This is a genomic window from Paenibacillus bouchesdurhonensis (assembly GCF_900155685.1).
GTDB classification, from domain to species: Bacteria; Bacillota; Bacilli; order Paenibacillales; family Paenibacillaceae; genus Fontibacillus; species Fontibacillus bouchesdurhonensis.
Genome location: NZ_LT732548.1, coordinates 3,151,994 through 3,267,336 on the forward strand (window position 1 = coordinate 3,151,994; position 115,343 = coordinate 3,267,336).

The following is a 115,343-nucleotide window of genomic DNA, read 5'->3' on the forward strand; positions in this document are numbered from 1 at the left end:
ACCACATAGCCGCCCCTGGCGCGTAAGCCCTTGACCGAGCCGCTTACCCATGCAGAAGGCAATGCCGGCAGCAGGCGAATTTCACCGCCATGGGATTGCAGGAGCATCTCCTGAATTGCAGCGGCTCCTCCAAAATTGGCATCGATTTGAAACGGAGGATGGTCGCCGAATAAATTGGGATGCACCGCCTTCTTCAGCAAATCGCGAAGACTATTATGCGCTTCATCTCCTTCGCCGAGTCTCGCCCAAAAGTTAGCGATCCACGCCTGACTCCAGCCGGTATGTCCCCCGCCATACTTCAAGCGCCGCTCCAGTGTTGCACGGGCCGCTGCCCCAAGCTTAGGCATTTGATGGGGAATAATCTGTTCCCCTGGATGAAGCGCAAACAAATGTGAAATATGACGATGCCCCGGCTCATGTTCTTCATAGTCAACGGCCCATTCCATAATCTGGCCATGCCGACCGATCTCAGGCTGAGGAAGCTTCTCCCTTACGCTTGCCCACTGTCCGATCAGCTCACCATCGAGCTCCAGGCATTCGGCTGCTTCAATGCAGGCCGTAAGCACCGCGTAAATAATTTGCGAATCCATAGAAGGACCAGAGCATAAAGATCCAAGCTGACCTTTTTCATTAACATAGCTGTTCTCCGGGGAAAGCGAAGGAGAAGTAACGAGATAGCCGTTCTCATCATCGATAAGAGCATCCAGCAAGAACAGCGCGGCCTCCTTCAACACCGGATAAGCCCGTACCCGCAAAAACTCTGCAGAAAGACTATACCTGTAATGCTCCCATAAATGCAGAGCCAGCCAGGCCCCTCCCATCGGCCAAAAAATTGCTGGCGTCCACGCCCCGTACAAGCCGCTCTCCGCCCACAAATTAGAGGAGGAATGCGCCACAAACCCCCTCGCGCCATATAAGGCTGCCGCCGTTTTCCGTCCATTAATGACCAGCCGATCGATAAAATCGAACAAAGGCTGGTGGCATTCCGGCAAATTTCCCGTCTCGGCGATCCAGTAATTCATTTGCAGATTAATATTCAGATGATAATCGCTCTCCCAGGGCGGTGTGAAGCTCTCATTCCAGATGCCCTGCAAATTGGCCGGCAGGCTGCCGGGCCTTGAGCTCGCCATCATTAAATAACGGCCATATTGGTAGAACAGCGCCTCTAGCTGCAGATCCTCTCCTCCTTGCCGATAGTTCTGCAACCGTTCCGAGGTAGACATAGTGAGTCTTGCGCTTGTAGCATCTGCGGCTACTGTTTCTACAGCTACTTCCGTTTCTTCCGAAAGATCTCCTGGTACAAGCTCCAAGCTCACGCGACCAAACAAAGCCAAGTGGTCGGCCTTATGCGTATCCAGCAATGATCCATATGGCAATGAAGCGGCGAATTCTACCTGCCTGATAGCTTCGCGAAACGGATCGTCAGAGCGGAAAGAGGTTTGGGCTGCAAGCAGCAAAGTAACGGCATCCGCTCCTTGAACATCCAAATAATTAGCGCTGGCCTGACAGTTGCCGCCAATCACGCATGCGCGGAGCACGCTGGCAAACCTTACGCCGTCCGTTCCGCATGCTCCCTCCATCGCCAAAGTATGATCATTCTCCCGTCTCATCTCTCCATCGAATGGACGTCTGCTTAGCCGGGCTGTTAAACTAATAGCCCCCGGCTTCGATGCCGTTATACGGACGACAAGCACTTGATGAACAGTGCTAGCGAAGACTTCCCGGTCATAGCGAACACCAGCCGCCTCATAGCTCACAGAAGCAATACCTGTCCTAAGATTCAGTTCGCGGCTGTAATCCCTTCCTTCTGCCCGATCATGATCGAACTGAAGCAGTAAATCTCCCAAGGGCTGGTAGGGACCAAAATATTGTGGAGCATTCGTAAAATGCAGGAGCATCTGTCTCTCGGCCTCGTTAACCTCACCGCCGCGAAGCAGACTCCTAATGCGGCCCAGCTTTTTCCACGCCATAGGATTATCGCATTGCTTCGGCCCGCCATACCAAATAGAATCCTCATTTAATCCGATTCGTTCCGAGGTTACGCCGCCAAATATCATCGCACCAAGCCTGCCGTTGCCCAGCGGAAAAGCCTCCGTCCAGACCCGGGCAGGCTGCTTCTCTATAAGCTTGTTTATCTCGTTCGTCATCGCTCTGCTCCTAATTGTATAGTCCACAGTAGATAACAAGGGCCGTCTCTCATGTTCAAACGATCATTGAGACGGCCCTTGTAAATTAATTACTCATTATTACTTCAGCACTCCAATTACTTGATAACACCTTTCTCATTGATGATCTTCGTTGCTTCATCCACCATCCATTTTTGGACATCATCGATCGGCTCATTGCTAAGCATAAATTTACTGAATCCGTCGTTGATCACCTTGGTGATTTCTGAAGTTGCTGTTGTCATCACTTCTGCAGCATCAAGGAATTGAATGTCCTCACTGAACAACGTATATTTGAGAGAATCAATATCATACATATCTTCTTTACCTGCAACGAGCTTTGTCAGCAAGTCTTCATTGTTGGCTTGCTTATACCCAGAGAACTCTTGTCTATTGTCCGACTCTGCGGTAGTCATGAATCTCATTAGCTTAAAGGCCGCTTCCTTGTTCTCTGAAGTAGAGCCCATAGCGATTTGCGAACCGCTGGTGAAATATTTGCCTTCATAGTCTTTAGGCTCTGCACCCTTCGGAGGTACCGGCACCGGCGCAAATGCAGTCTTGAAAGTATGCGGATATTGCTCCGTATTCCCTGGATCTGGAATCGTGAAGTTACCCGTCAGTATCATAGCAGCATCTTCATTGAAGAACTCGGTGCGATAGTTAAGCTTTGCGGCAAGAACATCTGCGTAAGTCTTAGCGGATTTATCAATCGACTCCATGTCTTTACGCAATTGGAAGAAATATTTATAGGATGGATCAGCCAAAATCGTTGTACCATCATCGTATACGAACGGATCCTTCATCATCGTCTGTGCAGGAGCATTCATGTACAGCTCCCAAGTATGGAAGTAAGAACCGTAGCGTTTATCCACACCTTCACCCTTCGTTAACTTCTTGGCATATTCACGGTAATCATCCCAGGTCCAGCCGAATTTAGGGATCTCTAGACCAGCTTCATCGAGCGCATCCTTGTTCAGCATGACGTAGTTAATGCTCTTGGTGTACTGCATTCCGTAATATTTGCCGTCTACCTTCGTGTTGACATAATATTCATCTTCAGGAACAATGCCTTCCTGGTCATATAACTCATTTAATGGAGCAAGCGCCCCGCGAGTGGCTCGTTCAAGAGCAGCCCCCAAGCTAGGCAATTGCACAACATCAATCGCTTCTCCGGAAGAAATGAGGAAATCGAGTTTCTTCATCATTTCTACGGAATCCCCAGGTACGAGAACAACATGCTCGACCTTGATATTCGGATTTTGATCCATAAACTCCTTCAGCATGGCATCGGTTCCCACGGTTTGAGCGTCGTTATCCCAGTTGTAATACTTAATCGTTACCGGCTTCTCGGGTGAGTTGCCCGATTTGTTCCCTTCGGCTCCGGTATTTCCAGATTTTCCGCATCCGCTCACAAGCAGGCTGATGGCGAGAATGGTACCGAGAATGATGGAAAAGCTTTTTTTACCCTTATGTGTCATCTTTCTTCCCCCTGCACTGAAATTTTAGTGTAGTGCTTGTACATATCTCATTATAGGCGGTTGCCTCAAAGGCCAAGTGCAAAATTTTGATGTGATAGGAATACATTTTTGACTTTTATGATAGCGCTTGCTCCAAATGTGGAATCAGCCTTTTACGCCTCCCAGTGCAATACCGTTAATCACTTGCTTCTGCAGAGCGGTGAACACGATCAATAAAGGAATAATCGCGGACACAGCCGCCGTCATCATAATTGCATAGTTGTTCGTATAGTCGTCCCGGAACAGCGTCATTCCGAGCGGAATGGTGTAAAGGTCTTTATCCAGCAGGAAAATCAAAGGATTCTGATAATCGTTCCAGGTCCAGATAAATTTAATGATCGCTACAGTCGCTAATACCGGCTTACAGAGCGGAATCATGATCGAGGTGAATATTTTAAAATGGCCTGCCCCATCAATTCTCGCCGCTTCGATAAATTCATCGCTGATCCCGACCATAAATTGCCGCAGCAGGAACGTGAAATAAATGGAGAACATGCTCATCAGTATGATCGCTGCATGTGTATTGTAAAGTCCAAACCAACGAATAAGCAAGAAACGAGGAATCAGTGTCGCCTGATCCGGAATAATCATAAAAGACAAGAGCGCCAAGAACACTAGATTTCGCCCTTTAAAATTAATCTTTGTCAGCGCATAGGCCGCCATGGATGAAATAATCAAAGTGATACAGGTAGTAATGATCGCAATCTTAAACGAATTGAAGTAGAATTCATAAAATGGAATCTTTCCCATCCAAACCGCTTTAAAGTTATACGCTACATTAATTTTCTCAGGAATCCATTGAATCGGAAAGCGCATGACATCCTTCTCATATTTAAAAGCTGCCGAGACCATCCAAATGAGCGGTATGAGAAATACAATGGACAAGGCGCCCATGAAGACGGTGATTATCGTTTTTGACATGTTTTTACGAATTAGCTGCATTTGATATCCCCCCTAGTCTTCGTTTCTCATTTTCCAGGTCAGCGCCGTAAGCAAACCGATAATCGCAAACAGCAGCCAGGAAATGGCGGAAGCGTAGCCCATATTGTAGTATTTAAAGCCTTCCTCATAAATCCGGAACACAAGCACGGTCGATGAATTGTTCGGGCCGCCTTCCGTCAAGTAAGCGATAATGTCGAATACTTTAAAGGATCCAATCAGCATCGTAATCAGCAGGAAGAAAGTTGTAGAACGCAGCATCGGGACAGTAATGGAAAAGAACTTCTTGAAGGAGTTCGCCCCATCAATTTCCGCGGCTTCGTAGATTTCATTTGAAATATTCGTTAAGCCGGCCATATAGATGATAATCGTGTAGCCAAGGCTTGCCCATGAGCTGATAATGGCAATGGACAGAAGCGAAGTCTTCGGATCAACCAGCCATTTGGGCGGATTGGAAAGTCCGATATCCATTAAGAACTGGTTAATCGGTCCAAGCGATGGATGAAACAATGCGCTCCATACTGCGGCAATCGCAATAATCGAAGAAATATAAGGAATAAAGAACGCTACCTTAAAATAATCTTTGAAAAATACGCTGTTATGAATCAGCACGGCCATGACCAAAGCGATGGCAATTGGAATGGGCACCGTCATAATCATATAGAAGACGTTATTTTTCACAGCTTGAAGGATCGTTGGATCCTGAAGCAATTTCACATAGTTGCCAATTCCAATAAATTTGATCCCTTTCACACCGGATAATAAATCCCATTTCGATAAGCTCAGATATAAAGAAAATCCAAGCGCGAATACGTTAAGAAACAACATACCGATGATTTCCGGAGCTAGAAATAGCCAGCCGATCAGCGCATCCTTTCGGTGCGGAGTCCAAAATTTCTTCCGTGGTTCTCTGTGGGTGCCCGGTACAGGTTGTTTTGCTGCCTCCACGTTTTATCACCTCTGCATATTAGTAAGTTTTCATTATAGTAATACATCAAGAGGCCCGATACAGGAGTGATTATGACCAGCCGCGTGCATAATTTTGACCTTCTTTTTTTGAAAGAACAGCCCTCAGCTCGCCCTTCATGCGCAAAAAAAAGCGCAGCAAATTGTATTTCAATTTGCCCGCTTTTTCAAGCTTATGCCTATGGATCATTTACGCGCCGAATGCTTGGCCTTAAACTCACTTGGCGTTAAGCCGACGTATTTCTTGAACACTTTAGAAAAATAGGTTCTGTCCGAATATCCCAGCCCGATGGCCATCGACTCCAGATTTTGATTAGACATTTTCAGCATTTTCGTTGCCAGCTTCATCTTGTATTGATGCACGTAATCCGTAAAGGTAGCCCCGGTCATCCGCTTAAAGTAGCGTGAGAAATAGCTTGGGTTTAAATACAAATGGCGTGCCATATCTATCGACGTAATATTGTCAGCCAGGTGCTGCTCGATATACTGCTGGATCACCTGGAGCTTTGGCTCCTGCGTCACATTCGCTCCCTGAATGCCTCTGTTCTCCTTCATCTGAATCAGCTTTCTTTCCACCAGTGCGATAGAATCGCTCAATGATCGCGACAATGTCAGGTAATGGAACACATCCTCTTCAAACTTTAGATTGGAGAACATCAGCTCAATGCCTCGCAGCATAAAAGACAGCTCCCGCGCAAAATCTTCCGGGACGAGCATCAATTCACGCGCATTATCGGCGATTTCAAGCAATATACCGCGGATGGAATCCAAATCTTGCTTAATGACGGCCTGCCCCAATTGCGAGATAAAGCTATTGAGGAAGCCTTGCGGAGCCGGCTGGAACATCAGGGCTGCATTTCGGGAAGCATCAGTCACAGTGTAGTCGGAGCCTTCATAGAATTCGATTTTGTTCTGTATAATTTGCTGGTAAACAGCGCCGATCGAATCCAGCTCCATTTTGTCTGTAACCGTGACGACAGTAGGCTGAATCTTCAGAAAATGAATGCACTGGGAACACAGCTGTTCTAGAAAATTGTTGAAATGAAGAATTTCATTCTGAGCCAGGTTCAACCTGAAATTATATAAAATCGTAATATTGTCCTTCTCCAAAAAGGGAGTGATCCCTTCGCAGGTTTCAGCCAGCTCCAAAGCAATATTGTAAATAGCATACATAATCAGTGAATATTCGCTCTGCTTGTAGCGTTGATCGAAGCTTGAGAATTGAACGTTAACGATTCCCAGCAAAAACCACGGGTAATTCCAAGTGACTCCAATTTGTGAAGCGTAAGCCATCGTCATTTCGGAGGGCGCTCTGTCGATCACTCTTTTTAGCAGATCCTGGCGGAATAGCTGACTATTATAGTCGGATGTCTTCCAGCGAATCAGACCTGTTCGAGATTTCAAGATCGTGACCGATTTTTCCAAGCTCTGCTCTAGCTGCTCCGCAGTAAGCTGATCCTTGATCAAATAGTCGTCCGCCTTGAGCTTAAGCGCCTGCTGCGCGAAATGAAAGTCCTCATGGCAGGTTAGAAAGATCACGCGGATATCCGGTTTTATGGAGGTGAATATATTGGCCAGCTCGATTCCGTTCTTTTGCGGAAGACCAATATCCGTAATTAAAATATCGGGCTGAACTTCTTCAAACATATGCATTGCCTTTACACTTGAATAAGTGGTTCCGACAATTTGCAAATTGTTCGCCTCCCAGTCAATCATCTGCTGCAGCACCTTGAGCATGGGAACATCATCGTCGATCAGCATCACCCTATACATCTCTTCATTCTCCTCCCGTTAGACAATCATGATTAGCGCTTAGAGGCAAATACAGCGTGACCGAGGCTCCCCCCTGCAGGCGGTTGCTTAGGGACATTGTTGCTTCCTCGCCAAAGGTCAGCCTCAATCTCTGCACAACATTGATCAACCCGATCCTTTGATAGGAGCCCTCTTGATCGGCATCAAACATTAATCTGCAGTTAAGCCCGTTCAGTGTTTCTTCTTCTACACCGCTGCCATTATCCTCCACCTCAATCATAACTCCGCCATCCACCTGACGTGACCTGACTGAAATGACTGGTGACGGCTGATCTACCAGCCCATGCACGATCGCATTCTCTACCAGCGGCTGCAAAATAAGCTTAGGAACGATAAGCTCCTTTGTCGCAGGATCGAGATCAATATCCAGCTTAAGCGGGATTTCATTGCGGATCTTCATAATATCGACGTAATGAAGAAGAAGCCTGCACTCTTCATTTAAGCTAGTTGGTTCATTTACCTTCAAATAAGCCCGGAGCAAGCTCATAAGTGAATCAAGAATTCCACTATGCAGCTTGTCATCGGATAGAATCAAGCTGCATTTGATTGAATTGAGTGTATTGATGAGAAAATGCGGCCGAATTTGCATAAACAGGGCTTCCAATTCCATAACCCGTTTCTGCTCCTGCTCCTGCTCGACATCGTATATTAATTGCTGCAGCTGATCCAGCATCGTATTCAGTGTCTGGCCAAGCTCAGCGATATCATCCCTGCCCTTGACCTCAAGCCTTACATCCAAATTTCCCATTCCGAATTGGCGGACTACCCGCTGCAGCTTATGAATCGGCCTATGCAGACCACGAGCAATCAGCACCGAGGTCGCGGAGAAGACAAGGAATAGCAGGATGACCCCAATAAGTCCCAAATAAAATGTGCGGGATATGGGTCCCGACCATTCTTTGGCGGATGCTTCATATACGAGCTTCCAGCTCGACTTGGAGATGTTACGAACCGTTCTGACACTCCCCTTGGAGTCCGTAGAATCTAATGACACTTCATCATTGCCGGCGATGAGCTCGCCGGAGGAATCAAATATTGCCACTTTGCCGAACTCTACAGGACTGAGCTGCTTGTTGAAATATGCCTCGCCGATCGAGACGAGCAGCACGGAAACATATTGCTTCTCACTGCTATCATAAATCACTCGGGCAATATAATAGCTGCTGCTGCCTAAACCACTGTCAGCCATGCCAAGCCATTGCAGCTTCTCAGGCTCATTCAGATCCACCTGCTTCATGAGCTTGTCTATCGTGGAGCTGAATCCCGTTAAATCCTCCGTGCCGGAGGAGATCACGAAATGCTGACGGTTTACGAGATACATCCGGATAGTATTGTTCAGCGGCTTGCTGTTAATCAGATGGAATAAATCCTGTATACGCGTAAACAACACATAATCAGAGTAATCTTCAATCCGTTTCGTATCGGCAAAAGATTTCAAATTCGCGCGAACATTGGTATCGTTTACAATAAAATGCGAAGCAAATGTTACATCATCCACGGTCTTGTTCATCTCTTCAATCATGACGTTCAGGAAATTCTCATTGCTAAGCTGCAGCTTCTCTACCATTGAATTTCGGATTAATAGAAAAGACACGGTCGAAACTGCGATAAGCGGAATAAATATAAGCAAAAGGAATGACAGCTGAATACGTTTATAATATGTTAATTTGAACATGCCCTCCCGCGCCTCTCTCGTTCTATTATTTTTATTCTAGCAGGTTGTCATTCCTTAAGCATTTGTTAATTGATTACATTAACCTTCCTTTTCTCTGCTGGACCCGAAATAAGCACTACTTCACCAAAGATCTGCACGCCGTCCACCACATAGGAATCATATTGGCCTGATGGAACTCTATGACTAATAACGAGAATATGTTCGCTATTCAGTTCCGGATGAATAATGCGGCAAGCCTCTGCCTGCGCATCGTCCACCTGTTCGCCCGTATGGCGGAATACAGGGATTTTGGCGATTTGCGGGCGTTCCGTCTCACCAGGGCGCAGCGGATACAGCACCTGCATCATGGATGTTATCCCACTGCCGCTTCGCGAGTAGGTCACATGGTGATTAGGCTCTAGCAAATTGTATTCGCGGGAAATAACACCCTCGGAAATTTCAGCCCTCAACCCCTGACTCTGAATCGGTATAATCAGCAGATTGGCTTCGTCTTTGTTTTGCGTACGACAAATGAGCGAGCCTTCCTCCAGGGAAATGCCCCCTGGCGCGAAATGAAAATGCTGTCTGAACATATGCGCCTCTTTGCTGCGGAAGCGGTCGACCAGCAGCCAGTAATACGGCTTGATAAAAATAATTCTTCGATCCGTGAGCACCGGATCGTCCAAATGAAGATACCCGTCATGGCTGCCTTCGACGTAGTCATAAGCTGGCCGACTAACCCACTTGCTGCCTGACGGCCTGGCGATGCGATGATAGGACCAGGTATCCGCAATTTCCGTAAATCCGATGCCATCAACGGTAGTCGTATTATGCGCTGCACTTTCCTTCAATGCCTTTCTAAGCGGCGTATGGTCGCTATAATTGTATCTGCCTAAGTCAGTCAAAAATTCTTTCCCATAAGCATAAAGATCGAAATGCAGCAGATCGGCATGCCCATGTCCTCCCCCAAGCGGTCCGCAGTGGAAATACAGGTATAAATCCTGCTCACTCCAGCCTGAGCGCATGACATAATGCCCGGAATGGACGAAGGCATGGGACAGCTCCGGCGGCTCAGCCGATGCCATGCGATCATAGCTGCGAATCCCCTCGATTCCGAGCAGCCAAGCACTATCATAGTCCATTCGCGGATTAGCCCTGAAGCGCAGCGTCTCATCCTTGAACAACGCGGCAGCATAGGTCAATAGCGAGCGGACGTCATTGTCGTCACTATCCCCGAACATAGGCTGTCTATGATTCGGCTTGGCCCAATACAGAGAAGCTATGGCCATCTCATATACTTTGCCGCGGAAATCCTCATCTAGCTCTAGTCTATTGATTTTGGCAAAATACATGCTATCGAGATAGCAGCTCATCACCTCATGATGATAAGTCGGCGATTGCTCCCAGTGTATTCCGTCCGCCATCACCTGAATTTGCGTCGTCTCCTCCAGCCTCTGTTCAGCAAGGCTGCGCCACTGTCCGGCAGCAGTAAATTCGGGAAAGGACAGAGCAATTTGCAGCAGTCCGCTCGTCTCCAGCACACCCCAATTGCTAATTCTCTTCCAGCTTGTAAATGCGGCGACCAGGTACCGGGCATGCTCAGCCAGAGATATCAATAGTATCGCCAACAGGGACGGCGTAAACTGCGGACAATCCCAAACATAGCGCAGCGTCTTGATCCAGTTGCTTCCGCGCAGCCCGGCTTCAATGGTACGCCAGGCCAGATTGTCGCTTGCCGGCTCATGCGGCACCGGGTTGCTGTCGATCCAATCCTCAAGCTGGCGGCAAAACGCGGCTGCGTATTTATGATCTCCGGTCATGGCATAGGCTTGACCGAGAGCGATCCAATAACGGTGCCGATTCAGCATGTAGGCCCATTCCGGATCAACTTCGGGAATATAGTGCCAGTCAATCGCATCATCGAACGTTACCGGAACCTGGGTTCGTTCCATGTCCCAGGGGAACTGAAACAGAAATGTCTGATCCACAACCTCATCCGCCGTTTTTAGGACCGCTGCCGCTTCATCTGCACAGTATTTTTTTACGTAACCGGTAATTTGAGCCGTCTCTTCCTTCGGCAATCGGCAGCCGGGCACTTGGCGCTCTCTGTAATACCGATGAAGTGCTAGCAGCGCATCTTCATTGCGATTTTGCTTGACCGCTTCAGCCACATCGGCTAATTCTGGGACTTCCAGATTCAGAAGCGAGAAGAGCGAACGCAGTTTGTCCTCGTCAGTAGCGTCTACACGATTAACGTTCATACCAGTATCCCTTATACCCTTTCTCAAGGCGCAGCAAGGCTTCCAGATAGTAATAATCGCCCCAGATCATATAATCATCCGGCGATAGTCCGCCGCGTACGTAATAAGAGCCATGCTTCAAGAGTCCCTCTGCATCTTCTCCAATTGTGGAGTAATTCTTCACCAAAGAGGTCAAGGAATCGGTTAGCCCCTGCTTGAAGTAGTCCCGATCCGCATCCTGCTCGTCCAAATGCTCAAGCAATTCCAGCAGACCGGCTGCGACGATAGCGGAGGCCGAACTGTCGCGATAGGTGTCACGGTCTACCGGAGCATTAAAGTCCCAATAGGCGACTTGATCCTCAGGCAGATGCGCAAGAAAATAACGTGCCATGCGTCTAGAGGTTTCGAGATATACGGGTTCCCCAGTGTAACGATAGACCAGAGCGAAGCCGTATACGCCCCAGGCTTGTCCCCGCGTCCAGGTGGATGCGTTCGTATAGCCTTGATGTGTGGCGCCTCCAATGGGCTCTCCGCTGCTTGGCTCGAAGAAAAAAGTATGATAAGAGCTATCGTCCCCACGCACAATATACCGTCTCGTCTTCTCAGCCTGCATGAGCGCAACCTCGCGATATTTCGAATCCCCCGTCTGCTGCTCCGCCCAGAACAGAAGCGGCAGATTCATCAGGCAATCAATAATAATCCGGCCAGCCTCCTTCGGATCTCCCTCCCGGCCCCAGGCCTGGATATAGCCTCCGGCAGGACGCCAGCGCTTCAACAGCAAATCCGCAGCCTGAAGCGTCAATTGCCGAGCGCTCTCATCTTTCTCAATGATCCACTGCGCCTTCGAGGACAAAGAATACAGAAAGCCGATATCATGATGGTCCAGCACGATCTTAGCCTTGAAGCGGCGCCGGAAATCGTTCACCGTCTCTACCGCTTTCAGACGAAAGACCTCATCTCCCGTATATTCATAGCACAGCCAAAGCATGCCGCTCCAGAACCCATTCGTCCAATCCTCGTTGTTATTCAACTGATAGACGCCGTCCGTACTCACATGCGGGAATCTTGTCCCAAATCGATCTATATTCGCCCTGACTTTACTTACTGCATCTTCTATCGCTCTTTGCCACATTCTCTTGCTGCCCCTTTCGAGTCCATATTCTCTATGCTTATAATAAGAAGTGCAGTCTATTACTAGTAGGGGCTATTTTTGACCTTCATGTGCACAATTTTGACTTTTGACAATGATCCTGAAAAATAGCCCCAACCTCTTAAAGAGTCTGGGGCGTCCAATATCTAATAAGTTCCTCCCCGCTTAGAAACCGCAGGGGAGGACTCCAGGTTTTTGATAAATGCTTTTGAATTACTTGTCTTGCAGCTTATGGAAATTCTCGAACAGATTGTCGCAATCTTCGCGGTTCGGCACTTTGACCATATTCAGCACGCTTTTGTCTTTGCCCGTCAAATAATCGCGCAGATGCATGTCGCTGAAGCCGTGCTTATCCGCGTCTTCGGCCGTATTGCAGTAGTACACCTCCTTGATGCCCGACCAAATGATAGCGGATACGCACATTGGACAAGGCTCGCAGGTAGCGTAAATGACGCAGTCGGACAGATCCATCGTACCCAGCGTTTTGCAAGCTTCCCGGATGGCCACCATTTCCGCATGTTGTGAAGGGTCGGTATCAGCCATCATGCGGTTGCTGCAGACAGCGATAATTTCATCACCGCGTACAACGGTAGCGCCGAATGGCCCTCCGATGTTATTGTCCATGCCCTCGATGGTTTTTTCTGCTGCTAGCTTCATGTAATCCATGTTCATACATCCTCTCCAGATTATTTTACGATATGCGTACCTGCTTCGTTTTTGATCGCGGCCTTCAAGCTTTCCGGATTGGTGATGATGACTCTGGAGCCGCTTTGCTCTAGGAAGCTAAGGCTGGCTTCAATTTTCGGCAGCATACTGCCTTTGGGGAAGTGATCCTCGAGCACATATTGCTTCGTTTCGGCGACTGTAATCTCATCCAGCGCTTTCTGATTCGGCTTGCCGAAATGAATGAATACTTTGGGAACACCGGTCGTAATGACCAAAGTCTCGGCCTGGATCTGATCCGCCAGCAAGCTCGTTGCGAGATCCTTGTCGATTACAGCATCGATGCCTTCATAAGTGTGATCCGCTCTCTTGACGACGGGAATTCCTCCCCCGCCTACGGCAATAACCACATAGCCTGACTCGATCAACGATTTGATGGCATCCTTCTCCAGAATATCGATCGGCTGCGGTGAAGGCACGACGCGTCTATAGCCTCGGCCCGAGTCTTCCACGAATACCCAGTCAGGATGCTCCTTCTCCAGCTCCTGCGATTGCTCCAGGGTAAAGAAGGAACCAACAGGCTTGCTCGGATTCTTAAAATTCGGGTCCTCGCTGCTGACTTCAACCTGCGTGATCACAGTGGCCACCTTTTGCCTCATTCCGCGGCGAATGAATTCATTCGTAAGCGCCTGCTGAATTTGATAGCCGATGCCGCCTTGCGTATCCGCAACACAATTCACGAGCGGTACGCTTGGCATGCCTGCTACCTTCTCGGCAATTTCCCCGCGGCGAAGCGTAAAGCCTACCTGCGGTCCATTTCCATGGGTAACGACGACCTCACAGCCTTCTTCTACCATATCTGCAATGTTGGCGGCAATTTCACAAACCGCTTCGTATTGATCCTGAATCGAATCCTGATCATTTCCTTTAACAAGTGAATTACCGCCAATCGCTACTACTACCAGTTTTCCCACTTTAATCCTCCCAGGTTACTTAGCTGCCTGCGTATTCTCGTTTGTTTGCTTGTAAAGCAAAGTATACAGCACAAACGAAATGATCAGCCCGCTGAAGAACGCAAAGTCTTTTAATGTTACTAGCAATGGAACATTCGTGAATACTACGCCCGACATCGGAATTAGGAAGCTGATAATCAGAACGATGACCGCGATGCGGTTATAACCGCCTTTGTAACTTCCGTCTTCACCCGGTTTCACATAAATTTGCGATAGATCGAGGCGTTTCTTACGCTGTATATAAAAGCTGGCCAACATGATGCCCGCGATCGGGCCGTACATGGAGCCGATAAAGCTATAAAACAAATACAAAGCTGCCGTGCTGGAAACGAGCTTCCAGGGAAGAATCACCGTACCGATGATCGCAGTTAAAATCCCGGCTGTCTTTACGTTAAAAATTTTAGGGAACAGCGCGGTCATTTGCAGACCCGCCGGCATCAGGTTGCCGAATACGACAAATGCGGTCGCCCCGACGTTAAGGGCCAGCAGCAAAATTACGACAGAGAAGGTGTTATTGATTTTGCCGATCGCGTCAACGATGTTGAAGATCGGCTCGCCAAAAGCAATTTCCGTCCCTACGATGAGAGCGATACAAGTAATCGCAAACAGAATGTAGGAAAGAATGAACCCGATCGGCAGCCCCCACATCGGCGCTTTAATATTTTTAGCGCGCTGCGTCAAATCTGAGATGTTCACGATCGGGCCAGCCCAGTTAGACACAAGCGCGCTAACGCAAGCGATGAACACGAGCGGGCTCGCCATTGGCGTGGCTGGAGTGTATGCCATGATCGGAGCTATGCCGCCGGCGATGTTGATGGCCCAAATTGCTGCGCCGATAATGAACACATAAACGATCGGTGAAGAATATTTACTGAACGTGCCGAGGATTTTCATACCGGACAAGAACAGCAGTACAGTTAACGTCCATAGTATTACATACGACAGCATCGTCGGAAAGTCCAGACCTAAGATATTAAAACCGCCTCCCCAGGACATATAGTCTGGAAAGATTCTGGTGAAAATGACGTTGAACGACTGCGCGCCAACGACCGTCGTCGTGCCGAAGAAGACAAGACCCGATATGAGTCCCCGGCATAATGCCGGAATAATGGAGCCTTTTATCCCGAAGGAATCCCGCAGCAGCATGGCAAAGGGAAGCCCATATTTCGCTGCAGAATATCCATTTAGGGCATACCCCGCTGCCACGATCGCTGCGGACAGCATGACAGCAAGGAATACCTGGGTAACATTCAGGCCGAGGATAAAGAACCCGGCTACCGTCATATAGGACATGATGTTGTGGACAGGTCCCATCCAAACCGTGATGTAGTTGAAAATTCCCCAGTCACGCTTTTCCTCCGAAATCGGCAAAATGTCTTCCGCATACCCATATGATTTGAATTGCTCATACTCGACATTTGCTTTGACTTCCATCTTTATTCCCCTATCTCCCTTATCTTAGGGTAGAAATATATTAGCTGATGTTCTCGCTGAGGGCGAGCAGTGCCTTTTCGAAGCAATCGACTGGTGGATGCGTAATACCTGCACCGATCATACCTATGCCCGCTTCTTTGTGCGCAATGGCGGTATTGATGATTGGCAGAATACCAGTCTGTACCACTTTACGCGTATCAATCCCTGTAGCAATACCTTGGAAGTTCAGCATCGGGATCGTGACGTTTGGATTTTCCGTTGTCGTGATTTCTTTCATTTTGATCGAATAGCCGATCGCTTCGTCGACGGTTCCGCCGACCAGAGCAACAATGGCTGGCGCAGTTGCCATAGCGAAGCCGCCGATGCCATAAGTTTCCGTAATCGCGCTGTCGCCGATATCCAAACCGGAGTCCTCTGGCTTGTAACCGGCAAACATCGGGCCGACAACCTTTTGTGCTGGGCCGGTGAACCAAGTATTTCCGGCTAGGCCGCTGACGCGAATACCGAATTCCACGCCATTGCGAGCCATTGTCGTGACGATCGTGCTGTTCTCAATGCCGTGAGCGGCATCCAACGCGCATTTGCAGAGAGCCATCCACGTTGGGCCAGAGAAGTAATCGCTGCTCGCTACGAAATTGAATACTTCGCGCTTTTGCTCTTTCGTATAATCCGTTTCAAGAATAAACGGCGTAAGTGCTTGAATCAGCAGGCTTGTCCCTGCATTGTTCCGGTTGTGGCACTCATCCCCCATGTGCAGCGCTTGGGCAAGCATAAGGCGAAGATCGATGCCGTTCGACAATCTCATCGCATCTCTCAGCATGGGGCCGAGCACGTCGCGCATCCAATTCAAGCGCTCTATAACGCTCTCATCATTCGCGCCCATGCGCAAAATTTTCGACATTTGCTCACTGAGGTTCGTGTAGGCGATATTGCCGTAAGTTTTATTTTCAACGATATGCATAAACATCGAAGCCGACGTTACGCCAGCCATCGAACCAACGCAGTTGTGTTCATGGCACGGGGAGAACGTAATTTGTCCAGAAGCAGCTACTTCAGCCGCCTCTTCCAGGTCTTTTGCCAGACCCTCGAAGACGAGAGCGCCTGTTACCGCACCTTTCATCGCTCCATTCATGCGTTCCCACGTAATCGGCGGGCCAGCATGGAGGATCGTCGTTTTGGTCATCCCGGGCACAACGTTGATCGCTTGGTCGAAACCGATCAGAACCGGCTGCGAGTTGACGATGCGTTCTACCGCCTTCTTATTCGCCTCTTCGATTTTGGCCAGAATTTCCGGTCTGTCGAGCTTGTCCAAGGCTTTGATCAGCTCAGGCTTGCCGCCGCCAGGAGGCTGCCATTCCAGATGGGTTACACTGGCCTTTTGCTGTACCATATCATCTTTGAAAAATTCGATTCCGACGTTGATCACATGAAGGTCACTCTTGAATAAATCGTTAATTCTGCTCATTGATTCGTTATTCCCCTTTCTCCACAAAGCCTCTAGCAAGAAGTCCCGCGTTCGTGCTGCTGCTGGCGATCGTCACTCCGGCAGATTCGAGCTTGGCTACTTGGTCGGCGAAATTCTGATTGTCCAATTCGGTGCCCAGCACATAACCTAAAATCTCAAGATGTCTGCCCTCTTTCGCCGCTTCTTCCTTCGCTTTGATAATCGCAGGAAGCATGACACCGACCGGATCCTCATGGGAGCCGAAGCCGATTACGAAGTCCATGAGAATAACGCCAACCGAAGGATCTTTTGCTTCTTGCAGGAATCTTGAAATGCGAGAAGTCGGATCGATCATTGGATGCGGCTTGCCCTTCGTATATTCATCATCACCGAAGTCGATGAACGTATGCGCCTGGCTCACATTCACGTCTTCCAGCCGGTATTCCTCGGTCTTTGGAATGTTGCTGTATACATCCTCATATTTCTCCATGGCCAGGTACATGGACTCGTCACACAAGGTGCCGCCGCAGAACAAGCCGCGAATGTACTTCTGTTCTGGAGACAATTTCCCTTTAATCTCTTCGATCAGCGGGAGATTCAGGGCACGCTTGTTGATCGTGCTCTCATCCGCGCCTGCAAGGACAACCGCTTTAAGCGCCGCTTCCTTGGTCGTTTTGGCGAAATGTCCGCCAGCCTTCACAACGTCCTCTTCCGACCCGCCGATGAAGCAAACGACAACAGGCTTTTTGCAATATTGAATTTCTGCCAGCACCTTCTCCTCAACGCTCTTAGCCGGCGGCTTGGAGATCAGCACGATCACCTTCGTCTCTTCGTCGTCGTTAAGTGCTTTCATACCGTCCAGCATCATGATGCCGCCGACTTGCTCGGTCAAATCTCTCCCGCCAGTTCCAATCAGCTGGGATACACCGCCGCCAAAGTCGTGGACGCGAACGCTGATCTCTTGGCTGCCTGTACCGGATGCGCCGACGATGCCGACATTCCCTTTTCTTACCTTATTAGCGAAACAAAGTCCGACATTTCCAATAATAGCGGTTCCACAATCCGGCCCCATCATCAGCAAGCCTTTTTCATGGGCCAGCTTCTTGAGTTCAATTTCATCCTCGATGCTGACGTTGTCGCTGAACAGCATGACGTGCAAATCGTTCTCCAGCGCTTTGCGAGCTTCTCTTGCCGCAAATGCACCATTGACGGAAATGACAGCCAGATTCGCATCCGGTATATTCTGTGCCGCAGAGTCAATCGTTGGGAACTTAATTTCGCTTGCACCCTTCGAGGTTGTTTTCTGTGTGAACAATTTCTCAATTTCAGCATATGCATTTTCGCTTAGTTCATCCGTTGCGGCTTTCACGACGATCATCAAATCACCGGTTTTTACTGCTTCAAGCTCCGGCGTAATCAGACCGACATTTCTAAGAACCTCCTTGTTCATTTCCGTTCCCATTGCAATTACGGCTTGCTCGACACCTTCAATTTGGTTCGCTTTCGTCGATAAAGACATCAGTGATACCGAATCAAAGTAAGTGTTTGGTTTTATAACAATTTTCGTTGACATACCTTACCTCCAGCTTTTTTTTCTGCACTGAGTTCAAGGCCGGATACGATTCCTATCGCAATATCTGTACCGGACGTAGAGCCGATATTCAGCACCGAGCCTAATGAAGCTCTCATGCTCTCCTCGCTCCCGACCGTCAAATCACGAAGCAACCGAATGAGGGATTCTCTGGCTTGCCCAGTGGCCGCTTTCTTTAATGTGATATAACTAATTTCATTCGTTCTGCCTATGGATTGAGCTGCAACCTGCATGCAAAATGACCGGCAGTGATATAAAGGGCTCATCGGCAGGTTGAACACGACAAATAGACCTACAAGAAAATCGTCCCCTGATGGCGTAAGTCCAAAGCCAAGTCCAACTAACCCGGCAGCTTCGCGCTCCGCTTGCTGCATGCTGCCGCGCGATATGGCCTGAAGCAGCAATCTCGACCGCTCGGCTAGCAATCTCGTTACCTCTTGATCGAAGCTGCTCCCGTCAGTATGGGATCGTTTCATTCCTCCGTTTTTCCCATAATGGTCAATGATTAATCTGGCTGCGTTCAAATTTCTTCTGAGTTGCTGTTCATTGGCCGGATAGGGTGGAAGAACGCTGTTCCATTTTTTCGCATCATCAAGCTTGATCTTTATTTTGTTCAAAATGCACAATGTATTATTCATCGCATAGACCCGGTCATCAATAGCGATATCCATTTCGCTGAAATGAGTAAACTCAGTCACTAGAGTATTTGGTCCATTATCTAAGCTTTCGTTGGCGATGGTGAACAATTCGCCCCGATCTTCGCTTTGAATGTTGAAGGTTCGATCAAAGATGCTATGCACTCGTCCGGTAAAATTGCCATGCTGTATCCGTTCGATAAAACAGCTGTCTCCGGAAATGGCCTGGCTTGAATAAGTCATGCGCTCTGCTTTGCTCCGGCTGTTGCCGCTTCCATAAACTGTGTTGTCGATTGGCTCTCAGACAAGTTCGCTCCTCCTTTTCTATTTATTTGTATTATGACCAAGATCCCGTCAGGCTATTAGAGCACTCTGCTGTACTGTCAATCTTTGTGGGGAGTGGAAAAAGAAGCTTTATTGTCAAATCCATGATAAGGTGTAAAATAAAAAAATGACGGTAGTATTCGAGTGTATTGCTTCCAAGTCTAAGCTTAGAAGATATCTGTTGTGAAATATCACACTTTTTACTCCCGTTGTTCTGCCTGACAACCCTATTCTAGTCCCGGGGCCTAAAACCGTCATTGTATAGCCAGACTAAAAATTGAGGCTTCTCATTGTGCATAGTGCATAATGATCAAGAGAAAGGGGCGAGCGAAGACAATGTTAACCATAAAGGATTTACTAGAAATTAAATCTATAGAAGGTATAAAGATTGTAGCTGTTGAAAGCGGTCTCAATAATGAGATTGCCATCGTCAACATTATCGAGAATCCAGATTCCTTCGACTGGTGGACCTCCAACGAGCTATTGCTCTCAACAGGCTATATTTTTAAAGATAATCAAGATCTGCAAAATAGAATTATTCAGGAGCTTGCGGAAATCAATTGTGCAGGACTGTGCATCAAGATGAAGCGATATTTCAATGAAATCCCGCAAAACATGATCGATGCAGCGAATAAATACGGACTGCCCTTGCTGGAGCTCCCCTTCGGATATACGCTCTCCAATCTCATATCGATCATTAATGAGAAGGCAACCGCCCGGTACGATGCGCTGAACCGCTCCTCGCTGGATGTGCACAATGCCCTGTTCCGAATAGCGCTGGAAGGCGGCGGTTTAAACCGCATTTCTGCAGAGCTGGCAGAGACGATCAATAATCCGGTCGTTATCGTGGATCACGATTGGAACCTGCTTCACTATACCGATTGGCAAGGCAACGAAGTTCCGCTAACAGCCTGTCTGCAGCTCGTCCATAATCGGCCTGTCTTCCCTAAGGAATTTACGGATACTGTTCCGCAGAACATCAGCGAAATCAAAAAGTCGATCAAGCGAATTTATCATTACGGCAATGGCCAGAAGCTCAAATGCCGAATTATGCCCGTGGCGGTCGCTAACCAATTATATGGATATATCGTGGTTCTGCAGACGGTTCGAGAGCTGGCAGAATTGGACTATATCGCACTGGAGCACTCCTCCTCCATCCTCGCCCTGGAACGAATCAAAGCGCGGGAAATCGAAGAGGTGAAGCTGAAAATCCGGCATGACTTCTTCGATGATCTGTTAACAGGCAAAATCAACTCGCCTCACACCTTGCGGACGCTATGCGATCTACACGGGCTCGAAGCGCATTATGCTTACTATTGTATGGTCGCTAACATTGATCGTGCGGAGCTGGAGAAATATGAAGATATGATTGAGATGAAGGTCGAACTGGAGCAGATCTCGAAGAAATGCGTGGAGCTGATCTATAGCTTGTCTGAACAAGCAGACGGGAAAGTTACGAGCTTTTATCGAAACAATCGTATTATCATACTCGTCGGCAAGCAAGAAAATAAGGCCAGTGTCGCCATCAATGACGTAAAGTCATTTGCGAGTGAACTGCAGGAGCTGCTGTCGCGTAAAATACCAGGAACGTCCTTCCTTATCGGCATAGGCAGACAGTATAAAACGATAGACTTGCTGCACAAGAGTTTCTCTGAAGCTCATGAAGCGATAAGGTTAATGCAGCGGTTCAATGATCAATACGTTGTTTCGCACTTTGAAGACTATTCGGTCTATCATTTTCTGGACTCCAACATAAAAGCCCCGGAGCTCGAAAGCTACTTTAATAGCACTCTTGGGCCGATATATGATCATGATCATGCCTATGGCACCAGCTTTATGATTACGCTGGAAAATTATTTCGCTTACAACCGCAACGTAAGTGAAGCAGCGAAAGCGATGTTCATCCATCGCAATACGTTCATTTACAGAATCGATAAGATCAAGGAAATCCTGAATACGGACTTGAAAAATTCCGAGGAACTGCTGCAAATTCAGCTGGCTCTGAAAATTTACCGGCTGCTTCACAAAAACTGATGTTCAGAACTATAATATAACTAGGGGCGCAACACTGCGGATTTATAAGCAGTATTGCGCCCCTTGAATTTTACATAAAACTATCGGATTTGGGACAAATCAGTGAATTGCCGTTATCCTCAGTGATAGTGCTGAAGCAATGACTCCCAGCCTTAGGCATTTTGCTAATGAACTCCTTTGTCGAGAAAATCCTGAAGCAACTTCTCACTGCTCTTCTCCAACTAGCGGAAAGAGCTTGGATTTGTCGGCGGCTAATGCTGAGACTTCATCATATACCGCAGAAGAAGCATACACGCAGGTCGACTGTTGTATCGCCTCAAGCACCGCCTGCTTATCGTCTATGCCGAAGGCCTTGCTCTCGATTTGCATAATGCCGGCACTTTTTACGCTCTCCGCCATCCATTGTCCCCCTTGCTTGCCTAGACAGACGAAGGCCACTTTACTGCCCTTGTCCATTTTAGAAATGTCTAAGAGCGTAGATATATTAGCAGCACCGATCGTTAAAAGAGGTTTAGAGCAATCGACCAGCAGAGCTCGAGCCTCGTCCGCATGATTCAGCGTAGTAATCATAACGTCGGCTTGGCGAATTGCTTCTTGCAGCTTATTCGAATGCTCCGCAATATCTTCAAAAAAAATAGTTGTGACTTCTACATTCTCTACTCGTTCCACTTGTGATCTATAAAACGGATAGTCATGGTAGCTCCTTAAATCTAAAGGAAATAAAAGATAGACCATTCCTCTGATCGTTTACAAGGTAATTGGTCTATTTAAAAGCCGGGTGTTCTTGATTATTAATTATAGTTTCCGATGCCGGATCCCCTCGCATCTAATTTACTTAATCAATCTTCCTACTCCTATAAGAGCTTCTCACTCACTGCCGCAGCTGTATTTTCCTTATTGAGGATCGACTCTTCCTTGGATCTTTTGAAGTATTCGGCATACAAAACGTCCAACAAATACAACTGGGAAATTTTCGCCGATAATGATCCCCCTTGCAGCGGGCCTTCATTGGCTCCGCAAAGCAAGGTTAGATCGGAAAATGAGGTTAAAGGCGATTTAACGAATCTTGTGATCGAGATGATCTTTGCGCCACGCTCTTTTGCCTTTTTTGCCACTTCAATATTGTCCTTGGTCGAGCCCGAATAAGAAATAATGACCGCCACATCACGCTCTGTCATTAAAGCCGCCGACATCATCTGGAGATGTGAATCGAAGGTACACTCCGCCTTATTCGTAATCCGCATAAATTTCACCTTTGCCTCCATCGCCGTGATGAGCGATGAACCTACACCGAAGAACATAATCCGTTCAGCGCCGATCAAATAATCAATCGCCTGATCGATCTTCTCGATATTCAGTAAATTGAAGGTTTCATTCAACGCGCTAATGTTGGAAGCCAGTACTTTCGAAGCGACCTGGTCAATAGTATCATCCATGAGCACCTGATCGGTAAGCTGTGGAATTTCATTATCCACCGTAATACTGTGGGCCAAGGCAATTTTAAATTCCTGATAGCCTTTATAGCTAAGCGATTTACAGAATCGGAAAATGCTGGACTCTCCGACATGACAAGCATCGGCAAGATCCGTAATCGACATGTAAACCACGCTTCTTGCATTTTCTAGAACATAGTCCGCGACCTTCTTCTCCGTGTTCGTCAAATTGTTGTATTTAGAGTGAATCGAAGTAAAAATACTCAATGGACGCAAATTTTCTCCCCCTATTGCAAAAATAATGATGCCGCTCCAAGAACGCCTGCTTTATTTCCAAGGGAGGCCTTCAAAATTTTCACATCACTATAACTTGGCATAACGATTGCTTTTGTTCTTGCTTCTACAAACCGGACTAAATCATCCTGCTCCATTACGCCGCCCCCAACGATAACAGCCGAAGGGTTAAAGATATGAATGATCGAGGTTAAGCCGAAGGCGACCTCATCCACCCATGCATGTAAAACCTGTTCCAGCCTCTTATTCCCTTGTTTGATTTTCTCAAATAATATTTTACCATTCTTGCAATCAGGGTCGACTCCTTCAGCCATTTGTACCAAAGCCGTCGTTGAGGCATATTTTTCATAGAAGCGCGGGGTCTCCCCCATGTTCAAGCCTGAAGGTGTATGAGTCATAATATGACCAAACTCGCCTGCCACGCCATTTGCGCCTTTATAGATTTCGCGATCTATAACGATGGCTCCGCCAATCCCTGTACCAAATGTTAAACATAAGAAGTCATTGAAGTGCCTGGCTGCGCCAAAGAATGCCTCGCCCAGCGCAGCCGCGTGTACATCGTTCTCGACCTTAACGGGTGTATGGAACCGCTCTTCCAGCATATCCTTTATTCTCATACCAGTGTAATTAGGTATATTTTCGTTAGCAAAGACGATAAATCCCGCTTCTGAATGAACTTGTCCAGCCGTACTGATCGCAATAGCATCAAAATTATCATAGTCCGCAAGCTTATCCATTAATCGTGCCATGACATGAGGGCCGCCCTGGCGGCTCTCCGTAGCATACTCCTGAAACTGTTCCAGGTTCCCCTGCTCGTCCGCAATACATATCTTTGTATTCGTTCCGCCAATATCCGCGGCTAATATTCTCATTCTCTCACAGCCTTCATGAACCGTTGCGTAATTTCCATCGGCCGCGTGATCGCTGAGCCAACGACTGCTGAATATACGCCCAGGTCGTACATTTTCTTCAATTGCTCCGGTGTAGATATCCCGCCTTCAGAGATGACGGGCACCGAAAGACGCGCAACGAGACGTTCCACCAATTCAAAATCAGGCAAAGGTTTCCCCTTGGTAGCTTTTGTGTATCCACTCAAGGTCGTGCCTACGAGATCAAAACCCAGATCTTCAGCGAGAATCCCTTCTTCATACGTAGAACAATCGGCCATGAATAGTTGATCCTGATACATCTCTCTAATCCGAGGGAACAATTCCGAAATTGTCGTTCCATCGGGCCTGATGCGGTTTGTCGCATCCATCGCGATGATATCCACGCCTTCATTGCGCAGAGCTTCAACTTCCTTTAATGTCGGCGTAATGAATACATCTGAACCAGCGTATACCTGCTTGATAATTCCGATGATCGGCAAATTAACATTTTTCTTAATCTCTCTAATATCATCAACGCTGTTAGCGCGAATGCCAGCAGCTCCTCCTAAATAGGCGGCGTATGCCATTCTCCCCATAATAAAAGGACTATGGAGCGGCTCCTCTGGCAATGCTTGGCAGGAAACAATTAAATTATGCTGGATCTCACTAAGAATTTTATGATCTGTATTCATCTGTAACCACTCCACGTTTTTATAAGATTATTACTCTTTCAATGCGCCAGCCGTTATGCCTGATGTAAAATAGCGTTGGAACAATACGAAGATGATCAGCATTGGAATTGCCGCCACGGTCGCTCCAGCTATTTTATAAGCAAAATTAGGATTAAGATCCTGCATCAATGTTGCGGTACCCACCATCAGTGTTTTCATCAATTTCTCCTGACCAACAACCAACTGCCACAAATAGTCATTCCAGCTTCGGAATCATCAAGCTTGAAACAAAAATAACATAAATAATATTGCTGAACTTAAAATTGATTTTTGAGAAAGCATAGGCTGCCATCGAACCAGCGCTGCTATACGTTCATCGAGGTTATGATAGATACATTCTCCTGAGCTTCCGCCAACATAAACGCCTTGTACCCCTTTGCCCAACAAGTACTCGCATAATTCCTTCGTCCGCGCTTCTGAAATGTTCCCTTCATCGTTATAGCATGCGTAGAAGGCGGGTAATATCCCATGAAACTTTTCTAATGAAGCTATTTTCTTTCCTCCTTAGTTGTCCGCATTTCATAGTTTTCGAATGGTCATGAGTCCTCGTATGTAGATTATTTTCTTCCCTATTTAATTTAAGGAAAATATTTTCGCCGGAAGTCATGACAACGTATTGCTTATAGCTGATGACACTCCTCCGTTCGATCAAACCACTGAAACCCTTACATAATACAGAGTTTTTAGTATTTGATTTCGGCTTCTTCTATATTTAATTTATCATGTTTTTTTGAGATTGTAAATTATTTTCTTTAAATTATTTTTTGTGAAAATTTCTTCCCGATATGAAAATAGCAAAATCCCCTCCCATTCCCATGGCATTCCGCGAGGTATTATAATAACATATAGTCAATTAATTACTAAGGAGATTATGCATATGACATTGGCGGACGTAATGACAAAGCTAGAAGAAATGGGCACTGAACAAACGAAAAGAACCTTCATTCGCCATGGCGCCAAGGAGCCTTTATTCGGTGTAAAAATCGGGGATTTAAAGAAGCTGGTAAAGCAAGTGTCGAAAGATCAAGACTTGGCATTGGCGCTCTTTGAATCAGGCAACTCTGATGCTATGTATTTAGCCGGTCTATCCGTCAACCCGCAAGCGATGACGAAGCCGCAGCTGGAGCATTGGGTCAAACAAGCTAACTGGTATATGCTTGCCGAATACACGGTCGCAAATGTAACTGCTGAAAGCCCCTTCGCCCTAGAGCTCACCCGGGAATGGATGCGCTCTGACGATGAAATGATCGCCACCTGCGGCTGGAGTGCATACGCCAATTATATATCGATTACTCCAGACGAACAGCTTGACCTAGAAGAGATCCGCTCTTTGCTGCGACAGATCGAATCCACAATTCATGAGGAGCAGAACCGTGTTCGATATACGATGAACACGTTCGTCATAATTACCGGAGCCTATGTGATACCTTTATACAATGATGCCATGAAAGCTGCCAGTAACATAGGCAAAGTCCATGTTGATGTCGGTCAAACCGCCTGCAAAGTTCCGCTAGCAGCCGAATATATTCAAAAAGTAGAGCAGCGCGGCAAGCTTGGCGTAAAGAAGAAGACTTGCATCTGTTAAGGCTTGCCGCGGTCTTGTCTTTCTAAAGATTGAGCAATATTTTTGCCACGGTGAAATAAATAACCAAGCCGGTACCATCCACTAGCGTCGTAATAAACGGGCCTGAAATCACGGCTGGATCGGCCTTCAGCTTATGCAAAATCAATGGCAGAATGGCTGCGACCAAAGACGCCCAAATTACGATCATCAATGCCGTAATGCCGACGACTAAGCCCACGTTAAGCTCTACTCCAAGCATCCATGCGCGAAGAAAAGCGATAACAAAAATAGTCGAGCCAGTCATCAGCCCCGTCATCATTTCCTTCTTGACAACGCGGAATATATCACGGAAATGCACCTCGCCTACTGCGAGTGCGCGGACAAGAGTTGAGACCGTCTGGGTTCCGGTATTTCCTCCGGTTCCGATGAGCAGCGGTATGAAAAAGGCAAGCGAAATCACTTCAGTTAACGTATCCTCATAATGCCGCAACACGGTGCCGGTATAAGCCTCGGCAACAAATAAGATAAGAAGCCAAATAATTCTTTTACGGTACAGATGAAATACGGAGGTCTTAAAATATACGTCCTCCAGCGGCTGGCTTCCGCCCAGCATTTGAATATCCTCTGTCGCCTCCTCCTGCATGACGTCGATCAGATCATCGACAGTAACGGCACCGATCAAGCGCTGTTGCGCATCCACCACCGGCAGAGCAACCCAGTCGTAACGAGATAACAGCTCTGCTGTTTCCTCTTGCCCCATTGTGGCCGGCACAGAAATAGGCTCATCTGCAATTTCCCGCAGCTCGGTATGCGGGTCAGCCAGAATAATTTTTTTGAGCGAAACTACGCCCCGCAGTTCCCCTTTCATTCCTGTTACATAAATATAGGCCGTAATCTCTGCTTCGCGTCCCACCTTACGTATGTGCTCCAGCGTCGTTTCCATCGTCCAATGTCCGGGTGCGGCAATATAGTCGATCGTTGCCAAGCTTCCTGCTGTCTCTTCCGGAAATGTCATTAAGGTCTGAATTTGCTCGCGATAATCATCCGGCAGCAGTGTCAGTAATTTATCCGCCTGGTATCGATGAATCGCCAGCATCATATCCGCCACGATATCACTGGGCAGCTCATTGAGAATGGTTGAGGTCAGTTCAACGTCCAGATGATGCAAAATTTGATATTGGAGCAGCGGCTCCACAAACTCCAATATTTCCGCAGATACAATCGGAGGCAGAAGCTCCATTAGCTTCAGTTGTTCCTCTGATTTTAATTTCTCCAAACTTTCTGCCAAATCAATCGGTCTGAAAGCTTCCACAAATGAAAGCATTTGATCTATATCTGCTGTCAGGATCTTTTGCCGCATTTGATTAAGATCGATCATTTTAACGTACTCCTTTGAACATGTTGTTAAAGCTTAATATTCTATTGTAACACGTAATGTAAAGTGAAATAAGACTATCCATTTTCCAAGGGTATAAGGCAACAACTTTCATCAGACAATAAAATCATGTCAACAGCCATCATGAAGCAACCTGCTTTTGATTTGATTGCCAGTGAAACCGCTAACAGATACGATGTTTGTAGGATATATGAACTACACAGCATCTTCAGATTCAACAATATTTTATTCGTGGAGGTCAAAAAAATATGGACACTACAGAATCAACTAGTTTCAAAGTTCTAGTCCAGCGCTTCGGGAGATTTTTGAGCGGAATGTTCATGCCGAACATCGGGGCTTTTATCGCCTGGGGTCTCATCACCGCATTATTCATCCCGACCGGCTGGTTTCCGAATGAAAGTTTTGCTTCCTTAGTAGACCCAATGATCAAATATTTGCTTCCTTTGCTCATTGGCTATACGGGCGGCAGGATGGTTCACGATGTACGGGGCGGTGTCATTGGCGCAGTCGTCACGATGGGCGTCATTGTCGGAGCCGAGATTCCAATGTTCCTAGGAGCTATGATCGTTGGGCCGCTCAGCGCATGGGTCTTGAAGAAGTTCGATAAATCCGTTGAAGGAAAAATTCCATCGGGATTTGAAATGCTGATCAATAACTTCTCCTTGGGTATTCTAGGGGGCGGTATAGCCCTCATTGCTTTCAAGGGGATCGGCCCGATCGTTCAGTCGATTAGCAACGTGCTTGCTGCCGGCGTTGATTTCTTGATCAACACGGGCTTGCTGCCGCTGGCTAACCTGATCATTGAGCCTGCCAAAGTATTGTTCCTTAATAACGCAATCAATCACGGTATTCTTGGCCCATTAGCATTGGAGCAAGTCCACACTGCGGGCAAGTCGATTATTTACATGCTGGAGTCCAACCCTGGGCCTGGTCTAGGTATCCTGTTAGCCTACTGGTTGTTCGGCAGAGGCTCGGTCAAGCAATCTGCACCTGGTGCGGTGATCATTCATTTCTTTGGTGGTATTCATGAAATTTATTTCCCTTACATCTTGATGAACCCACGTTTGATTCTTGCTGTGATCGGCGGCGGTATGGCCGGTACATTCACCTTCTCGCTTCTTGGTGCCGGACTTGCAGGAGCTCCTTCCCCGGGAAGCATCCTTGCCTACTTGCCTTTGACACCTAAGGGTGGATTCCTTGCCATGTTCAGTGGCGTATTGGTAGCAGCACTCGTTTCCTTCTTAATCGCATCTCTTCTATTGAAAACAAGCAAGTCTAATGTCGATGAAGATTTGGAAGCTGCAACAACAAAAATGAAGGAAATGAAAGCAAGCTCCAAAGGAAACGCGGCGCCTGCCTCCGCTTCCGAAAACCAAGCGGTTAAATCGAAGGACGAAGTTAACAAAATCGTATTCTCCTGCGATGCCGGAATGGGTTCAAGTGCGATGGGCGCTTCTATACTTCGGAAAAAAGTTAATGCCGCAGGCCTGCCGATTACGGTCATTAATACAGCGATCAATGACATCCCAAATGATGCGGATATCGTCATCACGCATATGACGCTGACGGATCGGGCTCGTCAGAAGAACCCGCATGCAGAGCATATATCCATCGATAACTTCTTAAAGAGTCCTGAATATGATGCGCTCATCGAAAGATTGAGCAAATGATTGCAAGCTTGGCGCTGACAGTATTCTGTCGGCGTTAAGCTCATTTCTCTCGTGAAGGGAATGATGCCGTATCGTAATGTCAACTAGACAGCGTCGGATCGTAGAGCTGTTGTTCAATCAACAGAATGAAATTACAGCCGCTGAGATCGCTGCCGAGATTGGAACCAGTACACGAACCATTCACAGGGAGCTAATTGATATCGAACCTGCCCTCGCGGCTCATGGCATTACTCTTCACAAGAAATCCGGAATCGGCATCAAAGTCGAAGCAGACAGTGAGCAAATTGAATTATTCAAGCAGGAGCTTAATTTATCTGTGCCAGCGGAATATTCATCGTATGAGCGTAAAGTGCTAATCCTATGCAAGCTGCTCCAATATGATGAGCCAGTAAAATTATTTACGCTTGCCCATGAACTAAATGTGACGATGCCTACGATCAGTAACGACTTGGATCAGCTTGAGGAACATATCAACGAGCAGCAACTAACATTAGTCAGAAAACGCGGCTACGGCGTCGAATTATCGGGTAAAGAGCAAGCGAAGCGAAAAATGATCAGCTTTCTGGCGATCAAGTATTTGGATGATTCTGATTTATTCGAACAAAAGGACGACAAGATCGACCAGAGCGTGGTGCATCCGTTAACGAACCAGCTTCTATTGATGGTCGGCAAAGATCTATTTTTCAAGCTCGAAAGAGCTCTATGGCAGCTTAACAAGCAATGGCCAACCCGTTTGTCCGAAGCGGCTTACACCCGCTTGTTAATCCGGCTGTCTGTAGCTTTTACCCGAATCCAGCAAGGCTGCATCATCGATCCTAAATCTGATGTTCCTCCTGCTGCATCAGCCTACCATGCGTCCGCTATGGACAGTGGCCAACTTGTCCGGCTTCTAGAGCTGCTCGATTTGCAGCTCCCTCAGGAGGAGGAAGCCTATATTGACAGCTTGCTCAAGGGCGAAGCACAGCATGAGCTTGGACTTTTGATAAACCACAACGACATGTCTCTCATTGAGACAGTAACTGAATTAATCCGGTTCATTGAGAGTAAGACACAAATTTCATTTATGGATGACCGCTCGTTGGTTGAAGGTTTGATCCAGCATATGCACCCTGCCTTTCAAAGGATTTCAAGCGGCCTTGCCATTCGAAATCCAATACTAACGCAGATCAAAAAAGACTACGATCAGCTATTTGCCCTGGTCAGGCAAGGCGTTGACGAATTTGTGCAAGACATTCACGTGCCGGATGAGGAAATCGGATATATCGTTATGCATTTCGGAGCGGCCATTGAGCGCCTAAAGCAAATTCCCTGGAAGGTGCGGGCGGTACTTGTCTGCACTAGCGGCATCGGATCGTCCAAGCTCCTTGCGGTACGGATCTCTAAGGAGCTGCCGCAAATTGAATTGACCGGTCATCTTTCCTGGTACGAGGCCGTGCGGCTGCCCACCGATGATTATGATTTGATCATTTCTACCGTTAATTTACCGTTAGCCTCCGACAGGTACATCAAGATTAGCCCTCTGCTCACGGAGGATGAAACTGACAAGCTAAGATCCTTTATTCATGAGATTACATTGAAAAACATGGAGCCCTCCTCCGTTCCGATTACGGATTCAGATCACGGTCCTCTGGATCGGCTAAGACAGCTCCACATTTACTCTGATATTATTGTGCGACTTCTGGATGGATTCAAGATTCATGCAATGGAACTGGCGTCCGGAGGCCCTGGCCTGGAAAGTCAGCTACTGCATATGTTATCGACGATCGACCAGCCGAGCATATTGTTAAACAAAGAAAAGATTGTCCAGCAGCTGCTGGTTCGGGAACAGCAAGGCAGCCTGGTCATGCCCGATTCGGAAATCGCCTTAATGCACACGCGAAGCGAGTGGGTACAGCAACCGGTCATCTCCCTATTTCGTTACGATATGCCGTTAGAACTGAATCATGAGGCCGGTGCCGTTAAGCAAATTCTTCTGATGCTCGGTCCGATGAAGCTGGAGAAGGCCAGCCTTGAATTGTTGAGCGAAATTAGTGGAATGCTGCTCCTAACCGAGATGATTACTTTACTGGAGGGAGGGAGCAAAGAAGAAATCAGAAGCTTTATCTCCAGGCAGCTGGAGAAATATTTAATCAGAAAAATGGATTGGAGAGAATAAACCATGGCTATTCTATCTAAAGATAAAGTAAGACTGAACGTAAAGGTTCAAGATAAATATGAAGCGATTCGCATGGTGGGCCAAATGCTGGTGGACGCAGGTCACGCGCCGGCGGATTATATCGAGAAAATGATCGAACGCGAGGACTCCCTTTCCACTTACCTCGGTGGGGGGCTGGCGATGCCGCATGGCACAAATGAAGCGAAAACGATGATTAAATCTACGGGAATGGCTATTCTTACCGCACCAGAAGGCATTGACTTCGGCGGCGATGAGCCCGCGCAACTGGTCATTGGACTTGCTGCAATCCGTGATGATCACATGGAAATTTTGACGAATGTAGCTGTGCTTGTTTCTGACGACGATGAAATGAAACGAATCGTGAATGCAACGTCTGAAGATGAACTCATTTCGATTTTTGAACAGGGGATGAGCGAATGAAAGCCGTACATTTTGGAGCCGGCAACATCGGTCGAGGGTTCATCGGATTATTGCTCTCGAAATCCGGATACGAGGTTACCTTCGTCGATGTCAACGATACGTTGGTCGAGCTATTGCGGAGCAAGCGCCAATATACGGTTACTTTGGCGAATGAACAGGCTGACTCAATCACTGTCGAGAATGTAACCGCCATTGATGGCAAGAATACGGCTCTGGTCGCTGAGGCGATAGCTGATGCCGACATTGTGACGACTGCCGTAGGTGTTTCCGTATTGAAGCACATCGCCGGGGCTATTGCCCAGGGCATTGAGCTGAGACTGTCTCATAGCGGGCGCCCTCTTCATATCATTGCCTGTGAAAATGCCATTGGAGGCAGCACACAACTTAAAAATCACGTATATGAGCATCTGTCGGAAACAATGAGGGTGCAGGCCGAACTGACAATTGCGTTTCCTGACGCCGCCGTTGATCGAATCGTACCGCTTCAGCAGCATGAAGATCCATTGCTCGTAACGGTTGAACCTTTCTATGAATGGACAGTGGATCGCTCGGCCATGCGCGGGGATTTCAAAGAAATTGATGGCGTTCATTATGTAGATCAATTGCTTCCTTATATTGAACGCAAGCTGTTCACCGTGAATACAGGCCACTGCATTGCCGCCTATCACGGCTTCCTCAGCGGCTATAAGACAATTCAGGAAGCGTTGAAAGATCCTGTTGTCCTTGTCGAAGTATTAGGAGCTTTACTTGAATCGGGAGCGATGCTCGTAAAAACGTATTCGTTCGACGAAGCCTCTCATCAGCAGTACATCGAGCAAATTCTAGAGCGCTTTATCAACCCGTATTTAACGGATGAAATCGGACGTGTTGGACGCTCTCCGATTCGGAAGGTTTCTCCAAATGATCGGCTGGTAAGGCCCGCATTGTTGGCTTATAAACTGGATATACCTGTTCCCCATCTGACTAGAGCTGTTGCGGCTGCCCTGCTATTCAATGAGAGCAGTGACCCGGAATCGACCGAGCTGCAAGCTTATATCCGTGAACATGGCGTCCATGCAGCCATTGAGAAATACACAGAGCTTCCTAGGGAGCACCCGCTCCATGCTCAAATTTTTGATGAGTACGCCAAGCTTACTGAGCAGCACTCCCAAGCATCAACTAACTAAACTAACTAAAATATACGCCGATAGATTGCAGCGCACTTGTATGCCTGAATCTATCGGCTTCTATTTTTCGCACATTAAGTGTGGAAGTCTATTGCTCAAATCGAAACTTAATAGGGGTAAATATTTGAAATTTCATTATTTCGTTATCCATAAGATCATTAATTTAAAATTAATTTAAAAAAATAATATTTTAATTACAAAATGTTTAAATTAATCTGTTACAATACAATAACACTGATCTAAAATAAAATATAAGGATAGGGATGAAACTTGAAATCTACTGCTAATACACAGCAACCAGATCTACAAAACATCAAGAAATTGCCGATTTTGATCTCGCTCATCATCGGTGCTTTTTTCTCCATTCTCAATGAAACACTGCTCAATATCGCTTTGCCGAAGCTCGAAGTCGCATTGGAAGTATCCGCTTCTACCCTGCAGTGGCTGGCGACGGGCTACATGCTTGTCGTTGGTGTGCTTATCCCTGTTTCGGCGCTGCTGGTGCAATGGTTTACGACTAGACAGATGTTTCTCGGTGCCATGGTGTTGTTTACAGCAGGTACGCTCCTTTGCGGAGTGGCCCCCAGCTTTGAATTGCTGCTAGTGGGCCGCTTGCTTCAAGCGAGCGGTGCGGGACTTATGCTGCCCGTCATGATGAACACGATTCTCGTGCTTTATCCGCCGGAGACTCGCGGCGCTGCCATGGGTACCATCGGACTTGTTATTATGTTTGCCCCCGCGATCGGCCCTACGCTTTCGGGCTTGATTCTACAGGTTGCGGACTGGCGCTGGCTATTTTTCCTGGTGCTTCCCTTCGCTGTATTATCGATTATCGTTTCATTTATTTTCTTGAGGAATGTAACGACCATAACTAAACCTAAAGTGGACTTGCTCTCGATTCTACTGTCCACGCTTGGCTTTGGCGGGGTTGTGTTCGGATTCAGCAGTGCGGGCAAAGCGGATACGACGTGGGCTAGCCCGGAGGTTTATGTCCCCTTAATCGTGGGTGGAGCATCGCTATTGCTTTTCGTAATTAGGCAATTGAAATCGAATGAACCTATGCTCGATTTTCGCGTCTTTAAGTATCCGATGTTTACGCTAACGACGCTGATGCTCATCATCGCGATGATGACGATGTTCTCTACGATGCTCCTGCTTCCTTTCCTCATGCAAGGGGTATTCCTGATGACAACCTTTGCCGCAGGACTAGTTCTGCTTCCAGGCGGCCTGCTCAACGGTCTCGTCTCGCCGATTACTGGCCGGCTGTTCGATAAATTCGGCCCGCGCGCGCTCGTCATACCTGGCAGCAGCTTGCTGCTCATTATTATGTGGCTGTTTACGCGGATCAATTTGCAGACGACTACGACCACTTTGGTGATCCTGCACGTTCTACTGATGATTGCCATAGCGATGATCATGATGCCTACGCAAACAAATGGTTTGAATCAATTGCCGCAGCGCTTGTATCCTCACGGAACAGCTGTACTCAACACCTTGCAGCAAATTTCCGGGGCGATCGGCGTCGCTCTGTTTATCAGCATTATGACGTCGGGACAGCAGTCTTACTTCAAGACTTTGACGGCCGAACCAACCGCTGCACAAATGGCGGAAGGCTTGCTATCAGGTATTCATAGAGCCTTTGTAGTCGGCTTGGTGTTTGCGGTTATTGCTCTACTTATCTCGCTGTTCACAAAACGAACGAAGGCTCCCGTGGAACAAATCGCTGCAAGCACTACATCTTAATTAGAGCAATTACAAAGGACGCTACCCAGCCCTAACGGGCAAGGAAGCGTCCTTTGCTGTCCTCATGATTAAGAAGCCTGTTTAACTATTCGCCTTCATAAATTCAATCGTTCGCTGAAAAGCGCCCTGCACCTCAGGCACTTTAAAATGCTGCTGATCGAATACATGATCTACACCATGTATGGTAATAAGCTCTGCGGATATCCCTGATTTACGCAGCTGCTCATACATTAAGACGGATTGCCCATATGGGACGTCTGTATCCTGATCCCCGTGCAGCAGCAGCGTAGGCGGAAAATTATTCTGAATGTTATTGATCGGATTATACATTTCCAGGAGACTGCGATCCTTGCTGGGATCTAGGCCCGACATTTCCGTCAACCATACTCCCTGTTGACGGCAATATAAATAATAATTGAACCGCTCCCAGTCACCCTCAGATACGGCTTGGCGTTTAATGGCATGCTGGGCCTGTTCCTTTGTCACTATAGGTCTTGTACAATAATGCTCGCTAGGCTGCATCACCCAATCACCTAGAATATCGCCATATCCGTAGAAAGAAACGATCGCCCCCGGTTTTAACTCCATCGTACCCATTAATAAGCATAAATAGCCGCCGGCCGATCCTCCCATCAAGATCAGCCTGTCCGCATCGAATTCATAATACTGTACAGCATCCGTCTTAACCCAATGGATTGCATCTCTTATATCCTGCACAATGTCGTAGAGCTTCGTGAAGGGAGCAAGCCGGTAATCTATGCTTACAACCGTAAACCCAGCTTCATAGTAAAGCTCGACTTGGTTTAAGGGCAGCCAGCTTCTCGAACCGAACATTAAAGCGCCGCCATGGATGTACATGAGAACGGGCGAATGCTTCCCCCGATAGTAAATATCCGCTTTAATCGAGCAGCCCTTTACCTGCTTGTATGTGACTGTTTCCTTTCTCATGTCATTCTCCTTCAATTTAAATGTCAGATAACCCATTTTACATCGAATTTAACCCCTTTCACAATAAAAACGACCGCCCACCAATTCAAGTGTAAGCGATCGCAATCATATTATTATTAAATAGTCCCTAATAATTGAATCAATTCTCTGCGCTCGCGTACGGCAAGCAACTGGCTGCGGAACTCATCGTCCATCAGTTTACGGGAAAGCGCTACTAGGATTTGCAGATGTTCGTTCCCTTGAGATTGCTCCGGTACGGCGATCATAAACACAATCGAAACCGGCTGTCCATCGATGGACGCCCAATCCAGCGGCTCCGCCAACTGGGCGAAGGCTAATGCCGGCTCGCTTACTCCAGCCGATTTACCGTGTGGAATGGCTACCCGAAAGCCTATTCCCGTGGAGCTCATTTTTTCCCGACTCACTACCGCTTCCAAATATGCTGATTTATCGTTCACCGCTCCGGATTTCACGAGAGCATCGATCATCACGTGAATACAATCCTCTTTATTCACCACATTTAAAGGCATTAATATCGCTTCTTCATTCATGAGTTCAATAATTTTCATATGTCGCTCCCACCCAGCTGCGTATTTACAGGTTTCTTCAAGAAGAATAGCATAAATGCTGTTATTATCGTTCCAATCGCGATTGCTAGTGCATATAAGCCAATTTGTGTGACAGCATTTGGAATCGCTAGTACGAAGATACCGCCATGTGGCGCTTGCAGCGTTGCCCCAAACAGCATGGATAAAGCTCCGGTAGCCGCCGAACCAACCATGATGGATGGAATGACGCGGAACGGATCGCTAGCCGCAAACGGGATCGCTCCTTCGGTAATAAATGAAATGCCGAGTACAGCGGCAGACTTGCCTGCATTTCTCTCTTCCAGCGTGAATTTTTTCGGTGCGATCATGGTGGCGAGCCATAAACCTAGCGGAGGGGTCATTCCCGCTGCCATTACCGCCGCCATCGGGCCGTAGACGCTGCTAGCCAGAAGGCCCACAGCAAAGGTATAAGCAGCTTTATTGACCGGACCTCCCATATCGAAAGCCATCATCGCTCCAAGAAGCAAGCCCAGCAGCACGGCATTCGTCGAACCAATCGTATTCAGCCAGCTCGTCAAGCTGTCCATCGTGAATTTAACCGGCTCGCCGATAACGTAAATCATGAGCAGTCCGGTAATACCGGTAGCCAGCAATGGAATGATCAGGATCGGCTTGAGTCCTTCCAAATTTCGCGGCAGCTTAATGATGTCTTTAAGCCATTTCGCGACGTATCCTGCGAGGAAACCTGCCGCGATTCCACCGATAAATCCGGCACCTACCTGTGAAGCCAGCATGCCGCCGACGAGCCCAGGTGCAAGACCCGGCTTCTCCGCAATGGAAAAAGCGATGTATCCGGCAAGAATCGGGATCATAAGTGCAAAAGCTGCTCCGCCGCCGATATCCATCAATGCTGCGGCCAACGTTCCCTTCTCGCTTGCAGCATCGATTCCAAAAATGAATGAAATCGCTATCAATAATCCGCCGGCGACTACTAACGGGAGCATCGCCGACACGCCTGTCATAAGATGCTTGTAAGGGCCTTTGCGCGACGCCCCACGATCTGATTTCGCCTGACTAATTTGCTTCAAATAATTATCCGGGGCGGCAGCCTCCATCGCAAGAGCCTGTTCGAGCAACCCAGCCGGATCTTTCAACGCCTGTGCAACTCCCACCTTCACCACCGGTTTGCCTGCAAACCGGGATTCCAAGACATCAGTATCTGCCGCAAGGATAACCGCATGCGCCTCCGCGATATCCTGCTCAGTTAATTCATTTTCTACTCCAATGGCCCCTCTAGTTTCGACTTTTAGCTCAATGTTCTTCTCCCTGGCTGCTTTCGCCAGCGATTCTGCAGCCATATACGTATGAGCAACACCAGTTGGACATGCAGTAACGGCAATCAGCTTAGTCATCATAGACTATTCCTCCTCATTACAATCTTTGAAGTTGCACCCGATCAAGCGAATCCTTCACTTGATGGAGTGTACAGACGTCCGTGCCAGATTTGGAAGCTGTGATCGTTCCCGCCGCCGAGGTCCAGCGGGCCATTTCGCCAGCGGATTTCTGATGCAGCAAGCAATAAGCCATTGCCGCGACCATTGAATCTCCTGCACCGACCGTGCTTAATGGTGTGATCGGGAATGGTGTGGCCCGGTAAACCTCCTGCTCATTAACCAGAATCGAGCCTTCGCTTCCCATTGATACCAGCACGTAAGATATCCCTTTGTTCACTAACCGACTAGCTGCGGCAATAATTTGTTCCTCTGTCTCAAACTTCGTTTCATACAATGCTTCAAGCTCATGAATATTCGGCTTAAGAGCAAACGGCACAGCTTCTATGCCTAAAGCAAGAGCTTCACCGTCAGCGTCTAGAATTGTACGCACCCCCTTGCGATTTGCTATATCGATCAGACGACGGTAATAATCCATTGGCGTTCCCGGAGGCAAGCTTCCTCCTAGAACAACGATGGCAGCCTCATTGAGTTCGGCTTCATAGCGGGCAAGGAACTCCTCCAAAAGCTCTTTGCTAGGTACGCAGCCTGCTTCGTTAAGTTCAGTTGTTTGCTTCGATTGCTCGTCAACCACCTTCAGATTCGTACGGGTTTCTCCTTCGGCTTCTATGAATCGAGCTGGAATTCCCTGCTCCTGAAGCTTATCTAAGAGAATTTTCCCCTGATGCCCCGCTTGAATGCCCCAAGCTATGACGGAAACTGAGAAGCTATGTAAAACTTTAGCGACATTAATGCCCTTGCCCCCGGCATCTGTTCGCATCGTCTTGATCCGATTTAGTTCACCTGCCACGAAGCGATCCACCATTACGGTCTTATCTACAGCTGGATTCAAGGTTACCGTATGCACTGTCTTCATCATGATGCTCTCCCCGCTATTGTGACTTTAATTCCTTCCGCTTCCATGTCAGAAATCGCTTGCTCTGTTATTCCATGATCCACGATGCAATGATGAATTTCCGACAAATCCGCCACCCTGGCGAATGAAACCTGTCCAAATTTGCTGTGATCAGTCACTAAAATGATTTGCTTAGACGCATGGATCATGCAGCGTTTTGTTTCTGCTTCGGTTAAATTTGGCGTAGTTAGTCCAGCCGCCGAATCCACCCCGTTTATAGCCAAGAACAACTTGTTCACCCGAATGGCACCAATGGAACGATTAGCTAGCGGCCCCACCATGGCTTGGGTCTCGTGACGCAGGGCTCCGCCCGTTAACAACAGCTGGATATGCTTCGCCTGCTTCAGTTCCTCCGCTACCATGGTGGAGTTCGTAACCACGGTGAGTTCCTGAAAATCCTTCAAATACTTAGCCAAATAATACGTCGTCGTTCCCGAGTCGAGAAATATCGTATCCCCTTCTTCAATGAAGGATAATGCACAACGAGCGATCTCCTCTTTCTGTGCTCGATAACGATCCTCCTTCTCCATGAAGGTCGGCTCTACACCGTCCTGTTCAATGGCCACAGCCCCGCCGTGCGTTCTACGCAGTTGTTTGGCCTCTTCCAAATCTCTTAAATCCCGGCGTACGGTCGATTCAGATACTTGAAATTGCTCGGCCAGCTCGGGAACGAGCGCCCTTCCCTTGCTTTGCACATATTGAGCCATCTCTCGTTTACGCTCTTCTTCAAAAAGCATCATTGCACTACCTCATTTCTAATTTCACAGTTTCTTTTCATTATATATCAACTCGCGCTCAAATGTGATCATTTATTGTTGATTATGATTATATATGATCATATTGTAGTTGTAAAGCGTTTTCAGATGAATATTTTATTTAACACAAGCACATATGAGCCGAAACGGTCATAAGTGACCGTAATTCATGTAAAAAATCCTCTGGTTACCAAATAACTAGATGGCCAGAGAACAGGTGCTGTAAGCTATTGAGAATTATGATATCTGGTATGGAACATGCAAGGGATTCCCTTGATCTTTCGCTAGAAAAGGACTATAATAGCACAATAAAACTATTTTAGTATTTTTAGTTTTATCTCAAAATGAACTTGCTTACGGCTACTGGAGGACTGATATGAGAAATCGGATCATGACCGCTTTTATTGAAGAGATCGAGAATAATGGCATGAAATTTACAATGGATGATTTAGCGAGGCGCCTGCGGATCAGCAAAAGAACCTTGTATGAGCATTTCTCTTCCAAAGTGGAGATTTTAGATGCCATTATTGATCAGACCTTTGCTGAAATGAACGAGATTACCGAGCAAATCATTCAGGACGAGGAGTTCACCTTAATTGAGAAAATAAAAGGCGTCATGAACGTACTGCCCAAGCATTGGGAGTTCTATGATTTGCGGACACTGGAGCAAATGAAGCGGCATTTCCCTGAGCAATGGGCTAAAGTCGATGCCGAACTGAAGGATGATTGGGCCGCCCTGCGATTATTATTGGAGCAAGGAATTCGCGAAGGCGAAATCATTGATATGAACGTTTCCCTGCTGCTGAAAATTTTGATCGATGCCACCAATTCCATTTTGGATCAGCGGTTCTATCGCGACAATCAAATCACCGTGTCCGAAGCTCTATCCTCTATTGTCGATGTATTATTATATGGCCTGATCCCCGAGAATAAAAGAAGATAAGACTTCTTTTATTCTCTCCCTTTCCCTGGATAAACTAAAAAAACAATTTTAGTTTATTTGGGTTATAGTATCTTTAAAATTAATTTACAACTAGAACGAGGTGCCTTATGCTTTCCAAACAAACGGTGAACAAGACACAATGGATCAGTCTTGGACTCATTATTTTCATATTATTCAATGATATGCTGCTGTACAGTCTCATTATCCCGATTACACCTTTTCTCGTGGATCAGCTCAACCCCTCCTCTACCTTGATCGGTATTTTGTTCGGCAGCTATGCCGTAGGTGTATTGATCACAACGCCGCTTTTTGCCGCGATATCCGATAGGATAGGCAAGGTCGTACCAATTATTATGGGTTTGATCGGCATGGTGCTCTCCACCTTGTTTTTTGCCTTCGCCAGTTCTATGTGGATGCTGATTGGCGCACGCTTCGTACAAGGCATTGCTGCGGCGGCTACGCTGACCGCTTCGATGGCACTGCTGGCCGCATTATTCCCGGCGAACCGGCGAGGCGCTGTCATGGGCATGGCGCTTACCGGCATCTCCATGGGCTCCTTGCTCGGCGCGCCGATCGGCGGTTGGCTGCTCGATGCAGGCGGGTACAATGCGCCCTTTATTTTTGCAGCCGGATTGATTTTAACGAGCTTGGTGCTTGCGATTTTTATGCTTCGGGAACCTGGCAGCACGGAGGAAGACCCACATATTGAGACTAAAAAGCAAGGAACCTTTCAGCTGCTGCGCCTTCGTCCCGTGCTCTTTATCGCCGCGATTGTACTGCTGGCTGAATCGGTACTGACTCTATTGGAATCCATTCTTCCCGTATTTTTGCATCATCACGTGCAGGCAACCCCAACGATAACCGGCCTTCTCTTTGCCGCAATGAGCTTGGCTTACGGAGCTGCGGCTCCCCTGTCTGGAATGCTGTCCGATCGATATCCTGCCCGTATTTTAATGCTTATCGGCCTTGCCGCACTTGGCTTGTTTACACCGCTGTTCGCCTTTGCCCATACGATATGGCTCCAGGCCGGCGTCATGCTGCTTGTCGGAGCCAGCGTCGGCTTTGCCCTTTCGCCGACCCTCTCCTCGCTAGGAGCTATCGTAGATGACGGGGATGGAGGCGGAGCGTTCGGAGCGGCATTCGGATTATTCAACATCCTGCAATCAGTCGGCATGATCGCCGGGCCGTTCTTCGGCGGCATTCTGACGGACTGGCTGGACGTGCCGCGGACAATCGTTACGGTCAGCTTTGCCTTATTATTAGGGGTCGCCGCTTTATGGATTCTTCCGAAGAGGATGCCTGCTTCTGTTCGCAAAAGCACTCATGTATAACAGATGTTTATTTAGTTTCTAGGGGCAAGCCAAAAACACCGAAGCACGATGCTAATCAGCCTCTATGCTTTCGGTGTTTTTCATTTTTTATGCTTATCCCTCTACGATCAGGCGAACATGAATGCGCCGAAGTCGAAATCAGCCTCATTTCGGGCAACGTGCAGTTTGCGATCGACAAGCTCCTTCGTTATGAGACGGACATGGCCTGGATCGGCGGCTCGCACAGACGTCCTCCGGCCCAGGTTGAATTCATCCCTGTTTACGAGGACGAGCTGTGGTTTGTATCCCCCCCGAAGCACCCCCTTGCAGGACGAAGCGCTGCCCCGGATGAATTGCTTGCCTCGCCCTTCGTACTCAGGGAGCCAGGCAGCTATACGCTGGAGGCTCTGCTGTCACTCTGCCGAGCAGCAGAATTACCCGAACCGCTGCCTGCGGTTCGGGTAAACGGGCCCCAAGAGGCCCTGCGCGCTGCGCTTGCCGGTTTAGGCGTTACTCTTGCTTCGGCTATGGAAGCACGTTCCTACGTAGAGAGCGGATCGCTGGTACGAATCGAAGCCGCTGGACTTCGGGCCAGCAACATCATCTCCTGCTGCGTACGCTCGGGAGGCCCTCTGCCCCCGCAAGCCAAATCTTTTCTGGAGCAGATCCCCAACTATCCGAGCATCGCAGCTTGCCGCTTGTAGTGATCCTCCAGCACGAGGCAAGCCATCGCTTCAACAACCGGAATAATCCGCGGGCAGATGGATGGATCATGTCTGCCTTCCGTAATAATCTGCTGCTCCTCGCCCCGAATATTCATCGTTTGCTGAGGAACAGATATCGAGGAGGTCGGTTTAACGACAATTCGGAACACGATTTCATGGCCCGTGCTAATTCCGCCTAAAATACCGCCAGCATGATTAGTCAAAAATCCTGAAGCATTCATTTCATCGTTATGTTCGCTTCCCAGCATGTCCGCTGCGGCAAAGCCCGCTCCAAATTCGATGCCTTTGACAGCTCCGATCGAAAGCATTGCTTTGGCAAGCTCGGCATCGAGCTTGTTGAACACGGGCTCGCCGAGCCCCGCCTTTATACCGCGAATACGGCACTCTACAATGCCCCCGCAGCTGTCTCCCACAGCTGCAAGCTGCTCCACCCGCTCAATCATCCGCACCGCGGCCTCCGGATCGCAGGCTCGAACCGCATTCTGCTCAATAATCTCCTCGTTGTAAGTCTCACAGCGGATTCCGCCAAGCTCCTTCGTATAAGCGACTACTTGAACGCCGCGATGTTCCAGTAATTTACGGGCGACAGCACCTGCAGCCACTCTCCCCGCCGTCTCTCTGCCGGAGGCTCTGCCGCTGCCGCGGTGATCGCGAATCCCGTATTTTTGCAAATACGTATAATCGGCATGTCCTGGACGAAAAGCATTTTGAATATCGCTGTATGCCTCAGGACGCATATCCTTATTTTCCAGCATAATAAAGAGCGGCGTACCCGTGGTCTTCCCTTCAAACATCCCTGATTTGATGCTGATTACGTCATACTCCTTGCGTGGCGTAGTGACGGAAGATTGCCCTGGTTTGCGACGATCCATTTGCTTCTGTATAAAAGCCTCGGTAAGCTCCACTCCCGGAGTTACGCCATCGACAATAACGCCTACAGCCTCACCATGCGATTCTCCGAACGTTGTAATTTTGAACACTTCTCCAAATGTATTGCCTGCCATATCGTTCTCCTCCTCATACCCATCCATGCTGCCGGCTTCTCCTATTTTTGCAAAGTTGACAGCTTCTTATATCCCTTATTATAATTTGCTCATTGATATAAATGAAATTGAAAAATCATGGCTATGATATAGATGAGATCAATATCAATGAATTCATGATAGATACCCAGCTTTCTAGGTTAACGATAATAATATGAATAGCAGGTGAATCAATGGATCCGATTTATTCGATGAACCAGGTTAACATTGAGCTGTATCGTATTTTTCTGCACACCGCACGCCTCGGCAATTTGACCAAGGCTGCCCAACAACTGCACATTACCCAGCCGTCCGTAAGCTATGCGATTAAACAGCTGGAATCTCGACTAGATATCAAATTGTTCAATCGGCTTTCCAAAGGAGTAAAATTGACGCCGGAAGGTTGCGCATTGCTCGAGTACGTGGAACAATCCTTCGCCATACTTCAAGCGGGGGAACAGAAAATCGCGAATTTAAAAAAATTATCAAGCGGTGAGCTTCGTGTCGGAGCAAGCGGCCCGATGATCAAGCATCTTCTCCTACCCGCTCTAGATCACTTCCACGACCATTATCCCGAGGTAAGAATCCGCTTATCTCAAGCAAAAAGCAGCGACATCCAGCACCAGCTCCTGGAGGGGCAGATCGATATCGGCCTCGTCCATCTGCCGCTGAGCGATGAGAGGCTTGCCTCCAATCATCTTATTTCACAGCAGCATATTTTTGTCGTAGGATCGGCTTATCGTCATTTTGCCGAACAGCAGATAAATGCAAGTGAACTGAGCCGAATTCCGCTGCTCTTATTTTCCAAAGACAGCAGTACGCGGCATTTCGTCGAGAAGTGGCTTCATGCACTCGGCATTGAAGCTCAGGTCGACATTGAACTCGGCAGCCTCGACATGCTGATCGAGTTTGCCAAGCGCGGATATGGTGCAGCCTTTGTTGCCCGTGCTTTCGCCGAGCAGGAGCTGCAGGAAGGAACGCTCTTCGAGCTGCAGATCGCCGAACCGATCCCATTTCGTTCCATCTCCGTTGCCACCCGCCGCAACATGTCGCTGTCGATCAGTGCGCAGAAGTTTATGGATGTCTTGATCGATTCTTTACAATCTTCCATTTGACCATGTTTGTAATGCTGGGCAAAGGGTAACTATAAATAGGGACAGAATCAACTTTGCTTATAAAGGAGGCTTTTACAATGGAGCAACAATCCGAAGATCAAATTCGTAACAAGCTTGACGAGAAAGGCGATTCTTTGGCTGAGAAGAAAAAAATCGAAAGCGGCGTGGACATTGAGCCGCAAGCTGAAGAATGGGTTGCTAAACCCGTGGCATTTGTCGACGAGGACAAATCCGATCATAAATAAGCAGCATTCAGCACCCAAGGAAATGAACAGGGCACAATCAAAATGCCTCCATGCTTCCTTGGGTGTTCTTATGACCTTACTTGTTCGCCTGCCACTTTGCCGGCATTCTTCTCCATAATGGCACTAATGCATTAATAGACGTCAACAATGACTGTGGCTTCAAGTCCGTTGTAGGTCACTGTCAAAGTCGTTTGTCCCCGTTTCAAGCCTAGAAGGTTCCCCTCCGCATCAACGATAGCAATGGAAGGATCACCTGTACTAAACGCACTTTCCCTGGTCACATTCGAATGATTCGCTCCTTCCAGGTAGGTAACAACCACATCTATAGGTTCGCCTACAGTAACACTGTACTCGCTAGAGTCCAGATGCAGAGCTTTATACGTATTAAATACGTACACCTCTGCTTCAGCCTTTACTCCATCGATTTCGGCCCTAATGTGCGTTGAACCCTTATTATGACCGGTGATGCTTCCTTGGGAGTCGATCGTAACGATCGATTCATCATCCGATGTGAAATGAACTTCATTAAGCTTCGTGAGCACACCCCTCTCACCGCCATAAACGGCCGTGAGAACCGTGTCCAGTGTCTGCCCTTCAAGCAAACTGTAGCTGTCCGAATCAAAGGCTAGCTCCGTAATTGTATCGCCTGGTGATTGTGTTGCGGAAAGCTTAGTCATGGTGCCATTCTCCGTTAAATAAATAAGCCCGCCGTCCCGAGTTTGAACCGTTTGGATCACCCAATTTTGATCTTTTAAATGGGACCACTGTATCGCGCCATTTCTATCCGTCTTGATTACGCCTCGGCCTGTGGCAAGCAAATAACCGCCGTCGGCTGTTTGTTCCACGGAATTTGCTCCAAGTTGCAGTCCGTAGCTCTGAGTCCATTGTCTATTCCCGAATGGATCCGTAAGCGTTAGGAAGACTTCTCTATTATCGACAGAAGCAATAGCATAGCCGCCACCCTGTATTTGTACGGCTACCGCCGATCTCAACTCATCATAGCCTTTACTCCATGTCGTATTGCCTGCATCGTCCAAATTCCAAATATCCAGTTTATTTCCATCACTTGCAACTACGGTATATAATCCGTTCTCTGTATGCTGAATGGATAGAGTAGGAAACATTGGGCCTGTCTTTTTAAGCGCCCGTTCCCAGAGGGTTCGACCTTGGGAATCGAGCTTTCCCGCGGCAATAGGCATGGGATCAGCCCAATTAGCGATCGCGTAAATGTAATGACCCTGCAAATCCTCTTTGACCTCGTAAAGCCTCGAATACCCTACATCTTTGGTAAATTCTTTACTCCATTCTACTTCTCCATCCGCATTCGTCTTAGCGATATAAGGTACAAAATCAAAGTAATAGAAATCAGGGTATGTGCCGCTTAAAATATAGCCGCCGTCTCGGGTGGGGGAGGCGCCCGTTATAGTTACCAATTTTCCATTATCCGCCGTCAAATAAAACGAATGAGTCTGCTCGATTTGACCTGATAAGTCCAATCGGGTAAAATGAACGGCTCTTTGATTTGTCACTCCGACCAAGTTATAACCGCGTTCTGTTTCACTAATGTGAGATACTTTGAACTGATTCCTATAATTCCGTTCCCATTCTACAGCAGGTGAATCACTCTCAGCTAACGTAGACGCATGCAAAGCGGACGGCCAGCATAACATGAGAGCGCAAACAACTATCCAAGTGATTGCAATCCGGCTTTTTGCGGCAGGCACTATTGATTTCATCAAGTTCCCTCCAATGCTAATATCATGGCAATTTCTCTTCTCCTATGGGGGTTGCAGTTGGTTGAAGTTATTTTCAAATAGCTGGCTGTCCTTCAAGTTTCACAACATTTTCGTACGAAGTAATATAAATGGCTCCGCCGTCTTTTGTCGGCAGCGCTTTTGTTAATTGACTTACCGGCTTTTTCCATAAAATATGGCCTTGTTCATCACACAGAATAAGCGAATTTGAGATACCGATTAAATATCCGTTATCCATCGTGCGACTGATTGAACGTGCCGTTCCATTGACTCCTAAATCCTTGCTCCAACGCTCTTGCCCATTCCAATCCGTAATGATTAAATTAGATTGGTTCGTCCGAAGATTATGATTTGCAATGGCATATCCATGATCTGTTGTCGGTACGACCCAGCCTATGCCATCCCCGTGATAATTTAGCCATTTCGATTGTCCGGAAGCATCCAATTTCCACAAGAGATAGGTGGCTGCTCGAAATGCACCGGCAATATACCCGCCGTCCGAAGTCTCGCTTACGGACTCTATGGAAACGTAGGGATCGAATTTGGACATTTCCATACTATTCATCCACTGAAGATCTCCAGCGGCGTTCAACTTTACAATGTATCCGAACGATTCGTCCTTATTATAAGAATAAATAACGCCACCATCACTCGTCTCGCGAATATCGTTAAACTCTACATAATTCCAAACGTATTCTTCTTTCTCCCATAAAATATCGCCATGACTGTCCGTTCTTACAACATAATAGTAAGACTGATAACCGGGTACAGTCCCCCCCAGTAAATATCCTCCGTCCTGCGTATAATACGCTGCTGTTATGATTACTTCTTTATTGTTGCTAGTTCTAAGATTCAGTACTTTCTCCCATTGTGTATTCCCATCGGCATCACTTTTAACTAAATAAGCTGCCTTTTTGTTCTTAGTTCCGATCATCGTATAACCTTCATCTGTCTCAAAAACTTCAAAGATTTTTATGCCAGGTTCATAATTGCTTTCCCAAGCAATTTTTGGAGCTTGTCCATTTGCGAATGCTACTCCGGCAGGGAAACTTGCGACAAGAATTACCGACATAATCACGGCATACCAAGTTCTTTTCCATAGATGCTGCAAAGTCATTATTTTCCTCCCATCATCGTTCATTAAATTGAAATACTAGACAAGCTTTCAGCCACCCCCCAATTTATGGTTTTTGATACAAATATTTATACTTGTTTTCTTGCAGGAAGTTACGCTATAATTTGCCATTCTATAAAAAGAAAAAAAATGACCCGGATTCATCTCCAAGCCATTTTCTAATTTCTGCAGCAAAGTGCTTATAATTTACGTATATAATCTTCTAGTTTGCGGATTACGTTATCGGAGAAGTCCACTTGGATCAAATCCAATTATTAATCTTGAAGTAGCTCTAAAATTGTTTCCTCCCATCGGGCAAGCACCTCGACAGGTTCTTTAAGCTGGATTTGCACGCCGGAAATAATATCGGCGTATTTCGCCCTATCCTCCCGACAGGCGACTACCTTAGCGGAAAATCGAGACCGTGGGTGCTTTGCAACTGGAAGATCCGGCAATTTGGAAAGTTCCAATTGAATATAGCATGCAGTCTCATTATAAAAAGCCACTAAAGTCGCTTGCCCGGTACGGATCATGTTGCGTGTCGTCATCGTATTTTCCCATAAACCGAGCCTGAGCAATGTCGGGCTTAATGCGATGATTTCGCCTGCACTCAGCATCGCTGTGTGCGGCCAGTTTTGCTCCGTAACGGTTAATAGCATAAAGGCTTCGTGCTGTTTCTCCGATAAGTTCTGTCCGTTGAACAGCGTATATAAATGCGGCGATAAGGCTGGTACGGCGTTGTTCATCATTTCCCTCCACTGCTCTATTGATCTGCTGCTTTCTTTTCGATGTCACCTGCTACTTCGCTGCCTTCGAATATGCTTCCTTCATCATGTTATAATCAATAGCTCCTTGAAATCTTTGCGTAATAACGCCCTTGGCATTAAGCACATAAGTCGTTGGATAGGCAATGACCTGATACTGATCGGTGATGCGGCCAGTCATATCAAGCGCATGCGGAAACGTCAACCCAAAGTCCTCGATAAAATCCTTCACATTCTCCCGGCCATCCTCAAGATGTGTCATATTGACAGCGAGCACAACCGCATCTTTATCTACGTATTTCGTGTAGAACTTCTCCATATGAGGCATTTCAATCCGGCATGGCGGACACCAGCTCGCCCAAAAATTAAGCAATACCGTCTTCCCGCGATAATCCGACAGCTTGACCTCTTCCCCATCGAGATTTTGCAAGGTGAAATTCGGCGCCCGGTTGCCGACCTTCAAGCCGACCGGAATGGACGCGTCCTCTACGGCAGCTTCCTCCGGACTCTGCTTCTTTGCCTCTGCCTTATCGAAGTAATCATAGGCTCCCCAGCCGATTAATCCCAGGAGCACAATGATGGCTATCCAGTTTTTCTTCATCTATATTCTCTGCCTCCTATTATATGTTCCCATGCTTATATATTCCAAAGCGTATAGCTAGACAGCCATCCGCTGATTTTCTGCAGCTGTCCCGTATACAGAAGGAGTCCCATCGCGATGAGCACCCACCCATTCACCTTCGACAGTGCAGGCAAAATACGATTCACTCTTTTGACATATCCGAGAGAGTAGGTGACCAGCAGCGCGATAAGGATAAACGGAATTCCAAGCCCTATGGAATATACAAAAAGCAGGCCCATGCCGCTTAACATCGTATCAGCCGAGCCAGCCAGCATTAATATCGAAGACAATGCCAAGCCGACACAAGGCGTCCAGCCCGTTCCAAAGGCCAGTCCCATCACAAAGGAGTCCAGAGAACGATTTCTCGATAATTCGCTGCGTTTCCAGTGAACCTGCTTCATTAGAAATTTCAAGCTGAGCCAGCCTGTCATCTGCAGTCCGAAAACGATAATGAGCAGGCCGCCAAGCTTCTCGGCCAAAGACCTCCATTGAACGAAGAACTGGCCAACAAAGCTCGCGGATGCGCCCATAACTATAAATACAATGCTAAAACCGGCAATAAAGCTCACGGAACGAAGCAGCAGTCTCCGCTTGCTTACTTCGATTTTTCCGCCTTTAGCCATAGCGCCCGTCATTTGCGTGACATATGCAGGAATAAGCGGAAAGACGCAGGGGGATAAAAAAGACAGCATGCCCGCAGCAAACGCAATAAATATAGTAATTTCAGTCAATTCTCTCCACCTCCTCCTTTTGGGCGTACTTTTATATTCAGCGTTTATTCCATAAAGAATCCAGAAAGAGCAAAGAGACCGCTACCAGAACAAAGAACAGCTGCTCCAGAGAAAATCCAACCAGTACAACATGGCGATTCTCGTTCAAGAAGGGGGCGATGGCAGAACCAAGGCTATACCATAAGGCTAGCGGGACATAAGATCTTAGCGGGGATTCAAATTTCAGCCAAGCCGCGATTCCTAAAGCCGCAGACAAAAGGGCTTGAAGCAAATTGTCCCAGCCCATCGTTCCTTCCCATAAGAAGAGCATCGTGAATCTGGCTGCTTGTACAGCGCCGTATGCCAGGATTGCTGCCTTAATCAGCGGGATCATGTAAGGGCGACTTCTATAGCTCCTGTAAATGAGATAAGCAACGCCCCCTATAATGCCCAGCCCTAGCCCTCGCTGCCCCCCTGAGAAATACAGCAGCGACAGCGGATTGGACAAGGCTGCTTGCGGATCAAAGAACAGCATACTGAATTTCCATAAGAAGAATCCGATTCCAACAGCGTTCACATACGTGTCCTTGATCCAGCCTCCCGCTTCACTACCGCGAAGCTTGATCATTAGGACAATATATCCGATCATTGCCGACAGCAGAAAAATGAGCAGATCCGCTCTTAACATCAGCGGGCCAAATGAGATGGTTCCGATTTTTATACCCTCCGCTCTGTCCATAGATTGCTTTATTAAAATGCGTGAAACCGATAACCGATCCCGCGGATCGTCTCAATCATCCCCCCATCCGCGGATACCGAATTCAATTTATCCCTTAGCTTTCCGATGTGAACGTCAACCGTACGGAGCACAACGGTTTTCTCGTCAAGAGGATATAATTCCTTCAAGATTTGCTCGCGGGACAGCACCTGATTCGGATGACGCATTAAATAATACATCAGCCTGAATTCATGCCGGGTCAGGACAATCGTTCGCCCCTCATATTTCGCCTCGTTTTTTAGAGGCTTCAATGTGATGCCGCGATAGCTGATTTTGGCGCAGCGATGCTCTGTTCTTCGCAGAACGGTTTCCACTCGGACAATCAGCTCAGGGAGGCTGAATGGCTTCATGACGTAATCATCCGCCCCCAGCTTCAACCCCCGAATTCGGTCTTCCTCATTCGCCATAGCTGAGAGCATAATGATGGGAACATCGCTCTTCGCCTGCTCACGAATCCAGCGGGTCAATTGTTCTCCGCTTAGCTCCGGCATAATTAAATCGGTAATGACGAAGCAGGGGTCATAGCGATCGAACAGATTTTTCCCGGCAAGGCCATTCTCCGCTTCCCATACTTCATACCCTTCATTCTCCAAGCCAATTCTAATTAGCTGCCTCAGTCTGGCATCATCTTCTACGATGAGGATGGTTTTGCCCAAGGTGTTCATATCTGCACCTCCCTCGCGCATGGAGCTTATTTCGAACTATTCGCCCGGCAAGAAGTATATCGTAACATTGTTAAGATTCTTTAAAGTTATATATCAATATTAATCTCATACCCCTAGGGGTATATGGAAATGATATGTCTTTTAGTGGATCATGTCAAGCCATCTCCTAATCCGCTTGCTTCGAAAAATTCATCTACGTTTAAAAAGACTATAGTCCTATCTTTAGTTATTTATGGAACCACTCTTACCAGTGCTCGTATTAAATCATTTAAAACTTAAATTAGGATCATTACATAGCCAGGAGGTGCACTGAATGATAGAAATGCGCAGCAAGGAAGATTTGAAATACTCGAATCAAATTCCGAATTGGGCCAAATTCGTCCACTAAATCATCATTTCAATTATCGGCCTGATTGGTGTAGCGGCCTTTGTCGTTGGAGGCTATTTCATATATTCGGGGGATTGGCTTGGAGTAGTTCTATGCTTATTCGTTGGAGTTGTCGTTATATGGGCGACGCGAATGATGATCATGGGAAGTAAGCTTCACACCGATTTCGTATTTATCAGCGAGCTTAGAGATGAGGGCTACTATACATATTTCAAAGATATTAAGAAGGGGTTTGAGGAGGATCATTTAATTCCCTTCCCGCATATGCAAGAGGTGCTCATCGCTCGAGCCACACGGTATATGTCTTCAGGGAGCAAGACTCCGGGTTATTATATCGTTGGCTCCAAGATCATTATGCAGTGGAGAGACGAGTATGGAAATAATAATTACGGCATCTTTGGCATTGCGAGCAGAAGCGATCTTTCAAAGTGGATAGACAAATTTCGAGGGCATAACATTCCCTTATTCCATACGTATCAAAATGTGAGTGAAGCATCTACGGATGATTTCCTGGGCGGATATCATGAGTTGGATAAATCACCGTTAACCTCTATCGATCTTTTGTCCGATATCGAGACGAGACGACATAACAATATCCCGAAATGGCAGAGCACCGTTATGAAACAGCGTCAAGCCGAGCAGAAATCCAGTAATGATCAACGGATATTCCGGCCGATGTTCGCGATAGCCCTATTTGCTTTATTCCTAATCGCCATGTTATGGATGCCGCATTGGGACATTGAGGAAGAGATGTTTGCAGACAGTTCCCCTTCGGGCGGTATCGGAATTTTGACTATCCTAAGCGTCATCGTTTCCAGAACATATTGGAGACGAAATTTAAAATGGTATCGTCCTATCTTCGATATCCTGATGATTTTAGCGGTCTTCTTTGCCGGACTAACCGCGGCTAGACTATGGCAGAACATACCCTCTATCTACTACGAAGCTGCTATAGTGGACGGGCTGACCAGCGGATTCTTCCTTATCATCGTATTTGCGGGCTTTAAGCTCTTACACCGCCGTGACCGGGTGGAATAGCTATTCTAGAAGAAGTTAATTAACTTTTATAAGAGAAAAACCGACCATATCCATGCTCTGTCGCATTCATCGATCCAGGCTAGTCACCATAGAAAAGAACTAATTCCCTTCAATGACGCGGAACGTCCCCGTGCCAAAGGCGCAGAGATCTCCGTTCTCCATCCTAGCAAAAGCCTGCGTCGAGATGGATTTTCGCGAACTATGAATCATTTCTGCTGTAACAATCATGCGCCCCCGTTCTGCTTATGCTATATAATTCATGCTGGCGCCATTCAGCATTTAGCTGGTATGAGCCATTCCCGCATCATCATCGCTATTAATAAAGATCGGGAGGCTCCGATTTTCAAAATAGCCGATTACGGCATCGTTGGCGACTTGTTCGAGGTTATTCCCCTACTCACTGAAGAATTCCGGAAAGCTCTTGCATAGATCAATCTGGCAATCATGGAAGCCCAGTTCTTATTGTTCATCACACAATCAACACCTACGTCCATCCTTCCATTCGCGGACTCGGTATTAACCGACTGGGCTGGATGGATTTCAAAGACATCTGGTTAGCTTCACCGATCTGCGATTGCGGTTAACTGCACGCAAAAAAAAGGGAAAACATCCTGAGAATGCCTTCCCTTTTTACAATTTAGATATTATTTAAATACTTTTACACGGCTTTCGATCGGGCTGAATTGCTTTTCGCCCGGCTCAGCAACCGGTTTACCAAATGGCAATTGCGCAACCAGCTTCCACGATGCAGGAATGTTCCATTCTGCGCGCACCTTCTCATCGATTAGCGGATTATAGTGCTGCAGTGAAGCGCCAACTCCTTCGTTAGCGAGCGCCGTCCAGACTACGAATTGCAGCATCCCCGAAGACTGCTCCGACCATACCGGAAAATTATCTTTATAAAGAGCGAATTGCTCTTGAAGTCCTTGAATCACTTCTTGATCCTCGAAAAACAACACCGTCCCGCGACCGCTGCGGAATGCGGCCATCTTCTCTTCTGTTGGCCCGAAGCTGTCCGCTGGAACGATTGCTCTCAGCGTTTCCTTCGTAAGATCCCAAAGCTTATCATGCTCATCATTGAATAGAACGACTACGCGCGCGCTTTGCGAGTTAAAGGACGAAGGAGTATGCAGCACGGCCTCAGCCACAAGTTCCTCCACACGTTGATCGGAAATAACCGCTTCTTTACTAATGCCGTATACACTGCGTCTGACTTTAATCGTATCTAGAAATTGGCTCATTGTTTGTATTCTCCTTAACATTTGATAATTAACTTACTTTTAAATAGTAACTCTGTTTTACATATTACATGATTAAAACAATTATTGCAATAGGAATAATTACTTAACCATTTCCTCCTGTTTAGACGCTATTCATTCCCGGCAAACTCATTTATAATGGGAATAAAATCCAAGAAAGGATGATCGCTGGCGTGGCGAGAACAAAGGTATTCATCAGCTCCGTCAATGAAGATGGTCTAAAACCGCTCCGCCTTATCGCTTATCGCGAGCTTGCTTCTCTCGGGCATGATCCTCTGATGTGGGAAGAGAATCTAGGTCCTTGGCCAGCCAATATTGATCCCATTGCGAAATGTTTAGAAGCCGTTGCGGAGAGCGATATCTATTTATTATTTCTCGGAAGCAAAGCGGGTACCTATCATGATTCTTCAGGAATTACAATTACCCACATGGAGTTTATTAAGGCGCATGATCAGGGAAAACTCATTCTCGTTTTTGCAGACACGGAGATCAAGTCGTTTTTTTTCGGCAAGCTCAAGCCGCTCATCGATCAGTTCATTGAACAGTACGTCAATAATAAAGAACAGTTTCCCTCCCCTATACATATTATGGATTCTCTTAAAGATAATCATACTGTTCCTCCAAACGTCGATCCTTATGTATGGTATTTCTTATACGACATCACTCTCCGCAAAATATACATCGATGATTTATCACTGGGCGTGCCAATCGATTGGAAAGCTTACCTTAGCGACTTGCTGCGCCGTGGAGCGCTGCTCCTTCCCCTCGAGCAATCCATTGAACAGAACAGCTCAAGACTCGACCAGTTTGATGAGGCGGTTGAACTGCTATATCGTCTCATCCCGCAGATGCAAATTAGCGGATTGCGCGAAGCGAGCGACTTCCTTGAAGCCATACAATCAAGGATGTGCGGGGGGAGGATCGAGCACCGTTACGGTTCTTATGTCGCAGAGACCATTGGCTTTTATGGGGACTGCTGTGCGGCAACCTTGTATAGGCAGGAGGAAGAATGTCTTCGACTCGTAGGCAAAGTAGGCGAAGCAACCGGAACTTCCTCTTATAAATTGAACGATCACAGCTCCTATAATGTACTGACGTATCATATGGAAGACTATGGGGAGCAGATCTTTTTTAAAGCCGCTAAAAATATGTTTTATTATTGTATTCGAACGGGCAAATTTGTATTGACTCTCCATTTTCCAGCTGATCCGAATTGGGATTATAAGAAATTCATCCACTACAAAGAAGCCGCAAACGATGCTATAATTAGTAAAAATCCTTTAATGATCGAGTTCATCAAGCTGATTCTAGGGGGGATGCAGTCGTGAGCACCGGAGTATTCGTCTCGAAGAACGGGAAAGTTACCGAAGCTATAGGCACTCAGCCCAAGGAGGCGCTGCTGTTCGCTCCTTCCAAGAAGAGCTCATCGCAAATATTGCGAGAGCAACGCACCGCGATGAAGCGAAATAATAAGCGGATCAAAGAGCGGTTCAATGAAGCAACGAAACGGGTCTAACCTGTTATATAGCATAAATAAAGCGACCGAACCTCCTTATGTGGAGAGATGGTCGCTTTGTTATTTCCATCTAGCAGACAGATGATTGTCTAGGATATCAATTTAAGTCCGACCGCAGCACTCAACACCATAGCGATGAACAGTATTCGTTTCCAGTCCTTGGATTCACCGTAAAATAGCATTCCCATCAGCGCGCTGCCGACGGTTCCGATTCCTGTCCAGACTGCGTAGGCCGTACCCATCGCCAAACTTTTCATCGCGACAGACAAGAGCAGAAAACTAATGATAAATCCACCGAACAGGAGTGCGAAGGCTTGCCAGTCTCTCTGCTTGTTGATCCGGCTAATGCCAGCTACCCCGATCACTTCGCCAATCCCCGCCAAAACAAGAATAAACCATGCCATCTTAATGTCCTCCCTGCGCGTCCTGCTCTGTGGTTACCAGCTTTAGCCCCGCCACTCCACAAACTAAGAGCATAATTAACAGCAGCTTGGCCAGCTTGAAAGGCTCGCCAAATACGATCATTTCCAATATTACCGTGCCCGAAGTGCCGATTCCCGTAAATACAGCATAAGCCGTACCTGTCGGAAGCTTACGTGTAGATAGCACAAGCAAATACATGCTGACAAAAATGGCGACAGCTGTAGCCGTCCAGGTCAAGACATTGTGCGAATGCTTTAGGCCAATCACCCAACCAATCTCAAACAATCCGGCTACCAGTACTAGTCCCCAATAACGATTCATTTTTGTATCCATAGAACCGCCTCTCCTTCTCTCTATCCTTTAACAGGAAAAAGCCCGGAAAGATATCTGATCAATGATATCCTCCCGGGCTTTTGTCCCTCCGTGTCGCAAGGTATTTCCTGCGTGTCCTCTCTTGGACCAGGCCGGCGGATACTTCGCCGCGGAACCCTAGAGAACAATTGTGACCAGTATCATACAGGAAAAAACTCGATGGGTCAACTGCTTAATCTCGTTCATGCGTACTTGTCTTCGTATCCCGTATAGTCTAACATAGTCCCAAGAAGGGATATTCCCATGTTCACCCTTAAATAAATCAGACAAATAAAGGAGATTAACCGATGAGCCATACAAAACTGTTCTCACCTTACACCATTAAAAATGTAACTTTAAAGAACCGGATTGTTATGTCGCCGATGTGCATGTATTCCTCCTATAACCGCGACGGTAAAGTGACCGATTGGCATCGGGTTCATTATCCTAGCCGGGCGGCCGGACAGGTTGGATTGGTCATGCTGGAAGCGACGGCTATTGCCCCGGAAGGCCGGATCTCCTATCAAGATCTCGGCATTTGGAGTGACGAGCATATCGAAGGATTGCAGGAAATAGTTCGGCTTATCCATCACCATGAGGCTAAAGCGGCGATCCAGCTCGCACATGCCGGCAGAAAAGCAGAACTGGAAGAGACGATTATCGCACCATCGGCCATTCCTTTTGAAGGAATGAAGATGCCCAAGGAAGCTTCGAAGAAGGATATAACCGATGTTATTGCCTCCTTCCGGGACGGTGCTCGGCGCGCCAGGGAAGCCGGGTTCGACATCATTGAAATCCATGGCGCTCACGGCTATTTGATTAGCGAATTTCTTTCCCCGCTCGCGAATAAGCGTACCGACGAATACGGCGGCAATGCGGACAACCGTTATCGCCTGCTGCGCGAAATCATTGAGGCGGTAAAGACGGAATGGAGCGGGCCGATATTTGTCCGTATTTCCGCAAATGAATATCATGAAGACGGCAATTCGCTGGAGCAATTCATTCAATTCGCTGGCTATATGAAGGAGCAAGGCATCGACTTGATCGATTGCAGTTCGGGCGGAATTGTCCCCGCTTCCATAGATGTATATCCTGGATACCAGGTCAGCCTGGCTGACGAGATTCGTAATCGCGCCGGGATGGCAACCGGAGCGGTTGGCCTTATTTCCAGCGGCCTGCAGGCTGAAGAAATTCTCGGCAATGGCCGAGCTGACCTCATCTTTGTCGGACGCGAACTGCTGCGCAATCCCTATTGGCCATTAAGTGCGGCTAAAGAGCTGGGCATTACAATTGAGCGTCCTAAGCCGTATCATCGTGCTTAGTCGCTTCAACACCTGATTTAACGTTAAGCACTTAGGTTGCAATCGAAGGAGTGGCTAACAGCATGGACTTTGAGAATAATACAATATCCAATACTTCCCGTTCTCCCCGCATACTTATCATGACTGCGGTTGAGGCAGAGCGGGAAGCGATTCTACGCGGCTTAGACGGCGCAACTGGATTTGAGGTGCGCCTGGCAGGCGTCGGCCCAATCGCCTCTGCAGTCAATACAACGACGATTTTAGCTTCATCCGCTGATGCAGCTGCCTATGATCTGGTGATTAGCGCAGGCATTGGAGGCGGATTCGATGGCGTAGCGGAAATAGGCTCGATTGTGATTGCCACGGATATCATTGCCGCAGATTTGGGCGCCGAGTCGCCGGAAGGCTTCCTTAGCTTGGACAAGCTCGGCTTCGGTTCCTCGCAAATCAAAGCCGAGGCTCCCTTGTCCAACCTCTTGAAGCAAGCCGTGGTCAGGGCCGGCCTCCCGGTCTGCACCGGGCCCATACTGACGTTATCCACCGTGACGGGCACCGCATCAACGGCTCAGTCACTAAGCCAGCGCATACCAGGTGCAGCAGCAGAAGCAATGGAAGGTTACGGTGTAGCGCTTGCAGCCCATCTTCATCGCCTTCCCGTGCTTGAAATTAGAGCCATCTCGAACGCTGTTGGCCCGCGTCAACGCGAACTATGGAAAATCAACGATGCATTATCAGCCTTGGAGCAAGCCTGTTCCCTATTACCGGAGGTTCTGAAATGATGAAGATAGCTTATTCCCCCTGCCCGAATGATACATTTGTATTTCATGCCTGGGCTCATGGCCTCATTCCTGGAGCGCCCGAGCTGGACATCACATACGCAGATATCGATATTACGAACGGACTTGCCGCAAGCGGCAAAGGGCCGGATGTATTGAAAATCTCTTACGCCGCTCTTCCTTGGGTACTTGATGAGTATGCCTTAATTCCATGTGGCGGGGCACTCGGCCGCGGCTGCGGTCCGCTAGTCCTTACGTCTGGAGAACAACCCGGTGCTGCTTCCGGGGCAAATGCAGCTGTACCTAATCCTGCACGGTTATCCGGACGAACCATTGCAGTCCCCAGTGAGCGCTCCACCGCCTACCTTTTGTTTCGGCTATGGGCAGCTCAAGCGGTACCTAGCGGAGTAGGCGAGATTGTCGTGCTGCCCTTCGACCAAATCATGCCGGCCGTTAGGGATGGCAAAGTGGACGCAGGTCTTGTCATCCATGAAGCACGTTTCACATATCCAACCTACGGTTTAAGCCTGATGCGCGACCTTGGAACCTGGTGGGAGGAGGATACCGGCCTGCCCATTCCACTAGGTGCTATAATTGCCCGGCGTTCTCTCGACCTAGTGTCCATTGCCCAGTGGACGCAACAATCGGTTCAGTACGCCTGGGCGCATCCCGATGCATCCCGGCAATACGTCATGAGCCATGCGCAGGAGATGTCGCCGGAGGTGACCGATGCGCATATTAATCTTTATGTGAACCAATACACGGAGTCATTGGGCGAAGACGGGTATGCAGCCGTTGCTGCCCTGCTTGGCCGCGCAGCGAAGGAGGGGCTCGTTCCCGAAATAGCCCCGAGCCTTTTACGCTAAACTCGTAACGAAAGGAGCCGATCCTCTCATCCTGGCGTTCTCGCCTTTACGATGGACCGGCTCCTTTTTTTGTTACACGGCTAAGATTTTCCGCCAAACCGCTTGCGGTACCCGCATTTGCGACACAGCTCTTCCACGGCCATTCTACGCGAGAAGCCTTCATACAGACGGTTGGCCCGGTCGCCCTCAACAATTTCCGAGAATGGCGTCTCATACACGTTGCCTAGATTAATGACTCCTTCCCCATCAAGACAGCAAGGGATGACAGTGCCATCCACAAGGATGCCGGCTTGATTTCGGAGCGCATGGCAGAAACCATGGCCATCGTCCTCCTCCGCTCTCAAATCCGGCCAATCAAACTCGTGATCCTGGTTCAAGTAAACCCGTTCTGCGAGCTTGATTCCGCCGCCGGGAACGACCCTTTCTTCAATTGGATAATCAAGTCCAAATTCCTTCTCGATCATTTCCAAAGTAGCTCTGTTGCGGCTGCGCTGTAAATTGGTTTCATTATTTTTATCCAAATTCCACAGCCGAAACGAAACAATCAGATCCGATGTGCTGACCGCTTCTCTCACAAAGGATAAAATATTCTCAATATAACCCTCGCGATCCGACGAACCTTCATGCCCATCAAAGCTGTGCAAAGAAAAATTCATTTGTCTCAGCGCAGGCTTATTAATGATTTTCGACCAAGCTTTTCGAATCAAAGTGCCATTCGTCGTGATGTTTACTTTGAAGCCCTTCTCATGGCTTAAATCCAGCAAGGTGTCGATTTTGGGATGCAGCAGCGGCTCACCCTTAACATGAAAATAAATGTAGTCCGTATGCGGCTTCACCTCGTCCAACACCTTCTCGAAATCCTCAACTTTGATAAATTGCGATTTACGTTCGGTCGGCGGGCAAAAGCTGCAGGCCAAATTGCAAATACTGGTCGTTTCAATATAAAACTTTTTGAATTTTTTCATCTTCGTCTTATTCCTACTTGTCTAATTATTTGCGTATTTATAGAGGAAACTGCGTATCCGTAGCTCTATTCTATCTTAAAAGCGAGTCAAACGCCTAATGTCTTTTTCCTAGTGCTGAACGGTCGTATTCTGCTCCTCATCTCCTGCTCCTTCGGTTAATAAGTCTTGTGCCTGGCGGAGTATCCAGCAGACGACTTTTGGAAACACCAATTTGCTGGGAGCTATAAATACCGCTGTGGCCGGAGAAAGCATAGCTGACTAGACAGGCGATAAACAAATACAGCGCACCTTCCGAACCGAACAGCTCAATCCCCATAATGAAACATGCGATTGGAGTGTTGGCTGCCCCGCAGAATACCGCGATAAAGCCAAGGGCGGCAAGAAAAGGAGCGTATAAGTGAAGCCACCCGGAGAGAGCATTCCCGAGGCTGGCACCAATGGCAAATAACGGCGTCACCTCTCCCCCCTGAAATCCCGAACCTAGCGTGACTGAAGTGAACAACAGCTTCCCTAAAAAGGCGAAGGGCGCCACGCCTTCCCCAAAGGAATCGGAGATTAATGGCAGGCCAAGACCCAAATAATCCCGGGTTCCTGCGAGATATACCATAGCGATAATGAGGCACCCGCCGACTGCGCTTTTTAACACGGGATTTGCAAATACGCGGGTGAACATTCTTTTTAAATAATGAGTCAGCTCACTAAACATAAGACTGGTCAATCCGAATAAAATCGAAGCAATGATGACCTTAAGCAATACCATCCCGGATAACGCGGGCACTTGCCCCATTTCATAAATATGATGCTGCACTCCCCATAGCTCCGTAGCTACTAAATTCCCTACGAAGCTCGCAGCGAAGCAGGGAACGAGTGCTCGATAGCTGATTAAGCCGAGCACGGCTACCTCCAAGCCGAACATCGTTCCCGCTAGGGGCGTTCCAAATACCGACCCGAATCCCCCACTAACTCCACACATCAATAATATTCGGCGATCCATCGCATCCAGCTTGACAAACCGGCCGAACCAATCCGCCAAGCTGCCGCCCATCTGTACGGCAGTCCCTTCTCGGCCAGCCGAGCCTCCGAGCAAATGCGTCATCAAGGTGCCGAATAGTACAAGCGGAGCCATTCGCAGAGGTATTCGGCCATCACCGCTCTGGATTTGCTCCAAGATCAGATTATTGCCTTGGATGCTGCTTTTGCCCCACTTCATATATATATAACTGACCAACGCTCCCCCGATCGGCAGCAGCCATAACAGCCAAGGCCGCGCATATCGCCACTGGGTAGCCGTATCCAGGCTAATTAGAAAAATTGCAGAGGCGGTACCGGTAAGCAATCCGACCACGCTGCCAAGAATAATCCACTTCAAGAATGAACCGGGGAAAGCGGCAACGCTCTTTGCTTCTTCCATCCAATTTATTTTATTCGTGCTTCTATTATTACAAGATGGTGATTCTTGATTTGGCTTCAACTTAAATCCTCCCGGTAGTTTTACTGGCAATACCCAAATGAACAAAAACTCCTACCAGCGCATAGCAAATACGCACTGGTAGGAGTCATCAGCCTCTTTGGCGGTTATGGCGAACTCCATCGCCTTCATCGATAATTAAATTGTTGAGAACATTGTATATCAATAGCATGGCCGGCGTCAATCCACGTAAACTAATCCCCCAACTGAGCATATGATGAATGAAACAGATAGAAAAGGTGATACTTTTGGCTAGTTTTCGTAAAGCCTACCAGGTCAAACAACGGCTATCCGCCCAGTTGCTGAAGCGACGCGGCATACACGGCATTGGCATAGGATTATGCGATCCAAATCGTCCCAAGAAAGGCGCAGCGATCATCCTTTATGCCAGCGCTTTAGCGGCTACCGCGAAATCAAGTAAACGAAGCGCAAAACGGAAGCCCTTGCATCCCGTTCGACTTCAAAGAAAGACAGGGGTGCCCATACGAATCGTACGCTCTACCAGTTTCCATAAACACGGCAGTCCCAGTATTCCTCACAGCCATCGGTTCAGAACAAGAATACGGCCGGTCATCGCAGGATACAGCATCGGCACCCCGCTTGCCTCTGGAACAGCAGGATTAATTGTAGCCCGGGGCAATTGCGGCAAGAGTCGTTATATCCTCAGCAATAATCATGTACTCGTTAATGAAAATACCAGGCGTTGTTCGCTAACACTACAACCGGGTGGTGCAGACGGTGGTACTGTAAGCAAAGACCGCGTCGGGCAAGTTCATCGATTTGTAAGGCTGAGCAAGCAAAGAAACAACTACATGGATGCCGCAATGGCTAAGCCGCTGCGGCGCTCACTCCTCAGTACCCGCTATGCCGTATTTGGAGCCGTTCCAGGCCATCTGCGCTCTTACCGGATTGGAGATCGACTTAAAAAAGTCGGACGTACGACAGGCGTTACAACAGGACGCGTAGAATCCATTCACACCGATATTCGCGTCGGGTATGGTTCATATGGCAACCTAGGAACGATTTCCTTCAAAAATCAAAGCGTCATTCGCGGCAAACGCCCTGTCTCCTTAGCTGGCGACTCGGGATCTGTGTGGTTAACCCGAAAGGGAAATCGGGCTGCTGCTGTCAACTTCGCCGGCTCTGCCGATGGCTTCTTGTCGATCTCTTATCCAATTGAGTGGTTCATGCAAGTGTTCGGTACACGGGTTCCCATTTCCCCACATCATAGAAAACAGCGCAGATTACTGCCTCCTCGGCGCGGGGTGAAGCGAAGCTACTTGTTCACGAAGCCTTTACCGCCCAAGTTGCTGCGAACGATTAGACCTATCCGCGCAAATCGATGCCCAAACGATATTTAAAGCAATAAAAGGGGAGCTTCTCTTGATGATCTGTCAAGTAGAAGCTCCCTCGTTGATTATAAAAATCGATAAGTTATTATTCCATAAAATCCTTCAAACGTTTGCTGCGGCTTGGATGTCTCAGCTTGCGAAGCGCCTTGGCCTCAATTTGTCTGATCCGTTCCCGGGTAACGCCAAACTCCTTGCCTACCTCTTCAAGCGTCCGCGTACGTCCATCATCCATCCCAAAGCGCAGGCGAAGTACGTTCTCCTCCCGCTCAGTCAGCGTATCCAGCACTTCTTCGAGCTGTTCCTTCAGAAGTTCATACGCTGCAGCTTCCGCTGGAGCCAATGCATCGTGATCCTCGATGAAATCGCCTAAGTTAGAGTCATTCTCTTCCCCTATGGGAGTTTCCAATGATACCGGCTCTTGGGCAATCTTCATAATTTCACGTACTTTCTCCGGCGTCAATTCCATTTCCTTGGCAATTTCCTCTGGAGTCGGCTCCCTGCCGATTTCTTGAAGAAGCTGGCGGGAGATGCGGATCAGCTTGTTGATAGTCTCTACCATATGAACCGGAATACGAATCGTTCTGGCCTGGTCAGCTATCGCTCTAGTAATAGCCTGGCGTATCCACCAAGTCGCATACGTACTAAATTTGAAGCCCTTCTTAAAATCAAATTTTTCGACAGCTTTTATAAGTCCCATGTTCCCTTCCTGAATCAAATCGAGGAACACCATTCCCCTGCCTACATAGCGGCGGGCAATACTAACGACGAGACGCAGATTGGCTTCTGCCAGTCTGCGCTTGGCTTCCTCGTCTCCCTGCTCTATTCGCTTGGCGAGCGCGACTTCTTCCTCCGCAGACAAGAGCGGAACTCTGCCAATCTCCTTCAAGTACATGCGTACAGGATCATCAATCTTTATACCTGGCGGTAACGTCAGGTCATCTGTATATTCTGATTCAGTATGAAGCTTCAAATCCTCTGTCACGATTCAGACCCCCACCCATGAAATGAAATACAACTTATCTTGATTCTATTTTTCATTTGACAATTGCCAGCTTTTATGCTATTATAAAAGCGATCCTAAAATGATTTACTGTCATTTGACTATCCGTCATTTTAACATATAAATAATAAATAATCAATCTATTGTTTTGCTTATTTGATGCAAATAACGCTGATCCCTTAAGGGTCGGCGTTTTTTAATGGACGGATATTTAGGATCAGCGAATCAACCCAAACTCTCTGGCCTGTTCCTCCGTCAAAATGAACTGTTCCTTCTCCCATACCTCATGATCCTGATCCAGCCCAAATGCCTCCATCACTTTCTGCCAGATCCCTTTCTCCATCGCCTCACTCAGTGTGATGATAATTTTCATACGATTGTCAGCTCCTTTATTTTGAGGTATTTGCGGACTAATATTTAAAATTTTAATAATAGTTTAGCCAATCAAATGTATTTGAAACGATATCCTGCATGAACATTTCCACCCAAAACTACTCGCTTCATTTGTAAACGCTTACAATTTGTCGGTATAAATAACCATAGGAATAAGTTCATTTTGGTTATACAGACTCTTTACCATATGTTTATATTATGTATTCTATCCTTATTCTATTTCGACAAAACGCAACAATAAAATTTAAATAACTACCCACTTTATCGGTTTTTGAATCGAATTTTATCGAATTTCATCCTAAAGTCCTACGACAAAATGCGACAAAAGTGTTTAATTATGTGATATAGTACAATTATAACCATCATTTTCATGGAATTTCCATGTGGTAGAGAAATGTAGGAGGTAGGGCCTGGAACTAACAGCATATCATGAAACAATTCAACTCTCTCACTACCAAAGTCCTATTTTTGTGAACATTTTATTATTAAAGGAGCTGGACATCATGAGTTTACCCTACATTCCTTCTCTCCGACGCCTTATCATCTTATTAGTTAGCAGCATAGTCCTATTCGGTACTATAAGTTTCCCATCTACAATAAACGCCAGCGCAACTGGCAAGCTTCCAAAAGCGACTTGGCTGTGGCACACTAAATTAATTGAAACTCAGACAGATGAGCTTCTCTCTTTCTCAGCTTCAGAAGGCATTCGTCTCATCTATTTACAAATCAGTACAAAGGTTGACATTCCTCATTACAAAAATTTTGTCTCCAAAGCGAATGCGCTCGGCATTCAGGTTCATGCCTTGAACGGAGCGGCAAATTGGGCTCTGGAGTCCAACCGCTCTCAACTGACAAGCTTCATGGAATGGATCGGGAAGTATCAGTTGACTGCTGCGGAAGAAGAACAATTTACAGGTGTACACGTAGACATTGAGCCCTATCTTTTGCCCGAGTGGAAAAGCAATACCAATAACGTCATTAAGCAATGGCAATCCAATGTGGTATATCTCGTTGAAGAGTCCGCTAAATTAGGACTTCCTATCGCTGCTGATCTCCCCTTCTGGTTAGATAAGTATGCGGCGAATGACTCGGAAATGTCTCTGAGCTCATGGATGATCTCCAAATATGATTCCGTTACACTAATGTCATATCGCGATAGCGCCACAGCTGTTATTGAGCTGGCGAAGCAGGAATTGCAGGAAGCTGAGACTTTAAACAAACGCATATATACCGGTGTTGAGACCAAGTACTCCTCCGAAGGAGATCATGTATCCTTCTTTGAGGAAGGATATGATTATTTGAACGTACAACTGCTGTATTTAGATCAGCTCGGTAGAAACTATCGATCCTTTGCAGGCGTTGCCGTACATGATCTGGTCGGTATGATGGATTTGGCTAACCGCAGTCAGCCGTAAAGCAAGACAGCAATGCAATTGCATATCTATCACAAGCTCTCTCCGATTTCAGAATGACCGACATTCTGGAAATGGGCAGGGCTTTTTTTAGTCGCATGTTACATGAGGAAGCAATTTTAGCTATGAAGAAACTCACCATCTATAAATTGGGTCCATTAAAGGCTGTTGCTCTTCTAATTTTTCAGCCGCTACAATGATGTTGTAAACGTTTGCGAATATAGCAGCGGTGTTGATCCCGCGGAAAGAGAGGGATTTACGATGTTATATCCTGATAACGGCCGGAAAGCGCGCCTTCTCCCTTTACTGTCCAAATGGTTGGTCATGATGCTCATCCTCGGTGTTGTGCCTCTTTTCCCATTTCCAAAACCTTCAACGGTGTGGGCCGATTCCCAAATTACGATTGACTCGCACAACGATGGCCAGCAGGTCGATCCGGGAATTATGATCATTTCAGGTCACTATACGAACATCTACGATATTAAATTGATCGTAAATGGGCGTGAGCAACTGGATACGCACATGAACAATTTGAGCGGAACCGAGACGGGCACGTGGCATGCTGAACTAGATACAAGTCAGTATCATGGTGAAATCAGCCTCGTTGCCCGGGGCCTGAATTCTGAAACTAGATACGGAGTAACAACCTCGACCAAATGGATTAATATCGATAATCCCCCTGCCTCTCCTCCTCTCGTCCATATTGATCGGCCTTTTGACGGCTCCCACGTCGATGGACAAATACCCGTTACATTATCCGTCTATGCAATTAACCCGATTCAAACCGTGGAAGTCAGAATTAACGGCGGCTCTTGGAGTGTGGCAGAAGCTGTCTATGATCATTATGAGTATATTTGGGATACGGAAACGGCCCTGAATCGAACCTCGAGCATTGAAGCGAGAGCTACCGACGTATTCGGCAATATCGGCCGAAGCTTGACAGCTTATGTGAAGAACGGTGAAGTTGTGCCGCAAGAAATTATCTTGGATCGCCAGGATCGCGCCATTTGGATTTGGGAAAAAGCCGCCTATAACTTAATCCTTAATCCAGGCTCACGCATTGCGCTTAAGACATTCGCCGATGATACGAGCACTTTTAACTCCGAATCGGTGACTACCTTCTATCTTGGCGTATTCCCTTACGGAGGCGTCGATATTCTCGAAGAGGAAACCGACAAGGTTCGCGACTTCATGGCTTGGGCTCATGATAACGGTTATAAGGTTCACGCCTGTATCGCCGGAGGGACGGTTCCTCCTTATTTCGGATCGTTAACGCCGTATCACGAGCTTGCAATTCGAGAAATGGAGAAAGTCATCAACTACAATTTATCTTCTTCGCCTCACGAGCAATTCGATGGTGTTAACGTAGATATAGAGCCTTACATTTTGCCTGATTTCAGATTGCAAAAGCCTTCTGTACAGCTTCAGTACCTTGACATTATGGAACAGTTAGTAGCTCGAAGAGATACTGCCGGCATCGCCCTGCCTTTCGGACCGGCGATTCCAAGATGGTTTGACAGCAACGATCCGGCGAAGGATATTACGTGGAACGGCGAAACCAAGTGGCTGTCTGAACACATCCAGGATATGAGCGACTATATTACGATCATGGATTATCGAGATACAGCCGAAGGCAGCGTCGGAATCATTGCCCACGCGCAGGGTGAAATTAATTATGCGAATCTCATAGGCAAGCCGAATTCCGTCGTCATCGGGGTAGAAACGCTGGATATCGCCAACAGTGGAGATCCGGAAACGATCACCTTCCGCGAGGAAGGTCGTGTATTTATGGAAAGCGAGCTAGACAAAGTGTATGCCTGGTTTAACGGCAATCCCGCCTTCGGAGGAATCGCAATGCATCATTATGATTCTATCCGCTGGTTGCCATCGGCTTGGGGGCCAGGAGGAACGAAATGGACGGTAACACCGGAGGACGTTACGCCGCCGACAAGTGTCAGCGTAGAGCCTGCTGCCGCGCCCTTCGATTATCAGAGTATCAATCTTAGTTATGGCAGAGCTTTTGACGATTCCGATGTAGAGGAATACGTCATTTATCGAAGCATCGATCCGGATTTCCAGCCCGATACATCGAACATTGCTGGCCAATCACGCAATCTAACCTATAAGGATCGCGGTTTGCTGCCTGATACAACATATTATTATAAGGTCGCGGCTAAAGATATCAGCGGCAATATCGGCCCCGCTTCGGGAACGGCCTCGGCGACCACCACAGGAACCAGTCTGCGCCCGATGATAATCAGCGAGATGGATATCGTTCGTGACGGTACACGATCAAAAGTAACATTGAAAGTATGCGACTACGAGACAGGGGAAGAAATCATAGCCCGCGTACATGGGCGCTTTACGATGAACGGAGGTAGATACGTGGAGCTTGCCCCTGATGCAAACGGCGTCATGTTCGCTCATTCTGAGGCTTTGCCTGCTGCTGAAGGTGAAGTCGGGTTCTGGCCGCAGCGGGTTCTGGCCGGCGACTATTATTGGGCAACGGCATACGATGATCCGCGAACAGCTACAGTAAGCTGGCCTATTAACTAACCCGTTCCAAATATAAAAAAACAGCAAGCTCCTATGGATTGTGCCCATAGGAGCTTGCTGCGGTCAACATTTATGTACAGCGGCAAATCCTCTTATTCCCGCGCAAGCTTTGCTGCCTGCACAAGTGCAGCTGCATTGCGTTCAATTTCTTCAAATCGTCCTTCTTTCACCAATGACATATTGACGATGCTGCCGCCGAGCCCCACTGCAGCCGCCCCGGTTTGAAGGAACTCATGAATATTATCGAGTCGCACTCCTCCCGTCGCAACCATCGGGATATGACTAAGCGGCGCACGAACCTCACGCAAATAAGCAAGTCCTAATGAAGCCATGGGAAACACTTTTACCGCAGTAGCCCCAGCATTCCAGGCCCGGACGATTTCACTTGGTGTCATCGCCCCCGGATAGATGTCTATCGATTGTTCACGGGCATAGTTTACAACCGTTTCATCCAAGTTCGGGGCTATTAGATACTCTGCCCCCGCTGACACAGCCTCCTTCGCCATATTCAAATCAAGCACCGTGCCTGCCCCAATTCGCATTTGCTCGCCGTATCGCTCGCGCCAGCGCGATATCATAGCTAGAGCGCCTTCACTATTTAACGTCGCTTCTACAAACACTACTCCCGCTTTAGCCAAGGCCTCGATCAACCCATCTGCCCGGTTCCCCGGGATATGTCGGAGAATGGCGATGATTCTCTCTCTTTTCAACTGTTCAAATGCAATACTCATTCTGTTCAGCCCTCCCTCCAAAACGTAGCATGTTCCACTCACGAATTCAATCTTAAGGCAGTCTTCTGTCACAAATCAGGAAAAATGTGACTCCGACGCCCAAGTCAGTTATAATTTAGTCGTATGTCAACTATGTTCATTGAGGTGATTAATTATGAAGCTGACCTACCTAGGACATTCTTCCGTTCACATCGACACAGGCGAATACAAGCTCATCATTGATCCGTTCCTAACGGGCAACCCGGTCGCCACGGTTTCGGCTGAAGATATCGAGGCCGATTACGTGCTTCTGACGCACGGCCATTCCGACCATATTAGCGATGCTGAAACCATTGCACGGGGCAATCGATGCCCGATCATTGCCATCGTAGAATTAGCGGATTTTTTTGCAGCCAAAGGGCTTGAAACGATCGGCATGAATCTAGGAGGCTCCAGTGCCTTTCCATTTGGCAAACTGAAATTTACTCCGGCTCTGCACAGCTCCTCTGTGCAAGTGGACGGAACGAACATTTATCTCGGCAATCCGGCCGGAATCCTGCTTGAACTGAATGGATTCACCGTTTATCATGCAGGCGATACGGCTTTATTCACCGATTTGCAGCTGATTGGCACAAGGCACAAAGTCGATTTGGCCTTTATTCCGATCGGCGACTTCTTCACGATGGGGCCGGAGGATGCTTTAACTGCCGCAGAGTGGATCAGCGCTCGCCATGTTGTGCCTATTCACTATAATACCTTCGATCTAATTCGTCAGGACGGCGATTTATTCGTCAGCGAGTTAAGCAAAATCGGCATTACTGGACATGCCCTCAAGCCGGGCGAGGATCTCCATCATCATCATTTAAGCTTATAATTGAATACCAGAACGAAGCCCCCGCTTCCGAAATGGAAGAAGGGGCTTTTCTCTGCAAGCTAATCTGCCAGCTCTTGGCCTTTGGTCTCGATTCCTAACCATAACACCGCTGCAGCTCCGATAAGAATCGTCACAAAGAATATGCCAAAAATATATCCAACCTCATAATGCCTTGCAACGAGCATGCCTACCATATAAGGTGCAATAATCCCGCCAACGCGACCGAATGAGGCTGCTAGTCCCACTCCCGTCGAACGCACGCTTGTTGGATAGAGCTCTGGCGTATAGGCATACATTCCCCCCCAAGCGCCGAGATTAAAAAACGACAAGCATATTCCAGCAGCGATTAATGAACCTTCCGTCGTAGCCAGTCCAAACCAAGCGGCACTGATGGCTGTCAACACCAAATAGAGAACGAGAACAAACTTCCTGCCGAACTTCTCAATAAAATAGGCGGCCGTAAAGTAGCCGGGAAGCTGAGCAAGCGTCATGATAAGAACGTATTCGAAGCTCTTGACCAGACTGAATCCCTTTATGATCATGACCGAAGGCAGCCACAGAAACATGCCGTAATAGGAGAATACGACTGTGAACCAGAGAAGCCACAGCATTATCGTGGCACGGCGATGCGGCTTAGCCCAAACGGATTTGAACCGCTGGCCAAACGACATAGAACTCTGGCGCTCCTGCGCAGATTGCTTCGTGAACCGCGGCGGGTCCTCAATCGCTCTGCGTAAATAAAGGGCATATAAAGCGGGCAAACCGCCGATGATAAAAGCCGCTTGCCAACCGTATTTAGGAATGACAAAGTAGGCGATCAAGGCTGAAGCAATCCAGCCAGCCGCCCAAAAACTCTCCAGCAGCACAACCGCCCTTCCTCGATCCTTGGATTGCACTGATTCCGAAACAAGTGTAGAAGCTACGGGCAGCTCCCCTCCCAGACCAAAGCCGGCAATGAACCGCAGAACGCACAGAATGGCGAATCCCGTCGCCGCTGCCGATAAGCCCGTCGCGACAGAGAAGATTAGCAAAGTCCAAAGCAGAACCGACTTCCTTCCATATTTGTCAGCCATAAAACCAGCGATGGCCGCTCCAAATGCCATACCGATTGAGTTAATGCTCGTAAATAGTCCTGTTTGCTGCGGCGACAACTGCCACTTCAAACTCAAATCAGCGATAATGAATGACAGAATACCGATATCCATGGCATCGAACATCCAGCTTAGTCCGGCGCTCATTAGCAGCTTGCGCTGCTTCGGCTCCCGAATCGTCTCCAATAAGCTCATTTTTACCACTCCTACGCCTCGATTAGAGATTTTCTTTTTTTCGTTTAATATGGATCAATAATAGCAAATAATGACTTTTTTCGCATAAAAACTTCATCCTTGCCGTTGCTTCTGAGTAAATCCATGATACTATTGAGGATATTATGCTATATTTTTCAAATCTTCATTAAAGGCAGGATGATATTTATGGGGTACAATTACAACACTAGTCCGGTTCCTTGGTACTATGTATATCAAGACGTCATCAAAGGGCCCGTAACGATTGAGCAAATGCAAAGGGATTATTACATTCATCGAGAGCTGCAGCCGAACACTATGGTATGGACCGAAGGCATGGCAGAATGGACGCCGCTATCTTCGACCGAGCTGATCAACCATATCATGTTTGCGGCTCCCAACAATAATCATGCCCATTATAGCAGCCCGTATCAGAATACTACATATTCAAATTCTACAAATACAGGCAAGGTATACACCAGGCCATACTCAGGCTCATCACAATCTCCAACAGGGTACCCTGCAGCGGGATACACCTCTGCAACACAGGCACACGGGGCGCCTCCCATGCAATACTCACTGCAAAAAGCCAACAATACATACATGTGGATGATCGTCGTAGTTTGCGGAATCGGAACACTACTGCAGCTTTTTATTCAGGGCTACACGGGGGCTATAGGGCTTAGCCTTTTCATTCAGATCTTGATGATTGGATTATACGCCTTGTTCTGCGCTTTGGATAAAGGCGAACTTAAACGCGCAGGCCATCGAACGACATCCGTCTGGTGGTTCTTGATTGTACCGGTATATATGTTTATTCGAGCGTACAGATTACGCCAGTTTCCTTCATATGCCATTGCTTTCCTCGTCATCAGCTTTGTCGTCGGCTTCTTTTTTGGCTTTGTATCCGCTTTTGTCCAAGCGTTCTAAATCACCAGCCTAGGGGCTGAATTTAAAAGAGCTGTACCTGCAGGCAGTGCAATCTGCCATGGGTACAGCTCTTTGCTTTACACTAGCGCTAGATGGTAAATATGCTGCGGCCCAATCGGGCCGTCGATCAACCTTCCGTTATCGCGAAAGCCTGCCGACAAATATACAGCTTGGGCTGCTTTATTACGTTTATTTACACTCAGAACGACTTCATTCCGTCCAGGAAATTGAGATTTCATAAATTCAGGGAGCTGAAGCATGGCACCCTTGGCAACACCTTGACCCTGATGCTGATAATCGATTGAAAAAGATTGCAACAGCATAGCGTTAGCATTGATGGCAAAGTTCGCGATATTCGGCCCTTCCTGCAAAGTGAAAAAACCGGCAATTTTTTGCTCATACAGGATCACTACAGGATATCGTTCATCATCTTGGATCGCCTGTTCCAGCACGTCCTTAGGCAAGGCGCTGAACTCGATTTGACCTTCCGGCAGTTCAAAGCTCTCCAGACACTCTCGATCCATCGGCAGGTACGGACGCAAAATTACTTTGCTCATCCTTTCTGCATTCATCCCTAGTTTATTCATAGTAAATATGCTTAATCGCTACCTACCCTTCTTCCCATGATCACAAGATCCCTCTCGATTCCACCTAAATTGGCCACCTGCGGCAACAGCGCCCACTGCTCGAATCCGTACTTTTGCAGTAATTTCAAGCTGGCATCGTTATGGGCAAACACAAAACCCAGCAGAGTCTTCACAGCAATGACCGGACATGTCGCAATGGCCTTCTCAATTAGAAGACCGCCGATCCCCTGTCCTCGAAATGCAGAGGATATGTAAATGCTAATTTCCGCTGTAACCATTCTGCTGTCAATCGTCTCATTGTATATATCTACGATCTGCGCTAAATCGCCCTTTTGTGCATGCTCAATTCGATATTCAGACATATGAGTGCTCCTAAGCTTAGAAATAGCTAGCCTGGGAGGCTAGCTTTGGATTAATTTCTTGTACATTTTAATGACGCTAAAGTGCATGCCCTCATGATAAAGGCTAAAGTTCAAAAATCCTTCCACTGTTTCGAGCGTGAATCCTGACGATGTCTTATACGGCTTACTAACTTTTTCGTCCAGATTTCCTGAAAGCTGAGAAATGATTTGCTTGGGCTGCTGCTCGAGAATCTCAATGATTTCAGCAAGCTTTGGGGCCCCCTCCGTCCAATTCTCCGGCGATGTCCCGTTAGCAAAAAAAACCTTGTGCTGCGCTGGGATCATTGAAGACCGACCGGTAAGCTGAAAAGCGAATGCATCCTGAACAAGGGCAATGTGACCGAGGTTCCAGCGAATATGGTTACGAAATCCAGACGGAATAAGATCTGCTTGCTCTTCCGATAGATCGCTAACTACCTTTAAAGTCTGACTGCGGATGAATTCCAATTGGCTAAAAATAATTTCTCCCATGCGCTACCTCCCAATGACTAATCGATGTACTGCTTGATTTGGATATAATGCTGAACTTTTGGAAATGGATCGTAGAATTGGTGAAGCAGCGCTTTCCATTCTTGATAGCGTTCCGATTTCCTAAATCCGACCTCATGATCGGTAATAGAGCGCCATTTGACGAGAAGAATGTACTTATTTTCCTCCTCGACGCATTTATGCAGCTCATGCTCAATATAACCGGGCATTGCCGATATAATTTTGGACGCTTGGCGGAAGCTGCTTTCAAAGTCATTCATCGTTCCCGGCTTCACATGCAGCTCAGCTACTTCAAGTATCATTCTCTCCCCCCTCAACAGCTTGTTCAATCCATCATTTGTTCCAGTGTCCTTAGTATACCACCATACATATGATGGAAGCTATTTAGTTAATCCCTTCCTTTGCCGCAATGCCTTATGAATCCAAATCGCGGCGATCGAGCCTTCCCCCATCGCAACTGTTGCTTGCTCCGCATGCAGTGCAACATCGCCAGCCACCCATACCCCCTCTATGCTCGTTTGCTTGCTGCGCGGATCGCTTTCGACATGTCCGTTAGGGCTTAACTTTGCCCCGAGCTGATCAGCCAATTCAGAATGAACCTGATTTCCGCCAAAGGCAATGAAGCCGCGCTCTGCTAGCAGCACAGTCCCGTTATTCAGCACGACCTGCTCGATTTGTCCCTCGGCCCCTTGACGTATCTCAGCAATCGGCTCATCAATATACGAAATTTTCTCTAGACGAAGCTGTTCCATCAGTTTTGGAGAGATCGGTGAAGCGTCATGGTTCACATAAGTTAACATACTCGTTCGTTCTGCTAGTATTAACGCCATATTCGCGCCGCTATCGCCAGCCCCCATAAGCACAGTCAACTTGCCTTCAATTTCATAGCCATCGCAATCTGGGCAAATATAGACGCTGCTCCCGAGAGTCGTGACAAGTCCAGGAATATCGGGAATCCGATCGCTCACGCCTGTTGCCAGCAAAATTGTGGCAGCTTCATATTTATTGCCTGTTTCCCCTTTAAGCAGCATCGTTCCATCATCGTTTCGTGCCGCAGTAATCACCCGATCCTGAGTAAAGCGAATGCCGACGCTTTCCGCTTGCTCTCGGCCTCTCCTCCGTAATTCCTCGCCTGAAATCCCCTGCGGCCAGCCTAGAATATTATGATACTTTCGGCAGAGCGTGGATCTGCCCACGCCGTCATCAATGACAAGCACGTCGTACGCGGAATAACGTCCCAACTGAATTGCGGCTTGCAGCCCAGCAATCCCCCCGCCAATAATGATGCAGTCCTGTGCCATATGCGAATTTCTCCATTCCTCTATTGGGATAATGATGTTTAACGATCTTCTCCTTCTTGTTTTACCATGATTGGCTTAACGAGGACGGTCTAAAGAAGGATCGGAAATTGAAAGTCGAAAGACGATAACGACCGCGATATCGCGGTCGTTATTCATTCCGTGCTTTGGGCAGACGCTTCAGGTATACTCTAGCCTCATAAGGGCGAAGCGGCAATTTGCACAAGTCCTCATTTTTCTGCGCAGCATAATTCGATAGGAGCAGTTCCATCCCGTCCTTGGATAGTTCCTTGGGGAGCTCAAACAGCGGCTCACGTTCAAAAAAATTCAATATAACCAGCAATTGCTCATTTTCCAGCGTCCGCGAGTACGCATAAATTTCAGGATGTAGAGGCAGCAACAGCTTATATTGTCCGTAAACGATCACCTTATGCTTTTTCCGCAGATGAATCAGCTTCTTGTAATAATGAAAGATCGAATCGGGATCTTTAAGTGAATCCGCTACATTAATCTCCATATAGTTGGAATTAACCTTGATCCATGGCGTCCCCGTCGTAAAACCTCCTTGCTCGGTCATATCCCATTGCATCGGAGTTCGCGCATTATCTCGGCTCTTCTTATGAATCGCTTGCATAATCTCTTCTTCCGGCACCCCATAGTCTCGCTGCTCCTCATAGTAATTCAGCGTCTCGACATCGCGGTAATCGTCGATCGACTCGAGTGCGATGTTGGTCATTCCGATTTCTTCGCCCTGATAAATATAGGGCGTACCTTCCAGCATGTGAATGAACGTAGCGAGCATTTTCGCGGAAGGTACACGATACACCAGGTCATTGCCAAAACGGGAAACTGATCGCGGCTGGTCATGATTGCATAAGTAGTTTGCGTTCCAGCCACGGCGATGAAGCACGGTTTGCCAGTTACTGATGATCTTTTTCAACTCCAATAAATTCCATGGAACAACGTCCCACTTGCCGCTTCCCGAGGATGCGGCATCCATGAACATATGCTCGAATTGAAACGTCATATTCAGCTCTCTTCGCCCGTCACCTACATAATCAAGGGCTTGTTCCGGCCCTAAGCCCGATGTCTCCCCGACAGTCATAATGTCGTAATAATAGAGCACCTTGTCATACAAATTCTGAAGCAGGGTATGAACGCTTTCCAGGTTGGAGAACATTTCATACGCTCGTACCGTCTTCGTCTGATGGGGGTTATGCGCGTCCGGAAATCCTTCGGCTTTTACGATGTGGGATATCGCATCAAAGCGGAACCCGTCAACCCCTTTTTTAAGCCACCACTCGACCATATTATGAAGCTCGTCGATCACCACCGGGTTGTTCCAGTTCAGATCCGGCTGATACTTGGAGTATAAGTGCAAATAATACTCATCCGTCTGCGGATCATACTCCCAAACCGAGCCGCTAAAATAGGACTCCCAGTTGTTCGGCGGGCCTCCGTTTTTCCCTTTGCGCCATATGTAATAATCCCTCTTCGGATTATCCTTGGACTGACGAGACTCCAAGAACCAGGGATGCTTGTGGGAAGTATGGTTCAGCACTAAATCCATCATCAGCCTCATTCCGCGGGAATGCATATCCTGAAGGAGCAGGTCAAAATCCTCCATCGTGCCAAACTGCTCCATGATATCGCAATAGTCGCTAATATCATATCCGTTGTCATGGCCCGGCGATTTATAAATGGGGCTAAGCCACAGTACATCGACGCCCAACTCCTGCAAGTAATCCAGCTTGGAGATAATGCCTTTGAGATCGCCGATCCCGTCGCCATTGCTGTCTTTAAAGCTGACCGGGTAAATTTGATATACTACACTCTCTTTCCACCACTTCGGTTTCATGTTAATATTCTGCCTCCTTATCGGGGTGCAGCTCTTTCGAGCATCAAAGCGGTCTGATTTCTAAAATACGTCGAGCCGATGATCTACTTATATATCTTTAAACAATCGTTACATTCGATATAACAGTTAAAATTAATTTTTGGCCTATACATAACTTTTTTATGACCATTTTCACTGATATAGTATAATGAAATAATCTGCGTCTATTCGCTATGCTACGCAATTATTGCAATTGACTCGAAAGGATGTCGCTAAGCTATGAATTCATTCACCGGGGATTATTCGCCATCTCCTCGCCCCTTGTCGCCCTCGGCACGGATTAAGGCGGCATTCATTCTGGGCAGCTTGTCTGCCTTTGGCCCGTTATCGCTGGACATGTATCTGCCTGCGCTGCCTAAGCTTGCCGAGGAGCTGAATACCACAGCTTCCATTACCCAGCTTAGTCTTACCTCCTGCTTGCTTGGACTTGCACTAGGCCAACTTGCAGCAGGGCCGATCAGTGATGTACGCGGGCGCCGTACCCCACTCGTTATTTCGCTTTGTCTTTACGCGCTTAGCTCGCTGCTATGCGTCTTTGCACCGACGGTATGGGTACTCATTGCCCTGCGATTTCTCCAAGGACTGTCCGGTGCGGCAGGAATCGTCATTTCACGGGCCGTCGTACGTGATTTGTACTCTGGCACGGAGCTGACTAAATTTTTCTCACTGCTGATGCTCGTGAACGGAGCTGCGCCGATTCTTGCGCCGATCTTCGGAGGACAGCTGCTGCAATTTACGTCTTGGAGAGGCGTATTCGTAGTATTGTCCTTGATTGGTGTTGTTATGATGATCGCAGTATTATTCGGCCTTCCCGAATCGCTTCCTAAGGAACGCAGGCAATCGGGCGGACTATCTGCTACATGGGCTACCTTCCGCCGACTGCTGGGAGATCGTCTATTTATCGGCTTTTGTCTAACGCAAGGACTTGTTTCGTCCGCGATGTTTGCTTACATATCGGGATCGTCGTTTGTCATGCAAAATGTATATAACGTATCGCCGCAAGTGTACAGCCTCATTTTTGCCACCAATGGCGTCGGGATTATCATTGCCAGCCAAATGACCGGCCGTTTGGCTGGTCGGATTAAGGAAACTGCGATGCTGCAATTCGGATTGGCGCTGGCGCTGGTAGCTTCTTTAGGCTTACTAACGGCAATTATGCTGGGTGGCGAGCTGATTACCGTACTTATTCCTTTGTTCTTCATCGTATCGTGTGTAGGGATTATTTCCACGTCCGGCTTCTCGCTCGCGATGCAGAGTCAGGGAAAGGCAGCTGGCAGCGCCTCCGCCCTGCTTGGACTTGTCCCTTACATTCTCGGAGCCACAGTCGCTCCACTCGTAGGACTTGGAGGCGAGCATACCGCGTTACCCATGGGGATCGTCATCGCCATTGCCGAACTGGGCGCGGTGAGCAGCTACTTGCTGTTCGTGTATCCCCGGCTTAAGAAACAGCGGATGACCTCGGTGGTCTAGATGAACAGTAAGAATGGGAAAGGGATCGCCCTTCGCTTCAACAGCGCCGGCGATCCCTTTCTTTACTATAAATATTGCTCTACACTCTGTACGTATTTATGACGCTTCATTCCGAGCTGCGCCTCAACCTTACGTTTCATTGTCGATAAATCGGCTAATATTCTCTGGATCTCGGTTTTCTTTTGACTCACCTGCTGAAGCATTTCATTGATTTTACCTTGAACGATCCAATCCATAATAAAACCGTCAAAGAAATAATCCGAGAACTTTAGGAAGCCGCCAATCTCGATATGAGTCGGCAGGTGCTCGCCAACATCTCGCAGCTCCTTCTCGAAATGCCGTAGACTATTTTGGGCACGGTAAAGGTGATCCATAGCCTCGTCCAGACGCCCATGCTTGATATGGGTCGAGATCATGCCTCCTCCGAGCATATCATAGGTACCCCAGTTTTTTGCAGACCTCAGTTTCTCGATGGCGTTATCCAAATCACGGGCGACTGAACGCCCCGCACGCAGCGCCTCGTCTAATTCCTTATCTTGAACAGCTAGTATCGCCTGCTCCTCAGCCAACGTTTGCAGCTCGGGATTGTCTTGTAATAACTGCCTCTCCTTGGCCTCGAACACTTGATCATAATCCAGCTTCCAGAACCTCACTTCCTTTAGCTGCGCCTCGGCGGCTGCGATTTGCTGAAGTGTATGCTGCACCGCCCGGTCCGCTTCATCATATTTCAGCTTCGCTTCGACCACTTCACGCTGTTCCTGATCCAGCTTCTCCGTTTTTCTACCAAGAAGCGTGTACAATAAATTGGACAATGATAGGCCAGTCAGCTGCTTGACGTCCCCCTCCTCAGCAGCCAATCTCCGGCCGGCATCCTCTTTGGCGCGCTCCAGTACCCTTAGCTCTTCCTTCAATTGCTGGCAGCGCTTCTCCCATTTTTCCTTTCTCCGGCCCTTCTCTCTCAGCTCCGCTAGACGTTCGTTCATAGCCTCATACATCCCTATCCCACCTCCGAGAAATACGTACTCCATTTTCTAACCATTCATATGTATTTACGCTATTTGATGCTTGAAGTTACATTAAAAAAGGCACCTTTCGGTGCCTACCCGCTTTAGTGTCTAATGTACTAGCCTTCTATCAAACCTTTTTCAATAAGAAACTGGCGAGCGACCTCTTCTTCCTTCAACCCTTCTACATCTACATCAGCATTCAGCTTTTGCATTTCCTCATCGCTGATCAAGCCGCTCATTTGATTCAAGACTTCTTCTAATTCGGGGTAATTGTCCAAGGTATCTTGACGAATAATAGGGCCACCGTCATATGGCGGGAAGAACTCTTTGTCATCTTGTAGGATCACCAGGTCATGCACCTTGATTTGCGCATCTGTGGCATAGGCATTTGTTACGTCTGTCTCCCCGTTGGCAATGGACTGATACATAATGCCATGATCCATCCCTTTCTGCTGTTTGAAATTCATGCCGTACAGCTTTTGAATGCCTGGGAAGCCGTCATCACGGTCGAGGAACTCAAACTCTACGCCAAGCACCATATCCTCAGATACTTTCGCCAAGTCGCTGAAAGTTAGCAAATTGTGTTGTTCTGCCGTTTCACGTGTAACCGCTAGAGTGTACGTATTGTTAATGCCGAACGGCTCCAAAAATACCAAATCGTCTTCCGTTAGTAGCTCTCTCGTTCTCGCTAAAGATTCTGCGGAATTTCCCGTTTCTTCTTGATAGTAGTTAGCTACAACGGTTCCCGTATATTCGGGATATAACTGGATTTCATCGTTCTTAAGCGCGCTCCAAGCCACATTGGATCCGCCTAGATTAACCTGCCTTTTCACTTTAATATCTGTCTTGGCTTCGATCAACTCCGCCATCATTAAAGCGAGCAGCATGTTCTCTGTGAAGTTCTTCGAGCCCACGGTAATTTCTCCTGCACCGCCATTGCCGCTGCTCGTGTTCGAGCCTCCTCCGCATGCCGTTAATAACATCGCAACCAAAGCTAGTACAAGCAGGCCAACCGTCATCTTCTTTTGTTTGTTCATAATATTCATTTAAATCCTTCGAACCTCCATTTTGAATAGTTGCAACTAATTTAAACTTGTCTATACCTTCAACCCTTTTGGCGTAGTCGCTTTCTCTAGCAGTCCAAGCAAGTAATCCATGATCAGCGCTAGAATGGCTGCCGGGATCGCCCCCATCAAGGTGAGCGCCTCAATGTTGCGCTGAATGCCTAGAAAAATGTACTCTCCGAGTCCGCCCGCACCTATAAAAGAGGCCAGCGTAGCTGTCCCCACATTGATCACCGCAGCCGTTCGGATCCCAGCCATAATCACATTCAAAGCTAGTGGAAGCTGAACTCTGAATAGAATTTGCCAACGCTTCATGCCCATTCCCCGAGCTGCCTCCACAATCGACTTGTCGACATCGGTAATGCCTGCGTACGTATTACGGATAATCGGCAGCAGGGAATATAAGAATAATGCCGCTACAGCGGTCTTCATTCCAATACCAAACAACGGAATCATAAATCCGAGCATCGCTAGGCTCGGGATTGTCTGAAGAATACCGGCAGTCCCCAGTGTGATGCCTTTCAGCGCTTTAACCCGTGTAATCATAATCCCCAATGAGATCCCAACGATAATAGCTAACAGCATCGATAAAAAGACAAGTTCAATATGCACGAATAATGATTGCACCAATTCGCTTTTGCGCATATCGAACTGATGGATCAATTGTTCCCATAACGATTTATCTCTCATATGTTCTCCTCATCTCCAACCCATTGAGCGGCAAATGCCGTAAGCAGACTGCTCCTAGTGACAATGCCCGTAATTTCTCCCGCCCCCGTCACCACCGGAATGATGCCGAATGGCGCCTCAGTTATGAGAGCTAGAGCGTCTCTTGCCGTCGCTGTGTCCTGAAGCACGATTTCAGGTGCCTTCATGATTTCCTCAATCGTAGTAACGTTATCTAATTGAGCAGACACATCATAGGCGGATACAATGCCAAGCAGCTTACCGGAATCATCGCCTACGAGCAGCGTATCGGTCTTTCTTTGCCGCATGAAGGTAAGCGCTCTGCCTGGACTGCGGCCCGGCAGCGTGGTCGACGGGTTGTCCCGCATAACTTCAGTAACCGGAATGTACTCCGGATTTTGATACAGACGGTTCTTCCCGACAAAGCCCTCTACGAACTCATCCGCTGGATGACTCAAAATTTGATCCGGTGTATCGATCTGCACCAATTCTCCATCTCTAAGAATGGCAATTTTGTCGCCAAGCTTCAGAGCCTCTTCCATATCATGCGTCACGAATACAATCGTCTTCTTGACAGCCTGCTGGAGCTTCAATAGCTCATCCTGCAGCTGTTCCCGGGTGATTGGATCAAGAGCGCCAAAGGGTTCATCCATCAGGATAATATCCGGGTCTGCCGCTAATGCCCGTGCAACGCCCACCCGTTGCTGCTGCCCGCCCGACAGCTGCTTAGGATAGCGTTTGGCAAAGATCTCCGGATCGAGTCCGACCATGCGAAGCATTTCGTTGACCCTGTCCTTTTTCTTCTTCGCGTTCCAGCCCTTGAGTTCGGGGATTAAGCCGACGTTATCTTCAATCGTATAGTGAGGGAATAATCCGATTTGCTGAATGACGTAACCGATGTTTTTGCGAAGTGTTACGGGGTTTTCTTGCGTAATGTCCTTGCCTTGCACATAAATTTTGCCCGAAGTGTGTGGAATTAGGCGATTAATCATCTTCATTGAGGTCGTCTTGCCACAGCCACTGGGACCGATCAGTACAAGAATTTCTCCTTCCTTGACCTCAAAACTAATGTTTTTTACCGCTTGGTAACCGTTGGTATATGTCTTGCTAACTTGCTCAAATTTCAGCATTTCTGCCTCCTTTGCACTTTGAAATTTAATTTTTTTCTGATCCCCTCTGCATGATTTAATCCAGAAAAATCAATAGTTTCTTACTATACTCAAAGCACCAATAGATACTACTATAACAAAAGAAGGAACAACTGACAACCTGAAAAGGTTTTATAAGTTGTATGTTAAAAATTGGGATATTGATGTAAAAAAAAGAAGCTGCCCTCGGCAATTCTTGCCGTCAAGACAACTTCTCAACATTATGTATTACTCGATATATTGATTCACAAACCGTTCGGTTTTTTCATAAATTTTGGGTTCGCCAACAAATACAAGCGTATCATTTTCTCTCAAAATAACGTGAGGCCCTGGAGAAATGGAAACCCTCTTATCTCGGCGCAGCGCAATGACGGTCGCTCCGGTGTTTTGCCAAAATTGCAGGTTGCCGATCGTCTTTCCTACCGCATGGGACATTTCTTGAATTTGAACCTCCATCGGGTTGTATGGGGTCAGGTTTTGCAGTCGGTCAGAGGCCTGCGTAACCTTTTTCAGGAGCACTTCAAATCTGCGATCCACTTCTTTCTTCTCTGTCATTAGAAGTTCAAGATCTTGCTTCAAGGAGTAAGCCGATTTCAAATAGTTGCTGCTTGCCAGGTACTCTTGAGCCTTTTGATCCGAGATGACGACAATTCCCTTCCCTTGCGAGACAGAAACAATCCCTTCGTCCTTTAACAGTCCTATCGCCTTGCGAATCGTTTCCGGGGAGACGTGATATTGAGCCGCCAACAATGACCGCCCTGATATTTTGCTCTCAACAGCTAGCTCCCCGCTAACGATTCTTTGAGCAATATCGAGCGCGATGGATTTGTAGACAGCAATTTCCTGCATTGCAATGACTTCCCCCTTTTATAAGCACATAATTCAAGTATATCTCTTTTAGTCCGGCAAATAAATAGACCTGGCCAAGCCCGCAAATCCCAGCAGTTTACGTCCTGTTAATAGAATCATGGTAATGTAAGTTTTAAGTATCTGAAATTGAACATGCAAAGAGAGGAATAATCCATAATATGACTGAAAAAACGGCACAAGAAAAATACGCCAATGCTTCGTCACAAGTCCCAGTTAGAGATATTTTTACTGCCTCTTTAAAGCTGGGGCTGACCTCCTTCGGAGGCCCCGTCGCTCATCTCGGCTATTTCCATCAGGAATATGTCGTCCGCCGCCAGTGGATCGAAGACAAAGCTTATGCCGACCTCGTTGCTTTGTGTCAGTTCCTGCCCGGCCCGGCCAGCAGTCAGGTCGGAATCGGCATCGGCCTACGCTGTGGGGGGCTCCTTGGAGCGATCGCCGCATGGCTTGGATTTACACTGCCTTCCGCCTTGCTCTTAGGGCTGTTCGCCATGGTCGTACAAACGATGAATATTGGCGAAACATTCTGGCTTCACGGCTTGAAGCTGACCGCCGTGGCAATCGTGGCTCAGGCCGTTTGGGGCATGGGCATAAAGCTCGTCTCGGGTCGAAGCAAAGCTGCGATAGCCATAGGGGCAGCATCTTTGACGCTATTATGGCCTAGCAAGCTAGGTCAAGTAGCGATTATTGCAGCGGCCGCCTTGCTGGGACTTATCATGTATCGCCCCGAAAAATCCGAAGCCGCCCCCAAACTATATCCTTTGCCCCATGCAGCGGCAAATAAACACAATTTTAATAGCCACAGACATCCTTTAGTTTATATAGGAATCTATTTTGCTCTGCTGCTTCTACTGCCCCTGCTGGGGCGATGGTCAAATGGCGGGTGGGTCTCCCTAGCCGACAGCTTCTATCGAGCGGGCTCTTTGGTATTCGGGGGAGGGCATGTGGTGCTCCCGCTGCTTCAAGAGGAAGTTGTCCCGTCCGGATGGGTTGGCTTGTCCGATTTTATCGCCGGATATAGCGCTGCCCAAGCCGTTCCCGGGCCGCTATTTACGTTTGCATCTTATTTAGGGGCAATTTATGGCGGAATCCCCGGTCTAGTTGTAGCGACAACGGCAATCTTCCTCCCAGCATTCCTGCTTGTGGCAGGCATCCTGCCACTTTGGGATCGGCTGCGAAGCAATGCTGCCGTTCAGCGGGCACTTCAGGGCATTCATGCCGCGGTTGTCGGGATATTGCTAGCCGCTCTTTATGATCCTATTTGGACTAGCGCGGTATTTACGCCGTTTGATTTCGTGCTGGTGCTGTGCTTGTTCTCCATGCTTCATGTTTGGAAGCTTCCTCCATGGTGCGTAGTGATCTCAGGTGCGGCAGGTGGCTTGCTTCCGGAACTTTTGCTATAACGATTATAGTCAAAAGCATTGGGTGAAATTCTTCTTACTCCGCATAGATCATTTTCCTCGTCATCCCGCCATCAATGACAAGATGCGTTCCGGTAACAAAGCTGTTGTCGGGAGCTGTTAAATACAAGCAGGCCCGGGCGATATCCTCAGGTCGGCCTACCCTTCCCGCTGGATGCTGATTATGGTCAATTTCGCGAAGTTCCTCATAGCTGCCCGTCTCAATCCAGCCGGGGCTTACGCAATTCACTCGTATCCCTTCTGAGCCCAGCGACACAGCCATTGCGTGGCTAAGCGACACGATGGCTCCTTTTGATGCCGCATACGCCTCGGAGTTCGGTTCAGACATCATCGACCTCGTTGAGGAAATGTTAACGATGGAGCCGCCGTTTACGTGCTTTTTCATCAGTTTCGCCGCTTCACGGGTCATGAGGAAACAGCTTCGCACGTTGGTGTTGAGCACATCATCCCATTCATTAACTGTTAGCTCGAATGGCGATTTAAACCGGGATATCCCTGCATTGTTAATCACGATATCAATTCGTCCATATGTACGATCGATATGCTTCATCATTTCAGTTATTTCCCGCTCCCTGCGAACATCGCAGGGAATAAACTCCGCCTTTCCCCCTGCCCGTCGAATTTCTTTCGCGGACTGTTCGCCAGCTGAGGAGTGCAAATCAGCAAGTAGAACGATAGCCCCGCGATGGGCGTAGGCATCTGCAATGCCGCGGCCGATTCCTTGTGCAGCGCCGGTGATAAGTACGATTGAATTAGCATATGACATGGCTCATGCAGCCCCCTCTTTCATTATCGGGTCGTAAAGAAGCTTTTCATTAGCGTTAATCCGCTCATGAGGCCAAAGAAGAAAAATTCCCGCTTTTGAACCAAATGAAAGTATTCGGCAATCGCGATGATTTTTATATATGAAGAAGCAATCGGATAAATCAGAATCAAAAAGCATGGAAGAAATACACCGAAGAACAGCGGTTTATTCATCTTTCTTCGCGTCGGCCATCCGTTAAGCAGGCTTAAATACACCCCGAACACGAGACCGTATATGATATTGGCTATCAACAAATTACCCGTTTGAAGAAATGCTCGCTGACTCTCCATCATGGTGAAAAAACGGCCGCTATAATACACAAGCAAGCAAACGCCGATCATCCATACAATATAGTACAAAATTCCCTTTGATTTGTTCATATCCGACTCTCCCACTTATTTCATTGGCACACCGCGCGGTGCTGCTCTATTTCCCATTTTAACATGCTTTAACTGAGCGACAATAATAACACTGATCACTACGAGCAGAAACCACGAACTGATTTTTCCGATATGGACAAGATGCCATGTCTCCTCCTGATTGGGGTATTTCCAAGCCCCCAGAAAGGTCGTCACATTCTCGGCCACCCAAATAAAGAAACCGATAAGCAGAAATGACAGGAGCAGCGGCATGCGCAAAGTCCTTTCCTCTAATGTGAAATACACCGTACAGCGTAAAAATACAGCAATGAGGAGAAGCATGAGAATCCAGCGGTAATCACCAATAAAATGATGCGTGAAAAAATTTAGGTAGATTGCAGTGCTGATGGCGACCGCATAAACCGATCTCGGCCAGCCTGTGATTCGCAGCTGCAGCCGCCTCCATGCTTGGCAAATATAGCTAGCTACACTCGCATACATGAACCCGCTATAAAGTGGAACGCCGAACACCTTGCTCCAGGCGGCCTCCGGATATGCCCAGGAGCCCATATGCACTTTGAAAATCTCAAGTCCCAAACCGATGATATGAAACATGCAAATCACTTTCAGCTCATCAAGTGTCTCCAGCTTGCTGATAATCATCGCCGCCTGCGCCAACAAGCAAATCAGCAAAATCCAATCATATCTTGGAAGCACGGGCAGTTGAACCACTTTCGTAAGAGCAAGCGCGCCAAATATAATCAGTGGAAATAGGCAGGATAACGCTTGGAGCCATGTAAATACAAACAGCTTGCGAATAAACGCCATAACGATGCATCAGCCTCCTGTTTCTTCAATTGGATTTTATCACAATTTGGAGCAGGTGGTGACTGTCCAGCCATAATATTTAGCATGAAGAAAAACGCCCGATCTGCTAGAATCAGCAGATTGGGCGTTTGCTCAGCCTAAAGCTCTAAGGTTCAATCCCCCATGCCAAATTGCCGTTCAAATACAAAGGCGCCTTCTCCCAGTTGGCAAAATTGGTCTTCGTAGCGTCATAAGAATAGTCATCCGCCTCGTTAAAATTCGACCAATCCGACTTGTTGACCCGCACCTGAATTTCCCCGCTGCTCGCACCAGGCGCCAGGCTGCCTGCACCGGAGCCAAAGGAAATTTCCAAATAATAATCGGCCCCCGTCTTGGCTGAAGGCAGCTTGACGAAGTTTCCGCTCACGTTTCCGCTGCCGACAACCGCATAATCACAATGGAATTCCTGGGGCTTGTCGCCATCGATCGTGTAGTAGTAGCGAATCTTCACGTCGCTTAGCGATACTGCCGTGTCCCCATTGTTCACGATACGGAAGTGCGGTCGGAACTGGTTGTCTCCCGGGTTGGTATCATTCGTGCGATATTCCAGCGTCAAATCGCCTTCAACTGGCGTTAGAATGGAAGTAGGCAGAGCACTGGCCTCTGGAGAGTCAGGACTCTCCCCTACGCTGTTAGACGCGCTAATTACATAATAATATGTTGTGTCGTTCACAACGCTTGAATCGGTATATGAAGCTTGCGCCGTCGTGCCTAAGATAGTATATGCACCGCCGCTAGTCGTTGCACGTTTGACCGTGTAGCTATCTGCGCCGCTCACATTGTTCCAGGACAAATTAACTACCGCATCGCCAGCTACTGCGTTTGGCTTTGAAGGAGCTTTTGGCGCTACAGGCTCCACCGGGCCGCTTTGATCGCTATTGATCAGACGATCATATTCGGCATACGCCGTAGCCATGTCCACTTGAGACCAGAAGCGATGATAAGTGAACTCCGGAGCACCGTTCGTCCATTTCTTTGTTTGTGGATCCCAAGAGGTGTTATACTTATCTTCCAAATACTGCCATTGTGGATCATTCTTAATTTCTGGGCGAACATCGGCATAGCTGGCATATACCCCGTTGCCGCCTTTTGCCGGATCCGACGGCACTGTGGATGTGCCAGGGATCGTGTTGCCTTGTCCGAATAAGCCTGTCCAGCCGTTAGGGAAGTAAATTTCCTTAGCAAAGAAACGATAGTAATCCTCGCGAGGCTCTACAGTTGTAATTCCGATACCGTCGTTATAGCCCCATGCGGCATCCAGCAGCGCCTTAGCTAATTGCTCGGCTTCGCTGCCCATTGCCGTGTAACTGCCGTTCTCTGCTTTGGTCCCTGCTGCAAAGAAGGTTAGCGCTTTAATATAGCTGCCAAGCACGCCCGCATCCTGACCCGGGTTCTTCGTGACAACGCGCAAATTAGGATTGCCGTTGTAATTGTTGAAGCCGTTCCAAGTTGCCGGTTGGCCCGACCATTCCAAGTTGCTTGGAATCCAAAATTCTCCCGGTGCTGAAACCGTTGCAATGGAAGGATTGTTCCCGCCAAGCACACGGTTGCCCTGACTGTCCAAGTAATATCCTTCAGCATCCGTTACAGGACGGCTATCGGCAAAGGCGTAGTCCATGGACCAATCAACCCATTTCTGTATGACCTGCTTCGCCATTTGGAAGTTCTCCGATGTGGTATCCCCGTTCGACGCCAGGATGTAGTAGAGCTCGGCGATTCTCTCCACCGGCCAAGCCTGCATGCCGAACCAATTGTTGGAAGGCGGATCATGGTAAACTGGGGCATCATCATAGGCCATGTCGTAGAATGTGCTCTTGCCGGCCGGATACGCCTTATACGCACCATCCCAGCTGTTTGTCGCTCCGCCGGCAATCGCTCCTTCAGCGGATTGAAGCCAGGTATAGAATTCCAATTGGCGCTTCAATGAAGTCGTCCAGTCTTGGCCTGCCGTTGGAGAGGTCGGAACGAGGCCCCCGCTTGGATCAGAAAGCGCGTAAGCCGCTACAACGTTCTGGTACCCTTGATGAGCATGGCTGGCTCCGATCCGCCAGGCCCAGTTGCCGGTCTGTCCGAGACCGCCGCCCCAGGAGGTATACCATGCCATTAGATAATGGCTGGCATCCTTGCCGGTACCGGCCGTCGGCGTTCCGCTTGAAGCGCTTCCAATCTTCTGGAAGTACTTGTCGTACATGCCGTAACGCAAGTAATCCCCCATCTTCTTGGCTTTGTTCAAGTATACAGAATTGTTATATCCCAATTCTTTAGCCCAATACATTGCTTGGATTGCCCGCGCATCCGCATCGGTTGCATTCGTATAACGCCATTGTTCAGCAGGGGGATTGCTTTCCTTGGTATACAGGCTCATGAAGCCTTCTCCGCTTTTACCAAATGTTTTGTTGTCTTGGGACGGATGAGGCACAGCTTCCCATACTGATTCCTGCTCGCCCCGTTGGAAAGTGTTTACATATGTCGCCGTATGGCTAGGGTTCAGTAAATTTCCGAACCCGTACCAGTTGTCAACATCTAGAAGCCAATGCATCAAATATGTCTGGTTGTTGCCATAAGTCGCTTTCAATTCGGCATCGAGCGGATCTCTCCCAGCTGCATACTGCCCGCTGAGCTGGCTCGGATATTGATCCGGCTGAGTATATTCAGCAGCATAAGTTGCCGGACTATTCGGATTATAATAACTCATCGTTGGCTGCTCTTCGTTGCCGTCGCCTTCATTCACGGGAATAATGTATTTCTCCATATTATCCCAAGCCGCTTCCAGCTTACTCCAGTCCCCTGTATAGTGGCCATATAATACCTCAAGCCAAAGCCAATAACTATAAGCCTCCGAAGTCGTCATATGCCCATAGTCCGGCGCTTCACTCATAAGAGTCTCAATAGAGTGATAAGGGATTCCTTCGGGCGAGAAGTAGCCGTTTGCTGGACTTTTCAACTGCTGATACATTTGCAGAAAACGAGTCTCCTCGGCAGACGGAGCTGCAAGGGCTTTGTTTGAATGAACAGTAAATGCACCCGATACGATAGTAAGCGATAATGCCGCACTCATTACGAGCGACATCGGTTTCTTAAGAGCTGACCATTTCATCATATTCATCCTTCCCATACCTTAATTTAGGGCTCGATTCCCCATACGAGGCTGTTTCCTTGATGCAATGTCACATTGTCCCAATCCGCAAAATGAGTCTGCGTTCCGCTATACGAATAATCGTCCGACTCGTTATAGTTCGACCAATCTGCCTTGTTAATTCTGACCTGAATCTCGCCGCTATCCGCTCCGGGTGCTAAATTCCCAGCCCCCGTTGCAAACGAAATTTCCAGATAATAATCGGCCCCAGCAGCCGTATTGTCCAATTTTACAAATCTGCCGCTGACATTGCCGCTGCCGACCACGGCATAATCGCAATTGAATTGTTGGGGCTTGTCCCCGTCAACCGTATAATAATAACGGATTTTCACATCGCTGAGAGCTACGCTCGTTGTTCCCGTATTAACAATGCGAAAGTGCGGCCGGAACTGATTATCTCCAGGATTCGTATCATTTGTGCGATACTGCAGCTTCAATCCTCCTTCAATCGGTATACTCCCTTCTATTGGTCTAGCATTTACTTGCATGGAGTTAGGGCTATCGCCGACAGAGTTCCTGGCAACAACGACATAATAATAAGTCGTTCCATTAACCACTCCATGATCGGTATAGGCTGTTCCCGTCGTGTCGCCAACTTCCGTATAGGGCCCACCCTCTAGGATCGCCCGCTTCACTACGTAATCGTCTACACCGCCGACGGCATTCCAAGACAGCTCAACTTGACCATTTCCAGCAGTGGCTTTTACTCCTTTTGGCGCTGCTGGCAGCGTCGGTTCACCCGGATTATTCCCTCCGGACGGCGGTTGGCCAAATACATGTACACCAGCGTCATAGACGGGAATATTGTTCATTTTCACAGGAGAAGCCGCACTTAAAGCAATGCCTTGGAAGGAATGGTCGTTGCTGTTATCCCAGAAGTTCGTATGGAGCGGTGCAGCAATCCGAAATTGAACTTCTTTCCGGTGAGCTGATTGTCCGCCTGGATATATCGAAGTTCCCGAAAAATCAATCGTTGTATAGTAAATATGGGCAGCTTCATCATGGGGCTTAAGCGGGGATACTACCGCTCCCTGGTTATATCCTCCGGCAGAAACCGTAATATCGGCCGGACCGTAGCCAGCGGCGACAGCTTCGCTGAGATCAATATAATAATTGAAGGACAGCTTATCGCTTGTTCTTGCAGGCCAGCCGGAACGATTATTAACCAATGCTTTGATCTCCACAAAATTGCTCCCGCTCGTGTTAACGGACGCTTCTACGAACATTTCATCCTCGCGAATTTCCGGCGCCGGAAAATTGGAAAGCGGCTGCTGCCCCTGGCCATGAAGCAGTACCATCTTCGCGAGCGCTCCCGTAAAGGCGGCATTATAATCCGTGGCTACTTCATTCGACACATAGTCGCCAATCGCATCGGTATAGCTGTCGTCCTTTGAAGGCCCGCCAACGAGGGCACCATATAAAATATGCCTGTGATTGACAGGTACCTGCTGATTATCAGCCCAGGAACCATGGGATGTTCTATGATGAGGATGCTCCGGCGCATTGTTGCCGAACCCGACCACATAGCTGCTAGTGCGTGGATTGTCACCCAGCATATACAAGATTTGACTCTCGGCAAAGGTGCGGGCACGGGATTTCTTCACGGGATCACTCACCCAATCTGAATATACGAAAGCAAGGAATGCCTGATTAGCCGCATAACGAAGAGCTCCCCATTGATCCAGGTGCGCAAGTCCTCCCGGTGTGTAAGTCACCCGTTCTCCAGTTCCCGAGACGCCTGTCGTCCAGAACTCCATATTCCGTTCGGTTGATTGAACGAATCGCGAGTCTCCGGTAATCCGGGCCAGAAGCAATTGAGCGCCAAACTGCTTGTTATCCCAGTTCTGCGTCCATTTATAATCCCAGCCGCCCGACTGCAGCGTTCCCCATTGGTTACTGGCGGCAATCGCTTTATCAAGATAGCTTTGATCTTCGGTAGCAAGATACAGCCATGCTCCGCCCCAGCTCAATTCGTCGGCATAACCGCTCCAGGACTTGTAATACTGCGCAGCATCAGTAATGCTGTCAGAGTATGACCCGCGGTATTGATCCGCAAATTGATACAATTGCTTCGCATGCGTAAGCAGTTCTTCTGCATAGACCGCATCCGTATCCCTAAAAATAATAGAGGCTGCTGCGAGCGCCGCCGCCGTCTCCCCTGCAAGATCCGAGCCTGGACGGCTCGCGTCAATCTTATAGGCTGGGCGCTGCATCGGCATGACCTCGGCGGGGCCCCACCAATTGTGATCCGCCGTTCCATTTCCTACCTGCCCCCACAATTCATTGGGAGCTGTATGCGCCTTGATGAAATAATCCGTTGCCCAGCGAATATTATCTAAAATATGTTCAAGTTGTCCCGACTGTTCGTAGCCTTCCCGATACTCATACACCGACCATGCGAGCATCGTCGCCGTATAGGCCATCGGAAATCCGAATTTGACATGATCGCCGGCGTCATACCAGCCTCCTGTCAAATCGTGGCCAATGTCGGCGCCATCTTGAAGCCCGGAATCGCCGCGCCATTCCACTCGGTTATTATCCGGCAGCTGGCCTGAGCGCTGAGTCTCATAGAAGTAAATCGATTTCTGCAGTGCTTCGGCATAATTATAATCGGTAGCTGCCGCCTGCGCACTTCGCGCAGAGAGGAGTGCCGAACTTCCCGTAAGCGCTAACAAAAGAGCCAATGAAAATATTCCGCTTCGTTTCACCCATTTTCCCATACGTCCTTACCTCCTTTCTTATACGACAAAATCCATAATAAACGGATAAAGAGCTTCTCTTGCAACCACCCTCCTTCGTCGAATTAGGGTTCTTGTTAGCTAGTTTCCAAATAATTACAACGACCCTAGCCACAATATACCATATGAATCTATTAAATGCTATAATTTACATAAAAATGTTATTTGTTGTTAGCATAATTGTAAAAAAAAAGTGATATGTCATATGACATACCACTCTTCGTTGCTTTTTAGTTTTAAAATATTCGCAGCGCAAGCATTCCAATGATACAAATGAACATGCCGATGACTTCCAATCTTCTAAACTTCTCTTTCACATAGACGCGAGTATATAAAAGAATTAAGAGAACATTCATAGCTACTACGGCAGATACCAGTCCTGTAATCCCGAATTTAAAGGCTGTTATAATGAGGATCATCCCGAAAAAGTTCGTTAAGCCAATCGCCATGCCGCTAACAAATGTCCGCTTCTCGTTCCACTTGCCCTGTTCAGAGGTAGTTTCGTATGTACTGTTAGCCACGTTTTTTCTCTTGCGATTTTTATCTACCAGCCACCAAGTTGCAAAACTGATGGATCCAATAGTGAACATATAGAATAATGTAGGGAATAGCTCCGCTTCCAATCGTGTCGACATTTTTCCAGCCATATCGTTTAAGCCGAAGAACACCATCGCAAGCAATCCCCATTGCGCCCCCTGCAAATTGCCGATTCGAAGGTCATTCGAATATCTAACCGTCAAAATGCCCGCTATTATCAAAACAAATGCTAGCATTTGCCCAAGGGACAGCGTCTCCCCCCACATGATATAAGCCAAAGTAACGACAACGACAGGCGGGAGTCCGGTCAATATGGCAATAATCGAAGGTTTGCCCACGGCAAATCCTTGAAACATACAAGCATTCGCGATAAAAGAGAACGCTCCCATGAATACGCCCGTAAGAGCACTGGCTGTCCAATTTTGTCCGAAGACTACACTGCCTATCAAACTAGCGATTGCCCCGGTAAAAAACACCCCGAATAGCATTAAATTCCGATCCATACCCTGCTTTGAAGACCAATGGTAGAAAATTCCGCGCAGACCAAAACTGATCGCCGCGAGAGATGCGAATAAAAGCCACATTTTAGCATAACTCCTTCTTCTGGTTGAACTAAAAGTTGTGCAACTAGCCACTAATTATGCATTATACCATCATCCCGAATAATGACCACTACAATCATCACTATTCTCAACTGCAAGGATATAGCTGACCGATCGCAATATCTCAGTAACCCTGTCCAATACCCCGGCTTTTCTTGTTGCCAAAAAGCATAAGCTCATTTAATCTTAAAGAAGTTTGATCTATTCTCAGGAGGGAATTTTATGTGGAAAGAGTTTAAAACATTTGCCTTTAAAGGCAATGTACTGGATCTGGCGATCGCCGTCATTATTGGCGCTGCTTTCGGAAAAATCGTCAGCTCCGTCGTCGACGATCTTATCATGCCTTTGTTCGGTATCGTGTTGGGAGGGCTTGATTTCTCGAGCATCGTCATCCAGGTCAATGAGGCAAAAATTCAAATCGGCTCATTTATTCAAACCGTGATCGACTTTATCATTATCGCCTTCTCGATTTTCCTCTTCATTAAATTGCTTAATAAGTTTAAACACAAAGAAGAGGCAGAACCAGAAAAGCCGGCAGAGCCAAGCAAAGAAGAGCTGCTGCTTACCGAAATTCGCGACCTATTAAAGGACAAGCAAATCTAAAAAATTGAACAGCCGATAACAGGCTATTCTATATTTTAACACCCGTAGCAAAGCGTTTAACGCGGCTACGGGTGTTGTCATTGAAATCCTATACTCTATACAGCATTAAGAGTATCGATCATTTCCTCCATCATCTCTTCCGTGAAAGTACCACCGCCAAAGTTAACTAAGGCGCGCAGCGGCATATACTTCATCATCGCCGCCAACATTTCCCCCATATTCCCGTCATCGTTCATTTGCGCAAACGGATGAGTTTCGTTTACCTTATCCAGCAAACGCTTTGCGGTGGAGGACAGATGCGGGTCCGCAAGCAAATCCCCGACAAGCGAATTGCGGTTCACCTTCATCTTGACCCCTGTTTCCGAGCGAACGAGCAGCGTGTCCCGCAGCACAATATCCCGGGAGGACTTCCCGATCAACAGCTCAAATACGCCCGTTTCCACATGCCAGTCCTTTAACTCGACATTGTAATAAGCAAAGGAACGTTTATCCAGAATAAAAGTGACCCTTACTTCCTCGCCCGGTTCCAGCCTTACCTTCTCAAAGCCCTTGAGCTCTTTTCCTGGTCTGCTCACGCTGCTCTGTACGTCTTTCACATAGAGCTGAACGACTTCTTGTCCGGCGACCTGTCCTTCATTTTTCACAACTACGTTGACTTCCACGGTATCCGTATCCGTGATTTCCTTCGCGCTGATTGATAGATCTCGATAGCTGAACTCCGTATAGCTGAGTCCGTGGCCGAACGGAAACAACGGTTCTATTTCTTTAGCATCATAGTAACGATACCCCACGAATATTCCTTCCTTGTATTCCACCTTGTCTCCATCCCCTGGAAAATTTAAAAAAGACGGATTATCACTAAGCTTCATCGGGAAAGTCTCTGCGAGCTTCCCTGAAGGATTCACCTCGCCGAATAGCAGCGATGCAATCGCTCCACCGAGAGCCTGACCGCCTAAATAACCTTCTAATACGGATTTCACTTTAGACAGCCATGGCATTTCAATTGGAGCCCCATTGCTAAGCACCGCCACAAGGTTCGGCTGTACGGAAGCTACCGCTTCGATCAGCGCAATCTGGTTGTCTGGAATGCTCAAATGCTCGCGATCATAGCCTTCTGATTCATAACGGTCGGGTAAGCCGATGAACAGGATCGCCACATCCGCCTTGCCTGCCGCTTCCTTAGCCTGAGCAATGTATTCCGCATCGATTTCATCGTGATTCAAATGATAACCTTCCGCGAACACGATCGATGCTCCCCCGGCAGCTTGAGCGATTTCCTCATAAACATTATCTAGCTTGGTCGGCAAAATATGCGAGCTGCCTCCGCCCTGATATCTAGGCGTTTGCGCTAATGCCCCGATGACGGCAATCGTTCCTTCCTTCGCGAGCGGCAGCAATCGATCTTCATTCTTCAGCAGCACCATGCTCTCAGCTGCGACTTCTCTAGCTAACTGATGGTGCGCTTCCTGATCGTAAACTGCATTCTCTACTTTGTGATCAACCGCCTTGAAGATAATGTTCAGCAGCCTTTCCACCGCTTGATCCAGCTTCGCTTCCGACAGCGTTCCATTCTGAACGGCAGCGATAATCTTCTGTTCCCCTAAGCCGTTGCTCGCGGGCATTTCCAGCTCTAATCCCGCTTGAAGCGCATCCACGCGCTCGTTGACCGCGCCCCAATCCGAAACGACAAAGCCCTCAAAGCCCCATTCGTCTCTTAATATATCGGTAAGCAGCCACGGATTTTCGGATGCGTATTCTCCATTGACCTTGTTGTAGGCACACATGACCGTCCATGGCTGAGCCTGACTGACGGCATTCTCGAAGCTGGCCAGATAGATTTCACGCAGTGCTCTTTCATCGATTACCGCGTCGGTGGACATCCGGCGATGCTCCTGGTTGTTTGCTGCAAAATGCTTCAAGGATGTACCAACCCCTTGGCTCTGTACGCCGCGAATGTGGCTTGCCGCCATTTCTGAAGAGAGATATGGATCTTCCGAGAAATATTCGAAGTTTCTGCCGCAGAGCGGGGATCGTTTAATATTAGCTCCCGGTCCCAATAACACCGCTACATTTTCCGCCTGGCATTCCTTGCCCAGCGCCTCACCGACCTGCCCGATCAACTCCCTGTTCCACGTACTGGCTAAGCCGACGGCCGATGGAAAGCAGGTAGACGGCACGCTTTCATTCAGGCCCAGATGGTCGGCGCCTTCCGCCTGTTTACGCAATCCATGCGGCCCGTCCGTAACCATAATTGAAGGGATACCTAGTCGTTCAACCCCTTTTAAATGCCAAAAATCAAGCCCCGAGCACAGCCCGGCTTTCTCTTCCAACGTCATCTGAGCAATAAGTGACTTCAAATCTCTTTTCATAAGCTCCTCCTATGGATGAATTAAAAGTAATCGCTTACAAAGTTATGTATCCATTATAAGAAGAGCTGATGCATATTTATGGTGTTTAATTAAGTTTTTTGATGTTATTTTAATATTATTTTTCGAATAGATATCGAGTTAACTCCCCAAGTATGTTATGTTTTAAATATCTCTCTATAATTAAGAACAAAGGTGACACGCCATGACATTGCCCATTAGAGACGAATTAAAATATATTTGCAAGCTTATGTGGCAATCCTTCAAAATACCGGTGTTTTACTTGAATGATCAGAAGGAGATCACGATCGAGTTCTGTGGTAATTTCGTTTTGAATCCGCTCTTTTTGAGCAAATCAAGCTGGCTGACGCAAATTGGGGGACCGCTGCCAGACGAGCGATCTCCTGCCCTCTACAGAACCGATTATGCAGAAACCTTTATTTCTGTTCCTGTTCATACGGAAGGAGACGCCGGAGGGATCATCCTGATTGGCCCTTCAACCGATTCTGAACTTACCGAGGCAATGATCGTTTCCATGACGCGCGATTTGCATATCCCTCCGAACCTGCACGCGGAACTGAAAGCCTACTATCGATCTTTGCCTATCCTCACGATTACCGATAATCTATACGCTGCTATGCATTTGCACTATATGTTGTTTCAGGAGAAGCTTGATCCCGCCCATATTTATAGGCGAAGCCAATCGCTAACTAGTCAGTTTACCGGGATTGAAGATCCGATTCTTACGATTTCCGAAAGGCGCCAGAATACCGCTATGCACCATGACGCCATATTTGAGAAGAAGTCGATGCAGGCGATTAAAGAAGGCAACAAGGATGAAGTCATCCGCAACTGGAGACAGTTGCCCCACTATGGCGAAGTAGGATTGCTCTCCAAAACAAGCGAGCTCAGAAGCAGGAAGAATCTAGCGATTACCGTAATTACTTTAGCTACTCGAGCAGCCGTCGAAGGCGGACTACAATATGAAACCGCTTTGACCATCAGCGACCTCTATATCCAAAATGTTGAGGAATTGAAGGACAGCAAGTCCGTCGACCACTTTATCGAGGATATGCTTTCCGACTATGCAGAGCGCGTACATCAGACCAAACGGAATCAATACTCCAAGCCGATCAATGTTTGTCTGGATTATATTTTCAAGCATTTGTACGACCCTATTACCTTGAATGATCTCGCGCGAAAAGCAGCGCTGCATCCGAATTACTTATCTGCCCTTTTCAAAAAAGAAGTCGGCTGCTCTCTACGGCACTATATCCAGCAAACTAAAATAGACGAGGCACGTTCCCTGCTGCTGCTTACCGACCGTTCAATATCTGAAATTTCCACCCTGCTCAATTATCACGATCAAAGCTACTTCTCAAAAATATTCAAGAAATTCACGGGCGTAACTCCTAACGAATATAAAAATAATCGATTATAATGCAAGGTTCAGTTCTGATGAGATCTTATCATTTATAAATTCTATAATCTTCAAGAAGGCATGACTCCTTGAGTCATGCCTTCGGCTCTATATTTAATCCTGTCCTTCAATTATTCGATATTTAAAATTCCTTCCCGCGGCGTTACCCCGAATGCTTTGGCCAAATCCGCCAACTCCTGGTCTGTAATTCGCTGCTTGATCGGTTGATTGACGATAAGCATGTAGATTTGGGCTGCCTTTTCAATCGTTTCAATGAGTCCAAATGCCTCGTCGATAGAGCTGCCTGTGCCGAAAATGCCATGATGCGGCCACACGACTGCGCGATGATCCTTCATTTTATCGGCCGTTGCCCTTCCGATCTCGTTGGAGCCCGGCACCATCCAAGGTATGACAGCGATGCCATCCGGAAAAACGACGATGCATTCCGTACACATTTCCCACAGCGTCTTCGTAAATTGATTCTGATCCAAATCATGAATAAAGGTCATAGCAATGACGTTCGTCGCATGATTGTGAATGACTACCCGATGGTTCGGATCGACCTTCAAACGTTCGATATGGCTCATAAAGTGGGATGGCAGCTCGCTTGTCGGCACTGCATCATCCTTCAGTCCCCATAGCAGCTCCAACTGCTCACCATCCTTGGAGACGCGAAGCACACCGAGATTCGCTTCCGGGTCGGCAACGACATTCTTGAAATACTTTCCTGAACCGGTGACGATAAAATACTTACCCGCCAATTCATGCACGGGGAAGGCCGGCTTGATCGTGCGAATCACAGTGTTAGTATCGAGATATTGAGCAACTTCGGCTTCATCAAGAATATAGCTAACATTCCCGCCGTTGCGTTCATCCCAGCCGAATCTCCACATATGCTGCGTTATTTGCGCCATTTCCTTTATAAAAGGAATATCGAGCTTTCGCGTACAGGATAAATGATGCGGTTGTTTAAAAGTAGTCATCGCGCTTTCTCTCCTTCTCCTCATCTATAAGATGCTATTTACCGTTTCAACAACACGTCCTGCTCGTACTGCATAACCTCATTAAGCCACTGTTCTCGAACAGGAACACCATGTGTCTCGCAATAATAATCCCAAACCGCTCCGAACGGATAAGATTTAAACTCCTCGACAAGCGCAAGGCGAGAGGTGAAATCTCGTTGTTCCTCTACCTTTCGAAGTAATTCCACAGGCTCTAGCATTGCCCGCAGCAGCGCTTTAATCGTATTTCGGGTGCCGATGACCCAGGCGGCCACATGGTTGATGCTTCCATCAAAGAAGTCCAGCCCAATATGCGTGCGATCGAATAAATCGCCGCGCACCAGTTCGCGGGAGATTTCAATTAATTCATCATCCATCGTGACGACGTGATCGCTATCCCAGCGAACCGGCCGGCTGACATGAAGCAGCAAACGATCCGTAAACATCAGCACCGACGAAATTTTGTTGGATATCACTTCTGTTGGATGAAAATGGCCCGCATCCAAGCAAACCGCTTTCCTCCGACTCACCGCATAGCCTAAATAAAATTCATGCGATCCGACCACATAGCTCTCGGAGCCAATCCCGAACAGCTTGCTTTCCACAGCATCGATATTATAGTCTTCACTAATTTCATCCTTGAAAATTTCATCTAATGATTCCTTAAGACGGACTCGCGGGGACAAGCGATCTACCGGCGTATCCTTATAACCATCCGGAATCCAGTGATTAGTTACGCACGGCTGCCCCAGCTCCTTGCCGAAATATTCCGCTATTCTGCGTGAAGAGCGGCAATGCCGAATCCAAAATTGCCTAATTTCCTCATCGGGATGGCTAAGTGTAAAGCCGTCCTCCGCCTTGGGGTGCGAAAACAATGTCGGATTAAAATCAAGACCAATTCCCTGCTCTTTCGCCCAATCCACCCATTTGCTGAAATGGCGAGGTTCCAGCTGATCCAAATCAACCTTCTCCTCGGTATCCGCATAAATTGCATGCAAATTGACTTTGTGTCTGCCGGGAATCATCGACAGTGCCTTCTCCATGTCCTGTCGCAATTGCTCCGGAGTTTCCGCACGTCCAGGGTAACTGCCAGTAACCGCAATACCTCCGCTAAGCTCTTTGTCCTTCCTGAGAAATCCTTGTACATCGTCACCCTGCCAGCAATGAAGCGAAACCTTAATCTTGCTTAGCTTCTCCAGAATTTCGTCCGTATTGATACCGTGCTTGGCATACAGCTTCTTTGCTTCAACATAACTGCTACGAACCGCTTGATCCATGTCCTATTCTCCTTTACCAATAAGATCATAATGATATTTATAAATGACTAACCAGCTTCCCCCACCGTTGAAGCACTTGTTCCAAGTTGTCAATCGTTCTAGGCTCAAACACTTTAGGTGAAAAAGAACGGGCGATCAGTTCCCGGGCTGCCTTAATGTCCTTTACTTCTTGTGAACTGATCATCTGAACGGCGATATTGCCGAGAGCCGTTGATTCCGACGGACCGGCCTGAACGGTCTTGCCGATCACGTTCGCTGTCAACTGGCATAACAGTTCATTGTTAGAACCGCCGCCCACAATGTGTAGAACATCGATGCTTCTTTTTAGCAGTCTTTCAAGTTCCCGCAATGCATCGAAATAAGTCAAGGCCAGGCTGTCAAAAATACAGCGGGCAATCTCCCCCATCTTTTGCGGAATCTGTTGGCTCGTTTCCTTACAATAGAGCTGAATTTCCGCCACCATACTTTCCGGATTCAAGAACCGGGGATCATTGCATGGGATCAGACTGCGAAATGGAAGTTCCGCCGCAGCAAGCTCTGCCAATTGAGAGAAGCTACAGGCGTTACCGCTCTCTCTTCTTACCTCCTGAATCATCCAAAGGCCCATAATATTTTTCAGAAATCGATACGTGCCATAAGCGCCCCATTCATTCGTATAATTCGCTTCCATGGCTGCTTTACTATTCAACGGCCGATCAAGCTCTGCTCCTAGCAGCGACCACGTTCCGCTGCTGATATAAGCCCAGCTTCGCCCTTCCTGTGCGGGTACACCGATGACGGCAGACGCCGTATCATGCGTCGGTACAACGACCAGCTCACATTGCGGCAAATCGTATTTCTGGGCTAGCTCGGGCCGGATCATGCCCAAACTCTGACCTGGCTCAATGAGCTCGGAGAACTGATCTCTTCGCAGCTGCAGCAGCCCCAGCAGCTCTTCATCAAACTCTCGCGTACTCAAATTCAACATTTGCGTCGTTGAGGCATTGGTCACCTCATTCATTCTGCGGCCGCTAAGCAGATAATATAGATAATCAGGAACCATCATAATCGCATCTGCTTCGCATAATTGAGATTGATCGTGAACAAACAATTGATATAGCGTATTAAAGGGAAGTTCTTGAATCCCTGTTTTCGCATATACCTGTTCTCGGCTCATCTTGGCATGGAATTTCTCAGGCGCTCCTTCGGTTCGCTTATCGCGGTAAGCATATACCTCTTCCAGTCTCTGTCCTTCCCGATCGAGCAGAACATAATCCACGGCCCAGGTATCCAGCCCCAAACGGCAAGCGTCAATGCCTAATTGCTTCGCTTTTTGCAAGCCTTTAATCATTTCAGCAAAAATATGGTCGACATCCCAATAATCATGTCCATTTCTTTGGTTGAAGGAGTTGCTAAAGCGATGAATCTCCTTTAACACCAGACGCTTCTCGTAGAGCTGAGCCTGTACCAGCCTGCCGCTGGACGCCCCGATATCAATCGCAATATAATTTTTCATCAAGAACGACCCCTCATACTCAGTTTCACATGAAAATATGTGAGTTTCCATTCCTTCTATCTTCATCGTACCTGTGTTTTATTTGGAAGTCAACACAAACAAACATAAATGAATGTGGATTTACCTGTTTTTATCTACTTTCGTTAACACCCTTGTAACAAAACTATACTTTTCTGTATTTTAAACATATAATGAGTAACATAATAAAGCACGGAGAAAGGAGTACCTATGCTTGCAGCTGAACGACGCCAAATTATTATTAATATGGTGCAAAAGGATAAACGCGTCCTCGTCTCAGAGCTCAGTGAAAAATTCAGCGTCACGGAAGAAACGATTCGCCGTGATCTCGAAAAGCTAGAGAAGGAAAGCATTATCACCCGAACCTACGGCGGCGCGATTATAAATACCCACACTAACGAAGACTTGCCCTTTGCAACCCGAAATGCCACAAATTCGGAAATCAAACAACAAATCGCTTCCAAAGCTCTACAGCTGATCAACGATGGCGATACCTTAATGATCGATCCAAGCTCGACTTCCGTTGAGCTTATGAAATTGCTGCACCAGCGCAAAAATTTGACCGTCATCACAAGTTCGATTCATATTTTGCACGAATTTCTAAATGCTGGTATCAATATCATCTCGACCGGTGGAACCTTGCGTTCGCGTTCCATGTCCCTTGTCGGGACTAACGCCGAGGATATCATCAAGAAATATAATGTAGATAAGGTCATCCTCAGTTGCAAAGCGCTGTCTCTGGACAAAGGCATCATGGATTCCAATGAACCGGAATGCGAGTTGAAGAAGGCGATGCTTCGGCAGGCCGAAAAAGTATTGCTGCTTGCGGATCACTCCAAATTTGACAAGACCGCGTTTGTTAAACTGATGGAATTTGACGAAGTGGATGTGCTGATTACCGATCAGGAGCCGGAAGCGGAATGGATGGACATGTTGAAGGAGAAAGAAATCGAGGTCTTGTTTGGCTAAGCACCACATATTCCTTAACTAATAAAAGCTCTCCAGCCAGATATGTGGCAAGTGGAGAGCTTTTTTACTATTGTAGTACCTAGTATAATCGATACTCTATGATCGCCCGTCGAATCGCTGTAAGCTCTTGCTCTGTTATTTCATATCCGGCAATATCGCAGGCTGCTTCTCCCGGAATGACCTTCGCAACGGCGAGACAATGAAGCATTCTTAAAATGTACTTGTCCATCGGCTCATTGAAGGTCGCTTCTGCATAGCCGTCAACACGTTCCGACAAATCTATAAATCGTGCGTAATTCTTATCTCGGTAGGCCGCGATCAAATCTGCCTGAATATTCGGAAAAGCCGCTCCAAGACCAACGAGCGCACTGTGCGCCCCGCGCATCAGAGCATAGCCGAACATCCGATCTTCTCCCGTAATATGCAAATGATTCGGGAATTCCACGGCTAGCAGCCGAGCGATCGTCTGCATCGTCATGACGCTGTCCAAGGTTGCTAGCTTAACGCCGATTACATTCGGAAGCGATAACAATTTTCGCAGCAAATCTAAGGAATACGACCAGCCGCCCGCTTTTTCATACAGGTAAAAAACCACAAGCGGTGTGCCAAGCTGAGCTAGGTCTTCATGGTATTGGACGACTGCCTTTTCCCGTTCCTGAGCCGGAAGCTCTCGAAGGATTATTGGCGGAAATACGAGCAAAGCATCTGCCCCTCCACTGATCGCATCCTCGGCCATTTTCATGCTCTCTCTCTTCCAGCGCTCAATCCGCTCCCTTATCGATAACGAAGACTCGGGCAGCGCTCCCACTCCGGCTACGATAATTTGGTTGGGCTTAAGAGCCTCTTTCCAGGCCTGCAATATAGATTGGCGCTGTTCCCGCTGCAAATGAAGACCTCGCCCAGTATGCACCCAAACCGCCACGCCCGCGATACGTTGCGCTGTTAAATAAGCAACATAAGCGGCTTGAGCATCTTCATGTACTTCTCCGTCTTCATAGCGCGGAACAGGAACAGCAGGGATCAGCCCTCCCCGCATCCTGAATTTGATTCGCTCCGCTCGGCTTAACATCATCATCCTCCCCCTTCTTCATCTCTCTGTCAAAGAGATCATAGAAGAGTGCAATCTGCAATCTCCGTTCACTGTCCTTTCCTAGACAAATCCTGTGTATCGCTTAAATAATTTCGGACGAACTGAGCCAGGTAGGCCGCCCCATAACAAAGTGCCTTCTCATCCACTGCAAGCTCGGGGTGATGCAAGGGAAACCTGCCTTTTTCCTTTCCTCCCGCACCGATCAGCAAGAAAGCGCCGGGGACATGTTCTAAATAATACGCCATATCCTCACTCGTCATTTGCGAATGGGCCAGCGCATGGACGGCCTTCTCCCCGTACAACTCGCGAATAGCCCCTTTCGCGTACCGAACCCATTCTGCATCGTTTACGGTCGGAGGGTAGCCGAACTCGTAGCGCACCTCAGCCCGGGCGTTCATTCCAGCTGCGACCGCTTGAGCAAGCTCGGTCACCCTCGTTTTCATTCTTTGGCGAGTCGCTGTATTTACCGCCCGCACTGTACCGCGGATCAGGACTTGATCCGCAATGATGTTGGGAATGCTGCCTCCGTGAATCGAGCCCATGCTCAACACAACGGCATCCGCGGGATCACTCTCGCGGCTGACTAGCACCTGCAATGCGGACAACACCTGTGCGGCGGCAATAATCGCATCTACGCCCTGATGAGGTGCAGCACCGTGTCCGGCCTGCCCAAACACTGTAATATCGACATGGTCCATGCTTGCCATAATCGTACCCGCCTTTACCCCAAAGCTTCCTGTCGGTAAATCCGGCCACATATGAAGAGCGATAATCCCATCGACGCGCGGCGACTCCAGCACTCCAGCATCAATCATATGCCGGGCCCCGCCCAGCATCTCCTCCGCTGGCTGGAAGATGAACTTGACCGTCCCGATCAGTTCCTGCTTGAGTCCAGTCAGCATCCGGGCGGCACCAAGCGCCATGGCCATGTGTCCATCATGGCCGCAGGCATGCATCGCGCCTTCATGCCGCGATGCATAGGGAAGCCCCGTCTGCTCCTGCAGCGGAAGTGCATCCATGTCAGCCCGCACGGCAATGCATGGGCCGGGCCTTCCCATATCGAGCAGAGCTACAACTCCCGTGCCTGCAACACCGCGCTGCACCAGAAGCCCAAGCTGCTCGAGATATTCCGCGACATATTCCGAGGTAATGAACTCCTGAAACCCTAATTCAGGATATTGGTGCAAATGCCGGCGGTGAGTTATAATTTCTTGTTCCAGAGATACGGCGGCTTGCAGCAAAGTTATTTTATTCATAGTAAGCTCCTTCTAGATTCAGAGAATAAATTTGCCTCGGTCTTCCCCGTCCGGCCGGCTGCTCCTCGCCCACGATGCTGGCGATCTCGTATTTCTCCAGAGCAGCCATGATTCGCCTGGCGCTGCGCAGCGTAATACCAAACCCATCTGCCAGTTGAGCAGCGGTAATTGTCGATGTACCCAGCCTCCGGCACAAGGAGATGAGCTTATTGATTGTACCGACACTCAAGCCTACTTTCTTCGCCAAGGCAATGAGCTCGGGATTCTCGCTGCGTGCCGAATATTCCAGTGTTAGCTCCGAGCCCATCGGCCCATAAACCATCCCATCCTGCATAATTAAAAAGCACTTTCCACCGCCTCCGGCCTTCGCCTTAAGCAATGCTTCTCTTGCCTTACCTTCCGCCTCATTGGCCGTTCGTCCGATGCCGATGCCGATGCTGGCATTCCACTGCAGGCGTTCCATCACCTCTAACAGCAGCGGCGCATCCTGAAATTTTCGTGTGACCTGTTCGATAATTCCGCGAGTCGTAATGAAGGAAACTTCATCCGAATCGCTCCATTTTATCAGAGATTGGGTTTCCTCCCCGAAATCGATCAGGATTTGCTGCAGAATGATTTTTTTGCGCTGAATGTCGTATTCCGATGATGCTTCTTTGGCCACCTCTTGAAAGTTATCGATATTCATAATGCCTACGGCGATTTGAGTGCTGCTGTAGCGGAGGCTCTTCCCTTCGAGCAGGGCGCAATTCAAGCAATCCCTGATCGACGATTGCGTGGGCACAACCCGAAATACCGGTACTCCGAGGGCTATCAAGCGATGATATACCGAGGTCACGCAGGTAACCGTAACGGACACCTTTCCCGTTCGCCACAAATCATAATGAAAAGCAACGAACTCCTCGTGGCTCATGCCTGACTCATAGGACTTGTTGAAAATATCCTCAATGGGCAGACCGATCTCTCTAAGCGGCTCCTCAATCTCATTTCGCTGCAAAACATCTACGCTGATCGGCAATCCCTCATCAAAGGATAGTATCCGCTGCCGATAAAAATCGAACAATACTTTATAGAGCGCTGTGCCCGAATAATATACATGAACCATAGGGATATCAGGCGATGCTGCCAAGGCAATCTGGTAAGGAATCGGGCCTGTAAAAAGCAAAATATCCGCCTGCTCTCTTACTCTGCCTATCACCTCAAGCGTTTCCCGTTCATGACGATAGGGTGCGGGGAGCATGGACAGCTCCGAGAACAAAGATCCAATGTGGAGCACCGCATCGACTAAATCCTGCGGCCCGATGACTGCAACCTTCATGTTCATCGACATGTACGTCACCTCCAGGTAGGATCGAACACCTTAATCTAAGCGAATTACCCGCCGTTTCAAATATTCGGTCACCTCTCCGAGCGATTGCTCGGTCAAAACTGCGACCTGGCTGCCAAAATATTCGAATGAAATAAAACCCTTATATTGCAATGCTAGCAATGTATCCAGAATGGCCGAGTGGCCCGCGTCTCCTTGCAGTACAGAGACAGGCTTGCTCCTGCCCCAATGATCATGATTCCAATGGTAGTCCTTAAAATGGACATGGTTAATGAAGGGATAGAATTGTTCCAGGATCGGAATAGGGTCAATATGATCCACGAATAAGTTGAAGCCGTCGTAGATGAATTCAAACAAGGTGCCATCCCGGCAACCTAACAGCAACTTGTTCAGGCTGTCCGCCCGATCGGCCAATGTATTGTTATGGATTTCAACAGCAAGGGCAACCCCTTGGCTTCCACAGCATTGCAGTGCTTCCCGTAGTCCCGCTGCTGCCATCTCCCAATGCACATTTGTGGCCTCCCGAGACGAAACATGGCCTGCAAAAGTTCGAATCCGCGGACATTCAAGCGCTTTGGCCCATTCTGCCGACCTCTGGAGGGAGATAAGGTCAGCTTGGTATGCTTCTTTGCTTTTGGTAAAATAGCTGTATTCACTTAGGGAAGGTACGTGCAGTTGATTAATATCCAGCATAGCCCGCAATTCGCTCAGTGTGCCGCCCTGGTTTAAGTACTCCTCGATATGTCCGCTCCAAATTTCCACGCCATGCAGCCCCAAGCGCTTGGCTTCAGCTAAAATATCTTCAATCCTTGACGACTTGAGCCCGGTCGTGCAAATGCTGAACTGTATGGAGGCCTGCTCCGAATTATTCCCCGTCAACGGTTTGCTCCACTCCTGTCTCGTCCGATCGGTATACCGCTTCTAAGGCGGCGATGACCGATCTCGCGTATTCTCCCGAGCTGTCCGTCTCGGCATCCTGCTCGATGGCCTGCAATAGATCCTCAAACTGCAGCACAAACGGGTCGGAGCTAACTTGAGGTTCGAGCATAACGTACTGACCGACCCGGTTAATCCACACTCCTCTCGCGGAAATGAGCCTGATCATCCCTCTCTCGAAGATTAGCTCGGTCTCGTCCTTGGGTACGCCTGCGTAACCCGACTGTACGACTATGCCAGTAACCCCTTTCGTCGTTTCCAGAAAGATACAGCCGCTTCCCTCCACGTTGCCCCTCACTCCTTCATATGACAGAGATGCCTTAACTTTCGTAACTCGGCTCCTTGTGAGCCATTGTATTTTATCGATGGAATGCGCGCCCAAATTCATCATTATGCCGCCGCCAGCCTTCTCTTTATCCAGGAACCAATCCGGACGGCTGTCACTGAAATAATACACATGGCGCGTGTCATGAATCGCGATCAGCTTGCCAAGCTCCCCGCTGTCTATGAGTGCCTTAGCTTGTAAATTGGCCGGCCAGTAATGCTGGGTATGCCCGACCATCAGCTTGACCCCAGCAGCCTTTACCGCTTCTAGGATCGCGTCACACTGCTGAATATTCAGTGCCATCGGCTTCTCCAGAAGCAGATGGCAGCCTTGGGCTGCACACCATACCGCACATTCTTCATGCAAAAAATGCGGCAACGCCAGTATGGCAATCTCCGGCTGTTCCGTCAGGATCATTTCCCGGTAATTATCATAGTAAGCAATGCTGTATTCCTCACTGACCGTTCTGCCTCTCATCTCGTCTATGTCCGCAACGGCAACGGCTCGCAGCGCTGTCATTTGCTTCATGGCGTTGAGGTGGTTTCGTGATATAATCCCCGCTCCGATGATGGCCACTCGATAGGGCATGACATCCCCTCCCTTCCGGTCATTTTATGCCGCTATTGTGCGCCGGACTCAAACTCTCCCGGTCATTTTATGCCGATACTTGTGCTCTGGGCTCAAACTCTCCCGGTCATTTTATGCCGATACTTGTGCTCTGGGCTCAAATTCATCCGGTCATTTTATGCCGATACTTGTGCTCTGGGCTCAAATTCATCCGGTCATTTTATGCCGGATGAATTTGTGCCTTGCACAAAATATTTCTCCGCAAACAAAAACACAAGCAATATCGGGATCAAGCTCATAAGCGCCGCAGCAACCATATACTGCTCATTTCCCGACCATTGACCCGCCATGGAGAGAATGCCAATCGGCAGCGTAAAGTTCTCTTTGGAGGTCAAGAAGATCGCCGGTGACAATATTTCATTCCACTTGGTCATGAACGTGAAGACGGCCAAGGTCGCGAAGGTCGGCTTGCACATCGGCAGAAATATTTTCCAATAAATTTGAAACGGATTGCATCCATCCAGCTTGGAGGACTCCTCGTAATCCTTCGGAATCATCAGGAACGCCTGGCGCATCAGGAATATGCCAAACGGCTGGGCCAGCCACTCGATTATCCACAACGGCGTCAACGTGTCGAGCATATGCAGCGATTTAAAGATGACAAATTGTGGAATGATCAGAACGACAGGAGGGATCATCATTGTTCCGAGCACAATCATGAACAGCGTATTTTTAAAGGGAAAACGAAGCCTGGCAAACGCATAAGCCACCATCGAGCAAGAGATCAGCGCGCCGCCCACGGACAGTACTGTGACGATGACGCTGTTCATCGTATATTGACCGAATGGGCCCAGCTTCCAAACCTCGGAGTAGTTGCTCCATTGGATGGGGTTCGGGAACCATTTGGGCGGAACCGCTGTATACTGAGCGTACGTTTTAAGCGAGTTAAACAATGTGGTCAGAAATGGCAGGATCATCACGAGCGAGCTGATAATAATGACGGTGTAGCCCGCGCTTTTTCGAACCCGGTTCAGCTTCATACCGGCGCCTCCTTTCGACATGCCGCGCTGCTCATCATTCATAATGCACCCACTTTTTCTGAAGAGTAACCTGTAGGGCGGTCAGAATGAACAGGATGACGAACAGCACCCAGGCAATCGCGGAAGCATAACCCATGCGCAGAAAAGTGAAGCCCTCCTGATATAAATAAATCATCAGCACCAAGCTTGATTTGTTCGGCCCGCCCGCCGACGATGCATCCAGCGCTCCCCCCGTCATCACGTAGATTTGCTCGAAAGCCTGGAAGGTGGAGATCGTGCTCAGGATGAGAACAAGGAACGTCGTTCCCGATATCAATGGCACCGTAATATGCATGAACTTGCGAAACGCCCCTGCGCCATCAATTTCGGCCGCCTCATATACATCCGAAGGCACATTCTGAAGTCCGGCAAGGAAAATGACCATAATATAACCGATCCCTTTCCATACGGCAATCATGACCAGCAATGGAATGACGAGCCGTTCATCCTGAAGCCATTTTTGCGGATCAAGGCCAATTTTGATTAGAAAAGAGTTCGCCAAACCGAACCGGGGATTAAAGATCGCATCCGAAACATACAAAATCACAGTCCAGGAAGAGATAACCGGCACAAAATGCGCTAATCGAAAAATTTTCAGTCCACGCAGCTTTTGATTCAATGCCGTCGCCAAAATTAATGCGAATATCGTTTGAAGCGGCACAAACAGAATCGTAAAGTAAACCGTGTTCCACATCGCCTTCCAAAAAACCGGCTCATGGAACAGCTTCTTATAATTCGCCAGGCCCGCCCACTGCGGGGCATTCAGAATATCATAATGAGAAAAACTGAAATACAAGGAGGCGAGCAGTGAACCAAGCACAAACACAATAAAATGAACGATATAGGGAGTGACCATCAATAGTCCCCACTTGCTATCGCTATCAAGACGTCTCCTTCGACTTCGCGGGGTTAAAGGTTTGTCTCCCATCCTTACGGTTTCCGTTTTTTCCATCATGATCATCACGCTTTCTGTCGCTATTCTGGAGGGCTGGCACGCTGCCGGGCCAGCCCGAAAACTATTCCATATGCGTTGGTTAACGGCTATTTCTTATAGAACTCATCCAACACCTTCTGTACCTCCTGATCGGCCTGGTTCATCGCCTGATCTACCGGAATTTCTCCCTCGAACGCCCGGTTGATGTTGTCATTGAATTTACCGACCCATTCACTCCATACCGCATTGACATCCAGTGTTCCTGCAAATTCAAAGCTGTCGAGGAAGGCCTGCTTATTGGCCGGCGAACCACTTAGGAACTGCTCAGAGTTAGCCACCGATTTCTTGACCGGCACCGCTTCGCCAAGCGAAGCCCACTCCTTCTGAACCTCATCCTCTGTCGCCCAGAACTTCACCCATTCCCAGGCAGCGTCCGCTACGGCTCCCTCGGCCTTCTTATTGATCACCCAGGAGTTCGCAATGACCGGAGAGAAGCGTATGCCGTTCGGGCCTTGCGGCAGCAATGTCACATCGTAATTCAAACCGGCGTTGTTCGCATCAATCGTCCGGGCATAAATCCCAATTCTCATGGCAGCTGCCTTGCTCGGGAATGGCGCCATGTTGCTTTGGAAGCTTTTCAAATCAGATGGAGTCGGAAATAGCTCGCGCTGCATGCCGTCTACGATCCAATCTAAAGCCGCTTTGTTCTCGGGCGAATCTATGATCGATTGATCCAGAGTTTCATTCAACACCCCGCCGCCGTACGATTTCAGCACCGTCATCCAGCCTTCCGTAATACTGAAGAACGTAAGGCCGTATTGGCTGATTTTATTTTTATCGAATGCCGAATCCACCGCATATTTGCCGTTCGAATCCTTCGTTAATTTCTCAGCAGCCACTTTCAGATCATCCCAAGTCCAATTTTCAGTCGGATACTCGACCTGCGCTTCATCGAACATCTCCTTGTTGTAGTACAGCACGGCGATTTGAATCCCTTGCGGTACACCCCAGTATTTTCCGCCAGCATCTTTATTGAAATCCAATCCATAATATTCTTCCGATTTCAGGTCGCGCTGGATCCACTCCGTCAAGTCTTTGAGCACTCCGCGTTCCGCGTATTTTGGAACCAAAACGCCGTCCGAGAGCCATAAGTCCGGTGCGCTTTCTGCCGCGATTTGCGTATCCAACTTCTGAAAAAATTGATTATACGGGGAAGATTCCGTTTTTATTTTGATATTTGGGTGCTTCTCTTGGAATTTAGTGATGAGCTCCTGCATCTTCTCATCCGATTGCGCAGAAGAATAAAATCCAAGCTTCAACTGCACTTCCCCGCCGTCCTTGCCCTTGGAAGAACAGCCGGAAATTAGCAGCGCAGAAAGCAATGTTATCGCTAGCAGCAGTGCGCCCCATTTCTTTTGCTGGCTTTTCAAGCTAAAACCCCCTAATGATTGGATTGTTCACCTAAAATAAAGCGCTTTCTAAAAAATATGGCTAATTCGTGAACTTACTTTAAAATTACTGCACTGCTTCATTAATGGTCAACGTCCTTAATAAGTCCTTTATTATACTTTTATGATATAAGATTTGACTTCATGCCCGGACAAACCGTTCGAACGTACGAGGAGAACATCCCCGCTGAGATGGTGGTCTCCGAATCGGTAACTGCGCGGCCCTTGATGGGAGAATACGAATTCTTCCTTTCCGTTTTCCCTTTGAACCGAAAATGCCGTGGCTAAATCAGACGACACAGGATGTCCGTAGCTATCCAGCACCTCCAGTTCCTGAATAACAGGAAGTTTCATCTCTCCGCCCGGGTTTGGATATAGCAAGGTTACAAATTTGGTAAAGCCTTCTCCCTTTTGGGTAAAAGAAGCCTTAGCCGCAGGCGTTTTCTCGTTATAATTGCGCGATACCCAGCTCACGCCCTGTTCCGTGCGCACCGGAACCAATGGAATAATCGACAGACCTGTGCCATCCTGACCATCATCCGCGTGAATCATTCCATCCTCCTGAATCGTCAATTGAATTCCCTCGGCAAAATGAAAAGGAATTTTGTATTCATGCTCTCCATTGGAGCGGCAGGTATCGATCATGATCCAATAATCAGGCTTAACAAATAAAACCTGGCGGAGCACATGAACCGGCTGATCCAGCCTCCAGTAGCCGTCATGTCCTGCCTGCACATAGTCGTAATCTGATCCGCTGCTCCAGTAACGATCCATCGGTCTCGCCACTTCCGCCCATCTCCAGGAGCTAACATAGGTGGAGATCGTCTGGCCATCCACGGACAAAGTATTATGCTGCAAGGACTCCATGAAATATTGTCTTTCTTCTGTCTCCATGTACGTATAGCGCCCCGGATCAATCAGAAATTCTCGGCCGTTCGCAAAAAGACTGACATGCAGCAGATCATCATGCCCATGAGCACGGATGACATCCATATGACCGCCGTCAAAGACAAGGTATTGCGCTTTGGAGCTCCAATCGCTGCGCATAAAGGCATACCCGCTGTCCTTCAGCAGGATCGAGGTGAATTCCGGCTCCTGAACTACTAATCTTCTGAAACGATCATAGCCCCGCTCGCCAAAAAACCAGATCCCTTCATAGTCCAGCCTGTCATAAGCCATCCGTTTCAAATCACCGCGTGAAAATAACACCGCCCCCCGGCACAGCACATCCCGGATATCCGTACTATCGCTGTCCCCAAGCATCGGCTGGCGACCATCCGGCTGTACGAAGGCCAATGAAGCCGAAAACATACGATTCAAAGTATCATGCAGCACTTCCGGCATATCAATGCCGTTCAGCTTACCGAGCCAAAGCGATTCGAAAAGGCAATGCAGCACTTCGTGATGGTACATCGTGCATTGCTCGTTCTGCAGTCCATCCTGAAATACCTGAAGCTTGCACATATTGGCAAGTCTTTGCAATGCAGTCTGCAGCCATGCTTCTGCTTCCTCCAGCTCTGGGAACATCAAGGCCAGCTGAAACAGGCCATTCGTCTCGAGGAATCCCCAGTTGCTCTGGCGATCATGCGGAACATAGGCCAAATTCAAATACATGCCATGGCGCCTTACCGCTTCGGTGAACAGTTCCTCTTCGGCCGCCCCCCATAAGGCGCAACTTCGAACGCAGTAGTATCCTTTGAGCCAGTGCGTGATCCGAATGCCGCTGTCCAGTTTGCGCCACGTATCCTTAACGTTATAGTTCCGATCCGCTGAAGCTACGACTTCTTCTTCTGTCAAGGGATTTTGACGTGTCCAGTCCTTCAGCAGACGGATATATCCTTCCGCATACTTCTCTTTGCCCGTTAACCAGTAGGCCTGCCCAAGCTCGCCCATATACCTGGAACGGTTAAGCATGACCAGCCATTCCAAATCTTCTTTATGACGGTAATACCAGTTAATGCCCTTTGGAAAGGCAACCTCCTCCTCACAGCGCTCCATATCCCAGCGATGGGTAAATATGAACGTATTTCTGCATGCCAGATCGGCACGGTGAACGACCTGCTTCACCTCTTCCGGCCAATGCTTCTGGCAAGCGTCTACGATAAACCGCCGATCCTCTTCCTCCCAATAGAAACGCCGGGCCGGCTGTAAGCCTTCACTCATTTTGGCAATTCCCCCTTATCCTCTATTTGCTCATCGCTTGAACCGAACAAACGTCTGCGGTACTTTTCCCCTGTAGGTGTTACCGCAAGCCCGCCTAGGGCAGTCTCTTTAAGCGTCCCTGGCATCGCCTGACCAATCCGATACATCGCACCGATCACTTCATCCGCCGGAATGACGCTTTCGATTCCGGCGAGAGCCAAGTCGGCGGCCACCATCGCATTTGCGGCCCCCATGGCATTGCGCATCACGCAAGGCACCTCCACGAGTCCTGCGACGGGATCGCATACTAGACCAAGCGTGTTCTTGAGTGCAATCGCAACCGCATGAGCTGATTGCCTCGGCGAGCCTCCGGCCATTTCCACAATCGCTCCTGCGGCCATCGCCGAGGCGGAACCTACCTCAGCTTGGCAGCCTCCAGCCGCTCCCGAAATAAAAGAGCGGTTAGCGATCACGTAGCCAATAGCGCCAGACGTGAATAGAAAACGTACCATCGCCTCCCGATCCGCCCCAAGCTCTTCCGCTAAGCCAAATAGGCAGCCGGGAATGACTCCGCTCGCGCCCGCTGTCGGGGTGGCGACGATCGTCCCCATGGCCGCATTAACCTCGTTCGTCGCAATCGCCCGGCTTACAGCCTGAAGAAGTCGCGGCCCCGATACGGTGCGCCCCCGTCGCAAATAGCTCTCCAGCTTGCGTGCGTCTCCCCCGGTTAAGCCGCTGCGAGATTTAATCTCTTCGGTAAGTCCGCGCTGCACGGCTTGCTCCATCGTGTCCAGATGTTGCAGCATCTTCTTGATAATCTGCTCCTTAGGCACTTCCGTCGCAAGAGCCTCCTCCTCAATCATGATGTCGGATAAGGCTCTGCCCTGAGTCTCCGCCAGCTGCACAAGTTCTTCTATTGTGCTGAATTTCATCAAGATGTACCTCCCTCTCGTCTGCCGATCCTTCATAGAAGCGGCAGAATCCGAACCTGAGCAACATCGGTAATACCTGCGATTTGCATTCCAATCGGTTCATGGATTTCCTGATCCGTCTCTATAATCAGGAGTGCCTCCTGCCCCTTCGCTTTACGGGACATCTCCATTCGGGCAATATTGATCCGGTGATCTGCCAGCACTCTGGCGACCGAGGCGATCATGCCGAAGTGATCCTTATGAAATACAAGGATAGTCCAAGCATCGCCTGATAGATTCATTGCAAATCCATCGGCTTCAAGCAAAGCGACTTTACCGCCTCCAACGGAGATTCCCTTGACCTTCATCGTACCTGCTTCATCAATCAGCGTGATCCATGCCGTGTTGGGATGCTCTCCTTGCAAGTCTATTGTTGTAATCTTCACCTCTAGACCTATATCTTCTGCAATC

The 115,343-nt window shown here is 48.0% G+C and carries 104 protein-coding genes, 1 pseudogene and 2 riboswitches (2 of these 107 running past the window's edge); of the genes and pseudogenes, 29 read left to right on the plus strand and 76 right to left on the minus strand.

Translation table 11 applies throughout. The features are described from left to right. The 14 genes from CZ379_RS18175 to CZ379_RS18240 all read right to left on the minus strand — a co-directional run. On the minus strand, window positions 1-2,147 hold the 5' portion of the coding sequence (locus tag CZ379_RS18175) for a glycoside hydrolase family 95 protein (RefSeq protein ID WP_110932915.1). It extends 208 nt beyond the left edge of the window; only the first 2,147 of its 2,355 coding nucleotides appear in the window; the start codon lies at window positions 2,145-2,147; its stop codon lies off the left edge, out of view. 116 nt (window positions 2,148-2,263) lie between these two features. Next, entirely contained in the window at window positions 2,264-3,643 is a 1,380-nt protein-coding gene (locus CZ379_RS18180; protein WP_110932916.1) for an ABC transporter substrate-binding protein, read from the minus strand. A gap of 144 nt (window positions 3,644-3,787) precedes the next feature. Beyond that, the gene (locus CZ379_RS18185) at window positions 3,788-4,624 is read right to left on the minus strand and encodes a carbohydrate ABC transporter permease (RefSeq protein WP_110932917.1); all 837 of its coding nucleotides are present in this window, start codon (window positions 4,622-4,624) and stop codon (window positions 3,788-3,790) included. A 12-nt stretch (window positions 4,625-4,636) separates the two neighbouring features. Then, a complete protein-coding gene (locus CZ379_RS18190; RefSeq protein ID WP_110932918.1) occupies window positions 4,637-5,569 on the minus strand; it encodes a carbohydrate ABC transporter permease in 933 nt (310 codons plus the stop codon). A 204-nt stretch (window positions 5,570-5,773) separates the two neighbouring features. Then, a complete protein-coding gene (locus CZ379_RS18195; protein ID WP_110932919.1) occupies window positions 5,774-7,360 on the minus strand; it encodes a response regulator transcription factor in 1,587 nt (528 codons plus the stop codon). A gap of 4 nt (window positions 7,361-7,364) precedes the next feature. Beyond that, window positions 7,365-9,074 carry a cache domain-containing sensor histidine kinase gene (locus tag CZ379_RS18200; protein WP_110932920.1) on the minus strand — a complete coding sequence of 570 codons (1,710 nt, stop codon included), beginning with the start codon at window positions 9,072-9,074 and terminating at the stop codon, window positions 7,365-7,367. A 65-nt stretch (window positions 9,075-9,139) separates the two neighbouring features. Continuing rightward, window positions 9,140-11,314: an alginate lyase family protein gene (locus CZ379_RS18205; RefSeq protein WP_110932921.1), complete on the minus strand. Its 2,175-nt coding sequence runs from the start codon at window positions 11,312-11,314 to the stop codon at window positions 9,140-9,142. Beyond that, complete coding sequence (locus tag CZ379_RS18210) at window positions 11,304-12,425, minus strand: glycoside hydrolase family 88 protein (RefSeq protein ID WP_110932922.1); 1,122 nt, start codon at window positions 12,423-12,425, stop codon at window positions 11,304-11,306. The genes CZ379_RS18205 and CZ379_RS18210 overlap by 11 nt, the downstream gene beginning before the upstream one ends. A gap of 231 nt (window positions 12,426-12,656) precedes the next feature. Continuing rightward, window positions 12,657-13,109, minus strand: coding sequence for a nucleoside deaminase (locus CZ379_RS18215; protein ID WP_110934443.1), 453 nt, complete (start codon window positions 13,107-13,109; stop codon window positions 12,657-12,659). 20 nt (window positions 13,110-13,129) lie between these two features. Beyond that, on the minus strand, window positions 13,130-14,080 hold the full coding sequence (locus CZ379_RS18220) for a carbamate kinase family protein (RefSeq protein ID WP_110932923.1): 951 nt from the start codon (window positions 14,078-14,080) through the stop codon (window positions 13,130-13,132). 15 nt (window positions 14,081-14,095) lie between these two features. Further along, a complete protein-coding gene (locus CZ379_RS18225; RefSeq protein WP_110932924.1) occupies window positions 14,096-15,553 on the minus strand; it encodes a cytosine permease in 1,458 nt (485 codons plus the stop codon). A 40-nt stretch (window positions 15,554-15,593) separates the two neighbouring features. After that, window positions 15,594-17,018, minus strand: coding sequence for a YlbE family protein (locus tag CZ379_RS18230; protein ID WP_110932925.1), 1,425 nt, complete (start codon window positions 17,016-17,018; stop codon window positions 15,594-15,596). Between the two features lie 7 nt (window positions 17,019-17,025). Beyond that, window positions 17,026-18,570: an acyl-CoA synthetase FdrA gene (gene fdrA, locus CZ379_RS18235; RefSeq protein ID WP_110932926.1), complete on the minus strand. Its 1,545-nt coding sequence runs from the start codon at window positions 18,568-18,570 to the stop codon at window positions 17,026-17,028. After that, complete coding sequence (locus CZ379_RS18240; RefSeq protein ID WP_110932927.1) at window positions 18,549-19,466, minus strand: oxamate carbamoyltransferase subunit AllH family protein; 918 nt, start codon at window positions 19,464-19,466, stop codon at window positions 18,549-18,551. The genes fdrA and CZ379_RS18240 overlap by 22 nt, the downstream gene beginning before the upstream one ends. Before the next feature lie 417 nt (window positions 19,467-19,883). Here CZ379_RS18240 and CZ379_RS18245 point away from each other — a divergent pair, with 417 nt between their 5' ends. Then, window positions 19,884-21,581: a PucR family transcriptional regulator gene (locus CZ379_RS18245; RefSeq protein WP_110932928.1), complete on the plus strand. Its 1,698-nt coding sequence runs from the start codon at window positions 19,884-19,886 to the stop codon at window positions 21,579-21,581. A 204-nt stretch (window positions 21,582-21,785) separates the two neighbouring features. Here CZ379_RS18245 and CZ379_RS18250 read toward each other — a convergent pair whose 3' ends face one another. From CZ379_RS18250 to CZ379_RS18275, 6 genes are all read right to left on the minus strand, one after another. After that, a complete protein-coding gene (locus tag CZ379_RS18250) occupies window positions 21,786-22,250 on the minus strand; it encodes a hypothetical protein (protein ID WP_110932929.1) in 465 nt (154 codons plus the stop codon). Between the two features lie 185 nt (window positions 22,251-22,435). After that, window positions 22,436-23,290, minus strand: coding sequence for a MurR/RpiR family transcriptional regulator (locus CZ379_RS18255; RefSeq protein ID WP_110932930.1), 855 nt, complete (start codon window positions 23,288-23,290; stop codon window positions 22,436-22,438). An 11-nt stretch (window positions 23,291-23,301) separates the two neighbouring features. Further along, window positions 23,302-24,180, minus strand: coding sequence for an ROK family protein (locus CZ379_RS18260; protein ID WP_110932931.1), 879 nt, complete (start codon window positions 24,178-24,180; stop codon window positions 23,302-23,304). Further along, window positions 24,177-24,869, minus strand: coding sequence for an N-acetylmannosamine-6-phosphate 2-epimerase (locus tag CZ379_RS18265; RefSeq protein ID WP_110932932.1), 693 nt, complete (start codon window positions 24,867-24,869; stop codon window positions 24,177-24,179). The genes CZ379_RS18260 and CZ379_RS18265 overlap by 4 nt, the downstream gene beginning before the upstream one ends. A 30-nt stretch (window positions 24,870-24,899) precedes the next feature. Further along, window positions 24,900-25,067: a sugar ABC transporter permease gene (locus CZ379_RS26280; protein ID WP_234404949.1), complete on the minus strand. Its 168-nt coding sequence runs from the start codon at window positions 25,065-25,067 to the stop codon at window positions 24,900-24,902. Between the two features lie 57 nt (window positions 25,068-25,124). After that, window positions 25,125-25,400, minus strand: a complete 276-nt coding sequence (locus CZ379_RS18275; protein WP_110932933.1) for a dihydrodipicolinate synthase family protein — start codon at window positions 25,398-25,400, stop codon at window positions 25,125-25,127. Window positions 25,401-25,785: 385 nt separating this feature from the next. On the opposite strand from CZ379_RS18275, the gene CZ379_RS18280 reads away from it, so the two are divergent. Continuing rightward, complete coding sequence (locus CZ379_RS18280; RefSeq protein WP_110932934.1) at window positions 25,786-26,493, plus strand: DNA alkylation repair protein; 708 nt, start codon at window positions 25,786-25,788, stop codon at window positions 26,491-26,493. Between the two features lie 22 nt (window positions 26,494-26,515). Here the strand turns inward: CZ379_RS18280 and mgtE are convergent, their stop codons facing one another. Beyond that, window positions 26,516-27,850 (minus strand): magnesium transporter, encoded by a 1,335-nt coding sequence (gene mgtE, locus CZ379_RS18285; protein WP_110932935.1) that lies wholly within the window; start codon window positions 27,848-27,850, stop codon window positions 26,516-26,518. 266 nt (window positions 27,851-28,116) lie between these two features. Here mgtE and CZ379_RS18290 point away from each other — a divergent pair, with 266 nt between their 5' ends. The 5 genes from CZ379_RS18290 to CZ379_RS18310 all read left to right on the plus strand — a co-directional run bounded on the left by CZ379_RS18290 (window position 28,117) and on the right by CZ379_RS18310 (window position 35,043). Next, a complete protein-coding gene (locus tag CZ379_RS18290; protein WP_110932936.1) occupies window positions 28,117-29,538 on the plus strand; it encodes a PTS mannitol transporter subunit IIBC in 1,422 nt (473 codons plus the stop codon). Between the two features lie 76 nt (window positions 29,539-29,614). After that, complete coding sequence (locus CZ379_RS18295; RefSeq protein WP_110932937.1) at window positions 29,615-31,693, plus strand: BglG family transcription antiterminator; 2,079 nt, start codon at window positions 29,615-29,617, stop codon at window positions 31,691-31,693. Between the two features lie 3 nt (window positions 31,694-31,696). Continuing rightward, complete coding sequence (locus CZ379_RS18300; RefSeq protein WP_110932938.1) at window positions 31,697-32,134, plus strand: PTS mannitol transporter subunit IIA; 438 nt, start codon at window positions 31,697-31,699, stop codon at window positions 32,132-32,134. Beyond that, complete coding sequence (locus CZ379_RS18305) at window positions 32,131-33,300, plus strand: mannitol-1-phosphate 5-dehydrogenase (protein ID WP_110932939.1); 1,170 nt, start codon at window positions 32,131-32,133, stop codon at window positions 33,298-33,300. Before CZ379_RS18300 ends, CZ379_RS18305 begins: the two co-directional genes overlap by 4 nt. Window positions 33,301-33,570: 270 nt before the next feature. Further along, the gene (locus tag CZ379_RS18310; RefSeq protein WP_110932940.1) at window positions 33,571-35,043 is read left to right on the plus strand and encodes a DHA2 family efflux MFS transporter permease subunit; all 1,473 of its coding nucleotides are present in this window, start codon (window positions 33,571-33,573) and stop codon (window positions 35,041-35,043) included. Between the two features lie 81 nt (window positions 35,044-35,124). Here CZ379_RS18310 and CZ379_RS18315 read toward each other — a convergent pair whose 3' ends face one another. The 5 genes from CZ379_RS18315 to CZ379_RS18335 all read right to left on the minus strand — a co-directional run bounded on the left by CZ379_RS18315 (window position 35,125) and on the right by CZ379_RS18335 (window position 39,685). After that, window positions 35,125-35,991, minus strand: a complete 867-nt coding sequence (locus CZ379_RS18315; RefSeq protein ID WP_110932941.1) for an alpha/beta hydrolase — start codon at window positions 35,989-35,991, stop codon at window positions 35,125-35,127. Between the two features lie 116 nt (window positions 35,992-36,107). Then, entirely contained in the window at window positions 36,108-36,560 is a 453-nt protein-coding gene (locus CZ379_RS18320; protein ID WP_110932942.1) for a PTS sugar transporter subunit IIA, read from the minus strand. Further along, a complete protein-coding gene (locus tag CZ379_RS18325; RefSeq protein WP_110934444.1) occupies window positions 36,557-37,951 on the minus strand; it encodes a PTS fructose transporter subunit IIC in 1,395 nt (464 codons plus the stop codon). Before CZ379_RS18325 ends, CZ379_RS18320 begins: the two co-directional genes overlap by 4 nt. Before the next feature lie 19 nt (window positions 37,952-37,970). Then, on the minus strand, window positions 37,971-38,909 hold the full coding sequence (gene pfkB / locus CZ379_RS18330) for a 1-phosphofructokinase (protein WP_110932943.1): 939 nt from the start codon (window positions 38,907-38,909) through the stop codon (window positions 37,971-37,973). Continuing rightward, entirely contained in the window at window positions 38,906-39,685 is a 780-nt protein-coding gene (locus CZ379_RS18335; RefSeq protein ID WP_234404950.1) for a DeoR/GlpR family DNA-binding transcription regulator, read from the minus strand. Before CZ379_RS18335 ends, pfkB begins: the two co-directional genes overlap by 4 nt. A gap of 391 nt (window positions 39,686-40,076) precedes the next feature. Between CZ379_RS18335 and CZ379_RS18340 the strand changes: the two genes are divergently transcribed. The 3 genes from CZ379_RS18340 (at window position 40,077) to CZ379_RS18350 (ending at window position 42,657) form a co-directional block, all read left to right on the plus strand. Next, window positions 40,077-40,643, plus strand: coding sequence for a TetR/AcrR family transcriptional regulator (locus CZ379_RS18340; protein ID WP_110932944.1), 567 nt, complete (start codon window positions 40,077-40,079; stop codon window positions 40,641-40,643). Window positions 40,644-40,750: 107 nt separating this feature from the next. Continuing rightward, the gene (locus CZ379_RS18345; protein ID WP_110932945.1) at window positions 40,751-41,974 is read left to right on the plus strand and encodes an MFS transporter; all 1,224 of its coding nucleotides are present in this window, start codon (window positions 40,751-40,753) and stop codon (window positions 41,972-41,974) included. An 89-nt stretch (window positions 41,975-42,063) separates the two neighbouring features. Further along, on the plus strand, window positions 42,064-42,657 hold the full coding sequence (locus CZ379_RS18350) for a substrate-binding domain-containing protein (protein ID WP_199925670.1): 594 nt from the start codon (window positions 42,064-42,066) through the stop codon (window positions 42,655-42,657). Here the strand turns inward: CZ379_RS18350 and aroC are convergent. Then, window positions 42,627-43,682 carry a chorismate synthase gene (gene aroC, locus CZ379_RS18355; protein ID WP_110934446.1) on the minus strand — a complete coding sequence of 352 codons (1,056 nt, stop codon included), beginning with the start codon at window positions 43,680-43,682 and terminating at the stop codon, window positions 42,627-42,629. The genes CZ379_RS18350 and aroC overlap by 31 nt on opposite strands. Window positions 43,683-43,894: 212 nt before the next feature. On the opposite strand from aroC, the gene CZ379_RS18360 reads away from it, so the two are divergent. Together CZ379_RS18360 and CZ379_RS26285 are read left to right on the plus strand one after the other, a co-directional pair. Next, complete coding sequence (locus tag CZ379_RS18360) at window positions 43,895-44,815, plus strand: LysR family transcriptional regulator (protein WP_234404951.1); 921 nt, start codon at window positions 43,895-43,897, stop codon at window positions 44,813-44,815. A gap of 77 nt (window positions 44,816-44,892) precedes the next feature. Next, window positions 44,893-45,060, plus strand: coding sequence for a hypothetical protein (locus tag CZ379_RS26285; RefSeq protein ID WP_199925671.1), 168 nt, complete (start codon window positions 44,893-44,895; stop codon window positions 45,058-45,060). A 131-nt stretch (window positions 45,061-45,191) separates the two neighbouring features. Here CZ379_RS26285 and CZ379_RS18365 read toward each other — a convergent pair whose 3' ends face one another. The 7 genes from CZ379_RS18365 to CZ379_RS18395 all read right to left on the minus strand — a co-directional run bounded on the left by CZ379_RS18365 (window position 45,192) and on the right by CZ379_RS18395 (window position 51,467). Beyond that, window positions 45,192-46,796, minus strand: coding sequence for an Ig-like domain-containing protein (locus CZ379_RS18365; protein ID WP_110932947.1), 1,605 nt, complete (start codon window positions 46,794-46,796; stop codon window positions 45,192-45,194). Window positions 46,797-46,869: 73 nt separating this feature from the next. Continuing rightward, window positions 46,870-47,931, minus strand: a complete 1,062-nt coding sequence (locus tag CZ379_RS18370; protein WP_199925672.1) for a PQQ-binding-like beta-propeller repeat protein — start codon at window positions 47,929-47,931, stop codon at window positions 46,870-46,872. Window positions 47,932-48,203: 272 nt separating this feature from the next. Continuing rightward, on the minus strand, window positions 48,204-48,674 hold the full coding sequence (locus tag CZ379_RS18375) for a hypothetical protein (protein WP_110932949.1): 471 nt from the start codon (window positions 48,672-48,674) through the stop codon (window positions 48,204-48,206). 52 nt (window positions 48,675-48,726) lie between these two features. Continuing rightward, window positions 48,727-49,293, minus strand: coding sequence for a peroxiredoxin family protein (locus CZ379_RS18380; protein ID WP_110932950.1), 567 nt, complete (start codon window positions 49,291-49,293; stop codon window positions 48,727-48,729). Window positions 49,294-49,328: 35 nt separating this feature from the next. Beyond that, window positions 49,329-50,045, minus strand: coding sequence for a cytochrome c biogenesis CcdA family protein (locus CZ379_RS18385; protein WP_199925673.1), 717 nt, complete (start codon window positions 50,043-50,045; stop codon window positions 49,329-49,331). Window positions 50,046-50,082: 37 nt separating this feature from the next. Continuing rightward, entirely contained in the window at window positions 50,083-50,763 is a 681-nt protein-coding gene (locus CZ379_RS18390) for a hypothetical protein (RefSeq protein ID WP_110932951.1), read from the minus strand. A gap of 11 nt (window positions 50,764-50,774) precedes the next feature. After that, window positions 50,775-51,467, minus strand: coding sequence for a response regulator transcription factor (locus tag CZ379_RS18395; RefSeq protein ID WP_110932952.1), 693 nt, complete (start codon window positions 51,465-51,467; stop codon window positions 50,775-50,777). A 523-nt stretch (window positions 51,468-51,990) separates the two neighbouring features. Between CZ379_RS18395 and CZ379_RS18400 the strand changes: the two genes are divergently transcribed. Continuing rightward, window positions 51,991-52,893, plus strand: a complete 903-nt coding sequence (locus CZ379_RS18400) for a hypothetical protein (RefSeq protein ID WP_110932953.1) — start codon at window positions 51,991-51,993, stop codon at window positions 52,891-52,893. Between the two features lie 99 nt (window positions 52,894-52,992). On the opposite strand, the gene CZ379_RS26990 is transcribed toward CZ379_RS18400, so the two are convergent. Beyond that, window positions 52,993-53,121 (minus strand): hotdog family protein, encoded by a 129-nt coding sequence (locus CZ379_RS26990; RefSeq protein WP_267890526.1) that lies wholly within the window; start codon window positions 53,119-53,121, stop codon window positions 52,993-52,995. A 33-nt stretch (window positions 53,122-53,154) separates the two neighbouring features. Here CZ379_RS26990 and CZ379_RS18410 point away from each other — a divergent pair. Further along, window positions 53,155-53,322, plus strand: a pseudogene (locus CZ379_RS18410) (electron transfer flavoprotein subunit alpha/FixB family protein); the annotation flags it as partial. Between the two features lie 215 nt (window positions 53,323-53,537). On the opposite strand, the gene CZ379_RS18415 reads toward CZ379_RS18410, so the two are convergent. Next, window positions 53,538-54,134 carry a nitroreductase family protein gene (locus tag CZ379_RS18415; protein ID WP_110932954.1) on the minus strand — a complete coding sequence of 199 codons (597 nt, stop codon included), beginning with the start codon at window positions 54,132-54,134 and terminating at the stop codon, window positions 53,538-53,540. Between the two features lie 191 nt (window positions 54,135-54,325). Here CZ379_RS18415 and CZ379_RS18420 point away from each other — a divergent pair, with 191 nt between their 5' ends. Together CZ379_RS18420 and CZ379_RS18425 are read left to right on the plus strand one after the other, a co-directional pair. Continuing rightward, window positions 54,326-55,480 (plus strand): DUF4062 domain-containing protein, encoded by a 1,155-nt coding sequence (locus CZ379_RS18420; RefSeq protein WP_199925675.1) that lies wholly within the window; start codon window positions 54,326-54,328, stop codon window positions 55,478-55,480. Next, window positions 55,477-55,668, plus strand: coding sequence for a hypothetical protein (locus CZ379_RS18425; protein WP_110932956.1), 192 nt, complete (start codon window positions 55,477-55,479; stop codon window positions 55,666-55,668). The genes CZ379_RS18420 and CZ379_RS18425 overlap by 4 nt, the downstream gene beginning before the upstream one ends. Window positions 55,669-55,757: 89 nt before the next feature. Here CZ379_RS18425 and CZ379_RS18430 read toward each other — a convergent pair whose 3' ends face one another. Both CZ379_RS18430 and CZ379_RS18435 read right to left on the minus strand, forming a co-directional pair. Then, window positions 55,758-56,072, minus strand: a complete 315-nt coding sequence (locus CZ379_RS18430; RefSeq protein ID WP_110932957.1) for a DMT family transporter — start codon at window positions 56,070-56,072, stop codon at window positions 55,758-55,760. Between the two features lies 1 nt (window position 56,073). Then, complete coding sequence (locus tag CZ379_RS18435; protein ID WP_110932958.1) at window positions 56,074-56,424, minus strand: DMT family transporter; 351 nt, start codon at window positions 56,422-56,424, stop codon at window positions 56,074-56,076. Between the two features lie 67 nt (window positions 56,425-56,491). Next, a riboswitch (guanidine-I (ykkC/yxkD leader) is annotated at window positions 56,492-56,595 on the minus strand. A 155-nt stretch (window positions 56,596-56,750) separates the two neighbouring features. Between CZ379_RS18435 and namA the strand changes: the two genes are divergently transcribed. The 3 genes from namA to CZ379_RS18450 all read left to right on the plus strand — a co-directional run bounded on the left by namA (window position 56,751) and on the right by CZ379_RS18450 (window position 59,385). Further along, a complete protein-coding gene (namA, locus tag CZ379_RS18440) occupies window positions 56,751-57,764 on the plus strand; it encodes an NADPH dehydrogenase NamA (RefSeq protein WP_110932959.1) in 1,014 nt (337 codons plus the stop codon). A gap of 62 nt (window positions 57,765-57,826) precedes the next feature. Continuing rightward, on the plus strand, window positions 57,827-58,522 hold the full coding sequence (locus CZ379_RS18445) for a futalosine hydrolase (protein ID WP_110932960.1): 696 nt from the start codon (window positions 57,827-57,829) through the stop codon (window positions 58,520-58,522). Next, the gene (locus CZ379_RS18450) at window positions 58,522-59,385 is read left to right on the plus strand and encodes a 1,4-dihydroxy-6-naphtoate synthase (RefSeq protein ID WP_110934449.1); all 864 of its coding nucleotides are present in this window, start codon (window positions 58,522-58,524) and stop codon (window positions 59,383-59,385) included. Before CZ379_RS18445 ends, CZ379_RS18450 begins: the two co-directional genes overlap by 1 nt. Before the next feature lie 80 nt (window positions 59,386-59,465). Here CZ379_RS18450 and CZ379_RS18455 read toward each other — a convergent pair whose 3' ends face one another. Together CZ379_RS18455 and CZ379_RS18460 are read right to left on the minus strand one after the other, a co-directional pair. Beyond that, complete coding sequence (locus CZ379_RS18455) at window positions 59,466-60,350, minus strand: radical SAM/SPASM domain-containing protein (protein WP_110932961.1); 885 nt, start codon at window positions 60,348-60,350, stop codon at window positions 59,466-59,468. 136 nt (window positions 60,351-60,486) lie between these two features. After that, window positions 60,487-61,761: a voltage-gated chloride channel family protein gene (locus tag CZ379_RS18460; protein WP_110934450.1), complete on the minus strand. Its 1,275-nt coding sequence runs from the start codon at window positions 61,759-61,761 to the stop codon at window positions 60,487-60,489. A gap of 132 nt (window positions 61,762-61,893) precedes the next feature. After that, window positions 61,894-61,954: riboswitch (Fluoride riboswitch) on the minus strand. A 103-nt stretch (window positions 61,955-62,057) separates the two neighbouring features. On the opposite strand from CZ379_RS18460, the gene CZ379_RS18465 reads away from it, so the two are divergent. Next, window positions 62,058-63,179: a chymotrypsin family serine protease gene (locus CZ379_RS18465; protein WP_234405066.1), complete on the plus strand. Its 1,122-nt coding sequence runs from the start codon at window positions 62,058-62,060 to the stop codon at window positions 63,177-63,179. A gap of 76 nt (window positions 63,180-63,255) precedes the next feature. Here CZ379_RS18465 and rpoD read toward each other — a convergent pair whose 3' ends face one another. Continuing rightward, the gene (gene rpoD, locus CZ379_RS18470; protein WP_110932963.1) at window positions 63,256-64,152 is read right to left on the minus strand and encodes an RNA polymerase sigma factor RpoD; all 897 of its coding nucleotides are present in this window, start codon (window positions 64,150-64,152) and stop codon (window positions 63,256-63,258) included. Between the two features lie 235 nt (window positions 64,153-64,387). Continuing rightward, on the minus strand, window positions 64,388-64,543 hold the full coding sequence (locus CZ379_RS26290) for a hypothetical protein (protein WP_199925676.1): 156 nt from the start codon (window positions 64,541-64,543) through the stop codon (window positions 64,388-64,390). 523 nt (window positions 64,544-65,066) lie between these two features. Between CZ379_RS26290 and CZ379_RS18475 the strand changes: the two genes are divergently transcribed. Beyond that, entirely contained in the window at window positions 65,067-65,978 is a 912-nt protein-coding gene (locus CZ379_RS18475; RefSeq protein ID WP_110932964.1) for a hypothetical protein, read from the plus strand. A gap of 258 nt (window positions 65,979-66,236) precedes the next feature. After that, window positions 66,237-68,531: an Ig-like domain-containing protein gene (locus tag CZ379_RS18480; RefSeq protein ID WP_110932965.1), complete on the plus strand. Its 2,295-nt coding sequence runs from the start codon at window positions 66,237-66,239 to the stop codon at window positions 68,529-68,531. A 92-nt stretch (window positions 68,532-68,623) separates the two neighbouring features. On the opposite strand, the gene CZ379_RS18485 is transcribed toward CZ379_RS18480, so the two are convergent. After that, on the minus strand, window positions 68,624-69,262 hold the full coding sequence (locus tag CZ379_RS18485) for a bifunctional 4-hydroxy-2-oxoglutarate aldolase/2-dehydro-3-deoxy-phosphogluconate aldolase (RefSeq protein WP_110932966.1): 639 nt from the start codon (window positions 69,260-69,262) through the stop codon (window positions 68,624-68,626). A gap of 154 nt (window positions 69,263-69,416) precedes the next feature. Between CZ379_RS18485 and CZ379_RS18490 the strand changes: the two genes are divergently transcribed. Then, window positions 69,417-70,115, plus strand: a complete 699-nt coding sequence (locus CZ379_RS18490; protein ID WP_110932967.1) for a metal-dependent hydrolase — start codon at window positions 69,417-69,419, stop codon at window positions 70,113-70,115. A 59-nt stretch (window positions 70,116-70,174) separates the two neighbouring features. Here the strand turns inward: CZ379_RS18490 and CZ379_RS18495 are convergent, their stop codons facing one another. After that, window positions 70,175-71,401, minus strand: a complete 1,227-nt coding sequence (locus CZ379_RS18495) for an MFS transporter (protein ID WP_110932968.1) — start codon at window positions 71,399-71,401, stop codon at window positions 70,175-70,177. A 186-nt stretch (window positions 71,402-71,587) separates the two neighbouring features. On the opposite strand from CZ379_RS18495, the gene CZ379_RS18500 reads away from it, so the two are divergent. Further along, entirely contained in the window at window positions 71,588-72,328 is a 741-nt protein-coding gene (locus CZ379_RS18500) for a DUF4339 domain-containing protein (protein ID WP_199925677.1), read from the plus strand. Between the two features lie 77 nt (window positions 72,329-72,405). Here the strand turns inward: CZ379_RS18500 and CZ379_RS18505 are convergent, their stop codons facing one another. From CZ379_RS18505 to CZ379_RS18530, 6 genes are all read right to left on the minus strand, one after another. Continuing rightward, a complete protein-coding gene (locus CZ379_RS18505; RefSeq protein ID WP_199925678.1) occupies window positions 72,406-72,885 on the minus strand; it encodes a GNAT family N-acetyltransferase in 480 nt (159 codons plus the stop codon). A gap of 41 nt (window positions 72,886-72,926) precedes the next feature. After that, window positions 72,927-73,277 carry a GNAT family N-acetyltransferase gene (locus CZ379_RS18510; protein ID WP_110932971.1) on the minus strand — a complete coding sequence of 117 codons (351 nt, stop codon included), beginning with the start codon at window positions 73,275-73,277 and terminating at the stop codon, window positions 72,927-72,929. Window positions 73,278-73,316: 39 nt separating this feature from the next. Next, entirely contained in the window at window positions 73,317-73,787 is a 471-nt protein-coding gene (locus CZ379_RS18515; RefSeq protein WP_110932972.1) for a DinB family protein, read from the minus strand. A gap of 17 nt (window positions 73,788-73,804) precedes the next feature. Beyond that, a complete protein-coding gene (locus CZ379_RS18520) occupies window positions 73,805-74,107 on the minus strand; it encodes an antibiotic biosynthesis monooxygenase family protein (RefSeq protein WP_110932973.1) in 303 nt (100 codons plus the stop codon). Between the two features lie 78 nt (window positions 74,108-74,185). After that, the gene (locus CZ379_RS18525) at window positions 74,186-75,106 is read right to left on the minus strand and encodes an NAD(P)/FAD-dependent oxidoreductase (protein WP_110932974.1); all 921 of its coding nucleotides are present in this window, start codon (window positions 75,104-75,106) and stop codon (window positions 74,186-74,188) included. 148 nt (window positions 75,107-75,254) lie between these two features. Beyond that, window positions 75,255-76,961 carry a glycoside hydrolase family 13 protein gene (locus CZ379_RS18530; RefSeq protein ID WP_110932975.1) on the minus strand — a complete coding sequence of 569 codons (1,707 nt, stop codon included), beginning with the start codon at window positions 76,959-76,961 and terminating at the stop codon, window positions 75,255-75,257. A 258-nt stretch (window positions 76,962-77,219) separates the two neighbouring features. On the opposite strand from CZ379_RS18530, the gene CZ379_RS18535 reads away from it, so the two are divergent. Further along, the gene (locus CZ379_RS18535; protein WP_110932976.1) at window positions 77,220-78,470 is read left to right on the plus strand and encodes a multidrug effflux MFS transporter; all 1,251 of its coding nucleotides are present in this window, start codon (window positions 77,220-77,222) and stop codon (window positions 78,468-78,470) included. Between the two features lie 65 nt (window positions 78,471-78,535). Here CZ379_RS18535 and CZ379_RS18540 read toward each other — a convergent pair whose 3' ends face one another. The 5 genes from CZ379_RS18540 to CZ379_RS18560 all read right to left on the minus strand — a co-directional run bounded on the left by CZ379_RS18540 (window position 78,536) and on the right by CZ379_RS18560 (window position 83,225). Next, a complete protein-coding gene (locus CZ379_RS18540) occupies window positions 78,536-79,465 on the minus strand; it encodes a hypothetical protein (RefSeq protein WP_110932977.1) in 930 nt (309 codons plus the stop codon). 128 nt (window positions 79,466-79,593) lie between these two features. Then, a complete protein-coding gene (locus tag CZ379_RS18545; protein WP_234404952.1) occupies window positions 79,594-80,514 on the minus strand; it encodes a glycine betaine ABC transporter substrate-binding protein in 921 nt (306 codons plus the stop codon). 60 nt (window positions 80,515-80,574) lie between these two features. Next, window positions 80,575-81,231: an ABC transporter permease gene (locus CZ379_RS18550; RefSeq protein ID WP_110932978.1), complete on the minus strand. Its 657-nt coding sequence runs from the start codon at window positions 81,229-81,231 to the stop codon at window positions 80,575-80,577. Then, on the minus strand, window positions 81,228-82,358 hold the full coding sequence (locus CZ379_RS18555) for an ABC transporter ATP-binding protein (RefSeq protein WP_110932979.1): 1,131 nt from the start codon (window positions 82,356-82,358) through the stop codon (window positions 81,228-81,230). The genes CZ379_RS18550 and CZ379_RS18555 overlap by 4 nt, the downstream gene beginning before the upstream one ends. 246 nt (window positions 82,359-82,604) lie before the next feature. Continuing rightward, window positions 82,605-83,225: a GntR family transcriptional regulator gene (locus CZ379_RS18560; RefSeq protein WP_110932980.1), complete on the minus strand. Its 621-nt coding sequence runs from the start codon at window positions 83,223-83,225 to the stop codon at window positions 82,605-82,607. A gap of 179 nt (window positions 83,226-83,404) precedes the next feature. On the opposite strand from CZ379_RS18560, the gene CZ379_RS18565 reads away from it, so the two are divergent. Beyond that, window positions 83,405-84,649: a chromate transporter gene (locus CZ379_RS18565; RefSeq protein ID WP_110932981.1), complete on the plus strand. Its 1,245-nt coding sequence runs from the start codon at window positions 83,405-83,407 to the stop codon at window positions 84,647-84,649. Window positions 84,650-84,683: 34 nt separating this feature from the next. Here the strand turns inward: CZ379_RS18565 and CZ379_RS18570 are convergent, their stop codons facing one another. The 6 genes from CZ379_RS18570 to CZ379_RS18595 all read right to left on the minus strand — a co-directional run bounded on the left by CZ379_RS18570 (window position 84,684) and on the right by CZ379_RS18595 (window position 93,693). Further along, window positions 84,684-85,433 carry an SDR family NAD(P)-dependent oxidoreductase gene (locus tag CZ379_RS18570; RefSeq protein WP_110932982.1) on the minus strand — a complete coding sequence of 250 codons (750 nt, stop codon included), beginning with the start codon at window positions 85,431-85,433 and terminating at the stop codon, window positions 84,684-84,686. Between the two features lie 23 nt (window positions 85,434-85,456). Continuing rightward, window positions 85,457-85,852, minus strand: a complete 396-nt coding sequence (locus CZ379_RS18575) for a hypothetical protein (RefSeq protein WP_110932983.1) — start codon at window positions 85,850-85,852, stop codon at window positions 85,457-85,459. Between the two features lie 15 nt (window positions 85,853-85,867). Then, window positions 85,868-86,659: a DUF817 domain-containing protein gene (locus CZ379_RS18580; protein WP_110932984.1), complete on the minus strand. Its 792-nt coding sequence runs from the start codon at window positions 86,657-86,659 to the stop codon at window positions 85,868-85,870. A gap of 145 nt (window positions 86,660-86,804) precedes the next feature. Then, complete coding sequence (locus tag CZ379_RS18585; protein ID WP_110934452.1) at window positions 86,805-89,795, minus strand: glycoside hydrolase family 48 protein; 2,991 nt, start codon at window positions 89,793-89,795, stop codon at window positions 86,805-86,807. Window positions 89,796-89,821: 26 nt separating this feature from the next. Continuing rightward, window positions 89,822-92,554, minus strand: a complete 2,733-nt coding sequence (locus CZ379_RS18590; RefSeq protein WP_110932985.1) for a glycoside hydrolase family 9 protein — start codon at window positions 92,552-92,554, stop codon at window positions 89,822-89,824. Between the two features lie 254 nt (window positions 92,555-92,808). After that, on the minus strand, window positions 92,809-93,693 hold the full coding sequence (locus CZ379_RS18595; RefSeq protein ID WP_110932986.1) for an EamA family transporter: 885 nt from the start codon (window positions 93,691-93,693) through the stop codon (window positions 92,809-92,811). 240 nt (window positions 93,694-93,933) lie between these two features. On the opposite strand from CZ379_RS18595, the gene mscL reads away from it, so the two are divergent. Continuing rightward, complete coding sequence (gene mscL / locus CZ379_RS18600) at window positions 93,934-94,314, plus strand: large conductance mechanosensitive channel protein MscL (protein ID WP_110932987.1); 381 nt, start codon at window positions 93,934-93,936, stop codon at window positions 94,312-94,314. A gap of 95 nt (window positions 94,315-94,409) precedes the next feature. On the opposite strand, the gene CZ379_RS18605 is transcribed toward mscL, so the two are convergent. After that, entirely contained in the window at window positions 94,410-96,683 is a 2,274-nt protein-coding gene (locus CZ379_RS18605) for a glycoside hydrolase family 3 C-terminal domain-containing protein (protein ID WP_110932988.1), read from the minus strand. 202 nt (window positions 96,684-96,885) lie between these two features. On the opposite strand from CZ379_RS18605, the gene CZ379_RS18610 reads away from it, so the two are divergent. Then, on the plus strand, window positions 96,886-98,121 hold the full coding sequence (locus CZ379_RS18610; RefSeq protein WP_110932989.1) for a helix-turn-helix transcriptional regulator: 1,236 nt from the start codon (window positions 96,886-96,888) through the stop codon (window positions 98,119-98,121). A 110-nt stretch (window positions 98,122-98,231) separates the two neighbouring features. On the opposite strand, the gene rhaD is transcribed toward CZ379_RS18610, so the two are convergent. The 3 genes from rhaD to rhaB are packed head-to-tail and all read right to left on the minus strand — an operon-like array spanning window position 98,232 to window position 101,873. Continuing rightward, a complete protein-coding gene (gene rhaD, locus CZ379_RS18615) occupies window positions 98,232-99,083 on the minus strand; it encodes a rhamnulose-1-phosphate aldolase (RefSeq protein WP_110932990.1) in 852 nt (283 codons plus the stop codon). Between the two features lie 38 nt (window positions 99,084-99,121). Beyond that, window positions 99,122-100,378 carry an L-rhamnose isomerase gene (gene rhaA, locus CZ379_RS18620; RefSeq protein ID WP_110932991.1) on the minus strand — a complete coding sequence of 419 codons (1,257 nt, stop codon included), beginning with the start codon at window positions 100,376-100,378 and terminating at the stop codon, window positions 99,122-99,124. Between the two features lie 37 nt (window positions 100,379-100,415). Next, complete coding sequence (gene rhaB, locus CZ379_RS18625) at window positions 100,416-101,873, minus strand: rhamnulokinase (protein ID WP_110932992.1); 1,458 nt, start codon at window positions 101,871-101,873, stop codon at window positions 100,416-100,418. Window positions 101,874-102,101: 228 nt separating this feature from the next. Here rhaB and CZ379_RS18630 point away from each other — a divergent pair, with 228 nt between their 5' ends. Then, window positions 102,102-102,860 (plus strand): DeoR/GlpR family DNA-binding transcription regulator, encoded by a 759-nt coding sequence (locus tag CZ379_RS18630; RefSeq protein ID WP_110932993.1) that lies wholly within the window; start codon window positions 102,102-102,104, stop codon window positions 102,858-102,860. Window positions 102,861-102,939: 79 nt separating this feature from the next. Here the strand turns inward: CZ379_RS18630 and CZ379_RS18635 are convergent, their stop codons facing one another. The 11 genes from CZ379_RS18635 to sdaAB form a co-directional block, all read right to left on the minus strand. Then, entirely contained in the window at window positions 102,940-103,932 is a 993-nt protein-coding gene (locus CZ379_RS18635; protein WP_199925680.1) for a dihydrodipicolinate synthase family protein, read from the minus strand. 65 nt (window positions 103,933-103,997) lie between these two features. Further along, window positions 103,998-105,206, minus strand: coding sequence for a M20 metallopeptidase family protein (locus CZ379_RS18640; protein WP_110932995.1), 1,209 nt, complete (start codon window positions 105,204-105,206; stop codon window positions 103,998-104,000). After that, window positions 105,199-106,533, minus strand: coding sequence for a helix-turn-helix domain-containing protein (locus CZ379_RS18645; protein WP_110932996.1), 1,335 nt, complete (start codon window positions 106,531-106,533; stop codon window positions 105,199-105,201). Before CZ379_RS18645 ends, CZ379_RS18640 begins: the two co-directional genes overlap by 8 nt. A 30-nt stretch (window positions 106,534-106,563) precedes the next feature. After that, window positions 106,564-107,409, minus strand: a complete 846-nt coding sequence (locus CZ379_RS18650; protein WP_110932997.1) for a sugar phosphate isomerase/epimerase family protein — start codon at window positions 107,407-107,409, stop codon at window positions 106,564-106,566. Then, complete coding sequence (locus CZ379_RS18655) at window positions 107,396-108,379, minus strand: Gfo/Idh/MocA family protein (protein ID WP_110932998.1); 984 nt, start codon at window positions 108,377-108,379, stop codon at window positions 107,396-107,398. The genes CZ379_RS18650 and CZ379_RS18655 overlap by 14 nt, the downstream gene beginning before the upstream one ends. Window positions 108,380-108,573: 194 nt before the next feature. Next, a complete protein-coding gene (locus tag CZ379_RS18660) occupies window positions 108,574-109,398 on the minus strand; it encodes a carbohydrate ABC transporter permease (protein WP_110934453.1) in 825 nt (274 codons plus the stop codon). Between the two features lie 34 nt (window positions 109,399-109,432). Beyond that, complete coding sequence (locus CZ379_RS18665; RefSeq protein ID WP_110934454.1) at window positions 109,433-110,365, minus strand: carbohydrate ABC transporter permease; 933 nt, start codon at window positions 110,363-110,365, stop codon at window positions 109,433-109,435. A 113-nt stretch (window positions 110,366-110,478) separates the two neighbouring features. Then, a complete protein-coding gene (locus CZ379_RS18670; protein ID WP_110932999.1) occupies window positions 110,479-111,801 on the minus strand; it encodes an ABC transporter substrate-binding protein in 1,323 nt (440 codons plus the stop codon). Window positions 111,802-111,933: 132 nt separating this feature from the next. After that, the gene (locus CZ379_RS18675) at window positions 111,934-113,982 is read right to left on the minus strand and encodes an alginate lyase family protein (protein WP_110933000.1); all 2,049 of its coding nucleotides are present in this window, start codon (window positions 113,980-113,982) and stop codon (window positions 111,934-111,936) included. Then, on the minus strand, window positions 113,979-114,893 hold the full coding sequence (gene sdaAA / locus CZ379_RS18680) for an L-serine ammonia-lyase, iron-sulfur-dependent, subunit alpha (RefSeq protein WP_110933001.1): 915 nt from the start codon (window positions 114,891-114,893) through the stop codon (window positions 113,979-113,981). The genes CZ379_RS18675 and sdaAA overlap by 4 nt, the downstream gene beginning before the upstream one ends. A 32-nt stretch (window positions 114,894-114,925) precedes the next feature. Further along, window positions 114,926-115,343, minus strand: partial view of an L-serine ammonia-lyase, iron-sulfur-dependent subunit beta gene (gene sdaAB / locus CZ379_RS18685; RefSeq protein WP_110934455.1) — the 3' portion only. It continues 248 nt past the right edge of the window; only the last 418 of its 666 coding nucleotides appear in the window; the start codon falls outside the window, past its right edge; the stop codon is at window positions 114,926-114,928.

What these genes read in the sequence shown, in the direction of transcription:
- CZ379_RS18595 (WP_110932986.1), bottom strand. Translation starts at nt 93,693, where the DNA reads ATGTGGCTTTTATTCGCATCTCTCGCGGCGATCAGTTTTGGTCTGCGC.
- CZ379_RS26280 (WP_234404949.1), bottom strand. Translation starts at nt 25,067, where the DNA reads ATGAAAACACTGATGGTGGGTACCGCAACATTGATGCAGGATCTTAAT.
- CZ379_RS18520 (WP_110932973.1), bottom strand. Translation starts at nt 74,107, where the DNA reads ATGATACTTGAAGTAGCTGAGCTGCATGTGAAGCCGGGAACGATGAAT.
- CZ379_RS18445 (WP_110932960.1), top strand. Translation starts at nt 57,827, where the DNA reads ATGGACTTTGAGAATAATACAATATCCAATACTTCCCGTTCTCCCCGC.
- CZ379_RS18185 (WP_110932917.1), bottom strand. Translation starts at nt 4,624, where the DNA reads ATGCAGCTAATTCGTAAAAACATGTCAAAAACGATAATCACCGTCTTC.
- CZ379_RS18435 (WP_110932958.1), bottom strand. Translation starts at nt 56,424, where the DNA reads ATGGATACAAAAATGAATCGTTATTGGGGACTAGTACTGGTAGCCGGA.
- CZ379_RS18660 (WP_110934453.1), bottom strand. Translation starts at nt 109,398, where the DNA reads ATGAAGCTGAACCGGGTTCGAAAAAGCGCGGGCTACACCGTCATTATT.
- CZ379_RS18640 (WP_110932995.1), bottom strand. Translation starts at nt 105,206, where the DNA reads ATGAATAAAATAACTTTGCTGCAAGCCGCCGTATCTCTGGAACAAGAA.
- CZ379_RS18335 (WP_234404950.1), bottom strand. Translation starts at nt 39,685, where the DNA reads ATGATGCTTTTTGAAGAAGAGCGTAAACGAGAGATGGCTCAATATGTG.
- CZ379_RS18195 (WP_110932919.1), bottom strand. Translation starts at nt 7,360, where the DNA reads ATGTATAGGGTGATGCTGATCGACGATGATGTTCCCATGCTCAAGGTG.
- CZ379_RS18605 (WP_110932988.1), bottom strand. Translation starts at nt 96,683, where the DNA reads ATGAAAAGAGATTTGAAGTCACTTATTGCTCAGATGACGTTGGAAGAG.
- CZ379_RS18555 (WP_110932979.1), bottom strand. Translation starts at nt 82,358, where the DNA reads ATGCTGAAATTTGAGCAAGTTAGCAAGACATATACCAACGGTTACCAA.
- CZ379_RS18280 (WP_110932934.1), top strand. Translation starts at nt 25,786, where the DNA reads ATGACATTGGCGGACGTAATGACAAAGCTAGAAGAAATGGGCACTGAA.
- rhaD (WP_110932990.1), bottom strand. Translation starts at nt 99,083, where the DNA reads ATGACTACTTTTAAACAACCGCATCATTTATCCTGTACGCGAAAGCTC.
- CZ379_RS18645 (WP_110932996.1), bottom strand. Translation starts at nt 106,533, where the DNA reads ATGTCGATGAACATGAAGGTTGCAGTCATCGGGCCGCAGGATTTAGTC.
- CZ379_RS18365 (WP_110932947.1), bottom strand. Translation starts at nt 46,796, where the DNA reads ATGAAATCAATAGTGCCTGCCGCAAAAAGCCGGATTGCAATCACTTGG.
- CZ379_RS18460 (WP_110934450.1), bottom strand. Translation starts at nt 61,761, where the DNA reads ATGGAAGAAGCAAAGAGCGTTGCCGCTTTCCCCGGTTCATTCTTGAAG.
- rhaB (WP_110932992.1), bottom strand. Translation starts at nt 101,873, where the DNA reads ATGAAAAATTATATTGCGATTGATATCGGGGCGTCCAGCGGCAGGCTG.
- CZ379_RS18240 (WP_110932927.1), bottom strand. Translation starts at nt 19,466, where the DNA reads ATGACTTATTCAAGCCAGGCCATTTCCGGAGACAGCTGTTTTATCGAA.
- mscL (WP_110932987.1), top strand. Translation starts at nt 93,934, where the DNA reads ATGTGGAAAGAGTTTAAAACATTTGCCTTTAAAGGCAATGTACTGGAT.
- CZ379_RS18350 (WP_199925670.1), top strand. Translation starts at nt 42,064, where the DNA reads ATGCTTATCCCTCTACGATCAGGCGAACATGAATGCGCCGAAGTCGAA.
- rhaA (WP_110932991.1), bottom strand. Translation starts at nt 100,378, where the DNA reads ATGGATCAAGCGGTTCGTAGCAGTTATGTTGAAGCAAAGAAGCTGTAT.
- CZ379_RS18630 (WP_110932993.1), top strand. Translation starts at nt 102,102, where the DNA reads ATGCTTGCAGCTGAACGACGCCAAATTATTATTAATATGGTGCAAAAG.
- CZ379_RS18360 (WP_234404951.1), top strand. Translation starts at nt 43,895, where the DNA reads ATGGATCCGATTTATTCGATGAACCAGGTTAACATTGAGCTGTATCGT.
- CZ379_RS18550 (WP_110932978.1), bottom strand. Translation starts at nt 81,231, where the DNA reads ATGAGAGATAAATCGTTATGGGAACAATTGATCCATCAGTTCGATATG.
- CZ379_RS18610 (WP_110932989.1), top strand. Translation starts at nt 96,886, where the DNA reads ATGACATTGCCCATTAGAGACGAATTAAAATATATTTGCAAGCTTATG.
- CZ379_RS18485 (WP_110932966.1), bottom strand. Translation starts at nt 69,262, where the DNA reads ATGAGTATTGCATTTGAACAGTTGAAAAGAGAGAGAATCATCGCCATT.
- CZ379_RS18180 (WP_110932916.1), bottom strand. Translation starts at nt 3,643, where the DNA reads ATGACACATAAGGGTAAAAAAAGCTTTTCCATCATTCTCGGTACCATT.
- CZ379_RS18390 (WP_110932951.1), bottom strand. Translation starts at nt 50,763, where the DNA reads ATGGACAGAGCGGAGGGTATAAAAATCGGAACCATCTCATTTGGCCCG.
- CZ379_RS18540 (WP_110932977.1), bottom strand. Translation starts at nt 79,465, where the DNA reads ATGTATGAGGCTATGAACGAACGTCTAGCGGAGCTGAGAGAGAAGGGC.
- CZ379_RS18200 (WP_110932920.1), bottom strand. Translation starts at nt 9,074, where the DNA reads ATGTTCAAATTAACATATTATAAACGTATTCAGCTGTCATTCCTTTTG.
- sdaAA (WP_110933001.1), bottom strand. Translation starts at nt 114,893, where the DNA reads ATGAAATTCAGCACAATAGAAGAACTTGTGCAGCTGGCGGAGACTCAG.
- CZ379_RS18515 (WP_110932972.1), bottom strand. Translation starts at nt 73,787, where the DNA reads ATGGGAGAAATTATTTTTAGCCAATTGGAATTCATCCGCAGTCAGACT.
- CZ379_RS26990 (WP_267890526.1), bottom strand. Translation starts at nt 53,121, where the DNA reads ATGATTGTTACAGCAGAAATGATTCATAGTTCGCGAAAATCCATCTCG.
- namA (WP_110932959.1), top strand. Translation starts at nt 56,751, where the DNA reads ATGAGCCATACAAAACTGTTCTCACCTTACACCATTAAAAATGTAACT.
- CZ379_RS18215 (WP_110934443.1), bottom strand. Translation starts at nt 13,109, where the DNA reads ATGGATTACATGAAGCTAGCAGCAGAAAAAACCATCGAGGGCATGGAC.
- CZ379_RS18570 (WP_110932982.1), bottom strand. Translation starts at nt 85,433, where the DNA reads ATGTCATATGCTAATTCAATCGTACTTATCACCGGCGCTGCACAAGGA.
- fdrA (WP_110932926.1), bottom strand. Translation starts at nt 18,570, where the DNA reads ATGTCAACGAAAATTGTTATAAAACCAAACACTTACTTTGATTCGGTA.
- CZ379_RS18525 (WP_110932974.1), bottom strand. Translation starts at nt 75,106, where the DNA reads ATGGCACAGGACTGCATCATTATTGGCGGGGGGATTGCTGGGCTGCAA.
- CZ379_RS18370 (WP_199925672.1), bottom strand. Translation starts at nt 47,931, where the DNA reads ATGACTTTGCAGCATCTATGGAAAAGAACTTGGTATGCCGTGATTATG.
- CZ379_RS18300 (WP_110932938.1), top strand. Translation starts at nt 31,697, where the DNA reads ATGGCTATTCTATCTAAAGATAAAGTAAGACTGAACGTAAAGGTTCAA.
- CZ379_RS18210 (WP_110932922.1), bottom strand. Translation starts at nt 12,425, where the DNA reads ATGTGGCAAAGAGCGATAGAAGATGCAGTAAGTAAAGTCAGGGCGAAT.
- CZ379_RS18490 (WP_110932967.1), top strand. Translation starts at nt 69,417, where the DNA reads ATGAAGCTGACCTACCTAGGACATTCTTCCGTTCACATCGACACAGGC.
- CZ379_RS18590 (WP_110932985.1), bottom strand. Translation starts at nt 92,554, where the DNA reads ATGGGAAAATGGGTGAAACGAAGCGGAATATTTTCATTGGCTCTTTTG.
- CZ379_RS18290 (WP_110932936.1), top strand. Translation starts at nt 28,117, where the DNA reads ATGGACACTACAGAATCAACTAGTTTCAAAGTTCTAGTCCAGCGCTTC.
- CZ379_RS18530 (WP_110932975.1), bottom strand. Translation starts at nt 76,961, where the DNA reads ATGAAACCGAAGTGGTGGAAAGAGAGTGTAGTATATCAAATTTACCCG.
- CZ379_RS18575 (WP_110932983.1), bottom strand. Translation starts at nt 85,852, where the DNA reads ATGAACAAATCAAAGGGAATTTTGTACTATATTGTATGGATGATCGGC.
- CZ379_RS18400 (WP_110932953.1), top strand. Translation starts at nt 51,991, where the DNA reads ATGATCATGGGAAGTAAGCTTCACACCGATTTCGTATTTATCAGCGAG.
- CZ379_RS18230 (WP_110932925.1), bottom strand. Translation starts at nt 17,018, where the DNA reads ATGAGCAGAATTAACGATTTATTCAAGAGTGACCTTCATGTGATCAAC.
- CZ379_RS18505 (WP_199925678.1), bottom strand. Translation starts at nt 72,885, where the DNA reads ATGAGCAAAGTAATTTTGCGTCCGTACCTGCCGATGGATCGAGAGTGT.
- CZ379_RS18665 (WP_110934454.1), bottom strand. Translation starts at nt 110,365, where the DNA reads ATGGGAGACAAACCTTTAACCCCGCGAAGTCGAAGGAGACGTCTTGAT.
- CZ379_RS18635 (WP_199925680.1), bottom strand. Translation starts at nt 103,932, where the DNA reads ATGATGTTAAGCCGAGCGGAGCGAATCAAATTCAGGATGCGGGGAGGG.
- CZ379_RS18580 (WP_110932984.1), bottom strand. Translation starts at nt 86,659, where the DNA reads ATGGCGTTTATTCGCAAGCTGTTTGTATTTACATGGCTCCAAGCGTTA.
- CZ379_RS18395 (WP_110932952.1), bottom strand. Translation starts at nt 51,467, where the DNA reads ATGAACACCTTGGGCAAAACCATCCTCATCGTAGAAGATGATGCCAGA.
- CZ379_RS26285 (WP_199925671.1), top strand. Translation starts at nt 44,893, where the DNA reads ATGGAGCAACAATCCGAAGATCAAATTCGTAACAAGCTTGACGAGAAA.
- CZ379_RS18655 (WP_110932998.1), bottom strand. Translation starts at nt 108,379, where the DNA reads ATGCCCTATCGAGTGGCCATCATCGGAGCGGGGATTATATCACGAAAC.
- CZ379_RS18500 (WP_199925677.1), top strand. Translation starts at nt 71,588, where the DNA reads ATGGGGTACAATTACAACACTAGTCCGGTTCCTTGGTACTATGTATAT.
- CZ379_RS18450 (WP_110934449.1), top strand. Translation starts at nt 58,522, where the DNA reads ATGAAGATAGCTTATTCCCCCTGCCCGAATGATACATTTGTATTTCAT.
- CZ379_RS18225 (WP_110932924.1), bottom strand. Translation starts at nt 15,553, where the DNA reads ATGGAAGTCAAAGCAAATGTCGAGTATGAGCAATTCAAATCATATGGG.
- CZ379_RS18315 (WP_110932941.1), bottom strand. Translation starts at nt 35,991, where the DNA reads ATGAGAAAGGAAACAGTCACATACAAGCAGGTAAAGGGCTGCTCGATT.
- CZ379_RS18545 (WP_234404952.1), bottom strand. Translation starts at nt 80,514, where the DNA reads ATGAACAAACAAAAGAAGATGACGGTTGGCCTGCTTGTACTAGCTTTG.
- CZ379_RS18340 (WP_110932944.1), top strand. Translation starts at nt 40,077, where the DNA reads ATGAGAAATCGGATCATGACCGCTTTTATTGAAGAGATCGAGAATAAT.
- CZ379_RS18380 (WP_110932950.1), bottom strand. Translation starts at nt 49,293, where the DNA reads ATGAAGAAAAACTGGATAGCCATCATTGTGCTCCTGGGATTAATCGGC.
- CZ379_RS18345 (WP_110932945.1), top strand. Translation starts at nt 40,751, where the DNA reads ATGCTTTCCAAACAAACGGTGAACAAGACACAATGGATCAGTCTTGGA.
- CZ379_RS18675 (WP_110933000.1), bottom strand. Translation starts at nt 113,982, where the DNA reads ATGAGTGAAGGCTTACAGCCGGCCCGGCGTTTCTATTGGGAGGAAGAG.
- CZ379_RS18320 (WP_110932942.1), bottom strand. Translation starts at nt 36,560, where the DNA reads ATGAAAATTATTGAACTCATGAATGAAGAAGCGATATTAATGCCTTTA.
- CZ379_RS18565 (WP_110932981.1), top strand. Translation starts at nt 83,405, where the DNA reads ATGACTGAAAAAACGGCACAAGAAAAATACGCCAATGCTTCGTCACAA.
- CZ379_RS18325 (WP_110934444.1), bottom strand. Translation starts at nt 37,951, where the DNA reads ATGACTAAGCTGATTGCCGTTACTGCATGTCCAACTGGTGTTGCTCAT.
- aroC (WP_110934446.1), bottom strand. Translation starts at nt 43,682, where the DNA reads ATGGCAGGCAATACATTTGGAGAAGTGTTCAAAATTACAACGTTCGGA.
- CZ379_RS18475 (WP_110932964.1), top strand. Translation starts at nt 65,067, where the DNA reads ATGAGTTTACCCTACATTCCTTCTCTCCGACGCCTTATCATCTTATTA.
- CZ379_RS18430 (WP_110932957.1), bottom strand. Translation starts at nt 56,072, where the DNA reads ATGGCATGGTTTATTCTTGTTTTGGCGGGGATTGGCGAAGTGATCGGG.
- CZ379_RS18260 (WP_110932931.1), bottom strand. Translation starts at nt 24,180, where the DNA reads ATGAGAATATTAGCCGCGGATATTGGCGGAACGAATACAAAGATATGT.
- pfkB (WP_110932943.1), bottom strand. Translation starts at nt 38,909, where the DNA reads ATGATGAAGACAGTGCATACGGTAACCTTGAATCCAGCTGTAGATAAG.
- CZ379_RS18265 (WP_110932932.1), bottom strand. Translation starts at nt 24,869, where the DNA reads ATGAATACAGATCATAAAATTCTTAGTGAGATCCAGCATAATTTAATT.
- mgtE (WP_110932935.1), bottom strand. Translation starts at nt 27,850, where the DNA reads ATGATCGATCTTAATCAAATGCGGCAAAAGATCCTGACAGCAGATATA.
- CZ379_RS18205 (WP_110932921.1), bottom strand. Translation starts at nt 11,314, where the DNA reads ATGAACGTTAATCGTGTAGACGCTACTGACGAGGACAAACTGCGTTCG.
- CZ379_RS18305 (WP_110932939.1), top strand. Translation starts at nt 32,131, where the DNA reads ATGAAAGCCGTACATTTTGGAGCCGGCAACATCGGTCGAGGGTTCATC.
- CZ379_RS18245 (WP_110932928.1), top strand. Translation starts at nt 19,884, where the DNA reads ATGTTAACCATAAAGGATTTACTAGAAATTAAATCTATAGAAGGTATA.
- CZ379_RS18510 (WP_110932971.1), bottom strand. Translation starts at nt 73,277, where the DNA reads ATGTCTGAATATCGAATTGAGCATGCACAAAAGGGCGATTTAGCGCAG.
- CZ379_RS18375 (WP_110932949.1), bottom strand. Translation starts at nt 48,674, where the DNA reads ATGAACAACGCCGTACCAGCCTTATCGCCGCATTTATATACGCTGTTC.
- CZ379_RS18495 (WP_110932968.1), bottom strand. Translation starts at nt 71,401, where the DNA reads ATGAGCTTATTGGAGACGATTCGGGAGCCGAAGCAGCGCAAGCTGCTA.
- CZ379_RS18295 (WP_110932937.1), top strand. Translation starts at nt 29,615, where the DNA reads ATGTCAACTAGACAGCGTCGGATCGTAGAGCTGTTGTTCAATCAACAG.
- CZ379_RS18415 (WP_110932954.1), bottom strand. Translation starts at nt 54,134, where the DNA reads ATGAGCCAATTTCTAGATACGATTAAAGTCAGACGCAGTGTATACGGC.
- CZ379_RS18455 (WP_110932961.1), bottom strand. Translation starts at nt 60,350, where the DNA reads ATGAAAAAATTCAAAAAGTTTTATATTGAAACGACCAGTATTTGCAAT.
- CZ379_RS18560 (WP_110932980.1), bottom strand. Translation starts at nt 83,225, where the DNA reads ATGCAGGAAATTGCTGTCTACAAATCCATCGCGCTCGATATTGCTCAA.
- CZ379_RS26290 (WP_199925676.1), bottom strand. Translation starts at nt 64,543, where the DNA reads ATGAAAATTATCATCACACTGAGTGAGGCGATGGAGAAAGGGATCTGG.
- CZ379_RS18480 (WP_110932965.1), top strand. Translation starts at nt 66,237, where the DNA reads ATGTTATATCCTGATAACGGCCGGAAAGCGCGCCTTCTCCCTTTACTG.
- CZ379_RS18535 (WP_110932976.1), top strand. Translation starts at nt 77,220, where the DNA reads ATGAATTCATTCACCGGGGATTATTCGCCATCTCCTCGCCCCTTGTCG.
- CZ379_RS18585 (WP_110934452.1), bottom strand. Translation starts at nt 89,795, where the DNA reads ATGAAATGGTCAGCTCTTAAGAAACCGATGTCGCTCGTAATGAGTGCG.